We start from the raw sequence: 112,891 nt of genomic DNA, 5'->3' as shown, positions 1-112,891 counted from the left end.
CGCCGACGGGGGAGAGGCGCTGGAGCTCGCTCGGCGCACCGCACCGGACGTCGCGTGCCTCGACATCCGCATGCCGGTGCGGAACGGGATCGAGGTCGCGCGTGAACTGTGCGGCCCGGACGCCGACCCGGTCGTGCCGGTGCTGATCCTCACGACGTTCGGTCTCGACGACTACCTGTTCGGGGCGCTCGAGGCCGGGGCGTCCGGGTTCTTGCTGAAGGACGCCGATCCTGACGTGATCATCCGGGCGGTGCGCCAAGTCGCCGCCGGGAACGGCACCGTCGATCAGGCGCTCACGCGCCGGGTCCTGCGCGAGTTCGTCTCGAGGCGGAGCCTGCAGCCGGTCACGGGCGATCGGGCTGACGACCTCCTGACCGTTCGTGAGCGCGAGGTCTTGATGCTTCTCGCGCAGGGAATGTCGAACGAGGAGATCGCGGCCGAACTCGTCGTCGAGGTGTCCACGGTCAAGTCGCACCTGGCTCGGATGCTGCCAAAACTCGGCGTCCGGTCTCGCCTCCAGGCGGTCGTGTGGGCGTACCAGAACCGGATCGTGGCGGTGCCGGGGGTGGAGTAGATGGCGGCGGCGGGTGCTGAGCGGTGACGACTGGGTGTCTCGTGCCAAAGACAGGTCGACACGGCGCCGCTCACGTTTGCACCTAGGGGAAGCTTGCGCGGTTCCAATTCACTCTCGATGAAAGCGAGAGAGACCGTGAAGATGTACAGCGTGATTGCGCCTCCACCCTGCAGCGGGAAAGTCAGAGGGAGTTGTCCACCTCGCGAGCGAGACGCGCGACGAGTCCTAGCTCGAGAACGTCTCGACACTCCCGCCGGCCCAGTCGTACTCGCCAACCACGTCGGCGGTGCGCTCGACGCGATCGCAGAACGCGACCGCCGCTGCAATCGACGGGGCATCGCCGAGCCACTGGCGATCGCGGATCGCCAGAGCAGGCCCGTAGATGTGCTCAGCCTCGTGCGAGCCTGGCTGCGACACGACCTTGAATCACGCCAACGCCGCCACGGATTCCGATCCGATCGGCCTGATCCCTGCGACGTTCGTGTCCTCGAATGCAAGTCGGTTGGCCGTCGTTCAGCAAGCCTGACACGGTCGCTACGACGGTGGTCGGCCGTACGCTCCGGCCGTGGGAGTTCAAGGTCCAGGGGAGAGCGTCGACAAGATCCTTCGGCGACCGATCCCCTCACGCCCGCTGGCCGTTCCGCCGGCCGCCTCCACCTTTGGTGTGTGGCAGATCAGGCGGGTTCGAGAGTCGCCGATCGGCTACGTCCTCTCCGGCAGCGAGAACGGTGTCGTGGTCTACCACTGCTACGCCCACGGCCGCGAAGACGCCGGAGGCCGCCCGTGGCTCCGCACCACGGACTCGCTCAACAGTGCCGTCGCGTGGATGATCCAGAACGAGAGCGAGTTAAGCACCCTGCAGAGACAGCTTCACCCTGAGCCCGACGCCTGGCCACGATGACTCGTAGGGTGAGCTCATGAGCGCTCTCACACCCCGCGAGCTCGTCAACGTCCTCGTTGACGTCGACGCCAACGGCATCGTCGCCACGTTCGACCTCGGCGACCCCTTCCCGGCCGAGCCCGTCGCGGAAAGGTTCATCTACGGCATTGCGCTCGTCGACCAGAGCGGCGCCCTCGTCAAGCACTTCGCCGTGCGGTTCGACCACACGAAGGCCGCCGCGTACGTCCACGACTTTGCCAGCGCCACCCAGGCCAACTACGACGCGAGCCACGTCGACGACAAGGGCACTTCCATCGTCGTCCGGTTCCCGGACTCGTCGCTCGGCACCGACGCCGTCAAGAGCATCACCGGGTTCAGCACCGTCAACGGAGAAGACGTCTCAGTCGACGTCCCCGTGCAGCTCCTCAGATAGACACTGTCAATAGCACCCTTGCGCGCAAGGGTGCTATTGCGTTAGCGTTTTGCCATGTCCGAAGCAACCATCGCCGAGATCGTCTCGCACTACCGGCCGCACGACGCGGCCGCGACCGCGCAACGGCTCACGGAGCACGACGTCAGCATCGTAGATCTGCTCGACGCCATCGACCTCGACCCAGAGCGCGCCACGGAGGTGCTTTCGCTCGAGGCGCTAGCCGCCAATCCCGTCGAGCTCAGCACAGAAACGCTAATGCGGATCTCCCTCCTCGCCGAGGAACGAGCCGCCGTGCTGCGGCATGAGGTCGCGTCCGCCACGCGGGTGCGCTACGCGGCTCTGCGGGCGGCTGCCGAGCGGGAGTCCATCGTCGCGATCGCACGACGACTCGGAATCAGTCGGCAAGCCGTGTCCCAAATCGTCAACGGTTCAGAAGCAACTCAACTCACCGCCGGGGCACTGACCTGGCTTGCACGTCGCCTCAAGGGGGAACGATGACCGCTGTAGCAACTCATCCCATGACCACCGGAGGCCGGCGCGAATACCTCGCCGGCCGCGCTCTGGAAACGGCCGCACTTCTTGTCATCGGCGTCGCGGCCGTGGTGTTCAGCACCGTGGGCATGACCCCCGGCGAGACGGGTAACTTCGTCCTCAACGCCGCAGGAATCGCCGAACTCGTCGGGGTCGCCGCGATCATCGCCGCGACCATCTTGCAACGCCGCGCATGGCACTGGGTTGTAGGCGGCGCCGCAAAGAACCGCGCGCTAGAGCCGCGCTGGTTGTCCTGGGGCATCTTCGCGATCCACAGTCTCTTGATCGTGGCCTTCTGCTGGGCGCTGATCGCTTGGGTTCAGTACCCCGCCCTACTCGCGTTCGACGCCCTTCTGTTCTTCATCATGGCCGGGGTCTGCGCCGCCGGATTCGCTCTGCGGGAAGGGCGCAGTCGCGCCAAGTCCGGAATCCTTCTACTTCTCGCCGCCGCTGCGGCGTCGGTTCTCGCAGTGCAGGGAGGCGGGGTCGGCACCGTAAACGGAGTCGCAGCGATTATCGCGGGAGTTGCCCTCGGCATAGGCCTGTATGCGTTCCGGCGTGGATCTCGGACGTACGAATGGACTCGGAGGATTGCGCGATAACGATGAACTGGTCGCACCTTGCGAGTGCGGGCAAGGCAGAGGCCCAGCAGGTAAACCTGCTGGGCCTCCTTTTGCAGCTGGGACGGGATTCGAACCCGCGAGGGAGCCGAAGCCCCCTGCCGCCACCTCAAGGCGGTGCGTTCGGCCGCTACGCAACCCAGATCTTGACCATAACTCAGTTCCGATGATCATCACAAAAGATCCTTGCGACCGCCGCTCGCTTAGCTACCCAGACGTTCATCCGTAAGGACGAAGGGCTTGATCGCTTTGTTGACGAGAACCCAGATCTTCCGACTTTCCCCTGTGCTGGGGTCACGGTGGTTATTGAACATGTCAAGCATGAACTTGTAGTCGTTCTCACCGTTGCCATGGTTGTAGTCGTTCGGCGGGAAAGCGCCGTTTTCCCAGAGGTCGGCAAGCATGGCGCGTGAGAAGTACTCGGGCGTGAGTGTGACGTGCTTCCTGCTCTCGAGCGCGGCGCGCAGATCGAAGAGGACGCGGAGGACGGACACACTAACGTTGAGATCTTCGACCTCGAACAGGTTGACGCAGCTACTACCGATCGGAAAAAGATCGTGCCCTGTCTGCCGGTTGCGGATTGTGTAGAGGTAGAGAAGCCCGACCTTGCCGCACACGCAGATTCCAGCGCTGCGGGGGTCATCTTCGACGCCGATTACCTGCCACTCCTGGACGGCCGTCGCCCAGCTCCTTGAGCGCGATGCACTCAGGACAGTGCCACGCAACGTCTCAAAATTGTGACTGCTCATCTACCCCTCCTACGAGAAACTTAGTGCTGATAGATCCTCAAAGCTGTCGTCTGGTTCCGGGACCCGCCCCTCGATGCCGACGCCGTCGAGGGCATCACCGGGGTTCGGCGCAGTCAAGGGTCAATACGTCTTGGTCGACGTCCCCGTGCAGCTGCTCGAATAGACGGAATGGCTACGTCGCGGGCGGCGCAGTCGCCGGGGGAGTGGTTGCGGGTGAAGGTGCCGCCACGGCTCGGGCTCGGCGTATGAAGAGCAGGTTCAGGACCCACTTCGCATTCTTTACGTGCGCCGGCGTACCCACGACCGCCATCATCAGGAGGAAGGCGAGGATGATCCCGCAGAAGACCAGGTAGACACCCACGCAGATGTAGGCGGCGATTTGGAGGCCCGGGCTGACGACTGCGCCCACGGTGAGGGCGGCAGGCGGCGCAAACGGCAAAATAGTGCGAAAGTTCGGCATCGTGCTCCAAGCGGTGCACGACTCCCCACGCGTCCTGCACCAGTTGGTCGACGATATTCCAATGACTTTTCTTGCAAGGCCTGACTCCCCATTCCCCCGCAAGAAGCACGTCCCGTGGGGGGAATCGTGATACTTGACGGGCAGGAAGCCCCTTGCTGAGATGCCCTCTACTTCGAGGATCCCAGTACTGCTCGCTTTAATTTGCGTAAGTATTTGAGTTTTTTTAGTCTGTACGTTTTTTATGTTTTATTTTTATTTGGGTATCTTTTGGCCATGAAGGCCTCTGGCTTGAACATACCTCACCCAACTGGCTTCTGAGCTTTCACACAGCAATCTCATAGCTGCCAGGCGGTCAGGCGGTCAGGGCGATCGCTTACGTCAGACTGACCGCATGACTGATGAATCCTCGCCTACGACAGCTGTGACAGCTACGACGCCTGCCGCGCCTGCCGCGCCGACCGCGCCGACCGCGCCGACCACGCCGACCACGCCGACCACGCCGGCCACGCCGGCCACGCCGGCGACGAAGATTAAAAGGTTCTTCCGTAACGAGTGGGTGTGGCTCGGCATCATGTTCGCGATCTCCACCATCGCTGCCCTAGTGCTGGTTGCGACGATTCCGATCGTGAACAAGCTGCCTAAGGGCACGAGTGCGACCGAGTATGTGGTGAACGCCACTGTCGCGCGTTTCGGTCTCCCCGTGGTCTTCTTCCTATTACTCGCGTCGCTGGCGACCGTGGTCGGACACAACAAGGGCGACGGACGACCTTGGCTCGACTTCGCCGCCAAGGTGCTCACCTTCGGGGCTGCGACGTTTTCATTCTGGGCCGTCCTTCTTGGCCTCCGAGCTGGCGGGGTGTTCTAGGCGTGATCCTCGGCGTCTAGCTGGCGCCAGCCAAAACGATCGTTTATGCGTGGCCTGACGCCATCTGGGAGGGCCCCGGATTTACAGCCCTGCCGAATCGTCAGAACTCATCGTCAAAACCTTTAGCGTTAGAACCTGGCGTCCACCGTTTTTGCCGCCGGGTTGGTAGAAGTTATTGACAATGGGGGAGGACCCAGATGGCCACGTCGACCACCGAGACCGAGCGTGCCCGCCGGCAACAGATGGTCGACGAGACTCGCACCTCCACCGCCCTTGAGGGAGGCCGAGCCTCCGACGTCACCATCGCGGCCGAGGATGCTTGGGTTCGAGGAGAGCTGACGCTCGAGCAGATGAGCGCCGTCATCCGACGCGCGCACCCTTCGCTCAACGATCGCTGAGCAGGGATGGCGAACGTATCTGGGCGCCACACATCTGTCGTTGGAATCAATTTGCTCGGCAGCTGAGAACGCAGATGGCCTCCCGGGAAAATGAGATCGACCGTCTCCCGCGCCGACGCCGCGGAACACCTTCCGCAGGTACCAGCGGGTGTGGCGGCTAGGTCGCCTCGCTATGTGAACGCCTCGACGCAACTCGCACGGTCGGGCAATTTCGACACGACCGTCTGATGCTTACTGCATGCCGGTGGGGTGCTCGGGATGGTCGTTGTGCTCTTCGCCGCTTGAGGCTTGCCCGTCTCGATTGGCGGCCAGAATTCGGATGTAGGTGTACCCCAGAGCGAGCATGACGACGCCCAGAATGATGGACATATAGCCGGATGGATCATTGTGGGCGAGTTCCACGATGCCCAGCGCGAGACTGAGCACGCCGACCACGGGGGACCCGACCGCCAGGATTCGCATGAGGCGGGGGTTTCGCCGAGGGGGTTGGGAGTGTTCTTTCATTCGCTCACTCTAGGAGTGGGGCTACGCCGGTCGGACGCGGTGGGGGTTGAGCCGCCAGCGTGGGCAGGCTACTGCTCGTGCCGCGAGAGCCGACCGTGTCGAAGACGCCCGCCGACAGGTGATTCGGGACCACCGGGATCCTGAGCTCCTATGCGCAGTGGGCGGCGACCAAGGCCCGACCTGCGAGCATGGCCCCATGCTCGTGTGGTTCAGTGACTGGCAGCTCGCCGAGGAGCGGCTCCTCATTACGGTCGGCGATGCCGTCGAGTGGGAGCTCTACCCGGCCGACGCGGCGTGGGTGACTCGCCTGTTCGGTGATCGCCTCGCGGTCGAGTGGGAGTACGACACGTATGGCGATGCGGTCGAGCAGCCGTCGCGGCGGGTTCGTGGTGCGGTGGTGGATGTTCGCCGTGTCCGGTGCGTTCTGGTCCACGACAGCGACGGTCTCGGGCCTCTTCCCGGTGCGGCGGTCATGAGCCCGGTGCTCGACACGTCGGGCTCATGGATAACGGAGACCACGGCGCCGGTGGTGGCGGATCCTGGTCGTGGTGGTCTCGACACCGGGTGGCGGTCATACACGAGCATCTACGGCAACGGCGACGTCGAGTTTCCTTTCGGCTATGCCGTCACCCTCGCGGTCGACGACGAGTGAGTCTCGGTGCTGCAGGATCCTGGACGGCGAGCGTCTCTGACGACATCTGACTAGGCAGCGGCGGGCGCCCAGCCGAGCTCCGGGCCGAGGTGCTCGGCGAGATCGGTGAGGATCTGCGCGTAGTCGTCGGGCTCGAGCGCGAAGGGCAGCGCGAACGCGACCTCGTCGACGGCCTGATAGGCCGGATCGGCGTGCAGCGTGTCGGCGATCTCGGCGGAGGTGCCGACGATATCGGCCGCGAACAGCAACTTGCCCGGGCCCTGGGGCACCCCGACGCGACCCGCTCGCGATTCGGCGTACGCGGCGTAGCGGACCCGTTGCTCCGGCGTCGCCGAGTCGGTCGGCACCACCACGAGGCCCTGCGAGACACGAGCGGAGGCGGCATCCTGATGGGCGTCTCGGTAGGCGTCGATCTGGGCGCGCTGATTCACGGCGAAGTCGGTGCCCTGCTCGGCGCGAGTCACGCTCGACGCCAGCAGGTGGAAGCCGTTCTCGCCCGCCCACACCGCGGACCGCGTGCTGCCGACGCCGCACCAGAGACGATCGACGAGGCCGGGGGAGAAGGGCTGCACGATGTCGCTGAACTCTTCGATGCCGCGTCGTTCCGGTGAAGGGTTGACGACATCGCCCCGCACCAGGTCGCGCAGGCGAAGGAGGCGGTCGTAACCGAGGTCTTCCTGGTCGGCGGTGTCAGGGTAGATCGCGTCGCGGTACAGGTCGAAGTTCATCGGGGTTCCCGCCGAGAAGCCGGGGTTCAATCGGCCGCCCAGCAGCACGTCGACGGTGCTCAGATCTTCGGCGAGGCGGAACGGGTTCTCCGCACCGATCGGCGTAACGGCGGTACCGAGCTCGATGCGGCTCGTCCGCTGCGACGCGGCAGCCATGATCGCGACCGGCGACGAGATACCCGGCTGCAGATGCCGATGGCGGAGCCACGCACTGTCGAAGCCGAGCTGCTCGCCGCGCTCGATCACCCGCAGGGTGTCTTCGTGGCCGGCGGCCGGAGACGCGGGGTCGAACGACCCGATCGTGAGGAAGCCGAGACGCTGGAGAGGGGAACCGTGGGCGGGCATGCCACCAGTCTCGCAGGGACGCAGGCACGGGCACGGGCGTGGCAGGCCCCCGTGCGCGACATCGGTCGGCGGTCGAGACGCTCACAGCACGGCGCGGAGTGGGTTAGTCTCGCCGTGCTCCCGGCTGCACCACCGCCACGTGCACCGACCAGGCTGGGCCGGGGGTCGACGGAAGGAACCGCAATGAGCATGGAGTCCGCGGCCTGGAGCTCGCTCTACAAGATCTCGTCCGCCCGAGGCGGAAAGCACGGTATCTCGCGTGCCTCTGTGCGTCGGATCCTGACGTTCTCGGTGCCCTACCGGGCCAAGCTGATCGTCTTCATCCTCCTGTCCGTCGTGGGAGCGTTCCTCGCGGTAGCGACGCCGGTGCTCGCCGGCAGGGTCGTCGACGTCATCGTCGCCAACGGCGCAATCGCCACGATCGTCTGGCTCGCGATCGGCATCGCCGGGGTGGCCCTGGCCGATGCCGGTGTCTCGCTCGTGACGCGCTGGTACTCGGCGCGCATCGGCGAGGGCGTGATCTTGGATCTCCGTACGGCGGTCTTCAACCACGTGCAGAAGATGCCGATCGCGTTCTTCACCCGCACCCGGACGGGCGCCCTCGTGAGCCGCCTCAACAACGACGTGATCGGGGCGCAGCAGGCCTTCAGCGGCACGCTGTCGGGCGTGGTCACGAACGTCGTGGCGCTGATCCTCACCCTGATCGTCATGCTCAGCACCTCATGGATCGTGACCGTCCTCGCCGTGGTCATGCTGCCGATCTTCCTGATTCCCGCGCGCCGGATGGGCAGTCGACTCGCCGCGCTGCGCCGTGAAGCCGCCGACCACAACGCCGCCATGAGCACGCAGATGACCGAACGTTTCTCGGCCCCCGGTGCCACCCTCGTCAAGCTCTTCGGCCGGCCCGACGACGAGGCCGAGGAGTTCCGCGTGCGCGCCGCCCGCGTGCGCGACATCGGGGTGCGCGCCGCGATGCTGCAGTTCGTCTTCGTAACCGCCCTGACGCTCGTCTCCGCTCTCGCCCTCGCGCTCGTGTACGGGCTCGGCGGTTTCCTCGCCCTTCGCGGCCAGCTGAACACCGGCGACGTGGTCACCCTGGCACTCCTCCTCACCCGCCTCTACGTTCCGCTGACCGGCCTCGCGAGCGCCCGAGTCGAGATCATGAGCGCGGTGGTCAGCTTCGAGCGTGTCTTCGAGGTGCTGGATCTCGAACCGCTCATCCAGGAGAAGCCCGATGCCGCCGCCGTTCCTGACGGGCCGGTGGCCGTCGAGTTCGACGACGTCCGCTTCGCCTACCCGTCGGCGGACAAGGTGTCGCTCGCCTCCCTCGAGGAGGTCTCCACGCTCGACACCCGCGGCGGCGACGAGGTGCTGCACGGCATCTCCTTCCGGATCGAACCGGGGCAGACAGTCGCCCTCGTCGGGACGTCCGGTGCCGGAAAGTCGACGATCGCGCAGCTTCTCTCGCGCCTGTACGACGTCGACAGCGGCGCCGTGCGCCTGTCGGGAACGGATGTCCGCGACGTCAGCTTCGCGTCCATGCGGCACACCCTCGGCATGGTGACGCAGGACGGCCACCTATTTCACGAGACCATCCTGTCCAACCTCCGCCTGGCGAGGCCGGAGGCGACCGACGACGAGGTGTGGGACGCCGTCCGACGAGCACGGCTCGAACCGCTCATCCGGTCGCTGCCCGATCAGCTCGACACCATGGTGGGGGAGCGTGGCTACCGACTCTCCGGGGGTGAGCGTCAGCGGATGACGATCGCGAGACTCCTGCTCGCCCAGCCGCGCGTCGTCATCCTCGACGAGGCGACGGCGGCCCTGGATTCGACGTCGGAGGCCGCTGTGCAGGCGGCGCTCAGCGAGGCTCTCGAGGGACGCACCGCCATGGTGATCGCACACCGCCTCTCCACAATCCGGAGCGCGGACACGATCCTGGTGATCGAGGACGGATCGATCGTGGAGCGCGGCACGCACGAGGAACTGCTGGCCATGGGTGGGCGGTACGAGGAACTCCACCGGACCCAGTTCGCGGTGCAGAAGAACGTCGCGGCAGACGAGGACGCATTGAGCTCGAGCTAGTCGCGTCGCGACACCGGCGCTCGCCGGATCAGCCCCCTTTGTCGGCCTTTGCGGCGTCGCGGGGCGCACGATGGAGCAGTGTTCATCCCCACCCGATCCGCCGGCCTCGACGCGCTCGAAGAGTTCGTCCCCCGCGCGGGCTTCGATTACGCCCGCAACCGCAATCACGACCTCGGGGTGTCGAGGGACAACGTCTCAAAGCTGTCGCCCTACGTGCGCCATCGCCTGGTGACCGAGCACGAGGTCGTTGCCGCCGTCCTCGAACGACACAGCCTCCGCGGCGCCGACAAGTTCGTGCAGGAGGTGTTCTGGCGCACCTACTGGAAGGGCTGGCTGGAACAGAACCCCGAGGTATGGCGTCGCTATCGCCGCGACGTGGAGGAGTTCGCGACCGGCGATCTCCTGGAGGCCTACCGCGACGCCGTGGCCGGGCGGACCGGCATCGACGCTATGGACGCCTGGGTGCACGAGCTCATCGACACCGGCTACCTGCACAACCACACGCGGATGTGGTTCGCAAGCATCTGGATCTTCACCCTCGGCCTGCCCTGGCAGCTCGGCGCCGACTTCTTCTACCGGCATCTGCTCGACGGAGATGCGGCGTCGAACACGCTGTCGTGGCGGTGGGTCGCCGGCCTGCAGACCAAGGGCAAGACCTACCTCGCATCGGCCTCCAACATCGCGCAGTACACGGAGGGCCGTTTCTCGCCTACCGGGCTCGCCAGCGAGGCCCGAGCGCTCGCCGAGGACCCCCTCCCGCCTCGCACGGCCATCGAGCCGAACGACGTCGTGGGGCAGCTCGGAGATCGCATCGGCCTGATGCTGCACGAGGAGGACCTCGAGGCCGGCAGCCTGCTCGCGGAGCAGCCCGGGCTCGCCGATCGGCTGGTGGCGACCGCCGCAGTCGCCGACTCGGGAGAGCGGTCTCCGTTCGCGGCGTCGGAGGCCGTGGCGGCGTTCACGGCGACGGCCCTCGACGATGCCGCGGCCCGCACTCTCGACGCCGGCGGCCGCCCGGCCCGGATCCTCGTCGACACGCTCCCCTCGACCGTCCTGTGCTGGGCGGAGTCCGAACAGCTCGACACCGTGGTCGTGCCCTTCGCACCGGTCGGCCCCGTCCACGAGAGGCTCGAGAAGTTGCGCCCGATCCTCGCCTCGGAAGGGGTCGCCCTCGTCAGCGTCCGCCGTCGGTGGGACAGCCTGGCGTGGCCGCACGCGTCGCGCGGGTTCTTCCCGTTCCGAGAGCAGATTCCGACGCTCGTTCGCCAGCTGGGTGTTGCGCCCTCGCTGTGACCAGAAAGACGGCAGGATCCGTCGGCTAGGCCCGAACGCTTGAGGACGAGTCAGACGAGACACGCCGTCCAGGGCCGCGATGTATCGTCAAGATTCGCCATGCGTCCTGAAGGGACACCCCGTTATGCGCTCGTCGTCTTCGCCCGGTTTCGATCTGCGGGGTGCCGTCGAAGGTCTCCGGCAGACCTTCGCTTCCCCCTCCACGGCGGACGCGAGCCCCGACGTCCGAGAAGGCGAAGGAGAGGGCGGCGACATCCGGGCGGCTGTTCTCCGCGAACTCAGCGATGAGTCGATGCACGGCTACCAGATCATCCGCGCCATCGAAGCCCGATCCGGCGGTACGTGGAAACCGACCCCCGGTTCGGTCTACCCGACTCTGCAGGTGCTCGACGATGAGGGGCTGGTCTCGGCCGAGCAGGTCGGTGAACGGAAGGTCTATTCGCTGACCGACACGGGGCGCTTGGCCGCTGCTGCCGCTGCCGAGTCGGCCGCCGCTGCCTCCGCTGCTGCCGACTCTGCCCACGCCGGCTCCGCCTACGCCGCCTCCGGGTCACCGAAGGCACCGCAGCAACCGTGGGGTCAGGGTGTTCACGGAGCTCTCGCTCTCACGAAATCCGCCGCGAAACTGGCCCAGGTGATGACGCTGGTCGCCCAGACCGGCACGCCCCGGCAGACCGAGCGGGCCGTCGCCGTCGTGGATGAGGCGCGCCGCAAGCTCTACGCGATCCTCGCCGAGGAGTAGGGCATGCCGCAGGCCAGTGGCACGCCCGCCGCGCCGCAGACCAGCCGAGCCTCCCGGAAGCGCTACCGCAAGATCGTGCGGTTCGCCTGGATCTTCCTCGCGCAGGCCTGGTGGTACGAGCTCTTTCTCCCGCGCATCGGTCTTCGGCGGTTCGCCGCTCGCGGTCGAACCGCAAGGCTGCAGTTCCTCGCCCAGCGCTTTCGCGTGCTGGCGGTCGACCTCGGCGGCCTGATGATCAAGGTAGGGCAGTTCCTCTCGGCGCGACTCGACATCCTCCCGCCGGAGGTCACGAACGAACTGCAGGGATTGCAAGACGAGGTGGCAGCGGAGCCCTTCGACAAGATCCGCGAGCAGACCGTCGCCGAGCTGGGCATGCCGCTGGAATCCGCCTATGCCTTCTTCGACCCGACTCCGATAGCCGCGGCGTCCCTCGGTCAGGCGCACCGGGCGCGGCTGTCGCCCGCGCTCGCGGCCGACCTGGGGTTCGAGAACGTCATCGTCAAGATCCAGCGACCCGGCATCGACGAGATCGTCGCCGTCGACCTGGCCGCGCTGCGCCGCATCGGCGGCTGGCTCTCGCACGTGAGCCTCGTGTCGAAGCGCGCCGACGCCCCCGCACTCGTCGAGGAGTTCGCCGCGACGAGTCTGGAAGAGATCAACTACTTGCACGAGGCAGCGAACGCCGAGCGCTTCACCGCCGACTTCGCCGGAGACCCCGTGGTCGAGGCGCCGGTGGTGGTGTGGGAACGCAGCTCGCTGAGAGCGCTGACCCTCTCCGACGTCTCGGCGATCAAGATCACCGATGTCGAGGCCCTCAAAAGGGCGGGAATCGATCCGTCGGCAGTCGCCGACGAGTTGGCACGCGTCACCTTCCAGCAGATCTTCGTCGCCGGGTTCTTCCACGCCGACCCTCACCCGGGCAACATCTTCGTCACCCCGGTCGCCGCAGTCGCCGCAGTCGCCGCAGGATCCAGCAGCGCAGGATCCGGCACGGCAGGATCCGAGACGGCAAGATCCGACACCGGTGCCGGCGTGAAGTGGCACCTGACGTACGTCGACTTCGGCATGATGGGCGAGATCTCCGACCCGCTCCGCGCCGGCCTGCGGAACTTCATCCTCGCCGCCGTCGGACGCGACAGCCGAGCCCTGGTCGCGTCGCTGGGCGAACTCGGTGTGCTGCTGTCGACGGCTGACACCGACGAACTCGAACGCGCCATGTCGGCGCTGTTCGACCGCTTCGGCGGCTTGGGCATCGCCGAGCTCCAGACGATCGACCCGCGCGAGCTGGAGGCGTTCGGACGGCAGTTCGGGGAGACTATCCGCGTCCTCCCCTTCCAGCTGCCCGAGAGCTTCCTGCTGCTAATCCGCACCATCTCGCTCGTCTCGGGCGTGACGAGCGCCCTTGATCGCGACTTCAACATGTGGGACGCCGTCGACCCCTTCGCTCGCACCATCCTCAGCACCAATGGCCGCGATGCTCTTCGCGACCTGCCCCGGCAGGCGCTGGCCTACGGCACCACACTCGCTCGGCTGCCGAGGAGGATGGACGAGCTCGCGACCCGGATCGAGCGCGGTCAACTCGCCGTCCGGACACCCGAGGTCGACCGCCGTCTTCGGTCGGTCGAACGCTCCGTCAACCGACTCGGCTCAGCGATCGTCTTCGCGGCCCTCCTCGTCGGCGGCGTCTTCCTGCGGTCGACCGATGAGGTGTTCGGCACGGTTCTCATGGCGACGGCCGCGGTGCCGCTGCTGCACCTCGTCGTCACGCTGCGGAGGCGCTAGCTCACGGTCTCGAACACGGCACACGAGTCGTCCCCTGCCCAGGGTTTCGATCCCCGACGTTGGCGGGCGCTGTTCGTCATGCTCATGGGCCAGTTCGCCGCGCTGCTCGACGTCAGCGTCACGAACGTGGCCCTCCCGTCGATCGGACGCTCGACGGGCGCCGGGCCGGCGGAGCTCCAGTGGATCGTCAGCGGGTACATCCTCGCGTTCGGCCTCATGCCCGTCATCGGCGGACGGCTCGGCGACACCCGAGGGCGGCGCCGCATGTTCATCATCGGAGTCTCGGGCTTCGTGCTCGCCAGCGCCTGCGTGGGCCTCGCTCCCGTGCCGCTCGTGATCATCGCCGCCCGGGTCGTGCAAGGGCTCTTCGGAGGCATAATCGGGCCCCAGGTGTCCGGTTACATCCAGAACGCGTTCCCGAAATCCGAGCGCGGCCGGGCGTTCGGCGGTCTCGGGCTCTCGGTCGGCGTCGGCACGGCCCTCGGGCCCGTCATCGGTGGCCTCCTGATCGCTCTCGGCGGCTCCGACTTCGGGTGGCGACTCGTGTTCTTCATCAACGTGCCGATCGGCATCGTCGCGGTGATCCTGGCGCGTCGATGGGTGCCGAAACAGGAGCCCAAAGGATCCGGGTCGGGCCGGCTCGATATCGCCGGTGCGGTTCTCCTCGGCGCGGCGCTGTTCTTCGTCCTGTTCCCGATCGTCGAGGTGAACGAGGTACACAGCGGCTGGGTGTTCGTCTTCTTCGTCCCCGCGGCCGTATTCCTCGTCCTGTTCCTCCGCCGTGAGTCGCGGCTCACGCGCGAGGCGGCGTCGCCGCTTCTGAACCTGCAGCTCTTCCGCGTTCCTACCTTCGTGACCGGGGTCGCCTTTGCAGTGGTGTTCTTCTGCAGCAACACCGGGATCCCACTCATCCTGTCGCTCTACTACCAGAACGGCCTCGGCTTCACTGCCCTGCAATCAGGCCTCGGTGTGTCAGCGCTGGCGCTCGGCTCCGTGCTCGGGGCTCCCGTCGCGGGCCGACTCGTGCCTCGGATCGGACGCCCGCTCGTCGTCGGTGCGGTGTCGGTGTTCTTCGCCGGCACGATCGTGATCGGTGCCGTCATCCAGGGCGAGCCCGACCTCACCGACCCGGCCACCGTGATCCTGCGTCTCGCGGTGCCGCTGTTCGTGCTCGGAATCGCCGGTGGCGCCATCGTCACCCCGAACCAGACGCTCTCCCTGATGGACGTCGATCCGCGCATGGGCGGGGCCGCGGGCGGTGTGCTGCAGACCGCTCAGCGGATCGGGTCGGCTACCGGGCAGACCGTCCTCGGCACGGTGTTCTTCGCCTTGCTCGGCTCCGCCGTCGCCTCTCGCACAGAGGGTATCCCGGCACCTGAGGTGGGTACCTTCGCCGACGCGCTCAGTCTCGCTCTGATCGTCTCGCTGGTGTTCTCCGGAGCGGCGCTCACGCTCGGGCTCGTCGACCTGCGACGCAAGGCAACACACCACCGGCCCTAGCGAGTGCTCGCTAGGGCCGGTGTCACAGCACTGTTATGGGTGGGGCGACTAGGTCAGGGCTTGAGGACGACCTTAATGCAGCCGTCGCCCTTCGTCTTGAAGAGGTCGTACATCTCAGCGGCCTGCTCGAGCGGCACGGGGTGCGTCACGAGGTCTTCGGTGCCGAGGGGATCCGCAGGATCCTCGACCAGTGGCATGAGGGTATCCGTCCACTTCTGAACGTTGCACTGCCCCATGCGGAGGCTGATCTGCTTATCGAACAGGTTCAAGAACGGGGTCGGGTCGGCGGTGCCGCCGTAGACACCGCTGAGCGACACCGTGCCACCGCGGCGGACGACGTCGAACGCGAGGTGCATGGCGCCGAGGCTGTCGATGCCCGCCTTCTGCATGACGGCCTGGCCAACAGCGTCAGGAAGAACGCCGGCCATCTTCTGGAACAGCCCCACCGCACCGTGCTCGTGGGCTTCCATTCCGACGGCGTCGAGGACGGAGTCGGGGCCGCGGTCGTCGGTCATCTTCTTGATGATCGCCGAGACGTCGTCGGTGAGATCGAGCGTCTCGACACCGTGGCGCTCGGCCATGGTGCGGCGCTCGGGAACGGGGTCGACGGCGATCACTCGGTAGCCCTTGTGGACTCCGATGCGGCTGGCGAACTGGCCGACCGGTCCGAGACCGAGGACAACGAGCGTGCCGCCGTCGGGAACTTCGGCGTACTCGACGCCCTGCCAGGCGGTCGGAAGGATGTCGCTGAGGAACAGGTACCGCTCGTCGGGCAGGGTCGCGCCGACGGTGATGAGGTTGAAGTCGGCACGCTGAATGCGAAGCTGCTCGGCCTGTCCGCCCGGGGTCTGGCCGTAGAGCTTCGAGAAGCCGTAGAGGGTGGCGCCGGAGTCGTACTCGGTGACCTGAGTGGTCTCGCACTGCGAGAACAGGCCGCGGTCGCACATGAAGCAGTGACCGCAGGCGATGACGAATGGGACGACGACGCGGTCGCCGACCTTGATGCGCGAGACCTCGGTTCCGACGGCGGTGACGACGCCCATCGTCTCGTGGCCAAGGACGTCGCCCTTGTCGAGGTAGGGGCCGAGGGCGTCGTACAGGTGCAGGTCACTGCCGCAGATTGCTGCCGAGGTGACTCGGATGACGGCGTCGGTGGGCTCGATGATGGTGGGATCGGGGACTTCTTCGACAGACACCTTGGTGACGGCCTGGTACGTGAGAGCTCTCATACTTCAGGTCTACTCGGTCTTTGGTTGGCGGCCTCGGAGACTCGGAAAATACGGCCCCGGGCTGAGAGAGGAGTTAGTGCTCTTCCGTGAGTCAGATCGCAAAATGGACGCTCACGAGTGAGACGCCTTCAGCGTCATTTCAGCGTCACCTCCTCGTCATCTCCGCGGAGTGAGCCGCGTCTCTTCGAGATCCAGCATGCGTTGCGCTTCGGCCAGCACCCGAGAGGAATACGCGCCGCGGCTCCTGGCATCGAGAAGGCGTTCCCGTTCCGCTTCGACGATCGCGAGCCGGACCTGCCGGTAGACCCGGTGGGGGGTCTCATCGGACGACGACACGTTCTTCTCCGATCGCTCCCAGGCGGACTCGGCTCGAAGGAACGATGCCTGCCGAGCGCGTTCGAGCACGTCGGGGTCGACCCCGTCGACACTGTCGGTGGCATCGTCGGGGTTTCGGATCACTTCGAGGGCGCCGTAGCTGATCTCGTCCAGCAGGGTCGCGAGTTCACGTCGGTCGTCGTACCGGTCGACCCCCTGGATGCGGAGGACGCGAATCAGAATGGGCAGGGTGGCGCCCTGGCCGATGAGCGTGGTCACCGCGACGACGAACGCGATCAACACCAGCTGAGGCCGGTACGGGAAATCGGGGAGGGACTGGGCGGCGGCAAGGGTCACGACGCCGCGCATCCCGGACCACGACAACACGATGCTGCCCTTCCAGTCGATTCTCTCGGCACGCAATTGATCGAGGTCCGCACGCTGCCGCTCATAGCGGAGAGTGGCGGTCTGGCGTCGCCGGTTCGCGATCAGCCCTCGTTTCGGAAGGCGTAGGTCGTGCTCGAGGGAGAGCCAGCGCCGGAAGGTGTCCCGCTCCTTGTGCCGCTCCCGGAATTTGAGGGCCAGAACGAGGGGGCTGAGCCAGGCGAATCGCAGGGCGATCAGCCCGATGGTGATGAGCAGTCCGATCCCGATGGTCTCCGCGACGCCGGTCTTGCCGGAACTGTGCACCTGCTCGATCAGGGTGCGGATTTCGAGCCCGATGATGAGGAAGACCGCGTTCTCCAGGAGGAACTGGATGGTGCGCCAGTTGATCCGATCGCTGATCCTCGCCTGGGCCGTGAATCGACTCGGGCTGGCATGCCCGGAATACAGCCCTGCCACGACCACGGCGAGAACGCCCGAGGCGTGAGCGGCCTCGGTCGGGATGAAGGCGATGAACGGAACCGCGATCGAGAGGGCGGTGTCGAGAACCGGGTCGGTGAACTTCGACCGAACCACGACCGTGGCGTATCCGGCAGCGAGACCGATCACGACCGCGACCACCACTGCGAACAGAAAGTCTCGGCCGGCGGACCAGGGCGTGAGAAAGCCGCCGGCGGCCGCTGCGGTGGCGGAGCGCAGAAGGACTAGGGCGGTCGCGTCGTTCATCAGCCCCTCCCCCTCCAGCACCGTGAGGAGGCGGGGTGGCAACCCGAGGCGGCGGCCGACCGAGGTCGCCGCAACAGCGTCCGGTGGACTGATGACCGCGCCCAACGCGAAGGCAAGCGCGAGGTTCAGGCCCGGGAGAAGCAGGTGCAGGAGAAGTCCGGCGCCCGCGGTGGTGAACAGGACGAGCAGGAACGACAGGCTCGCGATCGACTCGAAGTTGCGGCGGAAATCGACCACGGGCACGCGAAGTGCGGCCGCGAACAGGATCGGGGGCAGGAGACCGTTGAGGATGACGTCGTGCGGGATCTCGATTGCCGGAACCCCGGGGATGTAGGAGAAACCCACACCCACGAGCACCAGGATGATCGGCGCGGCCAAGCCGAGGCGTCTGGAGAACGCCGCCACGGTGACGATGACCGCGATGCCGATGACGGCGAAGAGTTCCAGCTGCACTGGCTCACCGTAGTCGGGTACACGAACTCGGTTGACCACTGCCCGAAGTTGCTCTCAATTTTTGGCATTAGTCGCCATCGGTCGGGTCGTCGCTGGTTTAGATCATCTTTGACAAAGATGATCTTGCAGAGGTATGGTTTAGCTATGGAAACTTCGTCGACGACCGGCGCACCCGTGTCGCTACCGGACATCGATTGGGGTGCCGCCGGTATCGAGACCGAACTCGGTTGGTCTCTCGCAGTGATGTACCAGGGGTTCTCTCGCTTAGGCACGGGGCCGGTCGCCGACATTCCTGGCGGACCACGGGGGTACCAGGTGCTCGTGGCGATCACGACTGAGGAGCCCTCCTCGCAGTTGGCACTTGCTCACCGTCTCGGAGTCGACAAGACCCAGATGACCTATGTGATCGACGGGTTGGAATCGGGCGGGCTTGTCGAGCGTCGACCGAATCCGACCGATCGGCGCGTGCGCCAGGTGTATCCGACTGATGTCGGCAGGACTCTGCTGGCATCGGCACGCGTGGCCCTCCGTGACGCCGAGGGTGTCCTCATGCGAGATCTCAGCCCCGCCGAGCAAACGCAGCTGCGCCGGCTGCTCGCCCGGGTCGCACTGGGGGCCGGCGACGTCGAGTCCTTCATCTCCGATACCCAAGCAGCCAACGAATACCCTGTCGCTTCCCCCGAACGATCCCGCCGCCCGCTTTCTTCGACCTCCCACGATTGAGACGTTCCTCATGACCACAACCATCCTCGTTGCCGGCGCTACCGGTGATCTCGGCCAACGCATCGTCCGCGAACTCCTGCAGCACGATGTCCGACTCCGGGTCCTCACCCGACCCGGCTCCACATCGGCCTCCGCGCTGTTCGGCGATGACGACCGCATCGAGGTCGTGAGCGCCGCCTACTCGGACCACACCGCGCTGACCGCCGCGTCCACCGGGGTCGATGTGGTCGTGTCGGCCGTCAGCGGCATCCGGCCCGTGATCGTCGATGCGCAGCGCGCTCTTCTGAAGGCGGCCGTCGCCGCCGGAGTGCCGCGTTTCATCCCGTCCGACTATTCGGCCGACTACCGCTCGATCGCCCCCGGCAGTAACCGCAACTTCGAGATCCGTCGTGAGTTCGCAGCCGAGGTCGATGCGGCGCCCATCCAGGCGACCTCGATCCTTAACGGAATGTTCACCGACCTCATTGCGAGTGAGGCGCCGATGATCCTCTTCGACCGTCGGCGGGTCCTCTTCTGGTCGTCCGCCGACCAGATTCTCGACTTCACGACCAAAGACGATGTCGCCCGGGTCACCGCCCTGGCAGCTCTCGACGACACGGCGCCTCGCGTCATTGAGATCGCCGGAGCCCAGGTGACGGCCCGCGACATCGCCCGGACGCTGACCGAGCTCACCGGCACGCCCTTCAAGCTGCAGTGGGCCGGCACGACCGGGACCCTGTCTGTCATGAGCAAGGTCGTCAAGCGCCTGTCCAAGAACCCCGACGAGACGTTCCCGGCCTGGCAGGGGATGCAGTACTTCGTCAGCATGTTCAGTGGCCACGCGCAGTTGCGGCACCTCGACAACGACCGCTACGGCACCCACACCTGGACGACCGTCCGCGACGTTCTCCAGGAGCACCTCGCCGGCGCCTAGGTCGTGGGCCGAGATCGCACTTGCGGTCGGGTGCACCCGACCACAAGTGCGATCTCGGCACGGATGAGGTCACGGGGCGCGAGCATGGTGCCGTCATGGCCCAGAATTGCCCCACGACGCACCACCAGCTATCGGAGAACGCCATGACCAGCCCCAGTGAGATCCGCTCCGCCGCCGGGAAGGTCGGCGACAGCCACGCCCTCGAAGTGCTCGCACGCGCCGGATTCGCCGCCAGCGGCCTCGTCCACCTCCTCCTCGGATACCTCGCGATCCGCGTCGCCCTGCACCAGGGCGGTAAGTCCGACCAGTCGGGCGCCCTCGCTCAGGTCGCCAAGCTCCCCGGTGGCGCGATCATCCTGTGGCTGACGGTCGTCGGCCTTTTCGCGCTGGGGCTGTGGCTAGTGATCCAAGCGGTGCTCGGCATCGGCTCGTCGTCGAAGAAGCGCTGGGTGCGCAGCCTGGTCTCCGCTTCGAAGGCGGCAGCCTACGTGGCCCTCGGATTGACGGCAGCACAGACCGCTCTCGGCAGCGCTACGAGCTCCACCAGCACGTCCACGAATGCCAGCGCATCGATTCTCACGCTGCCGGGTGGTCGGATCTTTCTGGTTGTCGTCGGCCTGATTGCCATCGGCGTGGGCGCCTACTTCGTGGCGAAGGGATCGAGGCGGAAGTTCCTGGACGATATCGCCCTGCCGTCGGGAAGCACGGGTCGCGCCATCACCGGCCTCGGCATTCTCGGCTACGTGGCGAAAGGTATCGCCGTCTTCGTCGTCGGAATTCTCTTCATCGTCGCTGCCGCCACGCTTGACCCGCAAAAGGCCTCCGGTCTCGACGGCGCGCTGAAGGCGCTCGCCGCGTTGCCTTTCGGGCAGGTGATTCTGATCGCCGTCGGGGTGGGGCTCATCTGTTACGGGGCGTACAGCTTCGCCCGGGCACGCTTTGCGCGTCTGTAGCCGCGCGCTGAGCGGATTCGTTTCTGCCGGGCCAGCTAGCTCGCTTAATGAGAAGACTTATCGATAAGCTCTGAGAATCATTCTTGACTAGAAAAGATTCCCATGAGATCTCCCTCCCTCACCCGCATCCAGGCGGCGACCGTCGGCCTCGCGCTGCTCGTCGGCGCGGCCGTTACCGCGCCACTTCCGGCCACCGCGGCCACGGCGGCCCCCACCCGAGCGACTCACACCACCTCGGCCGGCCACGACTGGCTCGTCGCCGCCGACCCCGCGGCACACGCGGTCTACGTCGTCGACCCCGCGACGGGACGACGCACCGGCAGCCTCAAGGGCATCGAATTCGGCACGCACGCCGGCACTGTGCAGCTCGGGCACGGGCGCATCGCCTTCATGGACGAGTCGAAGCCGCAGCTCGAGGTGGTGAGCATCTCGGCCACGGGGCGTCCGTCGGTCGTGGCGAGCTATCGGATCCTGAACGCGGATGGGCGGTGGGAGCGCGCGGGCTGGCTCGCCACCGACCCGTCACGCCGGTACATCGCCGTCGGCTCCGACTTCGACGGGTCGACGAAGCAGCAGGTCAGCGTCATCGACCTCGCGAAGAAGAGGATCGAAACGGCGCGGATCACGACCTCTGAGGTCAAGCTGGCGACGACGGGGGAGACCGGCACCGAAGAGATGGAGACGTTTTTGGTCGGGTCGCCGCTCCGGCTCGTCGTGACCGCGGGGGGTCGGTTCGATTCGTACTCGGTGTCGAGGATCCTGAAGGGAGATTCGACCCCGCCGGTCACCGCAACGACGGCGCTCGGTGCGTATCCGCATGGCCCGATCGTCAGTGCCGACGGCCGGGTGATCGGATCCACCCTGCACGACGGCTTCGAGACGGTGCCGGTGACCAAGCGCGGCTTCGGGCGGTCGACGAGTACCCCCTACCCGCAGGTCGCGGTGCAGAGCTACCGCCCGCGCATGGCTCCCGACGGCACGACAGCGGTCGGAACGCAGGCCCAGTCCGCGCCGACATCGACGCAGCCGGCCGCCGATATCGAGGCGCTGCTGACCTCCTCGTCGACCCGCACCTCGCGCGTCGCAACCGTCTCGCTCGGCACCGGAGTCGCCACGCGGGCGGCTGTCGCGAAGGGCTTTGCTGCCGCGGTCGTCACCCACGACGGCACCGACACCCTCACTCTCGTCAGCAGGGGTCGAGACGGGCTCTTCACCGGCACGAAGAAGAGCGTTGTTCTGCCCACTCTCGGTCAGACCACCGGCACCGGCTCGCAGGCGCGCTTTCTCGCAGCGACCGACGACGGCTCGCAGCTCTTCGTGACGCGGGCCGGCACGGGAACGGTCATCGAGATCGACCTCGTGCGCGGGGTGCCGAGGGTGCGCGGTGCCGTCGCCCTTCCTTCGGCGCTCGCCGATGGCGGCTACCTCACCACGGTCGACTCGGGGCAGGCACCGTTCGACCTCAGCGGCCGATGAGCTGACGCCGCTCGGCCGCATCGCTGTCTCGCGGCCCATGCTTCGTGCGGGCAGGCTTCGCGCGTCTAGCCGCGCGCGTTCGACTCGAAGCGGACCGGGCAGGCGCCCACCACGGCTAAGGTGAGGCACGGCCGACACCTAGGCCCAGCGCCCCGTGACCCGATCACGGGATGAACGCAGGCTCCTGGAGGCCCCATGATGACGCACCGACTCGTGCCAGCGGGGCCTCGGTGCGCCTGTGGTTGAGCGGCTCGACTTCTCGGATGCGGCTCTCGCTCTGGCGCAGGCGTTCGAACCGGATTCCGACCTCTGCGGCCCGTTCGTGGCGGCGATCGGTGTGACCGGTGCGGCCGTCTCGACCCTGGGCGACCCTCTCGGCTCCGAGACCATCTGCGTCACGGACGACTCGGCCGCCCAGTGGGACGAGATCCAGATCGACCTCGGCGAGGGGCCCTGCTGGGAGGCGCTCTCGACCCGCCTTCCCGTCTTCGAGCCCGACCTGCAGCACTCGTCGGAGACCTCGTGGCCTCTGGCCCGGCAGGCTCTCTGCGAGACCGGGCTGGCAGCGGTGTTCGCCTTTCCGCTGGTCGTCGCCGGCATCAACGTCGGGGCCATCGACCTCTACTCGCGCGTCTCGGGGGCGATGAGCTCGCGGCAGGTGGCCGACGCGGGTCTGCTGTCGACGATCCTCGCCCGGCAGGTTCTGCGCCGATCACTTCTGGCGGTGGAGAGCGAGGACGAGGATGCTGGAAGCAGCGCGGGCGACTACTCGCGCCGCGAAGTGCATCAGGCGACCGGAATGGTGCTCGCGCAGATGGGCATCACTCCGGTCGATGCACTCCTCGTTCTTCGGGGCCACGCCTTCGCCAGCGGGCGCCCGGTCCGCGACATCGCCGCCGATGTCGTGGCACGCACACTTGACTTCACCGCCTTCGACAATTGATTCCAGGATTTGAGGAAACCGTGTCCGATTCTCGCGAGACCCTTCTCGTTCGCACCTTCGTGACCCTCGCGGACTCCCTGGTGGCCGACTACGACATCATCGACCTGCTGCAGACCCTCGTCGATCGCTGCACCGACCTCTTCGACGCATCCGCTGCCGGCATCATTCTCGGCCCGGACGACCGGCACCTCGAAGTGATCGTCTCGACGGGCGAGGCGAGCCGCAGCATCGGCCTCATGCAGCTCCGGGCCGGCGAGGGGCCCTGCGTCGAAGCGGTGACGAGCGGTCGGGTGGTGTCGGTGACGAGCAGGGCTGAGATGCACGACCGGTGGCCCACGTTCGCCGACGCGGCATCCGAGTCGGGCTACGTCTCGGTGCACGCGATCCCGCTCCGCCTTCGCGGGGAGACGATCGGGTCGCTGAACCTCTTCCGCGACCACGAGGGCGCGCTGAACGACTCCGATGCCACTGCCGCCCAGGCGCTGGCCGACGTCGCGACGATCAGCGTGCTGCAGGAGAGGGTCATCCGCGACAGCACCATGGTCCGTGAGCAACTTCAGCGGGCCCTCGACAGCAGAGTCGTCATCGAGCAGGCCAAGGGCGTCATATCGCACACCCACCAGCTCGACATGGACTCCGCCTACCGCTTGATCCGCTACCACTCCCGGTCCAGCCAGACGTCGCTGTCTGCCGTCGCCGCCGGTGTCATCGACGGCAGCGTGAAGATCGAGCTGCCGACACCGCCGCGGGGAGCGAGCGCGCCGTGAGCCGGGCGGCCGGGTCGGAACGAGCGCGACGCGGAGCCGGGACCGCGTTCGCACTGCAGGCGGTCGTGCTGGTCGTGGTGGCGGGAGCCCAGGATCCTGCGCTCCGCCCGGTCACGGCAGCCCTCGGGGGCGACACGGCCCAGCTCGTCTCGCGGGTCGACGTCGGCATCGCGTTCGCCGTGGTGGCCGCCCTCCTCGCCCTCGCAAGGTTCGTGCCGCCGAGGTGGACAGCGTGGGTCGACCCGCTGCTGACCAGCCCGATCGCGGTGTTCGTGGTCGCTGAGCTCAACGGCGTGAGAGACGTCGGGGCGCTCGTCGGCATCTATGCGCTCGCGTCGGCCGGGGTGCTGTTCGGGATGGTGCAGGCGGTCAGCGCCCGCGAGAGGGCCGTGGCTGGAGCAGGTGCCGGCAGTGGCACGGGGTCGCGCCGGGCGCTCGGCTACGGCGCGGCGGTCGGAATCGTGCCGTGGGGCATCGTGGCGTTCCATCAGGTCGGGGCGGGAATCGTCGGGAGCCCGGTCTGCGTCACGATCGTACTGATCACGCTGCTGGCTCTGGCGACTGCGATCGGGGAGTTCGTCGCCGTGTGGCGGGGTTCCGCGATCGTGGCGACGAGTGTGCGCCTCGTCGGTCTGTCGGCCGTGGCGTGGGTGGTCGTCGCGGCGGTCTGAGCTAGCCGCGGTCGTCCACCGATCGGAGGTGAGCGGGGGTCGCGGTGCGCCGCGAAGTGGGGGCGCGATGCCCCTAAGTGGGTTCGTGCGCCGGCGAGACGCAGCATTTACGGTTGAGCAACTTAGCCGGGGAGGCGGGTCTTGATCGTGACGGGCAATCCAGTGCACAGAGGAATCAGCGTGATTTCGTCCTCTGTCGTTTCGCGATGGCCGGTGCCCCGGGTTTCCGCTTCGGGCCGGATCGTCGATGCCGGAATGCGTCGGTTCGATCGTCTCTTCGACCTGATCGTCGGCGGGTTCGGCGTCCTCTACTCGTTGCAAACCGCCGATTCGTTCGTCGCCGATGCCCCGTCGTTAGCGGATCCGCTCGGCGGCGTCGTCATGTCGATGGTCGGCCTCGCCATCCTGGCGGGGCTCGGCCCTCTCGTCGTGCCGGCCCGCGCCAGGCTGTTCTTTCTGCTCGGTGCGGCGGTCTACGCGGGTGCGCTGCTGCTGTGGGCGGCTACGTTGACGCCACCGGTCTCGACGGATCCCATGCCCTGGTTGATCGCCCTGTCGCCCGTCGGTGCCGCGTATCTTGCGCGGGGCGCCCGCTCCCGTGTCGTGCCGATGGTGTTCGCGTTCGTCGTCAGTGCTTTAGCGAGCATCGGTCTCAGGATCCGCGGCGACGTCGCTCTCTCCGACGTCGCTGTGGACGGCCTGTTCATGGTCGGCCTCTCCCTCGTCTTGGTGTTGCTGCTCGGGACCGTCCGCCACCGGGTCGTGGCCGCCGCGAACAGGCAGCAGCTGGCGGTCGACACCTTCGCGGCGTCGCAGCTCGAAGATGCGACCGAGCACGAGCGCAACCGAACCGACGCGCTGCTCCACGACGCCGTGCTGACCACGTTCCTCTCGGCGGCTTCGGCGGGCGACGCCGAATCGGAAGACCTCGCGTCGCGGATGGCGGCGAATTCTTTGCGCGTACTGATGCACGTCAACGCGGTCGGCCGCAACGAGCAGGTCCTGCCGTTCGGCCAGGTGCTCGCCCAGCGATGCGAGCAACTCGGCATCTGGCTGAGCCACTTCGACCAGGATCTGACCGCGGTGGAGGTCGTGATGCTGCCCCCGGAGGTCGCTCACGCTCTCGTGGGCGTGCTGGTGCACTCGCTCGCGAACAGCGTGCAGCACGCCGAGGGAGCCACTCGTCGAACCCTTCGGGGTCACCCGCTGGGATCCGACGGCATTCGACTCATCGTCGAAGACGACGGGTGCGGCTTCGACCCTGGGTCGATCGGGCTGCAGGGCGGTGGGCGCGGGAACGAGGCGGCTCGGGAGCTTCGAGCCCTCGAGGGGCGTGTCGATGTCGAGTCGGCCCCGGGAGCCGGCACCCGCATCGTGTTGAGCTGGGGTTCGGTGGCCATCGTCGGCACCGACCTCTACACCGAAGAGGAACGACGGGTGCTTCCATGATCAACGTCCCGAGGTGGCTGACTCTCGGCCTTGTCACGAGTTTCGCGCTGTTCGCGATCGTCTTCGGTCTCGTGGTCGTGGTGTCGAAGCCCGAGGTGGTGCAGCCGGCGATCGGACTCGCGCTCTTCGCGACCGCGTTCACCATGTGCGTCTTCGCGCCCCAGAACGCCGCTCCGTCTCACCGCCGTGCCGGCTTCATCGCGATCGTCGGGCTCCTGCTCCCCATACTCGGGAGCGCCGCCCTGAACCCGTCGACGGACTCGTTCTCGAACGGCGCCTGGTACGTCAGCGGCGTCGTGTGTCTGGTCGTGGAGTTGCTGCTGCGTCACCGCCAGAGACTCGCCTGGCTGGTTCTGACAGGGCTTGTCGTGCAGACCCTGGTCTGGGCTGGCCCGTGGGGTCTTCTGCACTTCGGAATCATCGCCACGATCTTGATGGTGGCCGTCGTCACCGTCTCGGCGTGGGCTATCGGGGTGACCGGCGCGGAGATCTCTCGGCACGTCGAATCGGAGCGCCAAGCGGCGACGTGGCGCGCCGCACAGGAGGCCTTCCACGCCGAGCGCCAGGTGCGCCTCGGCACCACCGCACTGGTCGCCGCACCGATGCTCCGGGCGATCAGCGACAAGCGTGGTCGACTCACCGCGGAGGACAGGGCGGAGTGCCGGCTGCTCGAACAGACCATTCGAGACGAGATCCGCGGACGTCAGCTACTGAGCCGCGAGATCCGCGAGCAGGTCATGCTCCATCGACGACGCGGGGCCGTAGTCCAGGTGAACGACGACGGCGGCCTCGACGACCTCGATCCCATCGATCTGGAGCGCCTGCTCGGGCAGGTCGCCACGGCGATCACAGGGCTGACCTCGGATCGGATCATCATTCGCACGGCGCCGGGCGATTCACCCACCGCGATCACCGTGGCCGCCATGTCGGTCGACCCCGTGGCCGTCGCGCTCGGCCTCGACGGCGAAGACGACCAGGTCGACCTCTGGCTCGAGCTGCCGCGGGCTGTCGCCCCCGAGCCGACCCTTCACGACGCCGTCAGCATCACGACGCCCTGATAAGCCCGAGGGTCGAAAGCAGTAGTCTCGACCTGCCATGGCCACCCCCACCCTGACCTCGCTTCGTCGCACGGCACACCGGGCGATGGAGGTCGAGTCGCGCGCGTTCTCGCGGCGGCGTCCGGTCGATCGGCGAGTGGTCTTCTTCGAGTCGTTCGACGGCAACGGCGCTCTCTGCAACCCCGAGGCGATCTTCCGAGCACTCATCAAGGATCCCGGCTTCGCCGACCTCCGCTTCATCTGGTCTCTCCGGCCCGGGCACGATCACGACCTGGTCCTCACCGAGTTCGGAGGCGATCCCCGGGTCCGGTTCGTCGAGCCCGGCTCGAAGGCGTACGCCCGAGCCGTGTCGACGGCGGGGTACCTCGTCACGAACTCCACCTTTCCGCGCTGGTTCAGCCGTCGAGACGGCCAAGTGGTGCTGAACACCTGGCACGGGACGCCGCTGAAGAAGATGGGCTTCGACATCGACGACCAGCCCGCCCGGGTCGCCAACGTGCTGCGCACCTTCTTGCACGCCGACTATCTGCTCTCGAGCGGCGACTACATGACCGACACCCTGTATCGGCAGGCGCACCGGCTCGACGGGCTGTTCGACGGGCGGGTTCTGCAGCTCGGGCTGCCGCGGGTCGACGCCCAGTTCGCCGACGCGGGGGAGCGCGAGGAGACGATCGCGGCCCTCCGGGACGCCGGCCTCGACCTCGACGGACGCCGGCTGGTGCTGTTCGCACCGACGTGGAAGGGCACGTCGTTCGTGCGCCCCGACGATCCCCGGATCCTCGTCGACCAGGCCCGCGACCTGCAAGACCTGCTCGGTGACGACTACCGGGTCGCACTCAAGGCGCATCAGGTGGTGCACGACAGCGTGAGCGAGCGAGCGGGCACCGGTCTGCTCGTGCCGAACGACCTGCCGACCAACCGCGTGCTCGCGGTCACCGACCACCTCGTCACCGACTATTCGAGCGTCTTCTTCGACTTTCTGACGACGGGTCGGCCCCTGCATTTCTTCGTGCCCGATATCGGTGACTACGGCGACTATCGGGGCCTGTATCTCGAGCCGTCGACCTGGCCCGGCCGCGTCACGACCACCCTGGCCGAGCTGGCCGAGTCGGTTCGGGCTCCGCTCGACGAGGCGGGTGTCGAGCGACTCGCGGTGGCACGGCGCCGATTCGCCGGCGACGACGACGGGCGCGCAACGGCACGGGTCGTTGACGCGGTGTTCCGCGGTGTCGTCGACCCCGACCGGTCGCGAGCCCTGAACGAGTCGACCGCGCCTCGCGTGCTCCTCGTCGCCGGTGGCCCGACCGACCGCTGGGATCCCGCCGTCGTCGACCGCGAGATCGCCGCGATCGACCTCGACACGACCGACCTCACCGTGCTCGTCTCCGATTCGCGCAAGCGGGAGTTCATCGCGTGGCAGAAGAGCCAAGACCGAAGGATCCGTGTCGTCGTGCGGCAGGGCGGCCTCGAGGGCTCGAAGTTCTGGTCATTCGCCGCTCGCGTCACCGGCCGGCGTCCGCCGTCGCAGTGGCGCGCCGAATTGCAACGCCTCTTCGGCCTCAGCCGATTCGACGCGGTCGTGGTCGCCACCCGGCACCCCTTCTGGGTGGCTCTCGGCGAGACCGCCAAGGCTGACGTCCGGCCCGGCTCGGCGCGTTCTTAGGCGTTTCTCTGCCAGTTCACGGTCTAATGCTCCGGGGGCAGTGATCCCCGCGAGGAGATCCCATGAACGTGCCGTCCATACTGAACCGCACCGCCCGCATCGGGCTGAAGGCCGCCCGGATGGAGGCGCTCGCGCGATTTCGGCGTGACACGATCCGCGACGACACCGTGCTCTACGAGGCGTTCGCGGGCACCGGCCTGCTCTGCAACCCCGAGGCGCTCTTCCGCGAGCTGCTCGACGCACCCGACTTCGCGCACCTGAAGCACGTCTGGGTGCTCGACCGAGCGCACATCGACGACGAAGCCACGCTGCGCGAATTCCGCCGCGATCCTCGCGTGCGCTTCGTGCTCCGCGAGTCGCTCGCCTACCTCCGCGCCGTGTCGACCAGCAAGTACCTGATCAACAACGCGACGTTCCCGCAGTGGTTCTCGAAACGGCCCGGTCAGGTCTACCTCAACACGTGGCACGGCACCCCGCTCAAGGCGATGGGCTTCGACATGCCGGGTGGGGCACGGCAGTCGGGCAACACCCTCCGCAACTTCGTCGCCGCCGACTACCTGCTCGCTCAGAACCCGTTCATGACCGAGACGATGTACGGCTCGGCCTACAAGCTCGACGGGTTCTTCCGGGGCCGGATCCTCGAGGAGGGCTACCCCCGAGTCGACCGCCAAGAGCTCACCGAGGCAGACCGGGTGCGCGTCGTCGACGAGCTGGTCTCGGCGGGCCTCGCCATCGGCCGCCGCCGCGTCGTCCTCTACGCGCCCACCTGGAGGGGCGAGTCGTTCGGCGACCCGTCCGACGACATCGACCTGCTGCTCGCGCGTGTCACCGACCTGCAGGCGAGACTCGGCAGCGACTACGTCGTTCTGCTCAAGACCCACCAGATCCTCGAGCGCTTCGTCGGCGGCAACCCGCAGCTCGCACGGGTGCTCGTGCCGGGGCGCATCCCGACCAACCGACTCCTCGGCGTCGTCGACACCCTCATCACCGACTACTCGTCGAGCTTCTTCGACTTCCTGGCGACCGGTCGCCGCATCGTGTTCTTCGCCCCCGACGCGTCGTCGTACGGCGCCGACCGTGGCATGTACTTCGAGGCCGACGAACTCCCCGGCCCGGTGTGCTCCGAGATCGTCGACGTCGCCCGGGTGATCACGGCCCAGGATCCGGCGGACCCCGAGCTCCGCACCGACGCCCGTGCCGCCTGGCAGGCCCGCTTCGTGCCCCGCCCCGAGCACAGCGCCGCTCGCGTGATCGACGTCGTGTTCCGAGATCGAACCGAGGGGTATCGGATCCTCGAGCCGTCGGCGTCCGCCTCGGCCTCGAACCGCACCTCGGTGCTGGTGCACGTCGGAGACCTCGCGTCGAACGGGATCACGTCGGCGGGCCTTAACCTCCTGGCCGCACTGCCGACCGACCGCTACGACGTGAGCATCGCCTACACGGTGACCAAGTCGCCGCAGCAGGTGCACAACGCCGACGCGGTAGCGGGTTCGGTGCGGCACTTCCGCCGCGAAGGCGGCATGAACGGCCCGAAAGCCCAGCAGTTGCGACGCCGGCTGCTCTACCGCCGCGGAGTCGCCGACGCGCACGCGGCCGATGCCGGGCAGCAGATCCTCTGGGACGACGAGTGGACGCGGTGCTTCGGATCGTCGACCTTCGATTTCGTCGTCGACTTCAGCGGCTACAGCCCTTTCTGGGCGACGCTGCTGCTGCACTCGCCCGACGCACCGCGCTCGATCTGGCTGCACAACGACCTCGCCGCCGAGGTGGGGCGCGAGGTTGCGGGCAAGCGACCGCTCGCCGTCAGCCTGCCGGCCCTCTTCGGCCTCTACCCGTCGTACGACTCGCTGGTGGCCGTGTCACCGGCGCTCGCCGCGATCAACCAGCGGAAGCTCCCGCCCTCGGCTCTCGGGTCGCGCACCATCGACTCCGCGGTCAACCTCGTCGACGCCACGAGGATCCGTCGGCTCGCCCCCGCACCCGTCTTCGAGGGCGAGCCGCTGGCCGCTGACGGCGCAGTCCCCGAGTGGGTCGAGGCCCTGGGGCGCGACGACGACTCCGTCTGGCTCGTCACCGTCGGCCGCTACACGCGCGAGAAGAACCAGAAGCGGCTGCTCGCCGCGTTCGCGGCGGTGCGCTCGTCGTCCGAGGAGGGGTCGGCGCTCCGGCTGCTGCTCGTCGGGCACGGCCCGCTCGAGGCGGAGCTCGAGGCTGAGATCGACCGGCTCGGGCTTCGCGGCGTCGCGTTTCTCACCGGTGCCCTGCGCAATCCGTTCTCGGTGCTGCGAGCAGCCGACTGCTTCGTGCTCTCGAGCGACTACGAGGGCCAGCCCATGGTGCTGCTCGAAGCGGCGACGCTCGGTCTGCCGATCGTGTCGACCGAGTTCGGGTCGATTGCCGACGCGTTGCCCGAGGGAGTGATCCACGTGGTGCCCGCCTCGGTCGACGGCCTCGCCGAGGGAATTCGCGCGTTCCTGCGCGGCGAGGTGACCTCCCAGCCGTTCGACGTCGACGCCTACAACGCCATGGCGCTCGGGCAGTTCGGTGCTGCGGTCGGCTTCGCTCGGGTCTAAGGGGCTCGGCGCCGTCTAGTCGCGTTTCGCAGGTTTAGTCGCGGAATTCCGCGACTAAACCCGCGAATCGTGACTAGGAGCGCGGGCCCCGGGCCGAAGTCGACGGCAGTCGCAAGAATGGACGTCGACGAAAGGCACCCCATGAGCCGTCCCACCGCCCTGATCTCCGGCGCCAGCATCGCCGGCCCCGCACTCGCGTTCTGGCTGAATCGCTACGGCTGGCAGACCACCGTCGTCGAGCGGGCGCCCGAGTTCCGCAGCGGCGGTCAGAACATCGACATTCGCGGCGCTGCCCGGGAGGTGCTCCGCCGAGCGGGGCTCGAAGAAGCCGTCCGAGCGGGCACGACAGGCGAGGTCGGAACGCGGTTCCTCGGCAAGGGCGGAGCGGTCGTCGCCGAGTTCCCGGTCAAGGCCAGCGACACCGAGGGGGCGACGGCCGAGCTCGAGATTCTCCGCGGTGATCTGTCGCTCATTTTCGTCGAGGCCTCGAAAAGCCTTGACGGTGAGCCCGGCACGACCTACCTCTACGGTGACCGGATCGCCGAGCTCGACGACACGGGGTCGGCCGTCGACGTGGTGTTCGAGAGCGGTGCCCGCGGATCCTTCGATTTGGTGGTCGCGGCCGACGGCATCGGGTCGTCGACCCGCTCGCTGGTCTTCGGGGACGCCGTCGTCGAGCCGATCGGCATGGAGATGACCTATCTCACGATTCCGCGCACCGACAGCGACACCCCGTGGTGGCGCTGGTACAACGAGCCGGGCGGTCGGGCCGTCACCCTGCGGCCTGACCGGCACGGAACCACACGTGCGGTGCTGTCGTCGGTGATCTACGGCGATCCGTCGTCGGCGCGTGACAAGCGTCGAACCACCGAGCAGCAGAAGCAGCACCTGCGCGAACACTTCGCTGACGTCGGCTGGGAGGCCCGGCGAGTGCTCGACGCCCTCGACGACGCCGATGACATCTACTTCGAGACACTGGGCCAGGTGAAGGCGCCGTCGTGGACGAGGGGCCGAGTGGCGCTGACAGGAGACGCGGCGTGGTGCGCCTCGCCGGTGAGCGGCATGGGCACGAGCCTGTCGATCGTCGGTGCCTACGTTCTCGCCGGCGAGCTCGCCGCGCACGTCGATCACCGCGACGCTTTCGCCAGCTACGAGCGGATCATGCGGCCGTATGTCGAGCAGGCGCAGAAGCTGCCGCCGGGGGTTCCGCAGATCGCGAATCCACGCACCAGGGCCGGGCTGGCGGTGTTCCGCGCGGGCCTGCGGGTCGCGTCGAGCGGTGTGATCTCGGCGCTCGGCGGGCGGTTCTTCCGGCCGCCGTCCGACAAGATCGATCTGCCCGACTACGCGCACCTCGAGGTTCGGGCGCGCTAGTCGAGCAGATTACGGTCAGCATCGCCCGCCGCCGACCGGACAGCGGAAAAGCCCGCCGCACCCGAGGGTGAGGCGGGCCCTATCGGGCGCCCGGAGAAATCCGGTCTCCGGGCTGATCCCCCGCCGATGCGCCAGCGGGAGACTCCTGGCCGCCGAATGGAGGGGCGGGCTGGCAACTGACGAAGAGCCCGCCGCTGGGATGCGGCGGGCTCTTCGTGGAGGGGGTGTTACTCGGTGATCTGGGCGCTGATGGTGGCGACTCCGACGAGGAGGTCGGCCTTGACGGCGTCGGTCTTGAAGGTGGAGTTCAGGAGTTTCGCGGCGACGCCGGAGACGTGGACGGTGGTGCCGGTGAGGACGCCGTTCTTGCCGTCCATGGAGAGGGGCTTGAGGCTGCCACCGTGGAGGGAGAAGATGTAGGCCTGCTGGACGGCCATCTTGCCGTTGACGAGGACGTCGCCGTAGAGCTTGGAGTTACCCGGGTTGACGGTGAAGTTCTCGAGGGTGACCTTGGTGGAGCCGGCGGTGAGGTTCAGGCCGGATCCGTCGTGCTCGACGATGCCCTGGACGTAGGGGCGGTAGGAGCCGTCAGGCGACCAGTAGACGAGCGATCCGCCGGTGATGGGGAAGGCGATGTCGCTGCCGGTGAGGGTGGCTTTGCCCTCGGTGGAGGGGGTGAGGCCGAGGCTCTTCAACGCGGCGAGGAAGTCGCTGTCGAGGGCGACGGAGGTGTCTCCGCCGAAGATCTCGGGGACGGCTGCGGCCGGGGCGGGGACGGTCGACGATGACGCGGCGAGGTGGACGTTCGAGGACGAGGGGGCGGCGTAGGCGGTGGAGACGCCGAGGCCGGTGACGCCGGCGACGAGGAGGCCGGCGGTAGCGAATCCGACTGTAGCTTTCGAGAACTTGCGCATGATGATCCTTTGATGGATGTTGCTTGGACGTTTCCGGTAAGCCCGGTGCGTGTAGCTGGGGCGTTTGCCCGATGTCTTGTGTTCGCTACCGTCCATCAAAGGGTTTGCTTGCTCGCGAAAAACTTTTGGCAGGGCCCTCGCGAGAGTGATGGCATGGGGCCGACCCGAACCGGCCCCATGCCGTGCCCGGCAACCCTGATCCTTGCCGCCGGAACGACCCAATACTCACTCCGGCGCAGTCCCCACAAAAGGCCTGGACACAAACCGGACCGGATGGTATTGAGCGATCGTCTACTTCGCGGCGGTGCGTGCGAGGGCCTTGAGGAGTCGCCCGGGGTTGGATGGATGCATGCCGACACTTACCGGAATCGACCATGTGGCCATTACCGTCAGCGACCTCGACGCGAGCAGTGCCTTCTATGAGCGACTCTTCGGGTTCAGCCCGATCGGCTCCCTCGACGGAGACGGCTTGTCGCGGCGGCTCTTCCAGTTGCCCTCAGGGACGAATATCGGTCTCACTCAGCATGAGCGGGGCGCGGGTGGACGGTTCGATCCGTTCACACCGGGGCTGGACCACGTCGGATTCGCCGTGGAAGGTCTCGACGAGTTGCGAGCCTGGGCAGCGCACCTCGATGCAGTCGGGTTCGCCAACTCGGGCCTTGTCGAGGCGGACTACGGCACGGCCCTGAGCGTCAAGGATCCCGACGGCGTCGCCCTGGAGTTCTTCGTCGCTGCGTAGGCCCGACCCTAAGACAGGTTTACGACGCGTCGCGCTCGTTCAGAGTGCGTGTGCCGACGAGGCGGTCAGTCGCCGCGGTCGCCATTCTGCCGATGAAGTCGGCGTATGTCGGCTCGGACTCGAGGGGCTGCTGCTGCGGGGACGACGGCAGCAGGATGGCTGGCGCGCGGCGATGACGCAGGGTCGAGATGCGGACAGGTTCGACGGAGGGCTCGGAGCGGTAAAGGCTGCTCATGCAACAACCGCCAGCAGAAGAGAGGCCGGCGCGAGGCCGGAGGGCAGCGAATGGGTGATGGGCGGGGTCATGGCGACCTGCGATTCTGGTGAAGCCGCGTAAAGCTTCGTCTCGTCCGGGACACCCGACGTACCGCCTGGACTCCCGAAACAAGGGGAGAGAGATCGATGGTCACGCCGAGGGATTGTGCATCCCGATCTCTTCGAGACTAGGTCAGACCACCGACATTGCGGGGTCGATGTCGTTAAGTGGCTTAGCGACCGGTGCGCCCTTGTCGAGCGAGAGGGTGACCGCGTCGAGCAGACTGACCACTCTTTTCGCTTCGCGCGCGGTGATCGTTGAGAGCTTGACCCGCAGGGCGTGCTGGCTCGTGCCCGCCGCGTCCTGGAGCATAGCCCGGGCTACGGGCGTCAGGCCGAGGAGCTGGCCGCGACCGTCCTCAGGATCCGGCTGCCGCGTCACAAACCCCCGTGTCATGAGCCTGTTCAACAGAATCGTGGTGGCGGCGCTCGTCACCCCGAGCATGTGGGTCACATCGCGGGGGCGCGGGGTGCGCCCGACGTTCTCCAGGCGTGCGATGTACTCGATGGCGCTGAGGTCATTGGCCCCGATACCGAAGTGGTCTCGGAGTCGGCACCGGTGCAGGGCCTCGGCGTCTTGCAGGGCGTAGAGCGCTTGGATCACGGCGCCGGAGGGGGTGGCCGGATCGAAATCGTAGAGGGGCGGTGTGACGGCCTCGTCGTTCATGCTGTTCTCCTGGAGCCGAAAGCCCGGCATCTCGATCGAATCAGCGCGACGCGACAGTATTGAATCTACCCACCGCCGCTGGTCACGGCCAGGGATGTCGTTCTGCGGCAGGGCAGTGTGTCGTGTTGTGTTGTGTTGTGTTGTGCACAGCTGTGCTGTGCCGGGCCGTGCTTTGCTGCGTTGCGCTGGCCGTCGCCGGGAGGTGGCATCTCCCTAGAGACGTTTTGCGCCGCATCAAATTTGACGCGGATCGAAACGGTGGCCGCGGCCCTTTCGATTTCGGTCGAATTTGATGGCGCGCAAAACGTCTCTGACAAAGGGTCGGCCCCCGAAGCCAGCATCGATATATCACGCGAGGCGGGCAGGTAAGCAGGCAGGCACGCAGGGGCAGGGGGTAGCCGCGGAGCACCGCCGGGCCGAAGCGCGGGGACGAGCGGCAGGGGCCGGGCTCAGCGGGCCGCAACGGCGAGGACGGTTCGGATCGTGCGGGGGAGCGCCAGGATCCTGAAGTGTCCGCCCGCAGGCAACCGGATGTTCTCGGCCCCCGGCAGACTGCTGCCCTCGGGGATGTGCGGGTCGAACTCGCCGAAGATCGACACGATGCGGGCGTTGACCTCCCGGTTGCGGGCCAGAAGCAGTGTCGTCGCGTCGCGCGGGGAGAACGCACGGAGGCTTTTCAGCACCAACCAGGGGGCGTACCGCGAACCCGAGAACGGCGAGCAGATCGCGACCATCGACTCGATCCGGTGCGCGTCGTCGAGCAGCGCCATCACGTATTTGCCGATCAGTCCGCCCTTCGAGTGGGCGACGATCACGACATCGGTCAGCTCGTGCTCGAGCACATAGGTGGCGACATCGTGTGCGGTCGCCTCGACCGGCCGGCTGTTCCAGTTGAGCGAATCGAGCACGTGCACGGGGTGGCCGGCGGCATGGACCCGCGCGATGAGGGGTCGCAGGAACGCCCAGGTCTCCCACACCCCCGGGATCACGACGACCGGGCGTCCCTCTCCACTGAGATAGAGACCAGGATCCCGGCGCCCGACGATCGCCCTCACCTGCCAGTGAGCTGCGAAGGCGTAATCCCGCACCCACCACACGATGTTCCGCGCGATGCGACGTGCGAGTGCGGAGAGCTTCACGACTCGACGCTACTCATCTCGTCGCAGGCCGGGCCGCGTCAGAACGGCAGCTCGCCGCGCTCCAGCATCGCGATCAGCTTCGCGAGGCGGTTGGTGCGAGTCGTGGCATTCGGCGCCGTCACGAGTCGATGAATGAACGCGTACCGATTGGCGCTCGATGCCCCGGCGAAGAGGACTGCCGCCGCCGGTGTCGCGGATGCGAGGGCTGCTACGAGATCGTCCGGGACTTCGGCGGTGGCCTGCCCGGCGTAGGCACGATCCCAGCGCCCGTCGGCCTGGGCCCGGTCGATCTCTGCTTGGCCGCGGGGGCGCATCCGGCCCTCCGCCGTGAGCGCGGCGACGAGGCCGATGTTGCGCTGCGACCAGAGCGACGCCTTCCGTCGCGGCGTGAACCGCTGACTCGTCACCTGCTCGTCGACGCCCTTCTTTTGGCCGTCGATCCACCCGCTGCAAAGCGCCTCGTCGAGAGCCTGCGGGTAGGTCAGCGACGTGGGCTCGCTCGTGCCCTTCTTGGCCAGGATGAGCCAGATGCCATCGCAGGAGGCCTCGTTGGCATCGAGCCAGGTGCGCCAGGCCGCCTGGTCTCTGACGACGAGTCGCGGATCCTCGGTCACCGGCTATTTCGTCTTCGGGGACGCCTTGGCCGCGGCCTTTGCGGAAGTGCGGTCCGCGATCAGGGTGGTGGCCGCACGGACGAGGTCGCGGAGGCCCTCCTCGTCGACGACGTCGGCTTCGAAGTAGTCGATCGAGCGGCGCTTGTTGCCCTCCAGCTCGGCATTGAAGATGCCCTTCGGGTCGGGCAGCGCGGCGCCGTCCATGAAGCCGATCTTCACCTTGCCCTTAAAGATGTTGCCGACGCAGATGATGCCGCCGAGCTCCCAGACGGGGGAGCCCATCCACTTCCAGGTCTCGACGATCGCGGGGTCGACCGATCGGATGATGGCGCGCAGCTGAGCGAGGCGCGCGCCCCGCCAATCGGGGTGCTTGGCGATCAGAGCGTCGATCTGCTCCGCGGCGGTGGGGGCTGCCGTGTCTGCACCTGCGGCTGTGTCGTTCATGCGCTCATTGTGGCGCGAGTCGTGGTTCCCGTCGAGGGTGTGCGGGGGTAGCAACGAGCACCACGACGGCGACGACGACACCGATCACCGTTTCGACGAGGCGATCGCTCACCAGCTCGGCCAGGGGCAGCGGCGATGCGAGATGCACCATCACCAGAGCCAGCGGCGTGACGCCGACGGTCGCCAGCGCGTAGTTGCGCAGGATGAACAGCTCCGCCCAGAGCTGCGCCGCGGCGACGATCACGATCAACCAGACGAGGGGCGGGTCGAAGCTGAGCAAAAGGGCGGCGAGAGCCACCCCCAGGATCGTGCCGACCAGACGCTGACTGCCGCGCCCCAGCTGGGCCCCGAGCGTCGCGCCCGAGAGCGGCACGGTGGCGGCGACGGCGGCCCAGTAGGGGTGACCGATGCCGACCGCGGTGGCGAGGGCCCCCGCCGCGAGTGGGCCGACGAGGTAGCGGACGATGTCGCGGCGGACGCCCGGCGCCCCGAGGATGTCGCGGAACGGAACCGCGGGGCGCAGGCCGTGCTTGGCCGGCGTCGAGGTTGCGGCGCTGTCGCGCAGAGACGGCAGGATCCGGCCCACCTGCCCCAGCAGCACCGCAAAGGTCGCTGCGCCGAGAGGGAGCACGGCCGCCCAGATGAGGTCGGCCGGTGCATGGGCGAACGCCGAGGTGCTCCCGGTCGCGAACACCAGGAACAGCGACGGCACCGGGAGCAGGCCGATGCGGCGGGAGAGGAGGAGGCCGGCGACCGAGAGGACGGCGATCGCAGCGACGGCGAGGAAGGAGGCGGGGGCCACGACACCGACCAGGGTGCCGACGACCACTGCGGTGGTGAGCGCCAGGCCGGCGGCGGTTTGCAGGCGCCAGCGGGCGGCATACGTGGAGTGGCGGCCGAAGACTCCGGCCATGGCGCCGAACGTCGCGTACAGCGTGAGGGTCGGGTGGCCCGTGAGCGACAGGATCGCGATCGGCAGCACGACCGCGATGGCCGCGCGGATCGCTCCGGCGTGAGCTCGGTTGTGCGGCAGCACGGAGAGGAACTCGCGTCGCCACTCCGAGCGGATGGTGGTGGGCGCGGTGGACGAGTGCATCACGTAATTATATAACTATAGCTGTATAAAAGCGAGGGCTGTCGGATCCTGAACCGCACTCAGCTCTGATCGTTCCGCCGTGGATTAGCGGAACAGGCCGCACAGGAGAAAGATGTCTCCGTGACCCACGATCTGATGACCCCCGAGCAGAACCTCCAGCGAATCATGTGGACGGGCACGATCTGGTTTATCGGTGCTGCCGGCTCGGTGGCTCTGGCCCTCGGGCTGCTCCTCGCCTCGGGGTGGCGGCCGGCCGTTCTGGCTGGCGGGATCGCCGTGCTGTGGTGGGTGGGGGCCGCGCTTACCGCGCTCAGCATCGGACTCATGGGCTGGTCGGGGTGCCCGATCCTCGAGGTGAGTGTGCCGATCGCCGACCGGAACAAGACGCGAACGATGCAGATCGGAACGCTGTTCTACATCGTCGGCGGGGCTGCTGCGCTGTTCGCCGTGCTGCTCGGCCCCGCGCACTAGCTGATCAGCGGTCGGCCATCGCCTCCGAGAGCGCGTCGAGCAGCGCGGGCACGCGGGCGAGCAGGGCACGCTCGTCGATCGACAGCGACTCGCGAGCGGCCTCGAGCACGACGCCCGCGCGGAGGCGGCGTGATTCGGTGACAACGGCGGATCCTGCGGTCGTCAGCGTGATGAGCACGCCGCGGGCGTCGTCAGGGTCGGAGGCTCGGGCGACGAGCCCGGCCCGCTCGAGTTCGGCGACGACGGCGCTGGCGCTCTGGTGTCGAATGCGGCGGAGGCGAGCCAGCGCCGCGATACTCTGGGCGCCGTCGCGCATCAGAAAGCCGAGCGTCTCGATCTGCCCGTCGCTCTCGTGAGCGGTTCGGTCGCGGACGGCTCTGACCAGCACTCCGACCGAGCGGCGGAGTTCGTCGGCGGAGTCGAGGTCGAAGGGGTCGGTGCTCATGCGGCAACTATACAGTTTGGCTGTATAGTTGCGGGATGGAACTCACCGGAACGGTCCTCACCAAATACACCCATGCGACGGTCGTCTTCACCAAGGGCGAGAAATCGCTGGTCGTCGATCCGGGCAGCTACACGCCGAACTCGGCCGAGCTCGTGGCGTCCGCCGAGGCTGTGCTCGTCACGCACGACCACGCCGACCACTTCGACGTGGAGGTGCTCACCGCGGCCCTCGGCGCCCGACCCGAGCTGACGGTCTACGCCCCGGCGTCGGTCACATCGGCCCTCTCGTCGGCCCTGCGTTCCGCCGGCGACTCTGCTGCTGCCGCCGAGTCGGTCGGCACGATCGTCACCGTCTCGGCTGGCGACACCTTCACTGCCGCCGGGTTCGATATCGCGGTCTTCGGCGACGATCACGCCGTGATCCACCGCGACATCCCGCTCGTGCAGAACGTCGGCTACCTGATCGATGGCGCCGTCTTCCACCCGGGTGACGCGTACCTCGAGCCGGGCGTGCCCGTCGAGACGCTGCTCATGCCGGTCAGCGGACCCTGGATCAACACCGAGCAGGCCGTCGACTACGTGCGTGCCGTGGCTCCGACGTCGACGATCCAGATCCACGACCTGATGCTGAGCGATGCCGGCAAGGGATCGACGGCCCAGTTCCTCGGCGCCGACGGCCTCACGGGAGTGCCGATGACGCTGCTGGCGGTCGGCGAGTCGACGACGCTCTAGCTGCCCTCGGCGTGGCCGGAGCGGCCTAGCCGGCAACCGCGTCGCGAGCCGCCGCGAGGAGGTCGTCGAGCACGGTTCCGTCGGATCCTCGGTCTTCGGGGTGCCACTGCACCGCCCACATCGGCGCCGACTCGTGCTCGATCGCCTCAACCGTGCCGTCGTTCGCCCGGGCCACGACTCGCAAGCCCGACCCCGGCCGGTCGACGGCCTGATGGTGCGACGACTGCACGGTGAGCGCGGTCTTGCCGACGATCGCGGCGAGCTGGGAGCCCTGCTCGACCGTGACCTCGTGCCGCAGCATGTCGGATCCTGCCGGACCGGCCGCGACGTGACCGCCGTCGTGGAGGTGCTGCACGAGATCGCCGCCGAGCGCCACGTTGATCACCTGCATGCCGCGGCAGATGCCGATGAGCGGTGTGCCCGACGCGACCGCCGCCCGCACGAGTGCCGTCTGGGCTCGGTCGGCGTCGCCGAAGATCTCTTCTCGCCCGGGGTAGTCGGCTGCGCCGCCGTAGAGCGCAGGATCCACATCCTCACCACCCGTAAGAAGCACGGCATCCGAGGTGGCGAGTTCGGTCTCGAGGTCGGCGTCGTCCGAGACGACGCGCCGCACCGCGAACCCCGTGCGGACGGCCGCCGCCGCGATGCTTTTGCTCAGTGTGCGCAACTCGGCGCCGTAGGCAGGGTCGGCGCGCTCGCGGTCGCTGACGTCGACGAGGAGGAGACGGGGGTGCTGGCTTTGCTCGTTCACGCGACGATTGTGGCAGAGCGGCGCTGTTGGGGGCGCGGGCTGCCGCGAGACGCGTTGCGGACTCGGAGACGTGCCGCGGCGCGCGGGGGAGTCCGGGATACGCGGTGCGGCGGATCGGGCAGGCGCGGGGCACCACTGCCGTGTCGCAAAACCGCTAGCGGGTGTCAGGGGCCGGTGTGAGGATGGAGCCATGCACCTCGACGACACGGTCTGCCGCGGCGCGGTCCGAAGCCGCGACGCGCGCTTCGACGGCTTCTTCTACACGGCAGTCCTCTCCACCGGCATCTACTGCCGGCCGAGTTGCCCGGCACGCACTCCGAAAGACGCCAACATGGTGTTCCACGCGTCATCGGCGTCGGCTCAGGCGGCGGGCTTCCGTGCCTGCAAGCGGTGTCGGCCCGACGCTGTGCCCGGCTCTCCCGAGTGGAACGTCCGATCCGACACGGTGGCGCGGGCGATGCGGCTCATCGCCGACGGCGTCGTCGACCGGGAGGGTGTGCCACGTCTCGCCGAGGGCCTCGGCTACAGCGTCCGCCAGGTCGAGAGGCTTCTGAACGACGAGCTCGGCGCCGGGCCCCTCGCTCTGGCGCAGGCGCAACGCGCGCAGTCGGCACGGATCCTGATCGAGTCGACCGATCTGCCGATGTCCGATATCGCGTTCGCCGCCGGGTTCTCGTCGGTGCGCACCTTCAACGACGTGCTCCGTGCCACCTACGCGACGACTCCCAGTGCCCTGAGATCGGCGGCCGGCACCGACGCCCGGCCGTCACCCGACGGCACCGTCATCCACCTTCGGTTGGCGTTCCGAGAGCCCCTCGACCCGTCGAACCTGCTCGGGCATCTCATCGCGACGGGCGTGCCCGGTGTCGAAGAGTTCCGCGACGGGGCATACCGAACGACCCTGCGTCTGCCTCGGGGCTGGGGCATCGTCTCGGTGCGCCGCCCGATCGGCTCTGCTTTTCCGGTCACCCTGCGGCTCAGTGACGTCCGCGATGTCTCGGCGGCCGTGAGTCGGGTGCGTCGTCTGCTCGATCTCGACGCCGACCCGGTGGCCATCGTCAGCCACCTTCGGGCCGATCCGCATCTTCGCACTGCCGTCGAGGCGGCACCCGGGCGGCGCGTTCCGCGGGTTTCCGACCCCGAGGCATTCGCGCTCCGGGCCGTGCTCGGGCAGCAGGTCTCCACGGCCGCCGCACGCACTCATGCGGCGCGACTCGTTCAGGCGTTCGGCGAACGGATCGACGACCCCGACGGCGGCCTGACCCACCTGTTCCCGACGGCGGAGGCCGTGGCCGGTGCGTCATCGGAGGCGCTCGACGCGGCCCTTCGTGTGCCCGGTACCCGTCGCCGAACCCTGCTCGGCGTCGCCGGGGCGATTGCCTCGGGGGTTGTCGATCTCGGTGCCGGTTCCGACTGGGCCGAGGCCCGCCGACGCCTCGACGCACTGCCCGGCATGGGGCCGTGGACCATCGAGACAATCGCGATGCGCGCCCTGGGCGACCCCGACGCCTTCCTCGTCGGCGACCTCGGTGTCGTCAAGATCGCCGCCACCCTCGGTCTGCCCACCGACAAGCGCGGTCTCGAGGCAGCGTCGCGCGCCTGGTCGCCGTGGCGCGCCTACGCCGTGCAATACCTCTGGGCGCTCAGCCCGCACGCCGTCAACACGATTCCCGACCACGACGTCGTTCTGCCTCCTCTCGAAGGGCCTCCCGCATGACTTTCACGACCATCGACTCCCCCATCGGCGAACTCACGCTCGTCGCCGACGCCGACTCGACCGCACTCCGAGCGCTCTACATGGTCGACCACCGTCATGCCCCCGGCCGCGAGACCTTCGGCGATCGGGTCGACCCGTCCGTCGGGGTCTTCGCCGCCGCCGCCGACCAACTCGCGGCGTATTTCGCCGGGTCGCGGCGCACCTTCGACATCGCGCTCGACCCGGTCGGCACCGATTTCCAGCGGGCCGTGTGGCAGCAGCTCGCGCTCATTCCGTACGGCGAGACCCGCACCTACGGCGAGATCGCCGTGGCGCTCGGCAACCCGAAGGCCGTGCGTGCCGTGGGGCTCGCCAACGGGCGCAATCCGCTGTCGATCATCGTGCCGTGCCATCGCGTCATCGGAGCGAATGGCGCGATGACGGGCTTCGGCGGCGGCGTCGAACGCAAGGTGCATCTCCTGGGCGTCGAGGCGGGGGTCGCCGGGCGGCCGGTGCCTGCGGTGCAGCCCGCCCTCTTCGCGTAGCGCCTGCAAATTCGAAGGAGAAATGCCCCCGCCGCAACGCAGACAGTGCGATCGGCGGGGGTCAGGCCGCCGAATCTCCTTCGAATTTGCACGGGTGCGGCGTAGCGTGGCGGTGATGGCCGAGCAACACGAACCGCAGGATCCGAGACCACCCGCCGCAGGGCCCACCGCCCCTCGCGCTTCGGGTCGCTCACCCGCTGCCGCGCCGTCCTCGCAGGTCGAGCGTGTGCGCGACACGGCCCGCCGCGATCCGTCCCTCGCCGCGGTCCGCTACCGCCTCGAGCGCGCCGAGTCCGATGCGCGGGCCGCTGAGGCTGGCGCTGCGGGCGCTGACCTCTCCGCCGCAGGCGCCACCGCCGCACTCCGCTCGGACCCGAAGCGCGCCCCCACCGCCGCCGAACTCCGGGCCATCGCCAAGACCGCCCTCGATCGTGCAATCGACGCCGGCGAGTTCGACAACTCGCCGCTCGCCGGCAAGCCGCTCCCCGGGCTCACCGGCGGCCACGATCCCGACTGGTGGATCAAAGCCAAGATCGAACGCGAGGGTCTTTCGGGGGTGGCCCCTCCGGCGCTGTCTCTCCGCACCGAGAACGCGCAGCTCGACGACCTCCTCGACTCGATGGCGACTGAGGCGTCGGTGCGCGCGACCCTCGCCGACTTCAACTCGCGCATCGTCGAGGCTCGGCGGCAGCTCGCCGGCGGGCCACCCGTGGTGACGCCGTTGCGCGATGCCGACGCCGAGGTGGGGCGGTGGCAGGCGCGGAGGGAGGAGCGGCGCGCGGCAGAGGCAGAGTCAGCGGCGCTGGCCCAGGCCGAAGAAGCCGCCCAGCAGACGACATGGCGAGCCCGACGCCGGGCCGCTCGGGCTCGGCGCGCCCAGGAGCGGGGGCTCGGGGGCGGGGTCGCCGGATCCTGAGCTTGTTCGCCTGGAAAATCTGAGAGCGATCCGGCTGAGGCACCCCCATACAGCAGTAACGGGTGTGACCCAGAGCCAGGATCGCTCTCAAATTGGCGGCGACAAACCGCCAGCGGCAGCAGCCGAGTGTTACGCCTCGGGTACGACCTCCGACGTCGCATCCTTCTCGGCCGCGCGCTGCGACTCCGACTTCCATTTGCCGCGCGCGACGTACGTCACCATCACGTTGAGCACGGCGATCGTCGGCACGGCGAACAGGGCGCCCGGGATCCCGGCGATGTACGAACCGCCGGCCACCGCGAACACGACCGCGAGCGGGTGCACCTTGACGGCGTTGCCCATGACGAGCGGCTGGAGCACGTGCGCCTCCAGCAGGTGCACGATGATGACGCCGCCGAGCATGATGAGCGCCTGGAGCGGGCCGATGAACAGCAGGGCGATCACGACGGCGAAGGCCCCCGAGACGATGGCGCCGACGACCGGGATAAACGATGCCAGGAACACCAGGACGCCGATCGGGACGGCCAGGGGCAGCCCGAGGAAGAACGCGAACAGGCCGACGCCGAGTCCGTCGACCGCCGCGACGAAGATCTGCACGCGCACGAACGTGGCGAGCGTGTGCCAGCCCGCCTGACCGGCGCCGTCGACCGCGGCGCGGGCGCGACGCGGGAACAGCCGGGTGACCCACTTCCAGACGCCGTCGCCGTCGATGAGCATGAAGATCGTCGCGAAGATCGTCAGCAGGCCGTCGGCGATGAAGTGCGCACCCCCGAGCCCAACTGCCGCGACACCGGAGAGGAGCGACTTCGAGCTGTCTTGGATCGCCGTGGTGGCCGAGTCGAGTACCGAGTTGTAGTCGCTGCTCGTGAGGTTGAACGGGGGCGCGGCGAGGAACTGCTTGACGACCTCGAACCGGTCGACCGACTTCTTCTCGAGTGCGGGGAGCCCGGCACGCACCTGCAGGACGACGAGCAGCACGAGCCCGCCGAAGATGACGATCGCCAGCAGCAGCGCAACGACGATCGACAGCCACTTGGGAACGCGGTGGCGCTCGAGCAGGCGGACGAACGGCTGCAGCAGAGCCGAGATCAGCAGCGCGATCAAGAACGGCACGACGATTTCGGCGAGCTTCTCGATAAGGAACAGGAAGACGGCGAGGCAGGCGACGACGACGAGGATCCGCCACCCCCACGCCCCTGCGATCTTCATGCCGTTCGACACGGTGTCGTCGGCCCGGAATGCCGGAACGACCGGGCCGGCCGAGACGCGGGCGTCGCGCGGGGCGCGCGGGTCGCGCGGGTCGCGCGAATCGTCGGAAGAGTGAGAGAAACCGGGGATCTTCATGAGCTGCGTGTGCTCGGCTTTCTGGACGGGTACAGGGAGGCCGCCGGTGCGGTGGCTACCGATGAGTCGGCTAGAGACGACCCATCGTCACGCAGAAACTGCGCGAACTGCAATGTACCGCCCAATCGTCGAGCAGTGCGCGCCCCCGAGTGGGGCCTACGGCGAGGGCGTCGGAGCGGCGGTGGGGGCGTCGGTCGTGCCGGTGCCGGTGCCTGCGTCGCCGGTCCCGCTCGCGCCGCCGGTATCGGTTCCGGCCGCGCCGCCCGTGTCGGTCGTGCCGGTGTCGGCCGTGCCGGATCCTGCGCCCGTCGCCTCAGACGAGGGCGAGGACGACGAAGACGAGGATCCGCTCACCGCGCTCGACCCGACCTCCGATGCCGGCGGCGCGGTCAGCGTGCCCCCGCCATACGCGGCGTCGAGCGACGCCAGGATCGGCTTCGCGATCAAGAACTTCACGTTGTAGCCGTAGTTCGAGCCGATGTAGGTGTCGTAGAACGACGTCGACCCGGAGACGTTGCCGACCCAGGTCGCCGTGGCCACCTTCGTCGTCGAGGTGACGAGCCAGTTCTGCTCGGCGTTGTCGTTCGTGCCGGTTTTGGCGAGCATGTCGACGCCGTCGTTCGGGTTCGCCAGCGCTCCCGTGCCGCCCGCCTTCAGCACCGTCTGGAGGGCATACGACACGCCGGCGGCGACCTCGGACGACATGCCCTGCGTGCAGCTCGTGGGCGTCGCCGTGATCTTCGTGCCGTTGGCGCCGGTGATGCTGTCGATGACGACCGGGGTGCAGACGACGCCGTTGTTGGCGATTCCGGCGTAGGCGGTGGCCATCGTCAGCGGCGAGATCGTGTTGGTGCCGAGGATCGACGACGGCACCGAGCTGAGCGTGCCGCCGGTGGTCGCCGTGTGCACGCCCATGTCGGTGGCGGCCTTGATGATGTTGCAGAGGTCGAGCTGGGTGCCCATCTCGGCGTAGGCGGTGTTGATCGACTCCTGCGTGGCCGTCAGCACCGACATCGACGACCCCACCGATTCGGCGTTCGCGACCGACCAGGTGCCCGAGCCGATGTTCGAGCAGCTGTTGGTGAACTGCGAGAACGAGAAGTCGTGCTCGCCGGTCGTGACGTAGTCCGACAGCGAATGGCCCGCCTCGAGCCAGGCCGCGAGGGTGAACGCCTTGAATGCCGATCCGGTCTGGAACCCGGTCGACCCTCCGTACGCCTGATCGGTGTTGTAGTTCACGCCGGTCTGCCCGGCCGTCGCCTGGTCGCTCTGCGTGTAATCGGTGTTCTGAACCATGGTCAGGATCCGGCCCGACCCCGGCTCCACAGCTACGTTCGAGGCGCCCACATCGAGCCCCGCCACCGTCGCCGGCATCACCGCGCTGAGTGACGCCTGCGCCGTCCGCTGCTGGGCCAGGTCGAGGGTCGTCTCGATCTTCAGTCCGCCCTGGTTGAGCGTTGCGAGCCGGGCGTCGGCGGTCGACCCGAAGGCTTCGTCGTTCTTCACGACGTTCAGCACGTAGTCGCAGAAGTACCCGGCGTCGTACTTCACGGCCGACGCGCAGCCGTTCGTCGCCGCCGTGATCGTCGGCGTGATCACGCTCGCCGTCGCCGCGGTCAGCTGTGCTTTCGTGATGCTGCCGTGCACGTACATCCGCTGGAGCACATAGTCGCGGCGCACCTGCGTCAGGGCGAAGTGGTTGGCCGATCCATTGGCTTTATCAGTCGGTTGGTCGATGCGGAGGTTCGACGGGTTGTTGATGATCGCGACAAGAGTGGCCGATTGGGCGATTGTGAGTCTCGATGCGGAGACCCCGAAGTAGTACTCGGCGGCGGCCTGGATGCCGTAGATGTTGCCGCCGAAACCGACGATGTTGAGGTAACCGGTGAGGATCTCCGACTTGGAGTACTTCTTCTCGACGCTGATCGCGTAGCGCATCTCGCGGAGTTTGCGCTCGGGCGTCACCGCCGTGACGTCTTCGTAGCATTTGGTCGCCTTCGCGGCGTCGGTGTTCTCGGTCGCACACCGCTCGACGAGCACGTTCTTCACGTACTGCTGCGTGATCGACGAGCCGCCCTGCACGCTGCCGCCGAGCGTCGTGGCGAGCACCCCGCGAATCGTGCCCGCCACGTCAATGGCCCCCTCGTCGTAGAAGCGCGGATCCTCAGTGTCGACGGCGGCGTTCTTGACGGCCGTGGCGATCTGGTCGGCGGTGACGTCGGTGCGATTCTCCGTATAGAAGGAGGCGATCTTGACGTTCGTCGAGCCGTCCTTGGCGTACAGGCTGGATGCCTGCGCCGGCGGGGTGATCTCGAGGTAGCTTGGCAGCGAGTCGAACGCGTCGACGCCGGTCGTCACGGTGTTCGAGGCGACCACGAGAGCGGGCACGGCGAGCACGGCGCAGAGGAGTCCGGCCACGAGGCTGAGCCCGGCGAAGCCGCCGAGGGCTCGGAGCCCGCCGAGGGTGCGGTCGTGGGCACGGGGGAGTCGGGTTGTCGTCACATCGAACCGTACGAACGCCTCGCCATGAAGAGCCTGGGGTGAGGGCTCGTCTCAGCGAACCGGGGGGTGGCTCTTGCAGAACGTGCAGGTTGTCGGCCGTCCAACCTCGTGCCGGAGTTGCCGAGTGCCGCCAATTGCGCCCCCATCGGCGGCCCCGCCAGCATTAGGCGGCACTCGGGCTCTCCGGTCGATCGGGCCCGTTGCCGAGTGCCGCCAATTGCGCTCCCAGCACCAGCGGAGGCAGCATTAGGCGGCACTCGCGCCCACGCAACAAGCCCGAAACCCGGCCTCGCTAGGGTGTCAGCCATGATCCTGCAGCCGGGCCACGGAGAGATCCCCGCCGACCTGTACCTGCCCGCGACCGCCCCGAATGTCCTGTGGGGGCGGCTGCCCTGCGCGGCCGACACCGCCGTGCTGACCGTCGACCCGGGCGCCGAGGTGACGATCGACACCCTCAGCCACGAGGGGATACTCGAAGACCAGGGGCGCGATCCGCTCGCTTACTTCGGCACCCACGGCGTGGCCGCCGACGAGGTGCTCGAAGACGCCATCGCCGTCGCTGCCTCACAAGGACTGCGGGATCCTTCGGTCGACGGCCCGCACGTCGTCACCGGCCCAATTGCGATCCGCGGCGCCGAGCCGGGCGACCTCATCACGATGACCCTCGTGACCGCGACCCCGCGCGTGCCGTATGGCGTCATTTCGAACCGGCACGGGCGCGGCGCACTACCGGGCGAGTACCCGCGGGGTGGCCTGAACGTGAGCGTCTTCGCGACGGTGGACGAGGATCCGGCGGGAGCGCTCCTCGGAACGATGCCGCGCACGCCGGGAGGGCCGCACGACGTGCGTTTCTCGCTCCGCCCGTTCTTGGGAATCATGGGCGTCGCTGTCTCCGGCGACCAACGGCCGCACTCGGTGCCGCCCGGCGCGCACGGCGGCAACATCGACATCAACCTTCTGGTGGAGGGCACGTCGCTGCACCTTCCGGTGCAGGTGCCCGGCGGCCTGGCGTACGTCGGCGACCCGCACTTCGCGCAGGGCGACGGCGAGGTCGCCCTGACCGCCATGGAGGCGTCGCTGCGCGTGACCGTCCGCTTCGATCTGATCAAGCGGGAGGCGGCGCTCGCCGCATTCGGCGAGATCGCCGGGCCACTCGCCGAGACCGCCGACTACCTCGTGCCCACCGGCATGGACGAAGACCTCGACGTCGCCGTGCAGAACTGCGTGCGAGGGGCGATCGACCTGCTGCATGCCCGCTTCGGCATGGACGAGAGCCTCGCCTTCGCGTACCTGTCGGCCGCGACCGACTTCAACATCTCCCAGGTCGTCGACCTGGTCAAGGGCGTCCACGCCAGGATCCGAGTGAGCGACTTCGAATGACGACCATCACCTCTCTGCAGGGCGAGCTGCCCGACGGACTCATCCCCGCTTTCGATGCCTACGAGACGGCACTGAAGAGCAACGACCAACAGGCGCTCGGCGAGGCTTTCGAGCCGGGAGCCGAGACGCTCCGGGCCGACGGCGGCGGGCTCCTGGTCGGACACGACGCGATCTCGGCATTCCGCGGTCGCCGTTCGCAGGCGCCTCAGCGCGAGATCGTCCAGGTGCACGTGCGGGTGATCGACGCCGACACGGCCGTGATCGTCTCGGTGAATGCCCCGAAGGCGGGTGGGCGCGGGGTCGTGACGCAGCTGTGGCGGCGGAGCGCGGCTGGTGCTGACGCGGTCGGTGCCGGTGCCCCTGCCGGCGCCCCTGCCGACACCGCTACCGACGACGGAACGGGCGTGTGGCGGATCGCGACCGCGCAGGTGCAGGCGCCGACCCCGGTGTTCGACACGCGCATCTGGCGCGTCGTGGGCGCTCCTCTGATCGAGACCACCGCGGATCCTTCGTCTCCTCCCGGCCCCCTCGCAGGCGAGACCGTCGCCGTCAAAGACCTCTTTGCCGTGGCGGGCGTGCGCATCGGCGCGGGTGTGCCCGCCTACCTCGACGAGCAGGTCGACAGCGAGTTCCACTCGCCGGCCGTACAGGTGCTGCTCGACGCCGGAGCCTCGGTGCTCGGCATCGCTCAGACCGACGAGTTCGCGTACAGCATCGCCGGCCGTAACTCGTCGTACGGCACCCCTCCGAACGCCGTCGTGCCCGGTGCGATCTCGGGCGGCTCGTCGTCGGGCCCGGCCTCGGCCGTCGCACTGGGTCACGCGAGCATCGGGCTCGGTACCGATACCGGCGGATCGATTCGCGTGCCCGCCTCGTACCAGGGGCTCTGGGGTCTCCGCACGACCCACAACGCGATCCGTCGCACCGACCTGCTGCCGCTCGCGCCGACCTTCGACACGGTCGGCTGGCTCACCCGCGACGCCGATCTGCTGGCCCGTGTGGCGTCCGCGTCGTTCGAGAGCGTCGCCGCCCGGTCGTCGGCTGTTCAGCGTGAAGTCGACCCGTCGTTCGTCGTCGACCGGCGGCTCAGCGCCTCTGTGTCGCCGGACGTCCGCGATGCGTTCGGCTCGCTCGTCGACGCCCTGCCCGCCGCGGGGTTCGAGGCCCCGGCCGAGGTCGCACTCGGCGACATCGCCCACCTCTACGAGCTGTTCCGCATCGTGCAGGCGGCGGAGGCGTGGGCCTCGCACGGTGACTGGATCACGGGGCACCCCGGATCCTTGGCTCCCGATGTCGAAGCGCGCTTCCTCTTCGGCCGCAGCGTCGACGCGGCGCACGAGGCCGACGCGCGCGCCGAGCTGGCGGCCCAGCGCGACCACCTCGACCGGGTGCTCGACGGCAGGATCCTGCTGCTCCCCAGTGCGTCGTCGTCGGCTCCGCTGCTCAGCTCGACGCCGGCAGAGATCGACGTCGTGCGATCTCAGACGCTCGGTCTCACCTGCATCGCCGGGGTCGGCGGGTATCCGGCGGTGTCGGCGCCGCTCATGACCGTGCCCGGCGGGCCCGTCGGGCTGTGTCTGGTCGGGCCACGGCGCACCGACCTGGCGTTGATCGGCATCGCGTCTTCGCTCGAGGTGGCCCTGCGCTCCTGAACTCAGGCGCCGCTACCCGTGGCGAAACCCGCATGAAACACAAGTTGCATAGACTGGCCTCGTGAAACAGTCTTTTCAGCCGATCGACCCGCCCGCGCGACTCCTCATGGGCCCCGGCCCGATCAACGCCGATCCGCGCGTACTGCGCGCGATGTCGGCGCAGCTTGTCGGCCAGTACGACCCGTGGATGACCCAGACCATGGATGAGACCCAGGTGCTCTACCGCCAGGTCTTCCAGACGCACAACGAGCAGACGCTTCTCGTCGACGGCACCTCGCGCGCCGGCATTGAGGCCGCCCTGGTCTCGTTGATCGAGCCGGGTGATCGAGTGCTGGTGCCGATCTTCGGCCGCTTCGGGCACCTGCTGCGTGAGATCGCCGAGCGCTGCGGGGCAGAGGTGCACGTGATCGAGGTGCCCTGGGGTCAGGTGTTCTCGTTCGAGGCGATCGCCGAGGCTGTCGAGCGCGTGCAGCCGAAGCTGCTCGCCGTCGTGCACGGCGACACGTCCACCACGATGGCCCAACCGCTCGAGGGGCTCGGCGAGCTCTGCGAGAAAAACGGCGTGCTGTTCTACACCGACGTCACGGCCTCGCTCGCGGGCAACGCGTTCCACGTCGACGACCTCGGCCTCGATGCCGTCACCGCGGGCCTGCAGAAGTGCCTCGGCGGCCCGTCCGGCTCGGCGCCCGTCACCTTCTCGCAGCGGGCGGTGGACGTGATCACCGCTCGCAAGTCGATCGAGGCGGGAATCCGCACCGAGGGCGACGCCGTCAGTGCGCACCCGATCCGGTCGAACTACTTCGACCTCGCGATGATCTTCGACTACTGGGGCCCGAAGCGGCTCAATCACCACACCGAGGCCACGACGATGCTCTACGGCGCCCGCGAGTGCGCCCGCATCGTCGTCGAGGAGGGGCTCGACCAGATGGTCGCCCGGCACACGCTGCACGGGAACGCGATGCTGGCAGGCCTCCGCGGCCTCGGGCTCGAGATCTTCGGCGACGTGACGCACAAGATGACGAACGTCGCGGCGGTGATGATCCCCGACGGCATCGACGGCGACGCCGCTCGTGGCGCGATGCTCAACGACTTCGGCATCGAGATCGGCACCTCGTTCGGACCGCTGCACGGCAAGGTCTGGCGCATCGGCACCATGGGTTACAACGCGCGCAAAGACACCGTGCTGACGACTCTCGCCGCCCTCGAGGCAGTGCTCCGTGTGGGCGGCGTGACGGTCACCGGCGGGGGTGGAGTGGGCGCGGCCTACGACGTCTACTCCGACGCGGGTCGTGCCGAGGTGCCCGCGTGATCGACGCCCACGAGATCCTCGTCCGGTGCGACGCGCTCGCCCGCGAGTCGTCTGACCCGAACGGCATCGAGCGCGTCTACCTGTCTCCCGAGCTCGCGGCAGTGAACCGTCGTGCGGGCGAGTGGATGAAGGAGGCTGGCCTCACCACCTGGCTCGACGCGGCCGGTAACCAGCGAGGGAGGTTAGAAGGACGCGAGCCAGGCCTCCCCGCCGTTCTTCTCGGATCGCACCTCGACACCGTTCCGAACGCCGGCCGCTTCGACGGCATCCTCGGTGTGATGCTCGCCATCGCCGTCGTGGAGCGCCTCCGCGAGAGCGCCGCCGAGCTGCCCTTCGCCCTTGAGATCGCCGCCTTCGCCGACGAGGAGGGCACCCGATTCGGCACGGCCCTCCTGGGCTCCCGCGCCCTGGCCGGCACCTGGGACGACGCGTTCTGGCACCTCACCGACGACAGCGGCACCACCCTGCGCGAGGCCTTCGTCGAGTTCGGCCTCGACCCCGAGCGGATCGCCGATGCCTCGCCGAAGCGCGGTGAGATCGTCGCCTACCTCGAGGCGCACATCGAGCAGGGCCCCTACCTCGAAGAGGCCGATCTGCCCCTGGCGGTCGTCTCGTCGATCGCCGGTGCGCGGCGCTTCGCCCTCACCCTCACCGGCGAGGCCGGCCACGCCGGCGGAGTCCCGTTCCACCGGCGGCACGACGCTCTCGCGGGCGCGTCCGAAGTCGTCCTCGCGGTCGAGCAGCTCGCCCGCTCGGCGGGCTGCGTGGCGACGGTCGGGCGCCTGCAGGCGTTCCCCGGCGGAGTCAACGTCATCCCCGGCCGGGTCGAATTCAGCCTCGATCTCCGCGGAGAGACCGACGCGGCGCGCGACGGCGTCTGGCTCGGCATCCAGGCGGTCGCGTCCGAGGTCTGCGACCGTCGCGGCCTCGCGTTCGCCGTCGAAGAGACGCACAGCGCACCCGCGGTCGTCGCCGATCCGTCGCTGCAGGACTCCATCCGCGCGGGCATCCGCACGGCGACGGGCGAACAGGATCCGATGGTCCTCTTCTCGAAGGCCGGTCACGATGCGATGGCGGTCGCCGAGCTCGCTCCGTGGGCCATGCTCTTCATCCGCAACGGGCACGGCGGAATCAGCCACCACCCCAACGAGACCGTCACCGAGGCCGATGTGGCCGTCGCGCTCGACGCGTTCGAGGCCGCCGTCCGGGGCCTCGCCGCGTCGCAGACCGCCTAGCGCAGATGCCCGTTCACGAAGACATCGAGACAAGGATCCGCGACACCTACGACAGCCTCCCGCCGGGAGCGCGCCGAGCGGCCGATCACCTCCTCCGCCACCCCGACGACGCTGCCGTGTACAGCGCCACCGAGATCGCGGCCGCGAGCGGCGTCTCGAAGGCCACCGTCTCACGGCTCTTCCGCACCCTCGGCTACGTCGATGCGCAGGAGGTCCGGGAGCACGCCCGCGCGCTGAGAAGCACGGGCGTGCCCGTGTCGGTAGGGCCCACCGCCGACCTCGCGGCTCACCTCCGCGCCGAACACGCGGCTCTCGACCGGATGGTCGACGGGCTGGCCGATGGGCGCCTCGATCGGGCGGCGGAGCTGCTCGCCTCGGCCCGCGAGGTCGTCGTGGTCGGATTCCGTAACAGCTATCCGGTCGCCCTGCACCTGAGGCAGCAGCTCACGCAGGCGCGGGGCGGGGTACGGATCGCACCCGCACCGGGCCAGTCGGTGGGGGAAGAGCTCGGCGGCCTGGGGGCGGAGGATGCAGTCGTGCTGGTCGGCTTCCGACGCCGACCTCGAGGGTTCGGCAGCGTGCTCGCCGCGCTCACCCGGAGAGGGGTGCCGATCGTGGTCGTGGCGGATCCTGAGTTCGGGTCTTCGGGCACCGTGACGCTCGTCGCACCCGTCACCAGCCTGTCGGCGTTCGACTCGTACGCGGCTGCGATGAGCTTGGCAAACCTGCTGGCCGCGGCCGTACTGGCACGTGACCTTCGCGGCGGGCGGGCGCGCGTGGAGGGGATCACCGCGCTCTACGGGGAGCTGGACGAACTGGAGTAGCGGGGCGGTTCAGAAGTCTGGCAAAACCGGCCGAAACGAGGGCTAATCGCTGGGATTCGGGCAGTTCTGCCAGCGTTCTGAACGCCGCTCCGTTACGGCCGTGCGACGAGCTGGCCCACCAGGCCACCGCCCGAGACGCCGCGCTGCCACACCGTCTCGACCGAGCCGACGAGGGCGGCACCGTCGAAGGCGCTGACCGGATTTTTGTGCGCGAGCGCGGCGGCGTCGACCGTGAACGGCGCTTCAGGGTCGAACGCGACGAGGTCGGCCTGCGCGCCCACGGCGATGCGGCCTCGATCGCCGAGCCCGATGAGATCGGCGGTCGAGGTTGCCATCCAGCCAACGACCGTCTCGAGCGGGATGCCCCGTGCCCGAGCTCCGGTCCACACCGCGCGGAAGCTCAGCTCGAGACCGGAGATGCCACCCCAGGCGAGGTCGAAGTCGCCGTCGCCCGCGAACTTCAGCTCGGCCGTCGAGGGGGAGTGGTCGCTTGCGACGAGGTCGATGGTGCCGTCGACGAGGGCCGCCCAGAGCTGCTCCTGGTTGGCGGCGTCGCGGATCGGCGGGCAGCACTTGTACTGGGTGCCGCCGTCGGGGATGTGCTCCTCGTCGAACGAGAGGTAGTGCGGGCAGGTCTCGACCGTGAGCCGGAGCCCCTCGGCTTTCGCCGCCCGGATCGCCGGAAGGGCCGCCGCGGACGACAGGTGCAGGATGTGCGCGCGGCCGCTGGTGCGTCGGACGGCCTCGATCACGTGGTCGATCGCCGACTGTTCGGAGGAGTCGGGGCGCGACCGGACGAATGCGGGGTAGTCGGCGCCCTCAGGGTGGGGAGCCGAGTCGAGCGTCGTCGGGTCTTCGGCGTGGACGATCAGGAGGCCGCCGAACGCCGCGATCTCGGCCATCGCCTCGTGGAGCTGCTCGGTCGACAGGTGCGGGAACTCGTCGACTCCGGAGGGGGAGAGGAACGCCTTGAAGCCGAAGACGCCCGCGTCGTGCACCCCGCGCAGGTGCCCGAGAGAAGAGGGGATCGCTCCGCCCCAGAAGCCCACGTCGACCGAGGCCTGCGGCCCGGCGGCGGCGCGCTTGAGCCCGAGGGCCTCGGGTGTCGTCGTCGGCGGGATGCTGTTGAGCGGCATGTCGATGATCGTGGTCACGCCGCCTTTGAGGGCGGCCTTCGTGGCGCTGGCGAAACCCTCCCAGTCGGTGCGGCCGGGCTCGTTGACGTGCACGTGCGTGTCGACGATGCCGGGCATCAGCACCTGGCCCTCGGAGAGCGTGCGGTCTTCGAGGGCGGTGACGGCCGAGTCGATGTCGTCGATCGCCGTGATGCGGCCGTTCGTCACGCTCACGGACGCTGGGCGGAAGGTGCCGTCGATCAGCACCGATCCGGATCGGATCACGAGGTCGACGGGGGCGGCATCAGTCGTCATCCCCTGATTTTACGGGACTTTACGGCCCCGAAACGGCCCGGAGGCGGAGGCGGTGGCGAATTTGCGAGCAATCCGTTTGCGCACCCTTGAGGTTGCCGGACCGGGTGGGACGAGCAGCTCGGATCACTCTCAAAATGGTGGTCTGGCGGCGCCGGGGCAGTGCGGCCACCCACCAGCCCTCCAGCCGGCCGAACCGCTATCCGGCCAACAACCGCCGCGACCACGACCCGCCGTCGGCGGCGAGCGAGAATTCCACCCGCTGCGACGCCGTATCGCCGTTCGACGACCAGAAGGTGAGCCGCGTGGGCGTCACGAGGTAGCCGACCCACGACTCGGGCTGCTCGAACACTCCGGCGTGGGCCTCCTCGAACGCCGCCCACTGCGCTACCCGCTCGTCGCGCGGCAGCGCCGCGAACTCGTGCGTGTTCAGCCAGGCGAGCTGCTTCAGGTAGGGCGACCGTGCCGCATAGGCCGCCGCGACGTGGGCCGGTGGCGCGGGGGCGGCCGTGCCGCGGATGACGACCTGGTGCGTGAACCCCGGCCAGAGCACGGTGATCGCCACGGCCGGATGCGCCGCGATGTCGGCCGCCTTGCGCGAGGCGCCGTCGGTGTTGAAGTAGAAGCCCTTCTCGTCGAACGAGGTCAGCAGCACCGTGCGGGCATCCGGGTCGCCGAAGGAGTCGACGGTCGAGAGGGTGACTTGCGGGCGCTCCGGATCCTCGTTGGATGGTAGCCAGTCGACCAGGAGATCCCATGCCTCGTCGGGGATGAGTGTGCCCGGCACCGTCACGAGAGCACCGTCATCACGAGAGCCCCAACATCACGACAACGTGCCCGGCTCGAGCGCGGGGTGGTCGAACCGCGCGATCTCGGCCAGCGACGCGACGCCCGCTTCGATGGCCGTCTTGTAGAGGGACGCGCCCCACTCGGCGTTCGCCTCCGACGCATCGCCGACGACGCCCGCCTCGCCGAAATCGTTCGACAGCCAGCCGAAGTGCACCGGGCCGCCGTTGAACTTCACGTAGTCGAGGTCGAGCATGTGCTCGGGAATCCACCGTTCGGCCTTCGACATGTCGACGAGGTCGGGGCGGAGGTGCAGGATCATCGACGTCTCGCTGTGGCCGCCGTGCACTCCGAAGCCGTGCTCGTCGGGGCCGTTGGTGCCGTCGCCGCCCTTCATGTTGGAGCCCATCAAGAAGGTGCGCAGCCCGAAGCGGCGACGGAGTTCGCGCAGCGCCACCTGCAGCAGGGCGATGTTGCCGCCGTGGCCGTTGTAGAAGACGACCGTGCGGGCCGGGGTGTTCGCGATGGAGCGGCCGAGGTCGACGACGGTCTGCATCAGGGTGTCGGCGTTCAGCCACATGGTGCCGGGCGCCCAGTGGTGCTCGTCCGATTTCGTGTAGGCGAGCGACGGGAGCAGCCAGACGTCCTGCCCCTCGGCGGCGGCGGCTTCGACCACGCCGCGTCCGATCAGGTCGGCCATCAACCAATCGGTGGAGAGGGGAAGGTGTGGTCCGTGGTGCTCGATAGCTCCGGTCGGGATCACGAGGATCGACGACGGTGTGAGCGTCGAGGCGAGCGCGGGGCCCGACAGGTTGACGAGGTCGCGGGTGGAGGCAGATGAAGTGGTCACGAGACTTTGGCTCCGGTGTTGATCGTGGCGTCGACGAGCTTGCCGGGGTTCAGCAGCCCGTTCGGGTCGGTGGTCGCGGCGAGCTCGCGGGTGCGAGCGGGCTCGAAGTCGACGAACCACTGGTGCGGGTTGTGGAACCCGACGCCGAGCTCTTTCAGGCGGTCGAATCCGGCGTAGACGTCTTCCGCCGACGAGTACGTGCCGGCGAGCATGCCGATCGGGCGCCCGTGCGCGGTCTCGATGTGCAGCATCCCGCCGGGGTAGACGGCGTGCACCTCGTCGATTCGGTCGATCAGCGCGTCACCCGACACCTCCACGTGGAAGTACGTGTCGGGGTAGGCCTTCTGCAGCCACTCGATGGGGTGGTTGTACGACATCATGCTGATCTTCATCGACGTCTGCGGCCCCTCGCGGACGTCTTCGACGCGACCCCCGGCGGCCTCCACGAGCTCGGTGGCACGTGCGACGGTCGAGGCGTCGAGGATGGCGCGGAGCGACGCGCGACCCTGGGGAATCCCAGGATCCGACGGAAGCGCATCGGCCAACGTCGCGAGGTCTCCCGACGCCAGCCGGGGGAGGGGATCGAGCTCACCGAAGGCGCGGATCAGCGGAAGAAGCTGCTCGAACGTGTCGAAGCTCGCAAAGAATCCGAGCCACTCCTGCAGTGGTTCGAGGGCGATTGTGGCGCGGACGATGATGCCGGCCGTGCCGTAGTTGTGCACGTAGAGCTGGGCTTCGTCGCCTTCGACATGGACGATCTCGCCCGTGCCGTCGGCGTGGACGACATCGAGCGCCCTGACGAAGCCCTGGTGGTTCGAGCCGTGCTTGATCGAGCCCGTGCCACCGGATCCTCCCGAGAGGAATCCGCCGAGCGACGACTGAGCCGTCGACGGGTACATCAGGATCTGCTGGCCGGCCTTGTTGGCGGCCTGCTCGAGTGACACCATCGTCGCGCCGGCCTCGGCGGTGAGCTCGCCGTCGCCGACCGAAACCACCGCGCGCGCCTTCGTCATGTCGAGCACGAGGCCTCCGGTGAACGGGATCGCCTGGCCGTAATTGCCGGTGCCCTTGCCACGCGGGGTGATCGGTACGCCGTGGCGCGAGGCGGCGCCCACGACGGCGGCGATCTCGTCGGCGGTGGTCGGGAAGGCGACGACGTCGGCGAGGCCGAGCGGCAGCTGCGCGCTGATGACAGGGGAGAGGCGTGACCCATCGACGGAGGCTTTCTCGCGGGCGGCGAGTTCGACCGAGACGCCGCGCTCGCCGAGGAGCTCGCGGAGTTCGGCCACGAGGGCGGCGAGGTGTTCCGGGGTGGTGGTCATGACAGGGCTTTCTGGATCATGGTCGCTGCCTGGTGTGGTCGATGCCGTGTGGGTGGGAAAGGGAATAGGGACGAGGATGAAGGCGGTGGCCGGTAGCCGAGACACCGGATGACCGAGGCTTGTCCGAGGTCCGGTGCCGCGGCCACCGGCCGCGATAAGAAGAGCTAGAAGCCGATCGACTTGTCGATGAACTCGTTCGTGAAGAGGTCTTCCGGTGCGAGGCCCGACTTCAGCTTCGTGCCCGACTTCTCGTAGATCGGAGTGTCGATGTCGATGACCTTCTGGATGCGCTCGGTGTCCATGTCGCCGACGTAGTCGTTGTCGCCGTTCGACGCGATCTTGAGCTTCTTCATCGTCTCGACGCCGTAGTTGGCTACGTCCTCGTCGTAGACCCAGCCGTTGTTGTACTGGGTGACGAGGTTGGCGACCAGCTTGTTCGTGGTGCCGGGGTTGGTGATGTAGTCGACGTCGGCCTGCTGGAGCACGGGCACCAACTTCTTCAGGCAGGGGCTCAGCTTGGTGAGGTCGCCGGTGCGGACCGACATGGCCTCGGGGTAGATCGGGTAGCCGGTGTCGTTGACGAGCTGGTACTTGACGTCTTTGCCCCAGGCCCCGACCTGGTTCTTGTAGATGAACGGCTCGGCGGTGGCGAAGCCCTGCTGCGCGTCGTTGCCCTTCGCGACGACGAACTTCGACGGGGTTCCGTCGTAGCTGCCGTCGGTGACGCTCTTCGGCAGGATGCCGTTGCCGATGAGGTACTCCATGTAGGCGGAGCCACCGAAGTAGCGCACGACGCCGTCGTTCTTCTCGAGGGCGGCGCCGAGCTCCTTGATCGTGGTGACGTCGGGGTAGGTTGCTGGATCCCACATGATCATCTGCGGCGAGATGTCGTTCTCGGCCATGACCGCGGTGGTGGGGAGCTTCGCGGAGTTCTGGACGCCCTCGTCGGTGGTGACGTAGCCCAGCATGATGTCTTTGTCCTGGTACATCTGCGACGAGACGGAGGCGTAGCCGATGGCCGGGCCGCCGGAGCGGATCTCGACCTGGACGCCGGTCGATTTGCCGCCCGACATCAGGGTGCCCGAGACGCTCTTCTTGCTCGCGTCGACCTTGTAGTCGTCACCGAGGAGCTCGTAGAGGTGACCGTGGTCGGCCTCCGGGTTCCAGTCGGTCTGGATGACGACGTTGGCCGGGCAGACGCTCGACAGGTCGACGGCCGCGGCGGCGGAGGTCGTCTTCGTGTCGGTCGTCGCGCCGCTGTCGGACGAACAGGCCGACAGGGCGAGCGCCGAGACGGCGACGAGGCCGAGGCCCGCGAGGGCGCGCTTGGGGAGGTGCATGGGATCTCCTTGATGTGGGTGCTGTGTGAAGGGGAGGGTGCTGTGTTCGGGTGGGGAGCTAGTTCTGGTCCTGCCACTTGCCGATCGCGAGGCGACGCAGCACGTTGAAGAGGACGAAGACCAGCACGCCGAGGATGGAGGCGGTGAGGATCGCCGCGTACATCTCGGCGCCGTTGAGGCGCTGGTTCTCGACCGAGATGAGCACGCCGAGGCCTCCGTTGCCCCGCTGGAAGAACTGGTCGGCGACGACCGCGCCGATCACGGCGAGGCCCGCGGCGTTGCGCAGGCCGACGAAGATCGACGGGAGCGCGGCGGGGAAGCGGAGCTTGGTGAGCATGGTCCAGCGACCGGCGCCCTGCAGCTGGAACAGCTCGCGCTGACCCTTGTCGATCGACTGGAGGCCGAACAGCGTGGAGGCGATCATGGGGAAGAGGCAGAACAGCACGGTGACGATCACACGCGACTTGAATTCGTAGCCGAAGAGCGAGCCGATCAGCGGCACGAGCGCGAGGATCGGGATGCAGAGCAGTACGACCGCATACGGGAACAGGGCGCTCTCGAGCCATTTCGCCTGGGCCATGATGATGGCCCACAGCATGCCGACGACGACGCCGATGACGAGGCCGACCACAGCCACGAGCATCGTGTTGCCGAGTGCCTCGGCGAGTTGCTTCTGGAAGATCGGCTCCGTGAAGACCGCCTTGAGGATCAGGTGCGGGTACGGCACCAGGAACGGCAGCCCCTTCACCTTGTCGTAGTAGAACGCGGCGACGTAGAAGAGGCCGACGAGCACGAAGAACACGACGATCGGCAGACCGATGTTCATGGCGCGCATGTTGCCGTTGCGGCGGCGCGGCTGGGAGATGCCCGCGGCGCCCTGGCCGGTGGTCGTGGTGCCGGCGGTGTCGAAGGCCATCAGCGGTGCCCCTCTCGGAGAGCGTGTGAGACTTCGCCGACGAGCTTCGCGAACTCCGCCTCGAAGCGGATCTCCGGGCTGCGCGGCATGGGGAACGGCACGTCGAAGGTGTCGACGATGGAGCCGGGCCGACCGGACATGACGATCACTTTGGTCGACAGGTAGACGGCCTCCGACACGGAGTGCGTGATGAACAGCCCGGCGAACTGCTTCTCGACGAAGAGCCGGAGCAGTTCGTCGTTGAGGCGCTCGCGGGTGATCTCGTCGAGGGCACCGAACGGCTCGTCGAAGAGGAAGAGCTCAGGATCCAGCGTCAACGATCTCGCGAGCGACGTTCGCATGCGCATCCCCCCCGAGAGCTCCTTCGGCAGGTTCTTCTCGAAGCCGGAGAGGCCCACCAGCTCGATCGCCTCCTGCGCCTTCGCCCGGCGCTCCTTGGCGGGCCGCCCGTTCAGTTCGGCGAGCAGTTCGACGTTGTCGCTGACGGTGCGCCACGGCAGCAGGGTTGCGTCTTGGAAGACGTAGCCGATGCGGTCGGTCTTCACCGCGGCGGTTCCTTCGGAAGCCTGCTCGAGGCCCGACGCGATGCGCAGCAGAGTCGACTTGCCGCAGCCGGAGGGGCCGACGACGGTGACGAACTCGCCCCGCTTCACGGTGAGGTCGACGCCCTGGAGTGCGATGGTGCCGTTCGGAAACTGCATTGCGACGTTCCGGAAGTCGAGCAGCGTGTCGGTGCCGCCGGAGGTCGTCCGGTTGGGGCTTGCCGGAGCTGTGGTCGTCATGGGCGGCTACCTGGTTTCGGTGAGGAGGGCGGGATCGGGCAGGGGGACCGCGACTTCGACGGTGGAGCGGCTTCGAGCGACGAGGCGCCCGGCGTGAATGACGTAGCGGTCGGCGGGCGCATTGGCCGTGACGTCGGCGAGGCTTGTGCCCTTGACGGCGAGCAGTTCGGCCTTCGCCCCGACTCGGGCACCCGCCTCGGGCAGGGCCATCACGGAGCGGGCTCCGTCGCTGACGGACGTGTAGGCCTCGTCGATGGTGAGGTGACCAGCGGTGACCATGAGCATCGTCGTTTCGAGGGCGTCGCTGCGGCCCAGCGGGTTGAACGGGTCGCGCACGTTGTCGGCACCGGCGGCGAGACGGACTCCGGCGTCCAGCAGCTGGCGCGCGGGCGTGAGGCCCCGCGGCATCGAGACCGGGTGCTCCCAGCCCTGCAGGTAGAGGTTGGTGATCGGGTTGGCGATGATGCCGATGTCGGCCTTCTTCACCGCTGCGATCATCAGGTCGCGTGCTTCGGCGTCGACCGTGCCGAGTCGCACGCAGTGGCCCGCGCTGACCGGGACGGTCCAGTCGGTCACCGTCTCGGCGAACTCGTCGAGGGTGATCGCGCCGGCCAGGCTCTCGTCGGTGTGCAGATCGACGCCCACTCCGCGGCGCGCGGCGATCGCGAGGAGGCGCTGCAGGTCGGCGCTGGGGTCGGGTGCGAGGTGCGACGAGCCGCCGACGAGGTCGACTCCCAGATCGAGGGCGGCCTCGATGTCGGCGTCGGGCACATCGGGTCCGGCGAGAGCCACGAGTTCGAGGTCAACGAGGCCGCGGAGCTCGTCACGAACCCGGACGAGCGCCTCGGCACCGCGAAGAGGCTCGTCGCCGAGCAGGATGTCGACGTGGGTGCGGATCGACGTCGTGCCGTTCGCCAGCATGCGGAGGATCTGCTCGCGCGCCCGGCTCGCGATGTCGTCGACGGTCATGGTGCGGGCGTACTCGCGCCACGAGGTGATCGCCGAGACGAGGTCGCCCATGGACGGCCGGATCGCCTCCCACGACAGGGCCTTGTCGAGGTGCGCGTGCGGATCGGCCGGGGCGGTGAGGAGCACGAAACCGCGGAGGTCGAGCACGGCGGGGTCGCCGGTCGCGGGGGAGCCTGCCGACGGGGACGAGGATCCTGCGGTCTCGATTTTCACGACCGTCTCGCCGTCGATCGTGACATCGACGACTGAGCCGTCGGGAAGCGTCGCCCCGGTGAGGAGGCGGAGGCGCTGGGGAGTGAGAGTCACAGGGGTCTTTCGCGGGAGGAGGCGAATTCGTCGAGCGGACGAACGAATGTTGATGTGCTCAACATGCTTGAATCTACGGACGCCGCGTTTCGGCCACGTAACGCCGTCGTTTCGACGTGTTAACTGCGGCGGGTCGATTCGAGTCGCCGTGGTACACAATTCGAGTCCATTCATCCGAAGGAGCACCCCGTCACCTCGCTCGACACCGCGATCGACCAGCAGTCGCTGCTGGTGGGCCGTCGCATCCGGGAGCTCCGTCGAGCCCGGAAGCTGACGCTCGTGCAACTCGCTGCGGCGTCGCAGCTGTCGCACCCGTTCCTGTCGCAGCTGGAGCGCGGGCTGGCCCGGCCGAGCATGGTGTCGCTCGAGCGGATTGCCCGGGCGCTCGGGTCGTCGCAGGTCGAGCTCCTCGCCGCGATCGACGGCGAGGGGCGCGCCGATCAGCCGGGAATCCAGGTGGTTCGGGCGCACGAGGGTGCCCACGGCCCCTACGGTCAGGCCGAGGGGCGCGTGCTGACGGAGGGCGACCGCAGCTTCCACCCGATGCTGCTCGTCGGCACCAGCACCGAACGCGGCGAGTTCTTCAGCCACGCCGAAGACGAGTTCGTGCACGTGATCGAGGGCACCATCTCGATCGACTTCGACGACGGAGTGCCGCGGACGCTCGGCACCGGTGATTCGATCTACTTCGTCGGCGGCACTCGGCACCGCTGGTGGGCCGTCGACACGATCGGCTACCGGGTGCTCGTCGTCAAAGAGAGGCCGCAGTCGCTGTGAAAGACGGCGCCGTGAACAGGAAGTCGCTATGAACGCTCCCGGAACCACCGAGGGTCTGCACGAGACCCAGTTCGACGTGCGGGTCGTGTCGCGCACCCGCGCTGCCGACGGGGTGGAGTTGTTCGAACTCGGGCCCGTTGCCGGGTCGGGCCTTCCCGGCTGGAGTGCCGGCTCGCACATCGACGTGGTGCTGCCGGGCGACGAGGTGCGGCAGTATTCGCTGACCGGAGCGGCGCAGCCGGGGCGCAGCGACACGTGGCGCATCGGGGTGCTTCGAGAGGAGCGGGGCCGGGGCGGATCCTTGTGGTTGCACGACTCCGTGCAGGTCGGCGACACCCTCACGGTGGCCGGCCCACGCAACCACTTCGAGTTCGTGCCGACGCACGGCACCTCGTACGTGCTCGTCGCCGGTGGCATCGGCATCACACCGATCTCGTCGATGGCGGCTGCCGCGTCACGCGCCGGGGTCTCGTACGAGGTGCACTACGCCGGTCGCTCGCTGTCGACGATGGCGCTAATCGACGAGCTGTCTGCCGCTCACGGGTCGGCTCTGCACCTTTACGCAGGATCCGACGGCGTCCGTCTCGACCTCGACGCCCTGTTCGCCGGCATGAAGCCCTTCACGACCACCTACTGCTGCGGCCCGGCTCGGCTGATCGAAGCGATCGAGGAGGCGGCTGCGCGTGCTGGCCGCCAACTCGTCGTCGAGCGCTTCGAGCCGAAAGAGGTCGGTGAGCCGGTGCTCGCGTCGGCATTCGAGGTCGAGCTGGCCTCGACCGGCGTGACGATCACGGTGCCGCCCGACCGGTCGATCCTCGACGTCGCCGAAGAGGCCGGAGCTCTAGTGCTGTCGAGCTGCCGCGAGGGCACCTGCGGCACCTGCGAGACGGTCGTGCTCGAGGGGGAGGTCGACCATCGCGACTCGATCCTGACGCCCGACGAGCAGGCAGCGAACGAGGTGATGTACGTCTGTGTGTCGCGGGCGGCGTGCCCGCGGCTGGTGCTGGAGCTGTAGGGCGGCTGCTGCTGGCGCTGCTGCTGCTGCCGGTGCCGCTGCTGCTTCGCGAATTTGCGAGCGATTTGCGCAGCTCACCGCCTCCGGACTCGGTCCGACGGCGGTTTTGCTCTCAAATGTGCGCAGGATCCGCGACATCGCCCAGGTCCCTCGGCCGCAAGCGCTACCGCCCGACCCGCTCCCGCACCGCTGCTACCAGCTCTCGCTCGTCCGCTTCGACCAGCTCGTAGTCGCGCACGACGACCCGCCCGCCGACCACCACGTGCCGCGGCCGCCGCCCGGGTGACGCCCACAGCAGCCCGGCCACCGGGTCGGCGATTCCCGCGTCCGCGACGCCCGCGACGTCCCACACGCAGAGGTCAGCTGCTGCGCCGGGCCGCAGGTGCCCGAGCTCGGGACGCCCCAGCCCCGCGGCGCCGCCGGCCATCGCCATGCCGAGCACCGTTCGGGCGCTGAGCGCCGGGCCGACCAGCGGCGCCACCTGCATCGCGAGACGTGCGTCGGCGAGGAGGTGTCCGGCGTCGTTCGATCCGCCGCCGCTCGTGCCCAGGCCGACCGTGACGCCGGCTTCGCGCAGGGCATGCACGGGCGAGATGCCCCAGCCCATGGGGAGGTCGCAGCCGGGGGCATGTGTCGCCGTGACACCCGCCGCCGCGAGTCGGGCGATCTCGGCGGGGGTCACGTCGCAGAGGTGGGCGATCGTCACGTCGTCGGCGAGCCAGCCCCACTCTTCGAGGAGGTCGAGCGGTCGGCGCCCGTAGCGCTCGAGGGCGATGGCGGTGTCGACCTGCTCGTTGGCCTGGGTGCGACGTCGGAGTCCGTGGCGGGCGGCGACCTCGCCGATCAGCTCGAAGGTCTCGCGGCTGTCGCTGTGCACACCGGCCGGGCCGACTGCGACCTGCAGCAGTCCGTCGGCGCGCACCCCTCCGATCGCCCCGGGCACGAGGGCCTGGACGATGGCCTCGGCCGACTCCGCGGCGTCCTCGGGAGCATCGCGCGCCGATCCGCGCACGAACACGAGCCGCCCGCCGAGCCTGGCGGCGGCATCGGCGGTCGCCCGCGCGATGGCGGTTCGATCGGCGACCGACGTGTCGGCGGGCCAGTTGAGGTGGTGATCGGCGACGGTCGTCACGCCATTCAGAAGCCCCTCGGCCACCCCGACAGCGGCGCTCGCCTCGAGCAGCGACGCATCTATGCCCGCGGCAGCATACGAGGCGGCCATCGCGGGAAGCCATGCCGACATGGGCACACCCCTCGTGCCGGGCAGGGTGCGGAAGGCGCTCTGCAGCAGGTGGTGGTGGGCGTTGACGAGCCCGGGCGTGATGATCGCGTCGGTTGCGTCGAGGAGTTCGTCCTCGCCGGAGTGCGGGTTCGCCTCGCCGGCGGCCGTTTGATCCACGACGACGCCGCGATCGAGGAGCACCTCGCCACCCTCGATCTCGGTGGATTCGTCGACGAGGAGGGTGGTGGCGCCGGTGACTCTGAGCATGCCCGCATCGTTGCAGGTGCGTGTGTCGAGTGTGTAACGCGCCCCTCTGCAAATTCGAAGGAGAAACGCGAAGTCGACCCCGCCGGATCCTGATGTTCTCGTTGTCGCGCGGCAGGATCTCCTTCGAATTTGCAAGACGGGCCGGGCGTAACCCGCGCGAAACCCCGGCGTGCGACCCTTGAGGCATGTTCGAGATCGCCGACCGCCTGCTGGCAGCGCTCGACGCGGGCCGCACCCTCGCGATCGCCACCGCCGTCTCGATCGAGGGCAGCGCCCCGCGCACGGTCGGCACGTCGATGGCCTTCGACGGCGAGAGCGTGATCGGCTCCATCGCGGGCGGATGCGTCGAGGCCGCGGTCGTCGCCGAGGCCGAGCTCGTGCTCTCCGATGGCCTGCCGCGCACGGTCGAGTACGGCGTCGACGACGAGACGGCGCTCAGTGTCGGTCTCACCTGCGGAGGCCAGCTCAGGATCCGACTCGAACGCCTCGACTCCCACCACCCAGTCGTGCCACAGCTGCGTGCCGCTGCGGCCGGACGTACCGCGGGTGCGGCTCTCGTCGTGTCAGGCCGCGTTCCTGCCGGCTGGCAGTCGCGCATCGAGGCCGAACTCGCCGCCCGCGTGGCTGTCGGCGGCTCCGGGCTCGCCGAGCTCGACTGCGACGGAACGCGCATCGAGGTGTTCTACGAGGTGCAGGCCGCACCCGCGCACTTCGTGATCGTCGGCGCGATGGAGTTCTCGACGGCTCTCGCCACTGCCGCGCGGGTGCTGGGGTACCGGGTGACCGTGACGGATCCTCGTGCTCTGTTCACGACGGCCGACCGGTTCCCGGGCGCCGACGTGGTGGTCGGCTGGCCGCAGCGGGTGCTGCCGACGCTGGCCCTCGACGAGCGGTCGGTCGTCTGCATCCTGTCGCACGACGCGCGATTCGACGCCCTCGCCATCGAACTCGCACTGGAGTCGCCCGCGTTCTACGTCGGAGCGATGGGCTCGCGCCGCACGCACGAGCGCCGAATGGCGTCCCTGCGCGAACGGGGAGTGCCCGAGTCGGTGCTGGCGCGGCTGCGGTCGCCCATCGGGCTCGATCTCGGGGCCTCGACGCCGGAGGAGACGGCGATCTCGATCCTGGCCGAGGTTCTAGCCGCTCGCACGGGTGCGTCGGCGGCGTCGCTCGCGACCACGCGCGGGGCGATTCACCGGCGCCCGCGGCTCGGCCTCGAGATGGCCGAGTCTGCGTGAATCGGGCGTCGGGCCTGTAGATCGCGCCATCTCGCGCGCCTGTCATGCGGGCGCCCGTGCAACCTGACGCGGATCGGCCGAACTGACCCGCCGAGGCGCGTCACATTGGCCGATTCGCGGCACCTCGCCGGCAAAGACAAAACGTGTACAACTTTCTGTACACTTATCTCATGACGATGGTTACCCCACTCGCCGAAGCACGTGCCGGCCTGTCCAAATCTGTTGCCGCTTTCCGCGCCGACCCGGCGACGCCGCCTGTCGTGATGGGTGCGCATCGCAAGCCCGAGGCCGTGCTTATGTCGTACGCCGACTTCGTGTGGAGGCCGACGGCTCCACCGGCCGCGCCGCTACTCGATGTCGTCACGAGAAAGATTCCACTCCTGCGTCGACTGGCTGACCTCAATCACATCTCTGCCGTGGCTGTCTTCGGTTCTGTCGCCCGAGGCGAAGAAACCGCCGAGAGCGACATCGATCTGCTCGTCGACCCCGATGACCACGCCACCCTTTTCGACCTCGTCCAATTCGAGACCGATCTCGAGGCCGTGTTCGATCGGTCCGTCGACGTGATTTCTCGGCGGTCGCTGGTCGACCGAGACACGGCTCTCGTGGAGGGCTCAATCGCACTCTGGCGGGCGACCGCGTGAGAGATCTCGACCGGATCGATCAGTGGCTCGACGACCTCGACGCAGTTCTCGCTCTGGCGGCCGATCTCGTCGCTCGGGGGTCAGGTTCTTTCGACGAGGATCCCGCGCTCCCGCTCGCATTCGAGGCGCTCGCGAACCGCATCGGCGATCTCTCCAAGCGGCTTTGTGCGGCGGATCCTGAGCGGTTCTCCCATCCCATCTGGTCGCAGGCTGCCCGCAATCGCGACTTCGTGGTCCACCACTACGACCGGATCGATTCCGTAGCTCTGTGGAACACCGTTGCTGTCAGCTTTCCGCGTCTCCGCGAGGTCGCGTCCGCACTTCGCGCTTCCTGAGCGAGTAACCCGCGGGTGAACCGACGCGAATCGGCCAACCTGACCCGCCGCGCCGCGTCACTTTGGCCGATTCGCGTCACTTCGCCAGCGGCGAGCGGCGACGACCTGCAGCAGCAGCGACCAGCCGCACGCAGCTACGCCTGCAGCAACCGCCACAGCCGATCGCGCGACATCGGCAGCTCGTGAGGCCGCACCCCGATCGCGTCTCGCACGGCGTTCGCCAGCGCCGGGGCCACCGGGTTGTACGGCGCCTCGCTCATGCTCTTCGCCCCGAGCGGCCCGAGGTCGTCGTGCGTCGCCGCGAACAGCACCTCGGTTACGGGCAGGTCGCTGAACTTCGGCGTTCTGTAGTTGCGGAACCCCGTCGTCGTCACCTGGCCCGCCCCGTCGAGCATCATCTCCTCGTAGAGCGCCGTGCCGATGGCCTGCGCCGTGCCGCCCTCGACCTGGCCGCGCAGCTGCTCGGGGTTGAGCACCGTTCCGGCATCGGCCGCCTGAACGGAGCGCAGGATCCGCACCTCACCGGTGTTCCGGTCGACCGCAACGCTGAAGCCGTGCACATTGAACGCGACCGACCGCGGGGTGCCGTCGTGGCTACCATCGGCGCGGAGTTCTCCGTGGGCAAGGAGCTCGGCGGCGGAGACGAGGCGGCCGGGGCCCCACGCTCCGGCCGGCATGAGCACGCCGTCGGGGGTGAGAGCGACGTCCACGAGCCCCAGGTCGGTCGAGACGGGGACGCCGGGATCCTGCGCCGGGTCTCCGACACCCGTCACGATGGCCTGTGCCCTCGCGATCATGGCGATCTTGAGTTTCTGCGCGGCGGCATAGAGAGCCTTGCCGGCGACGACCACTCCGGCCGAGCCGAACGCCCCGGTGTCGTAGCGGGCGACATCCGTGTCGGACTGCTCGATCACGATGCGGTCGGGCGTGGTGCCGAGCACGGTCGCAGTGAGCTGGCCGTGCACGGTCGTGGTGCCGTTGCCGAACTCGGCCGTGCCGACGCCGATCGTGTACGTTCCGTCGGCATTCAGGGCGACGGTGGTGTCGGCGAAATGGCCGCGGGGCGGCATCGTGGCGATCATGGCCATCGCCATGCCGGTGCCGAACGCCCACTGGTCGCCGGTCGGCACGGGAGTGGCCCCGATGAGCGAGCCCGAGTCGGCGGGAGGCGGCCCGGCGAGGGCGTTCTGCACCAGGTCGAGGCACTGGTCGAGTCCATAGCTGCCGAAGAGGAGGTCGCTCTCTTCGTTCGGGTCGACGACTGTCATGTGATCGCCGGGAACGACGACGTTGCGGCGCCGCAGCTCGAACGGGTCGATGTCGAGCTTGCGAGCGAGCTCGTCGAGGGCCGACTCGACGGCGAAGATCACCTGGCCGAGCCCATAGCCACGGAACGCCCCCGACGGCAGGTTGTTCGTGTAGACGCTCTCGGCGTCGACCCGCTTGTTGGGGGCCCGATAGACCGAGATCGATTCGTGCACGCTGTGGAACATCACGCCGATGCCGTGGTTGCCGTACGCGCCGGTGTCCATCAGCTCGTCGACGGCCAGAGCGGTCAGGATCCCGCCCGCCGTCGCTCCGACCTTCACTCCGACGCGCATCGGATGCCGCGGCGGGGCGATCGTGAACTCGTCTTCGCGCGTGAATTCGTACTGCACCGAGCGCCCGGTGCGAAGCACGGCCATTGTGACGAGGTCTTCGGTGAGCAGCTCCTGCTTGCCGCCGAAGCCGCCGCCGACCCGCGCGGCGAACACGCGCACCCGGTCGGTCGGCAGGCCGAAGATGTGGCAGATCTCGTCGCGCACGAGGAACGGCACCTGGGTGCTGGTGCGCAGCACGAGGCGGCCGTCGTCGTCGATCCAGCCGCGGGTGGCGTGCGTCTCGAGGGCCGCGTGCGTGATGCGCTGCGTCTGCCAGGTGCCTTCCACCGTCGCGGCGCTCGTGGCCAGGGCGGCATCGACGTCGCCGGTCTCGCCGTGCATCTGGGCAACGACGTTGCGCGACGGGTCGGAGATGCGCGACTCGGGGCCCTTCTCCCCGTGCACGAGCGGTGCACCGGGTTCCCTGGCGAGCGCGGGGTCGAAGACGGCGGGCAGCACCTCGTACTCGACGACGACCGCAGCGAGGGCGAGCTCCGCCTGGCGCACTGTGTCGGCGACGACTGCCGCGACTCGCTGCCCACGGAACCGCAGCACCGGGTCGAGCACGAGTGTGTCGTCGGGGTCGTCGGTGCGGTTCTCGTGGCGGCCGGTCGAGAACAGCGTCGCGGGGGAGTCGCGGTGCGTGAAGACGACGTGCACGCCCTCCATCGCCTCGGCGGCGGTCGTGTCGATCGACGTGATGCGGGCGTGCGAGTGCGGGCTCTTCAGCACCGCGAGGTGCAGGGTCTTCGTGGGGGTCGTGAAGTCGAGCGTGTACTGCTCTCGCCCCGTCACGACGCGCATGCCGGCGGGAGCCTTGGTCGACCGCCCGGCCGAGTCTCCGGCGGGCGCCACCTCGGTGTTCGTCACGCCGCAGATCGCATCACGGATCGCGCGGTAGCCCGTGCAGCGGCACAGATTGCCCTTGAGGAGGCGGGGCAGGTCGGTGCCGTCGGCGATCTGCTCGTCGGTGAACGTCGATGCGGTGACGACCATGCCGGCCGTGCAGAAGCCGCACTGCAGGCCCGCCGCATCCGAGAAACGCTGCTGCATCGGGTGCGGGTGCTCCGGGCTGCCCAAACCGGCGACGGTGGTTACGTGCTTGCCCTCGAGCCGATGGGCCGGATAGATGCAGGAGTGCACCGGCTGATCGTCAACGAGCACCGAGCACGCGCCGCAGTCTCCGGCGTCGCAGCCCTTCTTGACCTCGTAGTGCTCGTTTTCGCGCAGCACCGTTCGCAGCACCTGGCCCGGGAGCACGGTGGCGTCGAGCTCTTCGCCGTTGACCTCGAACTTCATGCGTCGCTTCCTGTGTGGGTGTCTGTGCTGACGCTGCTCCACGTGCCGGTGCTGCTGTCCGTGTCGGCGCTCAGCTCCGCCCGGATCTCCTCCGCGAAGCGCATCGACACCGCGCGTCGCCAATCGGGCGCGCCATGCGGGTCCGAGTACCAGTCGGAATACCGGCTCAGCGCGTCGCTCAGTTCGCCCGCCTCGGGCACCGAGTCGAAGCGCAGCTGCACGGGCCGGGGTGTCGCCGCCGTCACCGTGATCACGCACTCGCCGGTGGCGTCGACCCGTCCGATCACCACGGCGGCCGAGCGGCCGAGGTTCGACATCGAGATGCGCCGGAACGCCGTCCTCGATCGGAGTGAAGCCAGCGGGATCTCGAACGAGCGGATCACCTCGTCGAGCGACAGATCGGTGGCCCGGACGCCGGTCACGAGGTCGGAGACCAGGATCCTGCGCTCCCGCCCCTCGGCCCCCCAGATCACCGCGCGCGCCCCGAGCCCTGCCAGCAGCGACGTCATCGCCCCGGCCGGCAGCGCTGTCGCGACGTTGCCGCCGACGGTGGCGAGGTTCCAGATCTTGAAGCTCATGAGCAGCGACTCGGCGCACTGCCGGAAGAGCTGCTGCGCCGGCCACTCGGGGTCGAGCGCGAAGTCGGTCAGCTCACGGATCGTGCACGTCGCCGCCACGACGAGGTGGTCGGCGGTGGTCTCGATCGGGGTCCAGCCGAGGGCGGTCAGGTCGACGAAGCCGGTGTGCTCGGGCGGCTGTGGTTCGGAGAACAGCCAGGTGCCGCCGCCGAGCGGTCGGACGCTCTCGCCCAGCACGATGCCGTCGCGGGTTCGGGCCACCCGGATCTCGTGAACGTCGATCAAGTCCATTGTTTGCTCAGTCAACATCACCTTTGTTTCGGGCGCGTTGCAACGGGCCGGTGCGGGTGGTTTGCGTCAGGTCGCGCGGGCTATGAGGATCCACACGATGATTCCGATGATTGGCAGTAGTACGAGGAACGTGATCGGCGGAGCATTCCGGTTGTTAATGCTCTTTCCAAAGGTCAGAAGGAAGACTCCGACGGCCAGCGGCACCAGCGAGAGTGTCGTGCCGATGCTTACGAGAACGAGCGACAGGGTGGCGAGGGCGAACGCCGCCGCGCATCGCAGGTGGACGGAGTCGAGGCGTCGGCGGCGCGTGGTGCTGGCTTTCATTTCACTTCTTTTCGCAACTGGCGGACCCAACCCGCTGCGAGCGGAAGAACGGTCCAGAGGAGGAGGGACGAAAGGGCAGGGCCGATGCCGACTGTCTCGAGTCCGGAGGATTCCCAATCGAGGTTGGGCTTTAGCAGCCACTGGCTAAACGCCAAACTCGAAATCCACGGGCCGACGTCAGGAAAACGCAACGAGATGAAGACGTCGTACGCGACCGGCACAAGAAGTGTCACTGAAATAGCGAGTGCGGGTATCAGGAGGAGGTACCCCATTGCGACACCCGTGAGGGCGGCTGTGATGGCCAAGACGAGAATCGACCAGAGGGTTTTGGCGAATTCGGCCCAGTCTGTCGCCTGGAACGCCGCCGGGTGCATTACGACAAAGATTGCCATCGTAGTCACGACGATGGCGCTTGCCAGCAGCAGGACGAGCAGGACGGTCGCCGTCAAGCGTGCGACGAGGATTCTGCTCCTGCGCGGTACCAGGGAGAAGGTCGTTACGGTGGCCCGTTGGCTCCAATCGCTGGTAGCCGAGAGAGCTGAAATAACAGGCAAGAGAAACGGCAGAGGTATGAGTGCGGACCCCACGAAGCTGTTGAGGTCCGGTTCTCCGGTTGACGCAAGAACTGCGAAGCCTGCTGCGAGAACGAAGATGACTGCGAGCAGCACCAGCGCCGACTTGGTGTCGACGCACTTGCGTAGCTCTATGTAGGTCAAGCGCGGTAGCCAGGTCATTGTTTGGGCCGCCCAAGCAGATCGAAGAGCGCGGAATCGTCGCCAGCCGCATGCTCACCCGACGTGGTCTCCAAGAAGAAGTCCTCGAGGGTTTGAAGGGGAGCAGAGGTAAGGCTCTCGATCGCGATAGTCGAATCCCGTGCGATTCGACCGACGATGTCTGGCGCAGCCTCCACGAGAAGAGCGGTGTGATCGGTGTTCGCGTGCGCGTTGATGCCTCGCGACGTGAGGCGCTCGCGGAAGAGGACGTCGTTTTCGGTCGAGACAACTGACTCATGCGCGGGGTGGAAGGCCCGGGCCTCTTGTTCTCGCGCCCGGCCACGATCGATGACGATGAGTTTGTCAGCAACCATTTCTAGTTCCGCCAACTGGTGACTCGACACGAGGGCCGTCCCGCCCGTTGCGGCGAACGAATTCAGGAGTTGGCGGAGCCACCGGATGCCCTCGGGGTCGAGTCCGTTCGCAGGCTCGTCCAGGATCAAAAATCGCGGCGCCCCAAGAGTCGCGACGGCGATTCCAAGTCGCTGGCGCATGCCCAGTGAGAGAGAACCCACCCTCTTGTTCCCGACTGACTCGAGGCCGACTGCTGTTTGACAGGCCCGTGTTCGAGCCTTGCTTACCCCGATAGTGAGAGCGGCGAGCCGCAGAGTCTCGCGCACCGTACGGCCGTCATGGTGAGCCGAGGCGTCCAAGAGAACACCGACGGTGCGACCGGGATTATGGAGGTCGACGTAGGGGACGCCATCGAAATAGGCCTGCCCGGCGTCGGCTCTCGTATGACCGAGAATCATCCTCAGCGTTGTGGATTTACCTGACCCGTTGGGGCCGACAAACCCTGTGATGGTGCCGCCTGCGCAGTCGAAAGAGGCCGCATGGACTGCAGTTTTGCCTCGATAAGTTTTGGTCAGCCCCTGCACGGACAACTTCGCTGACGGTTGGTGGAGCACGGCGTTTCGCATGCAGTTCCCTTCACCAGGAGTGGGGTCGGGGGSGCCTGTCAGGCGCCCCCGACTTCTATCAGTGGAAGTGGTTCCAGATATCCCAAGCTCCAACGATCGTTCCGAGCCAGTTGACTGCGGCCACGAGTGGCTTCCAGACGTACTTGACGAACCACGAGTAGGCCTTTTTTACGCCGGCCACGAATTTTGACCATGCACCCGGAATGCCTTTGATGATGCGGATGATCGCGTCGAAACGTCCGCGAGTTTCTCCCGGAGCCTGGGGCGACGCCGATTGCGTGGGTGTCGGCGCCTCCGTTGGGGTGGGAGGCAGCACCTGGCTCTTAGAACCCAGATACGAGGCCGCGGATGAAGCAGGTGCCAGGGTGCTTGCGGAGGCCGACGATGCGGCTCCGATCCCCAGCAGTGAGGGTGCCACCAATACAAGTGTCACCCCGGCCTTGTATCTCCATGCTTTCCGGGTAGTATTATTTTGCATTTCACTGACTTCCGATATCCACCCCCAGGCCCTCTAGGGGTGGTGCGCCGAACCAGCTGCAACTGGCGAGGCGGGCCTCGGGCTCCACCATGGGAGTCGAGATGAAAAGTAGTATGTCATACGTCTAACATTGGACATCTCGCCCGACGCAAATCGGCCATTCCGACCCGGCGCGCCGCGTCGAAATGGCCGATCCGCGTCGCTTCGCACACGCCCGCGGAACCGTGCCCCCTGGAATGGGGGTGAGCAACGGTTAGTCCGCCAGAAGGGGGACACCTACAGTTGCATTCATCACCGGCGTGAACACCCCTTCCGGAGGCGCCCGAATCGCCTCAGGATGCACCCGGTGACGAGTGGTGGCCGTACCCGCGGCCACCGAAGAAAGAGGCATCTGACATGGTCAGTTCCCGAACCCGATCCGCCCGAATCATTCACGCGCTGTTCCGTGAGGCCCCTCATCTGCAGTCGACCATCCTGACGGTCGGCCGCGCCGAGGCTGCCCGCTGGGGCAGTGCCCGTCGTGTCATCACCGTCTCGAGCGGAGCCGAGACCCTCTCGGCCGCTTGGTACATGAACGAGGTCTGGCACATCGGCCGCATCAGCCTGAGCCACGGTCACGCGCGCATGTCGCCCACCCGCGTTGTCGCGAGCGACCACGATGTCGTCGAGGCGCTCGTCCGCACGGTCGAGCAGCGGGCCGAGTCGAGCCCGGTAGCCAAGGATCCGGCAGCCGCCGCTGAACCCAGAGTCCTCGCGGGCCACTTCGCCTAGCGCGTCCTGAGGGTCGCGGCCCGGCTCTGCTGAGGCGACGCGAATCGGCCGACGTCGCGCGCCGCGGCGCTGTGACCTTGGCCGATTGGCGTCGCTTCGGCGGGGAGGATTGCCGGATCCTTGGGTTTCAGTGCTGTGCAGCGGAAGTCTCGAGCAGATCGCGCACACTGCGGGGCGCGCGACCCAGTAGTTCGCCGAGAAGGGGGTCGGTTCCGGCGAAATAGCCGCCGGCCGCCGCCTGATACATGCCCAGCAAGAAGTGCGCCATGAACTCCGGCTGGCCCGATGCGACCTGGGCGGCGATCCACGCGTTCTCTCCGAGCACCCGGGTCTCGACCGGACGGCCGGCGACCTCGGCGGCGATGGATGCGACGTCGGTGAATGTCGGTGCAGCGGGGGCGGTCACCGTCGTCGGGCCGTCGTAGGCGCCTTCGGAGAGCAGGATCCGGGCGGCGGCCTCCGCGGCATCCTCCCGGGCGGTCCACGACACGGGCCCGTCTGCCGGAACCGAGATGACGCCGGTCTCGCGCCAGTCGCCGAGGAACCAGGCGAGGCTGTGGGCGTAGAAACCATTTCGCAGGGAGGTCCAGGCCACGCCCGACTCGGCGAGAAGCTGCTCGGTGGCGAAGTGGTCGCGCCCAGGGCCGAAGGGTGTGTCGGCCGCGGCGCCCTGGTGACTCGTGTAGAGGATCCGGCCGACGCCCGCCAACACGGCCGCCTCAATGGCCGATCGGTGCAGCTGCACGGCATCCGCCTGCGGGTCGCTCGACGACACGAGCAGGAGCTGGTCCGCGCCTTCGAATGCTGCCGGGAGGGATGCCGGATCGGAGTAGTCCCCCTGTCTGATCTCGACGCCCTGCTCGGCGAAGCGCGCGGCCTTCGCCGTATCGCGAGCCACGACGACGAGCTCGGAAGCGGGTCGGGCGAGGAGGAGGTGGTCGAGGGTGGCGCCGTTCAGAGCGCCGGTGGCGCCGGTGACGATGATCATGGTGGGCCTTTCGAGTAGGTGATATCGATGGAATCAATTACAGGCTATCAAGGGAATCAAAGCGTTAGCAAGGATGCGTTATCGTCGATACGTGACCGACATCAGGATCCCGGCCGACACCCGCGAGCGCATCATCGACGCCGCTGCCCGGCTGCTTCGCGAGCGGGGCCCAGGTGCGCTGACCACCCGGGGCGTCGCGCAGGAGGCGGGCGTGCAGGCGCCCGCGATCTACCGCCTCTTCGGTGACAAAGACGGACTGCTCGAAGCCGTCGCCGAGCACGTCATGGCCGCCTACGTGACGACCAAGGCGGCGATCGTCGAGGAGGCCGAGGCCGCACGCGTTGACCCGGTTGTCGATCTCCGAGCCGGCTGGCAGGCGCAGGTCGAGTTCGGGCTGAGCAACCCCACTCTGTTCCGGTTGTTGAGCGACCCGGATCGGGTGGTGACCTCCCCGGCGGCACGCTCGGGCAAGGCTGTGCTCGAGGCGCGCATGCACCGGGTGGCGGTTGTCGGCAGGCTGAAAGTCTCTGAGCGCCGGGCCGTCGAGCTGTTTCAGGTCGCCGGGGTCGGGTTGATCACGACTGTCTTGGCGACACCGCCGGAAGAACGCGACCCCCGGCTTGCCGACGCCGTGCTGGACGGTGTTCTCGCACAGATCCTCACCGATGCTCCGGTCGTCGCCGATGGGGAAGCGCTGCCGACCGCGGTCGCCTTCCGCGCGATGGCGCCGACGCTGGCGGGCCTGAGCTCGTCGGAGCGCCTGCTCATGGTCGAGTGGCTGGATCGGGCGATCGCGGCGTCGGAGGGGTAACCCTCGCGTCCGTGGCTGCTCTCGCCCCTATTTGACCTCTTTGCGAAGCTGTCTCGCGAATCCCGCGGCCATTGGCGCGACTGTCCAGAGCGCGAGGGAACACAGTGCCGGACCCAGGCCGATACTCGTTTCGTTGGGTGCCAGCCATTGATCGTCATTGCGCTCTTTCGCTTCATTGCGGTTGGGCTGGACCCGCGCCCGAGGGGAGGCGACTTTTTTGTGCGCCGGATGCACTGTTGCACATCTTGCGCGTCAACGCATAATTGACATTTCTTACATCCGTGATGAAACTGGTGAAGACGCGCGCAGGCCTGCCCCCAGATGTCGGGGCCCCGGACGGAAGCTGATCGACGATGACCTACTACAGAAATCTCGCTGTCGCCCTGCGTTCGAGAAGGCTCCCTGAAAATGAGATCGCCCTGGTTCTCTGCGAGACCTACCGCGAATCCATCCGTACGGGCATGAGCGCCGAGCAGCTTGTCGGAGCGGCAAATGAGTACGCTGCGTCATTCACCCGGGGGCAGGCCTACTCCCCGGGTCATCGTCTAGCAGCTCTAATGGTCATCGTGGCGGCGGCACTCGTCATCGGCCAATCGGCCCTCTACGCGTCGCAACGGGTGGGCCCTGAACCAGGCACGCTGGCATTCTGGCTCGGGCCTCTGCTCGCCGTAGTACTTGGCGTCGGCGGCGGCTGTCTCCTTGATCATCGACTGCCCCGCAGGTTTCGCAAAGAGTGCCTTAGCAAAGCCTGATTCGCGTCGGTTCGCTCAGGAGGAGTGCTTGGCGGTCCAGTCGGCGAAGGGGGCCGTCGCGTTCGCGACCTGTCCCTGCTCAGCGGGCAGTGATCGATTCTCGATGCTCTTGGTGTATTCGTCGTAGAACGTGCCCAGGCTCATGAGACGGTTGCCGTCTTCGTAGTGCTCGGCCTCTTCCTCGCGCGAGACCGCGTAGATCACGCGGTCGGGCTGGGCGTAATAGAGGGCGCCGAGACACATCGGGCACGGGTAGGCGGTGACGTAGGCGTCGAAGCCGCGGAGGTCGGTGATGCCCTGTTCGGCGGCCATCCGGATGGCGCGGATCTCGGCGTGCGCGGTGGGATCGCCGGTCTGAGCGACGTGATTCTGCGCCTCGACCACGACCTCCCCGTCGCGGACGAGCAGGCAGGCGAACGGCTTGCCGCCCTGGTCGACGTTCTCCTGAGCTCGTTGGACGGTCAGGGCGGTGAAGGTGTCGTCGCGATCGGTCATGACTCCGAGCGTGCTCTTCGGCGGCTGGCCCGGTGCCGAGGATTCGGGGGACGAGCGCGGCGAGGAGGTGTCGGGCCGCCGCTAACCGACGAGGATCGGCCAATCCGACCTGGCGCGCCGCGTCGGAATGGCCGATTCGCGTCGATTTCCGCGCCACCTGAGCATCGGTGAAGGGGTCGCGCCTACCATCTGCCGAAAGTCGGGGATTCCCGGCGCGAGGTGTTGAGAAGGGAACGTCATGTCCATTGGAGACAAGGCAAAAGATGTCATTCAGAAGGCCGCCGGCCACGCTGAGGAGTTCGTCGGCAAGAAGACCGACGACGACGAGCTGAAGCACCAGGGCCAGAAAGACCAGGCCATGGGCGAGGCGCGCAAGAAGACCGAGGACGTCAAGGACAACCTCAAGTAACGACGCATTACGACACGACCCCCGTCACCTCTCGAGGTGGCGGGGGTCGTGGCGTTGCGCGAGGGCGCGACGCCGCGCTATGCGACGCGGAACGGCCAATCCGACGCGCCGCGGCACGTCGGATTGGCCGTTTCGCGTCGGGCTACCCAGAGCCGAGCCCCGCCTACGCGTCGAGCGCGATCCCGGCCGGCACCACGGCGTCGAGCTCGGCCCACAGCGCCTCGGGCAGAGCGGCGGTGGCGTCGTCGATGGCCGACTCGAGCCGAGGCAGGGAGGAGACCCCCACGACGGTGGAGTGGATCCTTGGCTCGCGAATGCTGAACTGGAGCGCCGCCGTCTGAAGCGGAATTCCGTACGAGTCGCAGACGCCCTGCAGGCCGTTCACGGCGCGGAGGATCTCGGGGGTCGCGGGCTGGTAGCCGTAGGAGCCGGCGAAGCGCGGGTCACCGGTGAGGATTCCGCCGCCGTACGGTGCCGCGTTCGTGATGCCCATGTTCCGAGCGGTCGCCGCGTCGAAGAGGTCGGAGGCCGACCGGTCGACGAGTGTGTACCGGTTGTGCGTGATGAGGGCGTCGAAGAGGTCGGTCTCGACGAACTGCTGCAGCATGCCGACGGGGCCGCCCGAGATGCCGATCGAGGAGACGAGCCCCTCCTCTTTCATGGCGACGAGCGCCGCGACCGGGCCGTCTGCGGCCATCGCCGCGTCGAACCCGATCGTCTCGGGGTCGTGCAGGTGCATCACCTGGATGTGCTCGAGGCCGAGCCTCGACAGCGACTCCTCGAGGGAGCGTCGCATCCGGTCGGTCGAGAAGCTGCCGGTCGCGACGTCGCGGTCGAGTTTCGTCTGCACGACGAGGTCGTTGCCGACCGACCCGTCGACGACCGCGGACGACGCGGCCAGGGCGCTGCCGATCAGCGGCTCGCTGCGCCCCTCGCCGTATTCGTTCGAGGTGTCGAGGAAGTTCAGAGTCGACCCGCCCTGCGACGCCGCACCGAGACGCAGCGCGCCGATCGCCCACGACCGTGCGATCTCGGCGATGCGCACGTCGGCGTCGGACTGCGACTCCTCACCCTTGGGGCGGCCCCACGACGATGTTCCGATGCAGAGGGGCGAGACCGAGAAACCGGTTCGGCCGTAGATGCGCTGTTCCATCAGTACTCCAACTCATATGACACGCAGGCGAAGCTGTCGGACGACGGTGCCCACGAGTTCATGTTCAGTGTGCCCTGTCCGCCGGTGAGGTGGAGCACATCGCGCTGACCGGAGCCGTCGGGCTCCATCGACCGGATCACGACGTCGACGTCGCTCGCATGCCCCACGGTGCCGGGCGGGAACGACAGGTAGACGACCCGTGACCCATCGGGCGACACCTTCGGAAACCAGTTGACGCGCTCGTCGTCGGTCAGCTGCTTGACACCTCGACCGTCGGGGCGCATGCGGTGCACCTGCGAGTGCCCGCGCGTCGATGAGCCGAGCTCCGAGCCGAAGTAGAGCCACCCGTCGGGTGACCAGTCGCAGCCCACCGAGTCGGCGGTCCAGCCGCTGAGGCGGGAGACCTCCCGCGTGCCGAGGTCGAGCAGAAACAGCCCGCTCACGAAGTCGAGCCCGTCGCGACGCTCGGCGCCGGTGAACGCGAGAGTGCCACCGTCCGGCGACTGCCCCTGCAAGAAGTAGCCGAAGACTCCGTCTCGATCGGGCGAGACCTGCACCGGCTCACCACCCCCGACGGGCACGGCGAAGAGGTGCCCGGTGGTCTCCGACGACGAGTAGATCGTTGCCCCGTCGCGCGAGACGAGATGGTCGTTGTTGTGATCGTCGAGGGCCCCCGAGGCGATCGGGGTCGGCACCCCGCCGGCCGCGGGCACGCTGTAAAGGCGGCCCGCGGCGTTGACGATCAGCGACAGCCCGTCGGGCGTCCAGTTCGGTGACTCGTAGGCGACATCGTGCGACTCGTGGACCACCCGAGTCGTGCCCGTGACCGGGTCGACCACCAGGATCCTGCACACCTGTCCCGGGGCCAGCGTCCGCCAGGCAACCTCCTGCAGGATCGGGATCACGCGTCGTCGCGCAGCACGACCGCGTCTCCGGCAGTCACGACCGTGCCCGTGGGCAGCGTCGCGTCGCGGTCGGTGTGGTTGATCCAGGTCGTGAACGTCACCCCGTCGGCTCGGCGCGACACCCGCTCGACACCGCGGAGTGCGACCGGCCCGGCCTCGACGCCGGCGTCGGCGTAGGCGCCCACCAGCACGTCGGCGAGCTGCTCGGCGGTGAAGTCGGTCGAGAGGTACCAGGCGTGACCGGCACCGAAGGAGTTCCGCGTGACTGCCGCGCCGCCCGCCATCGGGCCGTCGACGTAGGCGTCGATCGACTCGGCACCCTGCAGCAGGATCGCGTCGGTCCAGCGGCTGCCGACCGCGCCAGAGCTCAGCTGCACCGGGGTGTCCTGGGGAAGCGGGCCGAACTCCTCGACCGTGAGCCCGAGCACGTCGCGGAGCGCACCGGGCATCGCGCCGTCGTGCACCGTGTCGTGCGAATCGACGATGCCCGTGAAGTACGACGAGACGAAGGTGCCGCCGGCCGCGACGAACGCCTCGATGTTCGTGCGGGCTGTCGTCGAGATCAGGTAGAGGCTCGGAGCGACGACGAGGTCGTACGTCGAGAGGTCGGCTTCCGGGTGCACGAAGTCGGTCGTGATGCCGTCTTCCCAGAGGCGCGTGTAGAACGTCTCGATCTGGCGCCGGTGGGCGAGCTCGACGCTCGGTCGCCACTCAAGATCCTGCGCCCAGAACGACTCCCAATCCCAGAGGATCGCGACCGACGCGTGCACGCGGCTGCCGACGGCGGGTGCGAGCGCCCCGAGCTCGGCGCCGAGGGCGACGGTCTCGCGGAACACCCGCGACGTCTCGCCCGCGTGCGGCAGCATCGCCGAGTGGAACTTCTCCGCGCCGTAGCGGGAGGCCCGCCACTGGAAGAACAGGATCCCGTCGGCCCCTCGGGCGAAGTGCTGCAGGCTGTTGCGGCGCAGCTCGCCGGGCTGCTTGCGCAGGTTGCGCGGCTGCCAGTTGACGGCCGAGGTGGAGTGCTCCATGAGGATCCAGGGACGCCCGGCCGCGAGCGAGCGGGTCAGGTCTGCATCGAGTGCCAGCAGCACATGGTTGTCGGTGCGCTCCGCGACGAGGTAGTGGTCGTTCGAGACGATGTCGACCTCGTTCGCCCAGGTCCAGTAGTCGACCGACGGGCAGTTCGTGGCCATGAAGTTCGTGGTGACCGGGATGCCGGGCGACAGCCGGTGCAGGATGTCGCGCTCGCGGCGGAAGCACTCGAGCAGGGCGTGGTTGGTGAATCGGGCGAAGTCGAGGCGCTGCGATGGGTTGACGACGGTGGCGGCGGTGCGCGGGGCGTCGATCTCGCTCCACGCGCCGTAGCGCTGACCCCAGAACGTCGTGCCCCAGGCGCTGTTGAGTGCGTCGAGGGTCGTGTAGCGGGCTGCGAGCCAGAGGCGGAAAGCGGCGACCGACGCCTCGTCGTAGCTCTCGGAGATCGGGGCGCCGTATTCGTTGTGGACGTGCCAGAGGGTGACGGCCGGGTGCGAGCCGTAGCGCTCGGCGAGAGCCGTGACGATGCGGGTGGTCGCCTCGGCGTAGGCGGGTGAGCTAGGGCTGGCCATGCCGCGCGAGCCGAAGCCGAGGGGCACGCCGTCGCGGGTGACCGGTCGCGCCTCGGGGTACTTCGCCCAGAACCAGGCGGGCGGCGATGCCGTCGGGGTGCCGAGGTCGACCGCGATGCCGGCCGAGTGCAGCAGGTCGATGACCTCGTCGAGCCAGGCGAAGTCGAATTCTCCCTCGCGGGGTTCGAGCAGCACCCACGAGAAGATGCCGATGCTGACCAGGTTGACCCCGGCCTCGCGCATCAGACGGATGTCGTCGTCCCAGACCTCGCGAGGCCACTGCTCGGGGTTGTAGTCACCGCCGAACGCGATGGTGGAGGTGCCGGGGAGCCAGCCGCTGCCAGTGCCGGGGATCGTCTCGGGCTGGGTCGTGGTCATTCGGTTCTCCTCGCTGAAAACAGGGCTTGGCCCGGCTGGAACTGTTACCGGTTACGGAACTGTAACCGGTGACAGAGTCGAGTATCACTGCAAAAGACGGGCTTGACAAGCCGGTGTCAGCGTGACGTACTGTAACCGCTAACAGTCACAGGGCCCGGCACCGGGCGTGCACAGCAGCCGACGCGAAGACGCTCGGCACTCAACGAGGAGGAACAATGCGCAGAACCATTCGCGCCGCAATCGGAGCGGGCGTCCTGGCCGCGGCTCTGGTCATGACCGGCTGCTCGAGCAGCGGATCGTCGAGCAGCAACGACGGCAGTCTCGGCACCGCCGACAAGCCGGTCAAGCTGACCTTCTGGGGATGGGCCCCCAACATGGACAAGGTCGTCGACACCTGGAACTCCACCCACAAGAACATCCAGGTCACCTACGTCAAGACCGACGCGGGCGACCCCGCCGTCACCAAGCTGCTCACGGCCATCAAGGCAGGATCCGGGGCTCCCGACCTCATGCAGGCGGAGTACCAGAAGATCCCGACCCTAGTGTCGGCCGACGCCATCATCGACATCAAGAAAGACGTCTCCGATGCGACGACGTCGAAGTTCTCGGACGGCGTCCTGTCGTCGGTGACCCTAGGATCCGACGCGCTGTACGGGATCCCGCAGGATTCCGGCCCCATGATGTTCTACTACCGCGCTGACATCTTCAAGAAGCTCGGGCTCTCCGTGCCCACCACCTGGGCGGAATACGCCGACGCTGCGAAGAAGGTGCACGAGGCCGACCCGAAGAACTACCTCGGCACGTTCTCGTCCGCCGACGCCGGTGAATTCGCCGGTCTCACGCAGCAGGCCGGCGCCTCCTGGTGGGGCTCCGACAAAGACTCCTGGTCGGTCGACATCGACTCGGCCGCGACCAAGAAGGTCGCGTCGTTCTGGGGCGGACTCGTCGAAGACGGCGTCATCGACAACCAGCCGCAGTACACGCCCGAATGGAACAAGGGCCTCGCCGCCGGCACGCAGGTCGGCTGGGTCAGCGCCGTCTGGGCGCCCGGCGTCCTCGCCGGCAATGCACCGAAGACCGCCGGCAAGTGGAAGATGGCGCCGCTCCCGCAGTGGACCGCGGGCGAGCAGGCCACCGGCAACTGGGGAGGGTCGGCCGTCGCGGTCACCTCGCAGTCGAAGAACGTCAAGGCCGCCGTGCAGTTCAACACCTGGCTCAACACGAGCAAGACCGCTGTCAGCCAGATGGTGACCGACGGCGGGCTGTACCCGGCCGACACGGTCGACTCGAAAGAGGCCCTCGCCACCGGCAACGGCTTCTTCAAGAACCAGCCCGATTTCTACACCCAGGCCGCCAAGATCGCCGAGACCGTGAAGCCCTTCACCTACGGACCGAACGTCAACGTCGCCTACTCGGCATTCAATGACCAGTTCGGCAAGGCAGCCCAGGCCAAGAGCCAGCAGGCGTTCCTCGACGCGGCCGCGCAGATGCAGAAGATCACCGTGGCCGACCTCAAGAATTCCGGCTTCACCGTCAAATAGCAGCGTCCACTCCTCAGGGGCGGGCCCGAAGTCAGGGTCCGCCCCGCCCCCTTCCCCCAGGAGGACTAGAAATGACCACCACCGTCGACGTCGACCAGACCGCCCCCGGGCGCGATCCGGCGGCGAAGCCGTCCGCGCCGGCCCCCCGGGCCACCCGCCGTCGCCGTTTCAATCCGACCCCGTACGCGATGCTCGCCCCCGCGGCCATCCTCTTTCTCGTCTTCATGGCGGCGCCGATCGTCTACACGCTGATCCTCAGCCTGCAGAAGACCGAGGTGCAGGGTCTCGGACTCGGATCCGGCGCTCGAAAGACGGTCTTCGCGGGCTTCTCGAACTACGCCGCGGCGTTCTCCGACCCCGACTTCCTCGCCAGCGCGGGCCGAGTGGGCCTGTACGGGTTGATCCTGGTGCCAGCCATGCTGGTCCTCGCGCTCGTCTTCGCGCTGCTCCTCGACTCCAAGCGCACCCGGCTCGCCGGCTTCTCGCGCGTGGTCATCTTCCTGCCCTACGCCGTCCCCGCCGTCATCTCGAGCCTGCTCTGGGGATTCCTCTACCTGCCGAGCGTCAGCCCCTTCGTCGACCTCGCGAACGCGCTCAACCTGCCGTCGCCCGACGTCCTCTCGCAGGGCACCGTGATCTTCGCCATCGCCAACATCGCCCTCTGGGGCGGCGTCGGCTTCAACATGGTCGTGATGTACACGGCACTCAAGGCGATCCCGACCGACCTGTACGAGGCCGCTCGCCTCGACGGGGCAAGTGAGATCCGCGTCGCCCGCGCCATCAAGATCCCGATCATCCTGCCGTCGCTCATCATGACGGCGATCTTCTCCCTCATCGCGACCCTCCAGGTCTTCGCCGAGCCGACCACGCTTAAGCCGCTCACCAACTCGATCTCGAGCACCTACACCCCGCTCATGAAGGTCTATCGCGACGCCTTCATCCGCAACGACGTCAACTCGGCCTCGGCGACGTCGATCATCATCGCCGTCACGATCTTCGCGCTCTCGTTCGTCTTCCTCCGGGTCGTCCAGCGCCGCGCCTTCCAGGAGGAGAACTCATGAGCACCGTCACCAAGCCCCTCTCCTCGCGCTCGTCGATGGGCCGCCCGCCGTTGGCCAAGAACCGATCGGGTCGGATCGGCGCAAACGACAAGACCAGCTACACGTCGACGAGCATCCTGCTGCTCGGCGCGCTCTACTGCCTCCTACCGCTCGCGTGGGTACTGATGGCATCGACCAAGTCGGGCGGCGACCTGTTCACCAGCAACACCTTCGTGCCCTCGGGTCACCTGTTCGACAACATCGTCGAGCTCACCCAGTACCGGGGCGGCCTCTACTGGCGCTGGATGCTCAACACGGCCCTCTACGCCGGTGTCGGCGCGTTCCTCTCGGCGGCGGTCTCGGCCTTCGCCGGTTTCGCCCTCGCGAAGTACACCTTCAAGGGCAAGCAGGCCACGTTCATGGTGCTGCTGGCCGGCGTGCTGGTGCCCGGCGTGATCCTGGCGATCCCGCAGTACTTCCTGCTCGCGCAGGTCGGCCTCACCAACACCTACTGGGCCGTGCTGCTGCCGCAGATCATCAGCCCGTACGGCATCTACCTGGCCCGCATCTATGCGGGTGCCTCGGTGCCGAACGAGATCATCGAGGCCGGTCGCACCGACGGGGCGAGCGATCTCCGCATCTTCCTGCGGCTCGCGGTGCCGATGATGGCGCCCGGACTCGTGACGGTGTTCCTCTTCCAGTTCGTGGGCATCTGGAACAACTTCATGCTGCCGTACATCATGCTCGGCGACGACCGCCTCTACCCGATCACCGTGGGGCTCAACGGTCTGCTCAACCAGGGCTCGACCGTCCCGGCGCTGTACTCGCTGGTGATCACCGGAGCGCTGCTCTCGATCATCCCGCTCGTCGTGCTGTTCCTCGTCCTCCAACGGTTCTGGAAGGTCGATCTCGGTGCCGGAGCCGTCAAGTCCTGATCCCGTGGTCTCGGCGATCGACCGCAATAGACTGCGAATCGTGACCGAGACCGCCAGGCGACCGACGATCCGCGACGTCGCGTCGGTCGCCGGGGTCTCGAGCGGCACCGTCTCGCGGGTGCTGAACGGGCGCAACTGGGTGAGCCCCGAGTCGAAGGCCGCCGTGCAGGCCGCCATCAAGAAGACCGGCTACCGCGTCAACGGTGCGGCGCGGAGCTTGGCGATGAGCCGGTCGAACACGATCGCCTTTTTGCTGACCGAGACCCAGGCGGTTCTCTTCGAGGATCCGAACTTCGCGGCTCTCGTGCGGGGAACTTCCGCCGAGCTCGGCAAGCGCGACATCTCGTTCGTCTTGATCATGGCGGGAGACGAGGCCGAGCAGAACCGGGCCCTGAACTACGTGGCGGCCGGCCACGTCGACGGCGTGCTCCTCGCCTTCACCTCCGCCCACGGCAACCCGCTCGTCGAGCGCCTCATCCAGGCGAACGTGCCGATGGTCTCGGCGGGTCAACCCCTCGGCTTCGAGGGTGAGCTCGGCGTCGTGGCGGCGGACGACCTCCAGGGCGCCATCGCGATGACGAAGCATCTGCAGAGTCGCGGTCGCACGCGCCTGGCGACGGTCGCCGGCCCGCGCGACACGCCCGGTGGGCGGGCCCGGCTCGAGGGCTACCGCCGTACCCTCGGCGACGACTTCGACGCGGCTCTCGTGCGGCACGGTGACTACACGCGCGATAGCGGTGTTGCGGCGATGCAGTCGCTTCTCGAGGCCGACCCGACGATCGACGCGGTCTTCGCCGCGAACGACGCGATGGCTGCGGGTGCGATCGACGTGCTGCTGCGGTCGGGGCGCCGCGTTCCCGAGGACGTCGCAGTCGGCGGCTTCGACGACTCGGCCTTCGCGACCTCGACCCACCCCGCGCTGACGACCATGCGTCAGCCCTTCGATCGCATCAGTGCCGAGATGGTCCGGGTCCTCCTCGACATCATCGACGGCGCCGGCACCTCGACGATGATGCTGCCCACCGAGCTCGTCGTTCGCCAGTCGACCTGATTCGCGGTTGGCGACGGCAGCGCTACTCGCCCGGATAGGCGTGCCGGTGGGTGGTTTTCCACCCACCGGCCCGCCCTAAGCTCCAGAACCGGCGCAGGAAGTGAGCCGTTTTCTGCTGCTGTTTACCTTCGGCCCGGAGTACTGGGCGAGTTCAGCCTGCGCGTAATACTGGGCGGTCGTGCTGTTGTCACACCGTTTCGTCGTTCCAGACCAGGTGCGTGCCGTCGTCGGCTTTTTCTTCTGGTTGTAGAACGCAAGGGCGTCCGGCAGGGCTGCGTAGTAGTGATAAACACGCACATTCAGGTATTCGGGGATGTTCGCGAAGGAGCATCTCGCGCTTCCGGTCCCGAGGATCCGCCCCTTGGAAGTACCGATCGACGCGCCCGTCGGGGAGCATGTCGCCTTGGGCGTTGCTGCCGCGTGCGCGGGTGTGGGGATCAGCACACCACTCGCAGTGAGCGCAGTGGCAGCGAGGAGAGTGACTGCGGTGAAGACTATTTCCACGAGTTTCCTTTCATTGAGTTGCCCGATTTTCGGGCGCGGGTCGCCGACTGTCATGTCAGCGAGGCCTGGGAAGACGAGCGACGAAGGGTCGCTATGAACACCGCGCACCCACCGGCGAGAACGGCGCCGGTCGTGGTCGTGGTCGCCGGCTGGAGCGTCGGCTGAGCAAGGACGGCCCATGGCCGAAGGCCCCCGGTGGCGGTGACGCCGACCACCATGCACGCGATGACATAGCTGCTGAGGGGGAGCCAGAACCACGAAGAGCCAGGTAGCCGAGTGGCCAGGAATGCGATTCCGAGGCACAGCGCGTAATTTCTCGCGAGGACCGCACCGTAGGAGCCGTCACGGAACAGTGCTGTTGAGACCCCCATGGTCATGCCCATCGGGATGAGAGTGCCCGCGACGAGGCGGAAGCCGACGAGGGTCGCCGACGATCGCGCGCTCTGCCGGGCCAGGAAGTCGGCGCGCGACCCGGTGCCGTGTGTCGTCACTGCCGCGGCGACAGCGGGGAGAACCAGGCCGAGAGGCAGTGCGTAATTCAGCTGGGGGCCGCTGGGCACGAAGACGGTACGGGAGAAGACTGCGGCCAGCATGACGACCGAGGTCGCGAGGGTGTGAAACCAGAAGCGGTACGCCGACAAGTGAAGCCTCACGGAATGTCACCGACGCGCAGGGTGCCCGCGCAGAGGCGGCCGAGGTTGTCGTGGAGGAACGCTGATCGAACCTTGGGTGTCAGGGCTGCAAGTCGGTCACGACCCTTCTCGAGGCTCGGATCGCCGAGAAGGAGGCTTCCGTCACCGGAAGCCCAGGCGAGCACGACGGCGGTGGCATTCGAGTAATACCGGTCTGGTTGCACCCCAGGCGTGTCCGAGCAGATGCTCGCAGGGCTCGAAGGATCCAGGGCGCCCTGCAGGAGTTCGAGGGAGTCGCGCTGTTGCCATCCGTCGGCCTGATCGTCCATATGAAGCGACACGGCTCCGCGAGACGCTGAGCCCAGGACGCCACGGGGGCGGAGCTCGACTTTCTCAAAGGAGAACGGTGTTCCGGAGACGCGACGCGAGAGCGTGGTGAGGGCCTGTTCGACCGAGTCGCGCACGGGCTCGTAGTCGGCGGTGAGGCACAGGAGGGGCTTTTCGCCCTCGCAGACGAATGGATGTGCCTGGACCAGAACGGTGGGCTGGTCAGTTCTCTGTGCCAGGAGCCCGCCGGTGAGGACCGCGACGATCGTCGTTGCGGCGGCCACGACTGGGGGCCATGAGGTGTCTCGGACGACGACGACCAGGCACAGTGCACAACCAAGGAGGAGCAGGGCTGTCAACCACAGTGCTTGGGCAGCGATCAGGCCCACGTTGAGGGCGTAAAAGGGCTCAACGATCTGCTGGAATGTGGGGCTCAGCATCGCTCGGCCCGTGCTTGTGAGCGACCCCTGCAGAAAGACGAAGGCGCAGCCGACATAGACCGCGACCGGCGTCAGCACCACGGTGAGAAAGTAGGGCACTGCGAGCCCGATAAGGAGGCCCGCCGCCGCGGCCGCCATAACGGCGACAGTGCCGCACAGCGCCCAGATCCAGACGGGCCCACCCGGTGGTACGCCGGCCACGCCGATCGGCAGATGGGTGACGATCCCAATCGCGGCGAACACGAGCACCCCGACCGAGACATTCGCAGCCAGGAGCATCGTTATGGCTCGAACCCCGCCGTCGCGGCTGTGGCGCCACTGCCACCGGAGGTTCGCCGACCGAATCGCAGTGCCGTCCCAAGCGGCCAATGCCGAGACGAGTGGGATGACGATCGTCAGACTGGAGATCCACGCAGACGTGCGGTTCTGCCAGAGGTACACGCCCGGCCACACCTGGTTCGTCGAGACGAACGAGCCCACCCCCACGACAGCGATCGCGACCACCAACGTCCGCGACGACCTGACAGCGAGCCAAAACGGTGCTGTGCCGTGCCTCATCGGCCGAGTACCCTGCGATATGCGGAGTCAAGGTCACCGTCGGCCACCGCGGCAAAGGCGGCAAATGACGAGCTGTGCGCGACGGTGCCGGCCTTCAACGCCACCACATCGGTGCAGACATCTGGCAGGTCGTCGATCAGATGTGTCGACAGGATCACGTTGGATTCATCGCCCAGCGAGGCGATCACTCTGAGCATCTGGGATCGCTCCTCCGGGTCGAGCGCGGCCGTCGGCTCGTCGAGCACGACCAGATCGGGTCGATGGACAATGGCTTGGGCGATGCTCAGCCGCTTGGCCTGTCCGCCGGACAGGCGCCCGGAGCGTGATGACGAGAGGTCTTCGAGATTCGTCAGCGCGAGCGCACGGGAGACCGACTCGGGGCGGGATCGGTAGTGAATGCCCTTGAGCCACGCTGCGTATTCCACGGCCTCGCGCACAGAGTGGTTCGACACGAACTGCGGTCGCTGGGGCTGATAGCCGACGGTGGCTCGAATTTCCCGTCGTCCCGATCGGGTCGACAGGTCTGAACCGAAAACCATGATTCGACCCGAGTGGATGCGTCGACCTTCGCCAATGCACGAGAAAAGAGTGCTCTTACCCGCGCCGTTCGGCCCCACCAGGGCCAAGACGCCACCGGTGAACGACAGGGAGAGGTCGTTCAAGACAGGGCGGAACGACCGTCGAACCGAGACACGATCGAAATCGAGGCAATCGCTAGCCACGGGCACCACCCTGTGTGTCGAGAAGACGGGCAGAAGGCTCTGCCGACTCGAATAATGCTAGATGTTAAATTTCGAGTATTGAAAGTGACCTTCTGTCGTCAAGGTGGCCCCCGCTCGCGGCTAGACAGATCCGTCTGGCAAAACCCGCGTGTTTTGTTGTGAAGTCACTTTGAGTCTGGCAGGCTCACTCCAACTCGACCGTGATTCACCTTCCCCAAAGGAACTACGTGCGCCCATCCCGCCGGTCCGTCGGAACGCTCTGCGTCGTCGCCGCCGCCACCATCGCCCTCGTCTCCACCCCACTCACCGTCGCCTCCGCGGCACCGGCGAATCCCCTCGGTTCCGCCTCCAAGACCGCTGATCTGCTCAAGCTCAGCTCGCCGCTCCGCGAGGCCAAAGGATCCGTCGCCGCCTTCATTCGCGTATCGGGCACCGGCGCGCTGAGCGTCGATGCCTCGGCCAAGGGCGGCAAGCTCACCGGACGACCCCAGTCGACCGCCGCGAAGAACCGCGTGAGCGCCATCCGCCAGAACGCGGCGGCCGTCACGAAGGCGCTCGCCGCCCAGGGCCCGAAGGTCACGACGCTCTACACGACCGAGTACACCGTTCCCGGTGTGGCCGTCATCGCCGACGCCGGCTCGCTCGCCACCATCGCCGCCCGCTCCGACGTCGTGAGCATCACGCCGATCGCGCCGAAGAGCATTCCCACCCCCGTCGCGACCAAGGGGGAGGCCTCGCCGCTGAACTCGACGTCCGACGTCTACACCCGCGCCGTCCAGGCCTGGCAGCAGACCGGGCACACCGGCACCGGCGTCAACATCGCGGTCATCGACACCGGCCTCGACTACACGCACGCCGACTTCGGGGGGCCCGGAACGACGGCCGCCTACGACGAGGCTCTCTCTTCGACGGGAGCGCCGGATCCTGCGCTCTTCGACTCGGCGAAGTTCCTCGGCGGCACCGACTTCGCCGGCCCGACGTACGACGCTGACCCCTCGTCGCAGGCCTACGACCCGGTCCCCAACCCCGACGCCAACCCCATTGACGGGCGCGGAGGCGGACACGGATCCCACGTGGCCGGCACCGCGGCCGGCTTCGGCCTCGATTCTGACAAGAAGACCTTCACGGGTGACTACACGAAGCTCACCGAAGACGAGGTCAAGACCATGTCGATCGGCCCGGGCACCGCGCCCGACGCCGGTCTCTACTCGCTCAAGGTGTTCGGCGACGGCGGCGGCTCGACCGACCTCACCGGCGCAGCCCTCGACTGGGTCGGCCAGGCGCTGACCGAGGGCAAAGACATCAACGTGATCAACCTCTCGCTCGGGTCCGACTACTCGAACCCGGACGACCCCGACAACGCCAAGATCGACTCTCTCGTCGCTCGCGGTGTGCTGCCCGTGATCGCCAGCGGCAACGCCGGCGACTTTACCGACATCGGTGGCAGCCCGGGAGACGCGGAGAACGCCCTCACCGTCGCGGCGGCCACGACCGGCGCCGCCGTCTTCGACGGTGTCGACGTCACCGCTCCCTCGTCGGTCGCCGGCACGATTCGTGCCCAGTACTCGATCTCGTACACGAAGCCGCTGGCGCTGACCGACGGCGTCGTCACCCTCCCCAGCGCGGCCAACGCCGCCGGCTGTGACCCGTACACGGCCGCCGACGCGGCCAAGGTCAAGGGCAAGGTCGTTCTTCTGAAGTGGACCGACACCGCCCTCGAGTGTGGTTCGGTCAAGCGTTTCGACAACGCCACCGCGGCCGGCGCCATCGGTGTGCTCCTCGGCGGCTCGGTCAACGTGTTCGACGCGGGCATCAGCGGCAACGCCGTCATCCCCGGAGCCGAGATCACCAAGGACGCCTACGCGAAGCTCCTCCCGGCCGTCACCGCCGCCGAGGCCGGGGGCACCCCCGTCACGGTCTCGTTCAAAGACTCGCTGCGGCTCTTCGACCAGGCGATCGACTCGACGCTCACCGACACCCTCGCGACCTTCTCGTCGCGCGGCGTGCACGGCTCCTACTCGAACATCATCAAGCCCGACGTCGCCGCCCCCGGTGTCAACGTCGTCTCGGTGAGGTCCGGCACGGGCACCGACCGCGAGGCCGAGAGCGGCACCTCGATGGCCACCCCCGACACGGCCGGCATCGCCGCGCTGACGTTCGAGGCGCACGATGGTTGGAGCGCCCTCCAGGTCAAGCAGGCGGTCATGAACACGGCCACCCATGATCTGAAGAACGCCGCCGGAACCCAGTACTCGACCCTGAGCCAGGGAACCGGCCGTATCGATGCGCTCCAGGCGGTCACCAACCAGGTGACGGTCACCTCGACGCAGAACGCCGGTCTCGTGTCGGCGTCGTTCGGGGTCGTCCCCGTCTCGGCTGCAAAGACCGCGACCCGCACTTTGACGCTGCACAACTCCGGCAACGCCTCGCAGACGTTCACGACGTCGTACAGCAGCCGGATCACGCAGCCGGGTGTGAGCTTCACTCTCTCGGCGCCGAAGGTCGTCGTCCCCGCTCGCGGTGACGCCACCGTCACGCTGACGATGAAGATCGACCCGTCGAAGCTGCGCAAGGTGATCGACCCGACGCAGGCCGCCACGACGAAGGTCAGCGGAGTCGACTTCGTCCGCGAGTTCGTCGCAGCCGCTTCCGGCTACGTGAAGTTCGACTCGGCCGATCGGGCCAAGTCGGGCCTTCGCCTGTCGGTGTTCGCCGCTCCCAAGCCGGTCTCGGCCAACACCGCGACCAGCCCCGTCTTCGCGAAGTCGACGAGCACCCAGGCGACGCTGAAGATCTCGGGTACGACGCTCAACCAGGGAACCGGATCGCAGGCCTACCTGGGCCTCGCCGCCCCGTTCGTGCTGGGGGCGAACAGCGGGAAGCTGACCTTCCCCACGGGAAGCCCGAAGCAGAGCCTCGCCGGCGCCGACATCCTCGCGGTCGGAGCATCGAGCAATGCGCCGAACCTCACCGACAAGAACAAGGGGATCGTCTCGTTCGGCATCAAGACCGCCGGCCCGATCGCGAACCCCGGTCTGGACGGAGCCCCGGAGGTCTTCATCGACACCAACCGCGATGGCACCGACGACTTCGTGTCGTACGTGACGAAGTCGGCTTCTGTCGACGCGACGTTCGTGGCCACCGACAACCTGTCCACGAACGAGACGGTCGACCTCCAGCCCTACAACGCGAACTACCTCGATAAAGACGTGAACACGTTCGACAGCTCCGTGGCAGTCCTCCCGGTCTCCCTCGCCGCCCTCGGCTACACGACGAAGTCGAAGTCGACCGCGTTCAACTATCACGTCGCGACGTTCTCGAACTACGCGCCGGGCCTTGCCGAGACCGACAGCACCGTGGTCGACAGCACCCACTCCGCCAGCTTCGATGCGCTCAAGCCGTCGCTCTGGTTCTCGCAGAAGAAGGCCGACGACCTCGGCGGAGTTCTGCTGCGCGACCAGTCGCCGGGCATCGCGGTGCACCGCACCAAGGCGAGCACGAAGCAGATCCTGCTGCTCCACCTGCACAACGCGGTCGCCAAGCAGGCGCAGACGGTGACGGTGACCACCAAGAAGAAGTAATGGCGGGCGACTGACGCCGGGCGGGCCCGGGATCCCTCAGGGGGTTCCGGGCCCGTCGCCTGTCTCAGGCCGGTTGTGTATTCCAGGCCGGTCGTCTGCTTGAGGCCGGTCGACGTCGTCGCCGGTGGCCAGATCACCGCATTCCACCTCGAGGACGCCGTGACGCGCGAGGTAGGGCCGGGCGCCGCGATCACCGCTGAGCTCGGAAGCGAGGGCTGCCCAGTGGTCGCGGCCGACGAGCACCGGGTGGCCCGGGCGACCGCCGAAGACGGCCTGCCGGAGAACGGCGCGGGCGTTGGCCCCCTCGATGTCGGCCGAAACGCGAAGGCCGACACTCGCGGGCAGCCCGGGGAGGTCGACCAGCGTGATGAGCGAGGCGTCGGCGTCACTCGCCGCGGCGGCCTCGAGCCCCGCCCGCAGGCTGGCGGCCATCCCCGACGCCCAGTCACGAGCGACCACCACGTGCACGCCGGGTGGCACGAGGCCACGCGCCTCATCGGACGAGGATCCGAGGACCACCGTGATCGAGGAGGATCCTGCGCTGGCCAGCATCGCGCAGGCCTCCGCCAGCCATGGTGTGCCGTCGGGGTGGCGCATCAGCGCCTTCGCCCGCCCCATGCGCGTTCCGGCGCCCGCGGCGAGGATGATGCCGTGCAGGGTGGCCATGGCTCCAGTGTTGCAGGCGTCAGATTGGGCGGCTCGCGAGGAGTTCCGGCACACGGCTGTTGTCGACGAGCCAGTTCGCAAAGCCCGGGTCGATGAACCCGCAGAGCTCCCTACTGCTCTCGGTCATATCTTCTCCTCTGTCGCATCGTCGATGCATGTTCACGCTGGAGGCCTTTGCAGGTGAAGATCAGGTATCGTGGTCGTCAACACCCCGGATCCGTCCCTGTAGTCCTCCTTCGGAGGGCCGATCACACGGCCGGGGTTTCTTCTTATCGACTTGCTTCCAGTATTCCAGATATTGAGTAGAGAACCCATGATCGACGTCTCCGAAGCCGACCTCTCCGCAGCCCTGCACGTCTCCCGCTTCGTTCGTGAGGTCGCGGCCGCATCGCCCTACGCCGACTGGCCTGCTCTCCGCGACGCCGCGCACGCGTCCGCCACCCCGCTCAGTCCGGCCGAGATCGACGAGGCGATGGAGTCGCACCCGCGCATCGGCGACAAGCCGACCGGGGCCGACGCCGCCGCCGAATTCAGCCGACGCGAACAGCAGGCTGTCGACGTCGACGACCAGCACCTGCTCAAAGCCCTCGCCGAGGGCAACGCAACCTACGAGGCGCGCTTCGACCGCGTGTTCCTGATCCGCGCCGCCGGGCGCAGCCGCGCCGAGATCGTCGACGAGCTCGCCCGCCGACTCAAACTCGACGACGACACCGAGCTGTCGATCGTCGGGCAGGAGCTGCGCGACATCGCCGTCCTCCGCCTCGAATCGGTCTACGCCGACGACGCAGCCTCGACAGAACCTCGCGTATGAGCCACGTCACGACGCACGTGCTCGACTCGTCGGTGGGGCGCCCGGCGGTCGGTGTGGCAGTCGAACTGCAGGATCCTTCGGGCCTGGTTCTCGCGACCGGCACCACGAATGCCGATGGGCGCGTCGCTTCACTCGGCCCCGACCGGCTCGCGGCCGGCGCGTACCGGCTGGTGTTCGCGACCGGCGCCTACTTCGCGGCTTCGGGCACCCCGACGTTCTACCCGCGAGTCACACTCGACTTCGACCTCGCCGACGTCGAGGCGCACTATCACGTGCCCCTGCTGCTGAGCCCGTTCGCCTACTCGACGTATCGCGGCAGCTGAGCCGGATTTATGGGTGCGACGCGGGTCGCGGTGCCGGACCTCGGACAAGCCTCGGTCGTCCGGCACTGCGACCCGCGCCGCGCGGTACCTTCGGGCGCGACGCCGCACGCAGCCGCGAATTTGAGAGCGATCCGCACCGCAAGTCACACCCGTTACTGCCGATACGCGTCGGTAAGCAAAAACCACTCGCAAATTGGCCCCGAGTGGAGCGAAGCGGGCTAGAGCTGACAGCTAGTAGTCGGTCCGGCCCTCTTTGGCCAGCCAGTCGTCGAATGGAGCCGACGCGTCGTCCGGGCGCACCGAGTCGATCGGCAGATCCCACTCCGACCGGGGAGTGGCGAACAACTCGTAGAACGCGAGATCGTCGAACCCGCCGCGAGCGGCGTCGTACCTGTCGGCCGCGAACACGACGCGGTCGAGCCGGGCCCAGAGCGACGCCGACAGGCACAGCGGGCACGGCTCGCACGACGTATACAGCGTGGCACCCGCCAACGAGAAGTCACCCACGACCTGACAGGCGGCACGGATCGCGACGACCTCGGCGTGCGCGGTCGGATCGAAGTCGCGAGTCACCCGGTTCTGGCCGGTCGCGATCACCTCGCCCTCACGCACGATGACGGCGCCGAACGGACCGCCACCCTCGGCGACGTTCTGCTGGGCGAGCGCGATGGCCTGAGCGAGGTATCCCGGATCCTGAGGTGTGTTCACTGCGTTCACGCTAGACCAGCGGAGGCGCGCCAGGCGTCGTTCGCCGGCGGAGCGTCATCGCGCAGGAGGGTCGCCTCGATCAGCCCGTAGGCACGATCGGAGGCGAAGAAGACCTCGCCGCGGTTCTCGATGCCGAAACGACCGAGGTCGTAGTCGAAGTGGTGCTTGTTCGGTGCCTTCAGCCGCACCTCGGCGATGAAGGGGAAGGCCTCCATCACGGCCGTGCCCATGTGCCAGAGCGTCTGCTGCAGGGCCAGCGACTGCAGGGTCGCGAACTCCTTGACCATGAGCGCCTTGATCTCGGGGTAGACGGCGTTCCATTCGACGTCGACCGAGGTGAAGCGCCACTTCGCGTCGAGGGCGGTCGCCATCACGCGGTCGTGGGTCTCGGGCAGGGTGGTGAACTCGTCCGAGAGGAAGCCGGCGAACTCCGACCCCGTGCTCTTCAGCAGCACCAGGTCTTTGAGCCCGCCGATCACGTACTCGCCCGTGGCGTCGACCGTGATCGCGGCGGTCCGCACCTCCTGCCCTTTGCGCAGCCAGGTGTGGTCGTGCTCGGTGCCGTCGACGAGCGCTCGCTCCCAGGCGAACTCCTCGATCTCGATGCGAGCGCCCTCGACGGGGTCGGTCTCGTTCACGAAGTGGCGTGCGAGTTCGAGACCGTACTGCTCGATCGCCTCGACACCCTTCGTCTTCGCGAACGCGTACGCCGTGTTCTTCTGAGTGTCGGTGGGCAGCACGTTCGACTGGTCGCCCGAGAGGTACGCCTCGGCGAACGGACCCCGCAGAGCCGTCGTCACATTGAGGTCGTGGATCTCGTGCCGAGCAGTGTCGCGGACGATGCGCACGACGCGCGACTCCGCTTTTCCGTACTGGTTGTCTCCGAGGATGATCGCCATGATGTTGATTCTGTCAACATCGTGTGACGGGGATGTTTCACCGCCGTTCCGGGCAATGACGCGGATCGAGCCGGGGTCGCGCTGCTACAGCGCTCAGGATCCCCCGTGGCCGGTTCCGATCCGCTAGCGTCGACGCGTGGCATCGAAAGCACAGCGAGCAGCGCAGCGTCGCGAAGAAGAGCGCCTTCTCGAGGAGGAGCGCACGATGCGTCGTCGACTCCTCTTCATCGTGCTCGGTGCCGTCGCGACCGTCGCGGTCGTCGTGATCATCTTCGTCAGCACGATTCATGCGAGCGACAACGCTCCGGTGCCGACTGTGTCGCCGAGCCCGTCGTCGAGCGCGACTCCGTAGAGCGCAACTCCGTAGAGCGCAACTCCGTAGAGCTCTGGGCTGAGCGCAGTCCCGGCCTGCGGCCTGCGTCGCTTCCTCAGGATCCGGCGGATGCGACCGGCCCAGACGCATCACGCCACCGGCTGCCGCACCCGAGGCAACGTCTGCACCACGAGCCGGTACGACTCGGCGATCAGATCCGCCACGAGGTCGTCGGCCAGGGCGCCGTCGAGGTCGACCGTGATCCAGTGCCGCTTGTTCATGTGGTAGCCCGGCGTGATCTCGTCGTGGTCGCGCACCAGCACGAGGGCGTCCTCCGGATCGACCTTCAGCGTGATCGACCCGCGATCGCCCACGAGTGGCAACAGGGCGAACACCTTGCCGCGCACCTTGTAGACCGCCGTCTCGAAACCGAACGGGTGCGTCAGCTCCGCCGACGGCAGATTGGCGCAGAGGTCGTAAGCCGCCTGGTCGTCCATGCGTCGATCCTGCCGCACCGACGGTAAGTTGTGCAGGTGAAGATCAGCCAGCTGCGCCATTTCGTCGTCGCGGCCGAGGAGCTGCACTTTCCCCGAGCGGCTCAGCGGCTCGACATCTCGCGCCAGAAACTCAACTCGTCGCTCGCCGCCATCGAGGCCGAATACGGCAAGACGCTCTTCGACCGCACCGACCCCGAACCGCGACTGACGCGGGCCGGTCAGGCGGCGCTCGCCGACGCCTACGCGGAGCTCGCCAAGCCCTCGACCCCGCCTCCGCCCGAGCCGAAGCCGGCAGGCGGCAAAGCGAAGGCATCGAAGGGTGTCGGACGCGGCAAGGTGCTCAAGGGCGAACCCAAGCCTTTCAAGAAGCGTCAAGGGCGCTGACGCGGATCCTGAGTTCCCGACGAGACGAACGCTACGACGTCTGCTGCGTCAGACCGTGCTCGGTCTTCTCCCAGTAGTGCGGGCGGGTCAACAGCTGCCAGAGCCCCTTGTACGCGGCGAGCGAGTGCAGGATCCAGTACACCGGGTTCAAAAGTGACCACAGGATCAGGTTGAACGTTCCGCGTTTGAAGGGCCCCATCATCGACAGGTACACCATGATCCCGTTGCCGATGAGGAAGTTGAACAGGCAGATCCAGAGCACCCAGACCGGGAACACCGACGAGATGACCGTGCTCGGGATCGCCAGCGAGGCCGCGGTCAGCAGATAGAACGGGATCACTCCGAGGAAGGTCGCCGGGGTTCCTCCGATCAGGAGGGCGAAGGCGAGGAACCGGACGATGCCGACCTCGCGGATGAGAGCGACGGGTCGCCTCGCGTGCACGAGCGTGGTCTGCATGTAGCCCTTGATCCACCTCGATCGCTGGCGGATGAAGTTCGGAATGGAGGTGTTCGCCTCCTCCATCGTCGTGGAGTTGATCACGCCGACGCGGTAGCCGATGGCGGATGCACGGATGCCGAGGTCGGCGTCTTCGGTCACGTTGTAGGGATCCCAGCCGCCGAGTTCGATGAGCGCCTCGGTGCGGAAGTGGTTCGACGTGCCGCCGAGGGGGATCGGGAGGTTCGAGCGGTCGAGGCCCGCGAGCATGTAGTCGAACCAGTACGAGTACTCGAGCGTGAACATGCGGGTGAGGGCGTTCTCGGTGGCGTTGAAGTAGTTGAGCGCCGCCTGCACGCACACGGTGTCGTCGCCGCCACGGTCGAACGCGATCAGGGCCTTCTTGAGCTGATCGGGATCGGGGGTGTCTTCGGCGTCGTAGATCACGAGGTAGCTGCCCGAGGCGAGGAAGAGGCCCACGTTGCAGGCGCGGGGCTTCGTCTGCGGGTGCCCCTTCGGCACGGTGACGATGTGGAAGTGCGCTGGCGGCTCGGCCTTCTCGATGGCCTGGCGCGTCTCGAGGTCTTCCTCCTCGATCAGGATCAGTACCTCGAGCTTGTGCACCGGATAGTCGAGTCCGCCGAGGTTGTCGATCAGCTGCGCGACGATGTTCGCCTCGTGGAACACCGGCACCAAGACCGTGTAGACCGGCAGGTCGTCGTCCGAGAGCTCGGCGACCTCGGTGTCGGTGATGCGCTCCACGACGTCGAACCGCGCGCCCTGCAGAGACACGAAGAATTTGAACGCGGTGCCGGCGAGGAATACCAGGCTCACCGTCGCGAGCACGCCGATGGCCGTCTCGCGCGGCCACAGTAGGGCCAGCACGACCAGCGCGATGCCGATGACGAGGCCCGAGATCTTCTGGCTTCTCGAGAACACGATCCGGCCCGAGAGCTCGGGGTTGCGGAGGAACAATGCGTTCGCGGCGTCATCGGCGACCTTGTCGCCGAAGACCTTGAGGGCGATGCTCTTGAGCTCCCACGGCCCCACGCGCGTGAAGACGACCGGCTCGTCGAACTCCTCGCTGAGGGCGTCGGCGAGGGCGGCGTCGTTGAACCTCTCGGTGGAGGCGATCAGGAGGGTGCCGTCGGCAAGCCGGCGCAGGGGCAGCCAGTCTTCGGTGATGTAGCGCTGCCCGGATCCTCGTCGAACCAGGTCGAGGTCGATCGAGTGCGCCCAGGCCGGATCGAGCGACAGGGGGCGGCCGGCGCGGTGCCGACCGGCGCCCGGCTCGGAGACCAGAGGGGTCGAGGTCGTCGTGGCGTCCATGTCAGTTCCATCCGAGCGCGTGCGTGAGGGAGCCCATCCAGTCGAGCACGACCGGACGGTTGTAGGCGGCCGCCCAGGCGATGATGATCTGCGCCCCCGCGACGATGGTGATCAGGGTGGTTGCCCGCCTCGTGGTGGCGGCGGGCAGGATCGCAATGCCCATCATGGTCATGATCAGGAACGTGTTGCCGGCCGCGTTCAGCGGGATGAGGTCGAACACGTAGCCGAAGATCAGCGCGACGAAGAGGAACGTCGAGATGAGGATCGCGCCGGGCCGTCGGACGAGCAGCGCCAGGGCCCAGCCGGACAGCATCGGAGCGAGGATCAGAAAGCCGTTCAGGGTTGTGACGAGTTGCGGGAAGAGCGCCCAGCGAGTCGGGTCGTAGGTGAACTGGGTCGTCAGCACGGCGAAGGGCCGGTGAAGGAACACCAGCTGGAGGAAGAACACCGTCACGAAGGTCGACAGGGTGGGGAAGAGGATCACGAGGATGTTCGAGGCACGCGCTCCGCGCTGACCTCTCCGTGCGAGCGTCAGCAGGGGCGCGGTGACACCGGCGACGGCGATGTAGACGAGACCGCTGGTGCTGCTCAGGGCGCTCACCATGAAGAGGAGCCCGGCCCGGAAGCCCGCCTGGGTGTTGCGGTTCACGATGAAGCGGAACATGTTGATCGCGCCCACCCCGAAGAACGCGATACCGAGGAAAGCCTCGAAGTTCGTTGTGACCGTGTAGGCGAAGAGGGGATTGACCGCGAGGGCGATGAAGAACGCGGTCGCCTTGATCCGCGGGAACCGGCGCTGGTGCATCACCTCGATCATCTGCTGCAGGAACGGCCCTGCCACGACGGCGCCGGCGATACCGAGACCGAGCGTTCCGCCGGGGATGAGCGAGGCCAATACCGTGCCGATCGGCGGGTAGAGGCTGCCGACCCACGACACGTCGGCGCGGGTCCAGTCGATCTGCTCGACCCGGGCCAGGAGATCCTGGTTGACGGTCGTGCCCGACGTGAGTCCGCTGGAGAAATGCTCGATCAGCGCGATGATGACGAAGGGCGCGGCCAGCGCGAGTCGCAGCAGCCAGCGGTTCGAGGCTTTGCGGGGGAAGGCGTCGAGGCGGACGCGGGGCTGGCGGGGCGCGACGCGCGGCAGGACGGTCGACTCTGTGTGTATGGGGGCCGCGCCGGTCGGCAGGACGGTCATCGCGTCGCCTCGACCGGTATGGCTGCGCTCAGGTCGTCGAACACCCGCGTCAGCCGGCCGACGTCATCGCGATCGACCACGGTGCTGAACAGCACGCGGTAGCGCTCCCAGATGTCGGCGACGACTTCTCCGCCGTCCGACGTCAGCGAGACGAGCAGGCTGCGCCGATCAGTGGGGTTCGGTCGTCGCGCGAGGTAGCCGGCCTTCTCGAGGCGGTCGGCGAGGAACGTGATCGTGCTGGGGATCTGACAGAGGAGCTGCCCGAGCCGGGTCAGAGTCATCTCGCCGTGAACGCGCAGAGTCAGCAGGGCTCGAAGCTCGACGGCGCCGACCCCGTGCTCGAGGATCAGCTGCGAGGTCATGCGCTCGTTCTGACCCTGAAACCGCTGGAACGCGCCCAACAGGTGGTGCACGCTCGTCTCGTCGGGAGCCTCGGCTGCGCTCTGGGTGGTGATCACATCTACTCCCGGTGTTTCTCCGGTCTGAAGTTCAGAGGCCGGATAGTCCAAGGGTAAAAATTCTCACCGTCCGTGCCAAGCCCCCAAGGAAGGGGTGTAGACGGGTCAGACTGGAGCGATGCGCACCCCCACCGCCCTCCTCGGCCTGGCCGCCCTCGCCGCAAGCGCCGTCGTCACGAGTGAGCTGATCACGCCCCGCCCGGCGGTGGCCGCGATCCGGTGGCTGTTCGACCGCGGCACCCGATCGTGCGTGCGTGAGATGGAGCAGTACTCGACTGCGGGCCCGGTGACAGAGCGGCCTGGTATTCGTTACGGCAGGATCCGAGACGACCTCCGGTACGACCTCTACCGCCCTCTCGGCGAGGTGCGCCCCCGCCCGACCATCGTGTGGATCCACGGCGGCGCCTGGGTCTCGGGCTCGCGGGCCGACGTCCGCCCCTACGTCCGCGACCTGGCCTTCGAGGGCTACACGACGGTGGCGGTCGACTACACGGTCGGCCCCGACGCTCACTACCCCACGCCGCTCCGCCAGATCGACGACGCCCTCCGGCACCTCCTTTCGAACGCCGCCGAACTCGGCGTCGATCCCGACCGGATCGTGCTCGCTGGCGACTCGGCCGGTGCGCAGCTCGCCAGCCAGCTCGCCGCCGCCGCGACGAACCCCGCCTACGCCGCACGGATCGGCTTCGAACCGAGCCTCCGCCCCGAGCAACTCGCAGCGACGATCCTGCACTGCGGCATCTACGACTTCGAGGCCGTGGCCGAACTTCGGGGCATCATGGCGTGGGGGTTCCACAAGGCACTGTGGGCCTACACGGGCACCCGACGATGGACGCGCTCGCCGAAGGCGGCGGGCCTCTCGACGCTCCCCGCTCTCACCTCCGCCTTTCCGCCCTCGTTCGTGTCGGGCGGCGACGCGGATCCCCTCACCAGGATCCAGTCGATCCCGTTCGCCGATCGCCTCACCGAGCTGGGAGTGCCGGTCGCTCGGCTCCTTTGGCAGGACGGGCGCCGACTCGGTCTGCCGCACGAGTACCAGTTCCACGCGCACCTGCCTGAGGCCCGCGAAGCCTACGAGGCGACCGTGAAGTTTCTGAGCACGACCCTCAACCTCTAGTTGAACCGGATATCGCGAGAAGACCGCGACCCTAGGAATGGAGGTTGATCCGGCCCCAAAATCCCCCCTAGGGTGGATGCCGATGACAACGACAGACCTCGCCTCCGTTGAGCCGCTAACCCGCCGCTCCGGTCGTCGAGCGGCTCCTGTCGTCTCCCAGAGCAACGACCTTCCCCGAGTTGCCGGTGCGTCCGAGGTCGGCGGCGCATCCGCCCCGGTGCTCGACACGGTCATCAGCCCGCGCCGCGCCGCGCGAGCGGCCCGCGAGGCCGCCGCTGCGGCCGAGCTCGTCTCCGGTGCTGCCGCGTCGGGTGCCCCCGCGGCTGTGCCCACCTCGCCCGTCGTTGCGCCCACGGCCACCCGAGTTGTAACCGAGGCACCCGTCGTCGAGTCGCCGGCCGTGTCGGATCCTGCGCTTTCTACCCCGACCTCGTCGACCACCGGCTCGTTCGGCGGGCTCGCGGCGAGCATCCCCGGGCACGTGCACGGGCGTCGGCAGACGTTCGTCTCGGCTCCTGCCGCTCCCCGCCGCCGCACCGCCTCGCAGACCGCTGCGGTGCGCCCGGCCGAAGTCGCTCGCACCCGTCGCGGCAGTATCGCCACGACCGCTCGACGCGTCGGTCTGCTCACGATCGTCTGCGGCATCGTCGCGACCAGCATCATCCCGGCGCTCGACGCCACGCAGAGCCAGGCATTCGCCGCAGGCACGGGTACGGGCGCCGCTTCGGTCGCCTCGGGTAGTCAGCAGTACGCGGTCTCAAGCAGCGTGACCACCACTGTCGGAGCCCGCGACGGCTACGGCGCCACCTCGGTCGTCGACTACGAGAAGACCGCGATCTCGGCCCGCGAAGCCCTGGGGGTCACCGACTACACCGGGCCCTCCGCCGCCGACTACCTGGCCAAGCCGCTCTACGATCACCTCGATCGCGCCGAGGTCTTCCAGGTCGCCCTGCAGTACCTCGGCACTCCCTACGTTCACGGCGGCGGCGATCCTTCGGCCTTCGACTGCTCAGGCCTCATCATGTTCGTCTACGCGCAGTTCGGCATCGACCTGCCGCACTACGTGCCCACGCAAGACGCCATGGGCACGACGATCTCGCAGAGCGAGGCCGTTCCCGGCGATCTGGTCGTCTTCGACAACGAAGAGCACGACGGCATCTACGCGGGCAACGGCATGATCCTCGACGCGCCGAAGCCCGGCGGCTTCGTGACCGTCCGTCCCATCTGGGATCAAGCGCACCACTTCGTCCGCATCGCTGGCTAGGTCCGTTCAGAACTCTGGCACAATCGGCCGATTCTGGCGCCTGAGCGGGTAGAAACGTTGCTTTTGCCATAGTCATGAACGGGTGCGGCGGCCCGCTATTTATGCACCCGCCACGAGAGTGCAGAAAACGGCCCCCGAGCAAGACTCGGAGGCCGTTTTGTGCACTTTCGCCGGGCGGGTTATGCCTTCGGCTCGGCGTCGGGCTCGACGTCGGCCGCATGCGAGCCGTGCGTCGTCGCGGGCGCCGCGGCGTGGGCCCCGTGCCCGGCGTGGATGGGCTCGGCCGGGTGCTCGGGATCGGCCGCGTGGGCGCCGTGCGCGTCAGCACGGCCAGCCGCGCCAGCACTGCCTGCGTTGCCAGCCGCGTCAGCTCCCGGCTTGTCGACTGCACTGGCACTGGCACTGGCACTGGCACTGGCACTGGCACTGGCGCCTGCACCTGCACCAGGACCGGCCCCAGGCTTCCCGCCGGCCGGCGCTCCGCCGAATCCGACGCGCTTCGGCAGCGCGAACACCAGCACGAAGGCGGCCACGGCGAAGATCGCGCTGACCATCATCGCGTGCGCCGACGCAGTGGTGAACCCGGCCGCGAACTCGGCACCGGCGTTGGGCCCCGGCTTCGGGGTGACGATGCCACCGAACAACACCGAGCCGATGATGGCGATGCCGACGGCGGAGCCGATGCGTTGGATGGCTGCGATCACGGCCGAGCCGGATCCTGCGTCTTTGCGGTCCACCGTCGCGACGATGAACTGGGCGTTCGGCGCGATGAAGAGCCCGTTGCCGATACCGGCGATGGCGAGCGGCGCGAGGAGCATCCAGTGCGAGAGGTCGGTGCCGGTGACGTTCAGCAGCAGTAGCCAGATCCAGATGAGGCCGATCGCGACGAGGGCCGTTCCTACGATGAGGACGGTGCGACCGAGGCGCTGCGACAGGCGGTTGCTCTGCGAGGATCCGAGGATCGACCCGACCGCGAAGGGGATCGTGACGGCGCCGGACTCGAGCGCCGAGTGCTGCAGGCCGGTCTGCCAGAGCAGCGAGATCGTGAAGAAGATGCTTGTGAAGGCCGCGAAGTAGACCAGCGCGAGGATCAGCCCGCCGGTGAACTGAGGGTGCTTGAACAGCGACGGCGGCACGAGAGGCGAGCCGTCGCGGCGGGCGACCCGGACCTCCCAGAGGCCGAACACGGCAAGGAGTACGACGCCGCCGGCGAGGGTGAGGTAGGTCCAGAGCGGCCATCCGGCGTCCTGGCCCTGGATGAGCGGCACGAGGAGGGCGACGAGGGCGGCCGAGACGAGGATCACGCCGAACCAGTCGAGACCGGCCGGAGGGCGCGGGGCGCTCTTGTCGCGTTTCGGCAGCCAGATTGCCGCGAAGATCAGGGTCGCTGCGCCGATGGGCAGGTTGACGTAGAAGACGGTCCGCCAGCCATCGGTGTCGCCGAACGCCTGGATTAGTAGACCTCCGACGATGGGGCCGAGCGCCGACGAGACGCCGATGACACTGCCCATGATCGCGAAGGCTTTGCCGCGGGACTGCGGCGGAAAGAGGATCTGGATGAACGCGGTCACGGCCGGAACGTAGATGCCGCCGGCGAGCCCCTGGATCACGCGGAAGACGACGAGCTGCTCGTCGGTCTGCGCGATTCCACAGGCGAATGACGCGACGGTGAACAGGGCGATGCCGGTGAAGAACACCCACTTGTGGCCGATGCGGTCGCCGATACGGCCGGCCGGGATCAGCGCCAGACCGAACGCGAGCGCGTAGCCCGAGATGATCCACGAGATCGTCGACTCCGAGGCGTCGAGCGAGGTGCGAATGGTGGGGAGCGCGACGTTGACGATGGTCGTGTCGAGCAGGGCGATGAACATGCCCATGAGGAGGACGACGAGGGATCGCCACGCCGTCTTCGAAATGGGCGGTGCGCTGGGCTTGGAGGCCGCTGCGGTCGCGGTGGTCATGATCGGGCCTTTCGTGCCGCAGTCCGGTAGGGGCCTGAGCGGCCGGTACTGGTGCGGGGGTTGCGGGGTGTGGGGAGGGGTTAAGAGGTGGCGCGGTCGGGCTCGACCCGCGCGCGTTCGTCGTCGACGATTGCTGGAAGATGCTTCTGCAGTTTGTGGAGCCAGTCGATCTCCGAGCGGAGCCGGTGCTCACCGTGGGCGATCACGAACTCCTCGCCGACCGTGAGCCACTGCCGGGCCCGCTCGTTGTTCGCGACGGTCTCGTCGAGCAGGCGCTCGTACGCGTCGACGCGCTCCTGGATGGTACGCGGCAGTTCGTCGAGGCGCTCACGGTCGAGCCGGGCGAGTGCCAGGTCGAACGGGTCGGGCTTTGGAGAGACCTCGAGAAGGGTCGACCGGTGCAACGTGGCGAGGACGTCACGGCCCCGGTCGGTGATGGCGTAGACCTGGCGCTCAGGGAAGTTGCCTTCGCGCTCGGTCCGCACCTCGGTCAGCAGCTCGTCGGCCGCCAGCCGCTTGAGGGCGCCGTAGAGTGCCCCGACGCTGATGTCGGTCCACAGGGCGATGCGCTCCTGCTCGGCCTGCAGGCGCAGTTGGTGCCCGTGCATCTCGCCGTAGCGCGCGAACGCGTCGAGGATGAACAGGCGGATGGAAGACACGCGACTACTCTCGCGTGACTAGTCATTCTTGTCAAGCCGCGCAAAACCTCAGAATCGACGGTCGCGGCGGCCTGAAAGCCGTCGAATTCGAGGTCTCACACCTCATCGACATGCTGGGCGGCGACCGTGTCGAGCGCCGCACGGTTGCCGCGGATCACACCCCACGCCGCGAACACCAGGAAGAGCACGATCACCGCGACGACGAAGAGCTCGGGCGTCGCGGGCCGCAGCAACAGCACGACGCCGCCCGCGGCCATGATGACGCCGCCGATCGTGACCGGCAGCAGCGCGGCGTGGTGCCCGGCCTGCCAGGCGCTCTCGGACGACATGAAGTAGCGGTAGCGGATGCCGGCGATGCTGTTGATCGGGAGGAGCCCGCCGGTGGCGGCAACGGTCACGCCGACGATCAGGAGGGCGGCGACGAAGAGGACGATAGCGGCGACGATCACCCGCCAAGCCTAGAGCCGGTACGAGATGACGGCGGGCGGGTACTGTCCACCGCATGCCCGAGCACGACGCGCCTCCGGAGGCCCCCACCCGCTGGCTCTTCACAGGCCAACTCGGCTCGCTATTCGACGACGGCGGCCGGATCCTTCTGATCGAAGCGAAGTCGCTGATCTCGGGCCGTCCGATCCACCGGGCCAAGGCGCACCTGCTGCTCTCCGCGATGCGGCACCGCGCCCGCGAGCTCGGCGATCGCTGCGAGTACCACCGCGTCGACAGCTACGACGAGGCGTTGGCCGCGCGCGTCGAGGCGGGCTTCGACAACGCCGACCTCGAGGTGATCGACCCGACCTCGTACGCGGCGAGGCGCTTCGTGCGGAACGTGGGGTGCAGGATCCTGGTCTCCCGCGGCTTCGTCACCGACGAGAGCGTCTTCCGGGAGTGGGCGGATGCACGTAAGCCGGGCTCCAGGATCCTGCTGGAAGATTTCTATCGAACCGTGCGGGAGCGCACCGGGCTGCTGATGGAGGGCGACCAGCCCGTCGGCGGGCAGTGGAACTACGACCACGACAACCGGGCCGCTCCGCCGAAGAACGCCGTCACGCTGGGTCTGCCCGATCCGTGGTGGCCGACCGAAGACGACATCGACGACGAGGTGCGAAGAGACCTCGACCGCTGGCAGGCCGAGGGGAGCGTGACGCTGGTCGGGGCCGACGGGCCGCGCCGGTTCGCGGTCACCGAGGCGGAGGCGACCCTCGCGCTCGATGACTTCGTCGAGTCGAGGCTCGGCGACTTCGGGCCGTTCGAAGACGCCACGCTGACCGGCGACTGGACGATGGCGCACTCGCTGCTGAGCGCGCCGCTCAACCTGGGGTTGCTCGATCCGCGAGCCGTCGTCGAGCGGGTCGCAGCCGAGCACGCGAACGGCAATGCCCCGCTCGCGAGCGTCGAGGGGTTCGTGCGGCAGGTCGCGGGCTGGCGCGACTACGTGTGGCACCTCTACTGGTATCTCGGCGAGGGCTACACCGCCGGCAACAACGCGCTGGAGGCGCACGAGCCGCTGCCGGAGGCGTTCACCACGCTCACCCCGGACGCGATCGAGGCGAACTGCCTGCATGACGCCATCGACGGGGTTCGCGAGCACGGCTGGGCCCATCACATCCAGCGGCTGATGGTGCTCGGCAACTGGGCCCTGCAGCGCGGCTACGACCCGAAGGCGCTCAACGACTGGTTCGTCGACATGTTCGTCGACGGCACGCCCTGGGTGATGCCGGCCAACGTCGTGGGCATGTCGCAGCACGCCGACGGCGGCATCGTCGCGACGAAGCCGTATGCCTCGGGTGGCGCGTACATCAACCGGATGACGGACTACTGCGGCGGCTGCCGATTCTCGCCGAAGAAGCGGCTGGGCGAGGATGCGTGCCCATTCACGGCCGGGTATTGGGCGTTCCTCGACCGGAACCAGGCGCGGTTGGCGACGAACCACCGCATGGCTCAGCCGTTGGCCGGGCTGCGGGGTCTCGCCGACCGCGAGGCCGTCGTGGCGCAGGAGCGGGAGCGGCCGCCGCTCTAGGTCGGAGTGCGGCCCCGGCCCCGCCTACTTCTTCGCCGCCACGGTGAAAGACCCCGCCGCCCGGTGCGCCGACCCGTATCCGGTCGCCGTCAGCAGGTGCTTGCCCGCCTTGAGGCTGGCCGTCTTCGTCACCGGAAAGCGGATCGTGCCCTTCGAGCTGGCCGTGATCGTCTGCAGGACGACGCGTCCGTCGAGCGTCGCCTTCACTCGCTCACCCACCCGGAACCCGGCTGCGCTGAGTGCCATCGCTTTGCCGGGCGTGACCGTCGCCGGGCTCGCGCTGATCGTCGTCGCCGGGGCCTGGGCCTCCGCGCAGGGGTCGCCGGCTTTGCCGACGGCCGGGGCCGACGCGACCGGGCGACCCTTGTCGGTGATCACCCCGTCGTCTTCGCGGACGGTCAGCTGGCCGATCGAGTCGCCGATGATCACGCCACCCTGCGTGTTGCTGAGGGTCATGCCGTAGCCGGTGAGGGGCTGATTGGACGCCTTCTTGTCGCCCAGCAGGGGGATGCTGACGGCCTTGCAGGTCTGCCCGGGCTGGAACGTGACCTTCTGCATCACCGCGCCGACCCGGTCGTCGTAGGCGTAGTCGAGGTCGAAGTAGACGGCCCCGGCCGAGACAGCCGGCTTCGACAGGACGATCGCGGCTTTGGCGCTGGCGCGCCCGTTGCCTTCGTCGATGGTGCGGTTCGCCAGGCTGGCTGCGACTCGCGTGGCACCGCCCGGAGTGCCGAGGGTCGGGGTGGGCAACAGCGACAGGTCGCTGAGAAGGATCCCGCCGTTCTTGGCGGGCACGTCGATGGTGACCTCGGTCACGGCGGTGAGATCGACGGCGCCGGCGCCAGCACCCGTACCGGCACCCGTACCGGCACCCGTACCAGCGGTCGCGAAGGCCGAGAGGGGGATCCGCGCCTGCTGCAGCAGGGTCTTGCGCGGTGCGCCGGAGCTCCCCGGCAGCACCTGTCCGGCGTCGCTGAAGTCGGAGAGGCGCCTGCTCGACACCTTTCCGGCGGCGTCGTGCAGGCTGATCGACACGTCGGCGGCCGCGGTCGCCTTGTCGTCGGGAGTGAGTCGCAGCGAGAGTGTCGAGAAGCCCGAGAAGTCGCGAGCGGCCGCGGCGACGGGCACGTGCACCTCACCGCCGGTCTTCTTCGCCTTCGGGACGACGTGCAGCGACGGGGTCGACGGCACCGACGGTGCTAGGTAGGCCTCGGTGAAGTCGGGCACCGTCGTCACGTTGCCGTCGACGCAGGCGGGCAGGGCCGGCGCTGCGCCGTACCCCACCGCACTCGCGCAGGTCACGGCGGTGATGTCACCAGAAGCCGTCACCGAAGGATCCTTCGTGGTGAACAGGGCGAGATCGCGCCGGGTGGCACCCGGGAGCGAGGCCGACACTCGCAGGTCGGCGTCGCCGATGCTCGCCGGCTGGTGGTTGCTTCCGTCGAACATCGGCAGGAACTGCTGGTCGCCGCCGAGCGTGAGGCGGAAGAATCCGCTGATCAGGGTGGTGCCGACCGCCGACTGGCGATCCGCCGACAGGCGCGTGGTCGTCGCCGACTTCGCCCCGCAGACCGCGTCTTCGTCGTCGTACCAGTCGTCGGACGACGCCAGCTTGTACTTGCTGGGCGTCCAGATCGAGTTGAAGAAGTTGTGGTCGGCGCCCATGACCAGCACCGAGGAGCGCAGCACGTCGTCGCCGAAGGCCGTCCGGGAGTCGTCGTAGAAGTGCTGGCCCTGGAGATCGGAGACGTCGCCGTCGCAGTAGGGGAGCACGACGGCCATGTTCGTTGCGGGAAGGGTCATCCGCCCGAAGTCGGTCGGGGCGAGGGGGAGGACGGCCTTGATTCCGAACGGGGTGGCGCGCTGCTGGTTGAGCAGTGCAGCGCGGACAACGCCGTCGCCCCCGCGCGAGTGCCCCATGAGGCCGACGTCGTTCAGGTCGAGCTTTCCGGCGAGCAGGGGCGACAGGCCGGGGGCCGTGCCGGCGTCGGCGCGCTTGAGGAGGTCGAGGTGGTCGAGCACGAGCTGGCCACGGGCGACCGCTCCGCCGTCGTCGGCGAGTGAGCCGTCGAGGGCGTTGATGGCATTCGCCGAGATCGAGACGACCACGTAGCCGTTGCTCGCCAGCGCGTTGGCCGCCGAGTTGTAGCCGAGGTAGCTCGGAATGTCGGTCTGGTGGCGCGTGCACGGCCACGCCTGCTCGCTGGGGAGACCCCCGACGCAGGCTTCGTGGCGACCGTGCAGGAAGACGACGACCGGGCGCTTGCCGGGGGCATCCGTCGGCACGAAGACCGCCGCGCGCATCTCGCCCTTGCGACCGCCGAATCCGCGGAGGGTGACGGCCTCGTCGCCGAGGTCGTAGTCGGCGCGCGCGACGGTGTACTGCCCGGTGGCCGCCGGGTCGGTCGAGAGCGGTGTCGGCTTGTTGTCGGGGGTGACGAGGGGAGTTGCGTCGGCAGCCGCGGCACCGGCGGAAGACGCGTCGGAGTCGCTCGACCAGCCGAGCTCGACCGACTGCGCGCTCGCGGCGGCGGGATCGGTGGTGGTCACGGTCAGCTGACGCCGGTCGAGGCTCTCGGCGGCGATGCCGACCGTCTGACCGTCGACCTTCAGCACGGGGGCGGCACCGCGCAGGGGCACCGGCGAGTCGACGTCGAGCTTGACCTCGTAGCCGCCCGCCGTCTTGGTGACCGTCCAGTCGGAGCCTTCGGCCACGGGCGCACCCGCGGCGGCATGCGCCGGAGTGGCGAACGCGGTGCCCGCCAGGGCCAGCACGCAGGCGACGGCGGCGGCGCCGAGCAGTCGGCCCCGCATCGGTGTGCGGATTGTCGTCGTTCGACCCATGATCGTCCCCTCGTGCAAGCAGGGGGAGCGCCAGCGCGTCCCCCGCCGGTCACACTAGGGCACCGAGCGGCAGCGGCGCGAGCACTTTTCGGTGCGGTCGAACGCCGACCGGAGCACGGAGCGCAGGATCCTGCGGTTCGCCGCTCCGGCTTCGGTCGAGGGCGCTCAGCTCCCGGCCGCGTTGCGGACGAGACGCTCGGCGTACGAGGCGAACCACACGCCGGCGTCGGGCCCGCCGTTGCAGTTGCCGTCGCTGATGCCGGGGGTCTTGACCCAGAGCAGTGCGTCGAGCCCGGTGGTGCCGTCGGTGGCGTGCGGCTGTTGGCCGAGCCCTGCGCCGTCGGGGTTGCACCAGGTGCCCTTCC

The 112,891-nt window shown here is 68.0% G+C and carries 111 protein-coding genes and 1 tRNA gene (1 of these 112 cut by a window edge); 57 read left to right on the top strand and 55 right to left on the bottom strand.

Annotated features, from left to right (window positions below):
* Positions 1-574, top strand: the 3' portion of a protein-coding gene (locus tag VH571_RS12045) for a response regulator (protein ID WP_423264804.1). The gene continues 98 nt to the left of window position 1, outside the view; 574 of the gene's 672 nt are visible here — the last part of the coding sequence; its start codon lies off the left edge, out of view; the stop codon is at positions 572-574.
* A gap of 225 nt (positions 575-799) precedes the next feature.
* Here the strand turns inward: VH571_RS12045 and VH571_RS12040 are convergent, their stop codons facing one another.
* Positions 800-991, bottom strand: coding sequence for a hypothetical protein (locus tag VH571_RS12040; protein WP_423264803.1), 192 nt, complete (start codon positions 989-991; stop codon positions 800-802).
* A gap of 148 nt (positions 992-1,139) precedes the next feature.
* Here VH571_RS12040 and VH571_RS12035 point away from each other — a divergent pair, with 148 nt between their 5' ends.
* The 4 genes from VH571_RS12035 to VH571_RS12020 are packed head-to-tail and all read left to right on the top strand — an operon-like array spanning position 1,140 to position 3,020.
* On the top strand, positions 1,140-1,475 hold the full coding sequence (locus tag VH571_RS12035; protein ID WP_423264802.1) for a hypothetical protein: 336 nt from the start codon (positions 1,140-1,142) through the stop codon (positions 1,473-1,475).
* A 16-nt stretch (positions 1,476-1,491) separates the two neighbouring features.
* Entirely contained in the window at positions 1,492-1,887 is a 396-nt protein-coding gene (locus VH571_RS12030) for a hypothetical protein (protein ID WP_423264801.1), read from the top strand.
* A gap of 54 nt (positions 1,888-1,941) precedes the next feature.
* Entirely contained in the window at positions 1,942-2,385 is a 444-nt protein-coding gene (locus VH571_RS12025; RefSeq protein WP_423264800.1) for a helix-turn-helix domain-containing protein, read from the top strand.
* Between the two features lie 20 nt (positions 2,386-2,405).
* Positions 2,406-3,020 carry a hypothetical protein gene (locus VH571_RS12020; RefSeq protein ID WP_423264799.1) on the top strand — a complete coding sequence of 205 codons (615 nt, stop codon included), beginning with the start codon at positions 2,406-2,408 and terminating at the stop codon, positions 3,018-3,020.
* 74 nt (positions 3,021-3,094) lie between these two features.
* Here VH571_RS12020 and VH571_RS12015 read toward each other — a convergent pair.
* The 3 genes from VH571_RS12015 to VH571_RS12005 form a co-directional block, all read right to left on the bottom strand.
* Positions 3,095-3,183, bottom strand: a tRNA-Leu gene (locus tag VH571_RS12015).
* 58 nt (positions 3,184-3,241) lie between these two features.
* Positions 3,242-3,787: a hypothetical protein gene (locus VH571_RS12010; protein WP_423264798.1), complete on the bottom strand. Its 546-nt coding sequence runs from the start codon at positions 3,785-3,787 to the stop codon at positions 3,242-3,244.
* Between the two features lie 172 nt (positions 3,788-3,959).
* Complete coding sequence (locus tag VH571_RS12005; protein ID WP_423264797.1) at positions 3,960-4,247, bottom strand: hypothetical protein; 288 nt, start codon at positions 4,245-4,247, stop codon at positions 3,960-3,962.
* 391 nt (positions 4,248-4,638) lie between these two features.
* Here VH571_RS12005 and VH571_RS12000 point away from each other — a divergent pair, with 391 nt between their 5' ends.
* Together VH571_RS12000 and VH571_RS11995 are read left to right on the top strand one after the other, a co-directional pair.
* On the top strand, positions 4,639-5,112 hold the full coding sequence (locus VH571_RS12000; protein ID WP_423264796.1) for a hypothetical protein: 474 nt from the start codon (positions 4,639-4,641) through the stop codon (positions 5,110-5,112).
* 197 nt (positions 5,113-5,309) lie between these two features.
* Positions 5,310-5,510: an antitoxin VbhA family protein gene (locus VH571_RS11995; protein WP_423264795.1), complete on the top strand. Its 201-nt coding sequence runs from the start codon at positions 5,310-5,312 to the stop codon at positions 5,508-5,510.
* Between the two features lie 231 nt (positions 5,511-5,741).
* Here the strand turns inward: VH571_RS11995 and VH571_RS11990 are convergent, their stop codons facing one another.
* The gene (locus tag VH571_RS11990) at positions 5,742-6,014 is read right to left on the bottom strand and encodes a hypothetical protein (RefSeq protein ID WP_423264794.1); all 273 of its coding nucleotides are present in this window, start codon (positions 6,012-6,014) and stop codon (positions 5,742-5,744) included.
* Between the two features lie 196 nt (positions 6,015-6,210).
* Here VH571_RS11990 and VH571_RS11985 point away from each other — a divergent pair, with 196 nt between their 5' ends.
* Entirely contained in the window at positions 6,211-6,666 is a 456-nt protein-coding gene (locus tag VH571_RS11985; protein WP_423264793.1) for a DUF6578 domain-containing protein, read from the top strand.
* Between the two features lie 50 nt (positions 6,667-6,716).
* Here VH571_RS11985 and VH571_RS11980 read toward each other — a convergent pair whose 3' ends face one another.
* Entirely contained in the window at positions 6,717-7,739 is a 1,023-nt protein-coding gene (locus VH571_RS11980) for an LLM class flavin-dependent oxidoreductase (RefSeq protein WP_423264792.1), read from the bottom strand.
* A 183-nt stretch (positions 7,740-7,922) separates the two neighbouring features.
* On the opposite strand from VH571_RS11980, the gene VH571_RS11975 reads away from it, so the two are divergent.
* From VH571_RS11975 to VH571_RS11955, 5 genes are all read left to right on the top strand, one after another.
* Positions 7,923-9,824: an ABC transporter ATP-binding protein gene (locus VH571_RS11975; protein WP_423264791.1), complete on the top strand. Its 1,902-nt coding sequence runs from the start codon at positions 7,923-7,925 to the stop codon at positions 9,822-9,824.
* A gap of 78 nt (positions 9,825-9,902) precedes the next feature.
* A complete protein-coding gene (locus tag VH571_RS11970) occupies positions 9,903-11,117 on the top strand; it encodes an FAD-binding domain-containing protein (protein ID WP_423264790.1) in 1,215 nt (404 codons plus the stop codon).
* Positions 11,118-11,241: 124 nt separating this feature from the next.
* Positions 11,242-11,859 carry a PadR family transcriptional regulator gene (locus VH571_RS11965; protein ID WP_423264789.1) on the top strand — a complete coding sequence of 206 codons (618 nt, stop codon included), beginning with the start codon at positions 11,242-11,244 and terminating at the stop codon, positions 11,857-11,859.
* A 3-nt stretch (positions 11,860-11,862) separates the two neighbouring features.
* On the top strand, positions 11,863-13,641 hold the full coding sequence (locus VH571_RS11960; RefSeq protein ID WP_423264788.1) for an ABC1 kinase family protein: 1,779 nt from the start codon (positions 11,863-11,865) through the stop codon (positions 13,639-13,641).
* Positions 13,642-13,725: 84 nt separating this feature from the next.
* Positions 13,726-15,141 (top strand): MFS transporter, encoded by a 1,416-nt coding sequence (locus VH571_RS11955; RefSeq protein ID WP_423264787.1) that lies wholly within the window; start codon positions 13,726-13,728, stop codon positions 15,139-15,141.
* Between the two features lie 53 nt (positions 15,142-15,194).
* Here VH571_RS11955 and VH571_RS11950 read toward each other — a convergent pair whose 3' ends face one another.
* Entirely contained in the window at positions 15,195-16,370 is a 1,176-nt protein-coding gene (locus tag VH571_RS11950; RefSeq protein WP_423264786.1) for an alcohol dehydrogenase catalytic domain-containing protein, read from the bottom strand.
* A gap of 156 nt (positions 16,371-16,526) precedes the next feature.
* Complete coding sequence (locus tag VH571_RS11945; protein WP_423264785.1) at positions 16,527-18,248, bottom strand: cation:proton antiporter; 1,722 nt, start codon at positions 18,246-18,248, stop codon at positions 16,527-16,529.
* 144 nt (positions 18,249-18,392) lie between these two features.
* On the opposite strand from VH571_RS11945, the gene VH571_RS11940 reads away from it, so the two are divergent.
* From VH571_RS11940 to VH571_RS11885, 12 genes are all read left to right on the top strand, one after another.
* Positions 18,393-18,971, top strand: coding sequence for a MarR family winged helix-turn-helix transcriptional regulator (locus tag VH571_RS11940; protein ID WP_423264784.1), 579 nt, complete (start codon positions 18,393-18,395; stop codon positions 18,969-18,971).
* Positions 18,972-18,981: 10 nt separating this feature from the next.
* Positions 18,982-19,884 carry an NmrA family NAD(P)-binding protein gene (locus VH571_RS11935; protein WP_423264783.1) on the top strand — a complete coding sequence of 301 codons (903 nt, stop codon included), beginning with the start codon at positions 18,982-18,984 and terminating at the stop codon, positions 19,882-19,884.
* 143 nt (positions 19,885-20,027) lie between these two features.
* Positions 20,028-20,837: a DUF1206 domain-containing protein gene (locus VH571_RS11930; protein ID WP_423264782.1), complete on the top strand. Its 810-nt coding sequence runs from the start codon at positions 20,028-20,030 to the stop codon at positions 20,835-20,837.
* A 102-nt stretch (positions 20,838-20,939) separates the two neighbouring features.
* Positions 20,940-22,313, top strand: a complete 1,374-nt coding sequence (locus VH571_RS11925; RefSeq protein WP_423264781.1) for a hypothetical protein — start codon at positions 20,940-20,942, stop codon at positions 22,311-22,313.
* Positions 22,314-22,551: 238 nt separating this feature from the next.
* Positions 22,552-23,256, top strand: a complete 705-nt coding sequence (locus tag VH571_RS11920) for a GAF and ANTAR domain-containing protein (protein ID WP_423264780.1) — start codon at positions 22,552-22,554, stop codon at positions 23,254-23,256.
* Between the two features lie 20 nt (positions 23,257-23,276).
* Complete coding sequence (locus VH571_RS11915) at positions 23,277-24,023, top strand: ANTAR domain-containing protein (RefSeq protein ID WP_423264779.1); 747 nt, start codon at positions 23,277-23,279, stop codon at positions 24,021-24,023.
* Positions 24,020-24,694 carry a hypothetical protein gene (locus VH571_RS11910; protein ID WP_423264778.1) on the top strand — a complete coding sequence of 225 codons (675 nt, stop codon included), beginning with the start codon at positions 24,020-24,022 and terminating at the stop codon, positions 24,692-24,694. Before VH571_RS11915 ends, VH571_RS11910 begins: the two co-directional genes overlap by 4 nt.
* A gap of 180 nt (positions 24,695-24,874) precedes the next feature.
* A complete protein-coding gene (locus VH571_RS11905) occupies positions 24,875-26,143 on the top strand; it encodes an ATP-binding protein (RefSeq protein ID WP_423264777.1) in 1,269 nt (422 codons plus the stop codon).
* Positions 26,140-27,201, top strand: a complete 1,062-nt coding sequence (locus tag VH571_RS11900; protein WP_423264774.1) for a hypothetical protein — start codon at positions 26,140-26,142, stop codon at positions 27,199-27,201. Before VH571_RS11905 ends, VH571_RS11900 begins: the two co-directional genes overlap by 4 nt.
* A 37-nt stretch (positions 27,202-27,238) precedes the next feature.
* On the top strand, positions 27,239-28,864 hold the full coding sequence (locus VH571_RS11895; RefSeq protein WP_423264772.1) for a CDP-glycerol glycerophosphotransferase family protein: 1,626 nt from the start codon (positions 27,239-27,241) through the stop codon (positions 28,862-28,864).
* 62 nt (positions 28,865-28,926) lie between these two features.
* On the top strand, positions 28,927-31,437 hold the full coding sequence (locus tag VH571_RS11890) for a CDP-glycerol glycerophosphotransferase family protein (protein ID WP_423264770.1): 2,511 nt from the start codon (positions 28,927-28,929) through the stop codon (positions 31,435-31,437).
* A gap of 141 nt (positions 31,438-31,578) precedes the next feature.
* The gene (locus VH571_RS11885; RefSeq protein ID WP_423264768.1) at positions 31,579-32,811 is read left to right on the top strand and encodes an FAD-dependent monooxygenase; all 1,233 of its coding nucleotides are present in this window, start codon (positions 31,579-31,581) and stop codon (positions 32,809-32,811) included.
* A 227-nt stretch (positions 32,812-33,038) separates the two neighbouring features.
* Here the strand turns inward: VH571_RS11885 and VH571_RS11880 are convergent, their stop codons facing one another.
* Positions 33,039-33,725: a hypothetical protein gene (locus VH571_RS11880; protein WP_123940349.1), complete on the bottom strand. Its 687-nt coding sequence runs from the start codon at positions 33,723-33,725 to the stop codon at positions 33,039-33,041.
* A gap of 349 nt (positions 33,726-34,074) precedes the next feature.
* Here VH571_RS11880 and VH571_RS11875 point away from each other — a divergent pair, with 349 nt between their 5' ends.
* Positions 34,075-34,464, top strand: coding sequence for a VOC family protein (locus tag VH571_RS11875; protein ID WP_423264766.1), 390 nt, complete (start codon positions 34,075-34,077; stop codon positions 34,462-34,464).
* Between the two features lie 19 nt (positions 34,465-34,483).
* Here VH571_RS11875 and VH571_RS11870 read toward each other — a convergent pair whose 3' ends face one another.
* From VH571_RS11870 to VH571_RS11845, 6 genes are all read right to left on the bottom strand, one after another.
* Positions 34,484-34,699: a hypothetical protein gene (locus VH571_RS11870; RefSeq protein WP_055961719.1), complete on the bottom strand. Its 216-nt coding sequence runs from the start codon at positions 34,697-34,699 to the stop codon at positions 34,484-34,486.
* 213 nt (positions 34,700-34,912) lie between these two features.
* Entirely contained in the window at positions 34,913-35,446 is a 534-nt protein-coding gene (locus tag VH571_RS11865; protein WP_423264764.1) for a MarR family winged helix-turn-helix transcriptional regulator, read from the bottom strand.
* A gap of 449 nt (positions 35,447-35,895) precedes the next feature.
* On the bottom strand, positions 35,896-36,585 hold the full coding sequence (locus VH571_RS11860; RefSeq protein WP_423264762.1) for an esterase/lipase family protein: 690 nt from the start codon (positions 36,583-36,585) through the stop codon (positions 35,896-35,898).
* Between the two features lie 38 nt (positions 36,586-36,623).
* Positions 36,624-37,199, bottom strand: a complete 576-nt coding sequence (locus tag VH571_RS11855) for a YdeI/OmpD-associated family protein (protein ID WP_423264760.1) — start codon at positions 37,197-37,199, stop codon at positions 36,624-36,626.
* A 3-nt stretch (positions 37,200-37,202) separates the two neighbouring features.
* On the bottom strand, positions 37,203-37,643 hold the full coding sequence (locus tag VH571_RS11850) for a DUF1801 domain-containing protein (RefSeq protein ID WP_423264758.1): 441 nt from the start codon (positions 37,641-37,643) through the stop codon (positions 37,203-37,205).
* Positions 37,644-37,647: 4 nt separating this feature from the next.
* Positions 37,648-38,739 (bottom strand): FUSC family protein, encoded by a 1,092-nt coding sequence (locus VH571_RS11845; RefSeq protein WP_423264756.1) that lies wholly within the window; start codon positions 38,737-38,739, stop codon positions 37,648-37,650.
* 120 nt (positions 38,740-38,859) lie between these two features.
* Between VH571_RS11845 and VH571_RS11840 the strand changes: the two genes are divergently transcribed.
* Positions 38,860-39,210 (top strand): hypothetical protein, encoded by a 351-nt coding sequence (locus VH571_RS11840; protein WP_123940361.1) that lies wholly within the window; start codon positions 38,860-38,862, stop codon positions 39,208-39,210.
* A 4-nt stretch (positions 39,211-39,214) separates the two neighbouring features.
* On the opposite strand, the gene VH571_RS11835 is transcribed toward VH571_RS11840, so the two are convergent.
* Positions 39,215-39,655 carry a MarR family winged helix-turn-helix transcriptional regulator gene (locus tag VH571_RS11835; RefSeq protein ID WP_423264754.1) on the bottom strand — a complete coding sequence of 147 codons (441 nt, stop codon included), beginning with the start codon at positions 39,653-39,655 and terminating at the stop codon, positions 39,215-39,217.
* 35 nt (positions 39,656-39,690) lie between these two features.
* Here VH571_RS11835 and VH571_RS11830 point away from each other — a divergent pair, with 35 nt between their 5' ends.
* Entirely contained in the window at positions 39,691-40,386 is a 696-nt protein-coding gene (locus VH571_RS11830) for an MBL fold metallo-hydrolase (RefSeq protein WP_423264752.1), read from the top strand.
* Between the two features lie 25 nt (positions 40,387-40,411).
* Here the strand turns inward: VH571_RS11830 and VH571_RS11825 are convergent, their stop codons facing one another.
* Positions 40,412-41,137 (bottom strand): gamma-glutamyl-gamma-aminobutyrate hydrolase family protein, encoded by a 726-nt coding sequence (locus VH571_RS11825; RefSeq protein WP_423264750.1) that lies wholly within the window; start codon positions 41,135-41,137, stop codon positions 40,412-40,414.
* 190 nt (positions 41,138-41,327) lie between these two features.
* On the opposite strand from VH571_RS11825, the gene VH571_RS11820 reads away from it, so the two are divergent.
* The 3 genes from VH571_RS11820 to VH571_RS11810 all read left to right on the top strand — a co-directional run bounded on the left by VH571_RS11820 (position 41,328) and on the right by VH571_RS11810 (position 44,294).
* Entirely contained in the window at positions 41,328-42,854 is a 1,527-nt protein-coding gene (locus VH571_RS11820) for an AlkA N-terminal domain-containing protein (RefSeq protein ID WP_423264749.1), read from the top strand.
* Positions 42,851-43,378, top strand: a complete 528-nt coding sequence (locus VH571_RS11815; protein ID WP_423264748.1) for a methylated-DNA--[protein]-cysteine S-methyltransferase — start codon at positions 42,851-42,853, stop codon at positions 43,376-43,378. The genes VH571_RS11820 and VH571_RS11815 overlap by 4 nt, the downstream gene beginning before the upstream one ends.
* Positions 43,379-43,493: 115 nt before the next feature.
* The gene (locus tag VH571_RS11810; protein WP_423264747.1) at positions 43,494-44,294 is read left to right on the top strand and encodes a DUF1992 domain-containing protein; all 801 of its coding nucleotides are present in this window, start codon (positions 43,494-43,496) and stop codon (positions 44,292-44,294) included.
* Between the two features lie 129 nt (positions 44,295-44,423).
* Here the strand turns inward: VH571_RS11810 and VH571_RS11805 are convergent, their stop codons facing one another.
* Together VH571_RS11805 and VH571_RS11800 are read right to left on the bottom strand one after the other, a co-directional pair.
* Positions 44,424-45,638, bottom strand: coding sequence for an AI-2E family transporter (locus tag VH571_RS11805; RefSeq protein WP_423264746.1), 1,215 nt, complete (start codon positions 45,636-45,638; stop codon positions 44,424-44,426).
* A 156-nt stretch (positions 45,639-45,794) separates the two neighbouring features.
* Entirely contained in the window at positions 45,795-48,140 is a 2,346-nt protein-coding gene (locus VH571_RS11800; RefSeq protein WP_423264745.1) for a transglycosylase domain-containing protein, read from the bottom strand.
* 306 nt (positions 48,141-48,446) lie between these two features.
* Between VH571_RS11800 and VH571_RS11795 the strand changes: the two genes are divergently transcribed.
* From VH571_RS11795 to VH571_RS11775, 5 genes are all read left to right on the top strand, one after another.
* Entirely contained in the window at positions 48,447-49,520 is a 1,074-nt protein-coding gene (locus tag VH571_RS11795; protein WP_423264743.1) for an acetamidase/formamidase family protein, read from the top strand.
* The gene (locus VH571_RS11790; protein ID WP_423264741.1) at positions 49,517-51,172 is read left to right on the top strand and encodes an AtzH-like domain-containing protein; all 1,656 of its coding nucleotides are present in this window, start codon (positions 49,517-49,519) and stop codon (positions 51,170-51,172) included. The genes VH571_RS11795 and VH571_RS11790 overlap by 4 nt, the downstream gene beginning before the upstream one ends.
* Before the next feature lie 106 nt (positions 51,173-51,278).
* On the top strand, positions 51,279-52,481 hold the full coding sequence (locus VH571_RS11785; protein WP_423264875.1) for a pyridoxal-phosphate-dependent aminotransferase family protein: 1,203 nt from the start codon (positions 51,279-51,281) through the stop codon (positions 52,479-52,481).
* Positions 52,478-53,716 (top strand): allantoate amidohydrolase, encoded by a 1,239-nt coding sequence (locus VH571_RS11780; protein WP_423264739.1) that lies wholly within the window; start codon positions 52,478-52,480, stop codon positions 53,714-53,716. Before VH571_RS11785 ends, VH571_RS11780 begins: the two co-directional genes overlap by 4 nt.
* Positions 53,717-53,721: 5 nt before the next feature.
* Positions 53,722-54,540, top strand: a complete 819-nt coding sequence (locus tag VH571_RS11775; protein ID WP_423264738.1) for a MurR/RpiR family transcriptional regulator — start codon at positions 53,722-53,724, stop codon at positions 54,538-54,540.
* Positions 54,541-54,632: 92 nt separating this feature from the next.
* Here the strand turns inward: VH571_RS11775 and allB are convergent, their stop codons facing one another.
* The 8 genes from allB to VH571_RS11735 all read right to left on the bottom strand — a co-directional run bounded on the left by allB (position 54,633) and on the right by VH571_RS11735 (position 63,238).
* Entirely contained in the window at positions 54,633-55,970 is a 1,338-nt protein-coding gene (allB, locus tag VH571_RS11770) for an allantoinase AllB (protein WP_423264736.1), read from the bottom strand.
* A 196-nt stretch (positions 55,971-56,166) separates the two neighbouring features.
* Positions 56,167-56,754, bottom strand: a complete 588-nt coding sequence (locus VH571_RS11765) for a pyridoxamine 5'-phosphate oxidase family protein (RefSeq protein ID WP_423264735.1) — start codon at positions 56,752-56,754, stop codon at positions 56,167-56,169.
* 36 nt (positions 56,755-56,790) lie between these two features.
* Entirely contained in the window at positions 56,791-57,603 is an 813-nt protein-coding gene (locus VH571_RS11760; protein WP_423264734.1) for a creatininase family protein, read from the bottom strand.
* Positions 57,600-58,925 carry an FAD-binding oxidoreductase gene (locus VH571_RS11755; protein WP_123940392.1) on the bottom strand — a complete coding sequence of 442 codons (1,326 nt, stop codon included), beginning with the start codon at positions 58,923-58,925 and terminating at the stop codon, positions 57,600-57,602. The genes VH571_RS11760 and VH571_RS11755 overlap by 4 nt, the downstream gene beginning before the upstream one ends.
* A 164-nt stretch (positions 58,926-59,089) precedes the next feature.
* Positions 59,090-60,265 carry an ABC transporter substrate-binding protein gene (locus VH571_RS11750; RefSeq protein WP_423264733.1) on the bottom strand — a complete coding sequence of 392 codons (1,176 nt, stop codon included), beginning with the start codon at positions 60,263-60,265 and terminating at the stop codon, positions 59,090-59,092.
* A gap of 58 nt (positions 60,266-60,323) precedes the next feature.
* Entirely contained in the window at positions 60,324-61,181 is an 858-nt protein-coding gene (locus tag VH571_RS11745; protein WP_423264732.1) for an ABC transporter permease, read from the bottom strand.
* Complete coding sequence (locus tag VH571_RS11740) at positions 61,181-61,963, bottom strand: ABC transporter ATP-binding protein (protein ID WP_423264731.1); 783 nt, start codon at positions 61,961-61,963, stop codon at positions 61,181-61,183. Before VH571_RS11740 ends, VH571_RS11745 begins: the two co-directional genes overlap by 1 nt.
* 6 nt (positions 61,964-61,969) lie before the next feature.
* Positions 61,970-63,238, bottom strand: a complete 1,269-nt coding sequence (locus tag VH571_RS11735) for an amidohydrolase family protein (protein ID WP_423264730.1) — start codon at positions 63,236-63,238, stop codon at positions 61,970-61,972.
* 231 nt (positions 63,239-63,469) lie between these two features.
* Here VH571_RS11735 and VH571_RS11730 point away from each other — a divergent pair, with 231 nt between their 5' ends.
* The gene (locus tag VH571_RS11730; protein WP_235481002.1) at positions 63,470-64,015 is read left to right on the top strand and encodes a helix-turn-helix domain-containing protein; all 546 of its coding nucleotides are present in this window, start codon (positions 63,470-63,472) and stop codon (positions 64,013-64,015) included.
* 28 nt (positions 64,016-64,043) lie between these two features.
* Positions 64,044-65,030: a PDR/VanB family oxidoreductase gene (locus VH571_RS11725; protein WP_423264729.1), complete on the top strand. Its 987-nt coding sequence runs from the start codon at positions 64,044-64,046 to the stop codon at positions 65,028-65,030.
* A gap of 163 nt (positions 65,031-65,193) precedes the next feature.
* Here the strand turns inward: VH571_RS11725 and VH571_RS11720 are convergent, their stop codons facing one another.
* Positions 65,194-66,519 (bottom strand): amidohydrolase family protein, encoded by a 1,326-nt coding sequence (locus VH571_RS11720; protein WP_423264727.1) that lies wholly within the window; start codon positions 66,517-66,519, stop codon positions 65,194-65,196.
* A gap of 185 nt (positions 66,520-66,704) precedes the next feature.
* Between VH571_RS11720 and VH571_RS11715 the strand changes: the two genes are divergently transcribed.
* The 3 genes from VH571_RS11715 (at position 66,705) to VH571_RS11705 (ending at position 68,736) form a co-directional block, all read left to right on the top strand.
* Positions 66,705-67,757, top strand: coding sequence for an XdhC family protein (locus VH571_RS11715; protein WP_423264726.1), 1,053 nt, complete (start codon positions 66,705-66,707; stop codon positions 67,755-67,757).
* 170 nt (positions 67,758-67,927) lie between these two features.
* A complete protein-coding gene (locus VH571_RS11710; RefSeq protein WP_423264725.1) occupies positions 67,928-68,401 on the top strand; it encodes a nucleotidyltransferase family protein in 474 nt (157 codons plus the stop codon).
* Entirely contained in the window at positions 68,398-68,736 is a 339-nt protein-coding gene (locus tag VH571_RS11705; RefSeq protein WP_423264724.1) for a DUF86 domain-containing protein, read from the top strand. Before VH571_RS11710 ends, VH571_RS11705 begins: the two co-directional genes overlap by 4 nt.
* Positions 68,737-68,870: 134 nt before the next feature.
* Here the strand turns inward: VH571_RS11705 and VH571_RS11700 are convergent, their stop codons facing one another.
* From VH571_RS11700 to VH571_RS11675, 6 genes are read right to left on the bottom strand one after another with little or no spacing between them, the layout of a single operon-like run.
* Positions 68,871-71,675 (bottom strand): molybdopterin-dependent oxidoreductase, encoded by a 2,805-nt coding sequence (locus tag VH571_RS11700; protein WP_423264723.1) that lies wholly within the window; start codon positions 71,673-71,675, stop codon positions 68,871-68,873.
* Entirely contained in the window at positions 71,672-72,559 is an 888-nt protein-coding gene (locus tag VH571_RS11695) for an FAD binding domain-containing protein (RefSeq protein WP_423264721.1), read from the bottom strand. Before VH571_RS11695 ends, VH571_RS11700 begins: the two co-directional genes overlap by 4 nt.
* 51 nt (positions 72,560-72,610) lie before the next feature.
* Positions 72,611-72,868: a hypothetical protein gene (locus tag VH571_RS11690; RefSeq protein WP_423264720.1), complete on the bottom strand. Its 258-nt coding sequence runs from the start codon at positions 72,866-72,868 to the stop codon at positions 72,611-72,613.
* A complete protein-coding gene (locus VH571_RS11685; RefSeq protein WP_423264719.1) occupies positions 72,865-73,584 on the bottom strand; it encodes a hypothetical protein in 720 nt (239 codons plus the stop codon). The genes VH571_RS11690 and VH571_RS11685 overlap by 4 nt, the downstream gene beginning before the upstream one ends.
* Before the next feature lie 14 nt (positions 73,585-73,598).
* Positions 73,599-74,561 (bottom strand): ATP-binding cassette domain-containing protein, encoded by a 963-nt coding sequence (locus tag VH571_RS11680; RefSeq protein ID WP_423264718.1) that lies wholly within the window; start codon positions 74,559-74,561, stop codon positions 73,599-73,601.
* 58 nt (positions 74,562-74,619) lie between these two features.
* Positions 74,620-74,994 carry a hypothetical protein gene (locus VH571_RS11675; protein ID WP_423264717.1) on the bottom strand — a complete coding sequence of 125 codons (375 nt, stop codon included), beginning with the start codon at positions 74,992-74,994 and terminating at the stop codon, positions 74,620-74,622.
* Positions 74,995-75,435: 441 nt separating this feature from the next.
* Here VH571_RS11675 and VH571_RS11670 point away from each other — a divergent pair, with 441 nt between their 5' ends.
* Positions 75,436-75,810: a hypothetical protein gene (locus VH571_RS11670; RefSeq protein WP_423264716.1), complete on the top strand. Its 375-nt coding sequence runs from the start codon at positions 75,436-75,438 to the stop codon at positions 75,808-75,810.
* A 127-nt stretch (positions 75,811-75,937) separates the two neighbouring features.
* Here the strand turns inward: VH571_RS11670 and VH571_RS11665 are convergent, their stop codons facing one another.
* Positions 75,938-76,798 (bottom strand): NAD(P)H-binding protein, encoded by an 861-nt coding sequence (locus VH571_RS11665; protein ID WP_423264715.1) that lies wholly within the window; start codon positions 76,796-76,798, stop codon positions 75,938-75,940.
* 91 nt (positions 76,799-76,889) lie between these two features.
* Here VH571_RS11665 and VH571_RS11660 point away from each other — a divergent pair, with 91 nt between their 5' ends.
* Positions 76,890-77,609 (top strand): TetR/AcrR family transcriptional regulator, encoded by a 720-nt coding sequence (locus tag VH571_RS11660; protein WP_423264714.1) that lies wholly within the window; start codon positions 76,890-76,892, stop codon positions 77,607-77,609.
* A gap of 353 nt (positions 77,610-77,962) precedes the next feature.
* Positions 77,963-78,361, top strand: a complete 399-nt coding sequence (locus VH571_RS11655; protein ID WP_423264713.1) for a hypothetical protein — start codon at positions 77,963-77,965, stop codon at positions 78,359-78,361.
* A gap of 15 nt (positions 78,362-78,376) precedes the next feature.
* On the opposite strand, the gene VH571_RS11650 is transcribed toward VH571_RS11655, so the two are convergent.
* Positions 78,377-78,856 carry a nucleoside deaminase gene (locus VH571_RS11650; protein ID WP_423264712.1) on the bottom strand — a complete coding sequence of 160 codons (480 nt, stop codon included), beginning with the start codon at positions 78,854-78,856 and terminating at the stop codon, positions 78,377-78,379.
* Positions 78,857-79,094: 238 nt separating this feature from the next.
* Between VH571_RS11650 and VH571_RS11645 the strand changes: the two genes are divergently transcribed.
* Entirely contained in the window at positions 79,095-79,265 is a 171-nt protein-coding gene (locus VH571_RS11645; RefSeq protein WP_123940423.1) for a CsbD family protein, read from the top strand.
* A gap of 163 nt (positions 79,266-79,428) precedes the next feature.
* Here VH571_RS11645 and VH571_RS11640 read toward each other — a convergent pair whose 3' ends face one another.
* The 3 genes from VH571_RS11640 to VH571_RS11630 are packed head-to-tail and all read right to left on the bottom strand — an operon-like array spanning position 79,429 to position 83,311.
* On the bottom strand, positions 79,429-80,418 hold the full coding sequence (locus VH571_RS11640; protein WP_423264711.1) for an aldo/keto reductase: 990 nt from the start codon (positions 80,416-80,418) through the stop codon (positions 79,429-79,431).
* Positions 80,418-81,323 carry a TolB family protein gene (locus tag VH571_RS11635; protein WP_423264710.1) on the bottom strand — a complete coding sequence of 302 codons (906 nt, stop codon included), beginning with the start codon at positions 81,321-81,323 and terminating at the stop codon, positions 80,418-80,420. The genes VH571_RS11640 and VH571_RS11635 overlap by 1 nt, the downstream gene beginning before the upstream one ends.
* Entirely contained in the window at positions 81,320-83,311 is a 1,992-nt protein-coding gene (locus tag VH571_RS11630) for a beta-galactosidase (RefSeq protein ID WP_423264709.1), read from the bottom strand. Before VH571_RS11630 ends, VH571_RS11635 begins: the two co-directional genes overlap by 4 nt.
* Before the next feature lie 215 nt (positions 83,312-83,526).
* Between VH571_RS11630 and VH571_RS11625 the strand changes: the two genes are divergently transcribed.
* The 4 genes from VH571_RS11625 to VH571_RS11610 all read left to right on the top strand — a co-directional run bounded on the left by VH571_RS11625 (position 83,527) and on the right by VH571_RS11610 (position 87,878).
* A complete protein-coding gene (locus tag VH571_RS11625) occupies positions 83,527-84,852 on the top strand; it encodes an ABC transporter substrate-binding protein (protein WP_194606208.1) in 1,326 nt (441 codons plus the stop codon).
* Between the two features lie 71 nt (positions 84,853-84,923).
* Positions 84,924-85,913 carry a carbohydrate ABC transporter permease gene (locus tag VH571_RS11620; RefSeq protein WP_423264708.1) on the top strand — a complete coding sequence of 330 codons (990 nt, stop codon included), beginning with the start codon at positions 84,924-84,926 and terminating at the stop codon, positions 85,911-85,913.
* Positions 85,910-86,827, top strand: coding sequence for a carbohydrate ABC transporter permease (locus VH571_RS11615; protein ID WP_423264706.1), 918 nt, complete (start codon positions 85,910-85,912; stop codon positions 86,825-86,827). The genes VH571_RS11620 and VH571_RS11615 overlap by 4 nt, the downstream gene beginning before the upstream one ends.
* 40 nt (positions 86,828-86,867) lie before the next feature.
* On the top strand, positions 86,868-87,878 hold the full coding sequence (locus tag VH571_RS11610) for a LacI family DNA-binding transcriptional regulator (RefSeq protein WP_423264705.1): 1,011 nt from the start codon (positions 86,868-86,870) through the stop codon (positions 87,876-87,878).
* A 75-nt stretch (positions 87,879-87,953) separates the two neighbouring features.
* Here VH571_RS11610 and VH571_RS11605 read toward each other — a convergent pair whose 3' ends face one another.
* From VH571_RS11605 to VH571_RS11590, 4 genes are read right to left on the bottom strand one after another with little or no spacing between them, the layout of a single operon-like run.
* Positions 87,954-88,436, bottom strand: a complete 483-nt coding sequence (locus VH571_RS11605; protein ID WP_423264704.1) for a hypothetical protein — start codon at positions 88,434-88,436, stop codon at positions 87,954-87,956.
* Positions 88,433-89,035 (bottom strand): hypothetical protein, encoded by a 603-nt coding sequence (locus tag VH571_RS11600; protein WP_423264703.1) that lies wholly within the window; start codon positions 89,033-89,035, stop codon positions 88,433-88,435. The genes VH571_RS11605 and VH571_RS11600 overlap by 4 nt, the downstream gene beginning before the upstream one ends.
* Entirely contained in the window at positions 89,032-90,339 is a 1,308-nt protein-coding gene (locus VH571_RS11595) for a hypothetical protein (RefSeq protein ID WP_423264702.1), read from the bottom strand. The genes VH571_RS11600 and VH571_RS11595 overlap by 4 nt, the downstream gene beginning before the upstream one ends.
* Positions 90,336-91,001: an ATP-binding cassette domain-containing protein gene (locus VH571_RS11590; RefSeq protein ID WP_423264701.1), complete on the bottom strand. Its 666-nt coding sequence runs from the start codon at positions 90,999-91,001 to the stop codon at positions 90,336-90,338. Before VH571_RS11590 ends, VH571_RS11595 begins: the two co-directional genes overlap by 4 nt.
* Before the next feature lie 287 nt (positions 91,002-91,288).
* Between VH571_RS11590 and VH571_RS11585 the strand changes: the two genes are divergently transcribed.
* Complete coding sequence (locus VH571_RS11585; protein WP_423264700.1) at positions 91,289-94,642, top strand: S8 family serine peptidase; 3,354 nt, start codon at positions 91,289-91,291, stop codon at positions 94,640-94,642.
* A 36-nt stretch (positions 94,643-94,678) separates the two neighbouring features.
* On the opposite strand, the gene VH571_RS11580 is transcribed toward VH571_RS11585, so the two are convergent.
* A complete protein-coding gene (locus VH571_RS11580) occupies positions 94,679-95,308 on the bottom strand; it encodes a nucleotidyltransferase family protein (RefSeq protein ID WP_423264699.1) in 630 nt (209 codons plus the stop codon).
* Between the two features lie 313 nt (positions 95,309-95,621).
* On the opposite strand from VH571_RS11580, the gene uraD reads away from it, so the two are divergent.
* Together uraD and uraH are read left to right on the top strand one after the other, a co-directional pair.
* Entirely contained in the window at positions 95,622-96,119 is a 498-nt protein-coding gene (gene uraD / locus VH571_RS11575) for a 2-oxo-4-hydroxy-4-carboxy-5-ureidoimidazoline decarboxylase (protein WP_423264697.1), read from the top strand.
* Positions 96,116-96,442 (top strand): hydroxyisourate hydrolase, encoded by a 327-nt coding sequence (uraH, locus tag VH571_RS11570; protein ID WP_055961555.1) that lies wholly within the window; start codon positions 96,116-96,118, stop codon positions 96,440-96,442. Before uraD ends, uraH begins: the two co-directional genes overlap by 4 nt.
* A gap of 231 nt (positions 96,443-96,673) precedes the next feature.
* On the opposite strand, the gene VH571_RS11565 is transcribed toward uraH, so the two are convergent.
* Both VH571_RS11565 and pucL read right to left on the bottom strand, forming a co-directional pair.
* On the bottom strand, positions 96,674-97,150 hold the full coding sequence (locus tag VH571_RS11565; protein WP_423264696.1) for a nucleoside deaminase: 477 nt from the start codon (positions 97,148-97,150) through the stop codon (positions 96,674-96,676).
* Positions 97,151-97,155: 5 nt separating this feature from the next.
* On the bottom strand, positions 97,156-98,049 hold the full coding sequence (pucL, locus tag VH571_RS11560) for a factor-independent urate hydroxylase (protein WP_423264694.1): 894 nt from the start codon (positions 98,047-98,049) through the stop codon (positions 97,156-97,158).
* Between the two features lie 136 nt (positions 98,050-98,185).
* Between pucL and VH571_RS11555 the strand changes: the two genes are divergently transcribed.
* Positions 98,186-98,401: a hypothetical protein gene (locus VH571_RS11555; RefSeq protein WP_055961549.1), complete on the top strand. Its 216-nt coding sequence runs from the start codon at positions 98,186-98,188 to the stop codon at positions 98,399-98,401.
* 110 nt (positions 98,402-98,511) lie between these two features.
* Here VH571_RS11555 and VH571_RS11550 read toward each other — a convergent pair whose 3' ends face one another.
* A complete protein-coding gene (locus VH571_RS11550) occupies positions 98,512-98,859 on the bottom strand; it encodes an MmcQ/YjbR family DNA-binding protein (protein ID WP_423264693.1) in 348 nt (115 codons plus the stop codon).
* A 36-nt stretch (positions 98,860-98,895) separates the two neighbouring features.
* Here VH571_RS11550 and VH571_RS11545 point away from each other — a divergent pair, with 36 nt between their 5' ends.
* Complete coding sequence (locus VH571_RS11545; protein WP_055962423.1) at positions 98,896-99,243, top strand: LysR family transcriptional regulator; 348 nt, start codon at positions 98,896-98,898, stop codon at positions 99,241-99,243.
* 31 nt (positions 99,244-99,274) lie between these two features.
* Here VH571_RS11545 and VH571_RS11540 read toward each other — a convergent pair whose 3' ends face one another.
* The 3 genes from VH571_RS11540 to VH571_RS11530 are packed head-to-tail and all read right to left on the bottom strand — an operon-like array spanning position 99,275 to position 102,664.
* Complete coding sequence (locus tag VH571_RS11540; protein WP_423264692.1) at positions 99,275-101,008, bottom strand: glycosyltransferase family 2 protein; 1,734 nt, start codon at positions 101,006-101,008, stop codon at positions 99,275-99,277.
* Between the two features lies 1 nt (position 101,009).
* Positions 101,010-102,206, bottom strand: a complete 1,197-nt coding sequence (locus tag VH571_RS11535) for a hypothetical protein (protein WP_423264691.1) — start codon at positions 102,204-102,206, stop codon at positions 101,010-101,012.
* Positions 102,203-102,664, bottom strand: coding sequence for a MarR family winged helix-turn-helix transcriptional regulator (locus tag VH571_RS11530; RefSeq protein WP_423264690.1), 462 nt, complete (start codon positions 102,662-102,664; stop codon positions 102,203-102,205). Before VH571_RS11530 ends, VH571_RS11535 begins: the two co-directional genes overlap by 4 nt.
* A gap of 118 nt (positions 102,665-102,782) precedes the next feature.
* Here VH571_RS11530 and VH571_RS11525 point away from each other — a divergent pair, with 118 nt between their 5' ends.
* Positions 102,783-103,781, top strand: a complete 999-nt coding sequence (locus VH571_RS11525; protein ID WP_423264689.1) for an alpha/beta hydrolase — start codon at positions 102,783-102,785, stop codon at positions 103,779-103,781.
* Positions 103,782-103,863: 82 nt separating this feature from the next.
* The gene (locus VH571_RS11520; protein WP_423264688.1) at positions 103,864-105,045 is read left to right on the top strand and encodes a C40 family peptidase; all 1,182 of its coding nucleotides are present in this window, start codon (positions 103,864-103,866) and stop codon (positions 105,043-105,045) included.
* A gap of 179 nt (positions 105,046-105,224) precedes the next feature.
* Here VH571_RS11520 and VH571_RS11515 read toward each other — a convergent pair whose 3' ends face one another.
* The 3 genes from VH571_RS11515 to VH571_RS11505 all read right to left on the bottom strand — a co-directional run bounded on the left by VH571_RS11515 (position 105,225) and on the right by VH571_RS11505 (position 108,114).
* The gene (locus tag VH571_RS11515; RefSeq protein WP_423264687.1) at positions 105,225-107,006 is read right to left on the bottom strand and encodes an MFS transporter; all 1,782 of its coding nucleotides are present in this window, start codon (positions 107,004-107,006) and stop codon (positions 105,225-105,227) included.
* A gap of 80 nt (positions 107,007-107,086) precedes the next feature.
* Positions 107,087-107,665 carry a PadR family transcriptional regulator gene (locus VH571_RS11510; RefSeq protein ID WP_055961535.1) on the bottom strand — a complete coding sequence of 193 codons (579 nt, stop codon included), beginning with the start codon at positions 107,663-107,665 and terminating at the stop codon, positions 107,087-107,089.
* Between the two features lie 95 nt (positions 107,666-107,760).
* Entirely contained in the window at positions 107,761-108,114 is a 354-nt protein-coding gene (locus VH571_RS11505) for an SdpI family protein (RefSeq protein ID WP_423264685.1), read from the bottom strand.
* A gap of 53 nt (positions 108,115-108,167) precedes the next feature.
* Here VH571_RS11505 and VH571_RS11500 point away from each other — a divergent pair, with 53 nt between their 5' ends.
* A complete protein-coding gene (locus VH571_RS11500; protein WP_423264684.1) occupies positions 108,168-109,682 on the top strand; it encodes a cryptochrome/photolyase family protein in 1,515 nt (504 codons plus the stop codon).
* Between the two features lie 24 nt (positions 109,683-109,706).
* Here VH571_RS11500 and VH571_RS11495 read toward each other — a convergent pair whose 3' ends face one another.
* Both VH571_RS11495 and VH571_RS11490 read right to left on the bottom strand, forming a co-directional pair.
* Positions 109,707-112,526: a hypothetical protein gene (locus VH571_RS11495; RefSeq protein WP_423264683.1), complete on the bottom strand. Its 2,820-nt coding sequence runs from the start codon at positions 112,524-112,526 to the stop codon at positions 109,707-109,709.
* A gap of 165 nt (positions 112,527-112,691) precedes the next feature.
* Positions 112,692-112,891: glycoside hydrolase family 6 protein (locus VH571_RS11490; protein WP_423264681.1), on the bottom strand; the 200-nt coding region annotated here is incomplete at its 5' end.

Origin of the sequence: Frondihabitans sp. 4ASC-45 (assembly GCF_049472575.1) — a bacterium.
Lineage (GTDB): Bacteria > Actinomycetota > Actinomycetes > Actinomycetales > Microbacteriaceae > Frondihabitans.
This window is presented reverse-complemented; position numbering and strand designations above follow the sequence as displayed.

Bases quoted from the DNA above. Each gene is read 5' to 3' on its own strand.
- VH571_RS11895 (WP_423264772.1), top strand. From the start codon at position 27,239: ATGGCCACCCCCACCCTGACCTCGCTTCGTCGCACGGCACACCGGGCG.
- VH571_RS11775 (WP_423264738.1), top strand. From the start codon at position 53,722: ATGCCCGTTCACGAAGACATCGAGACAAGGATCCGCGACACCTACGAC.
- VH571_RS11620 (WP_423264708.1), top strand. From the start codon at position 84,924: ATGACCACCACCGTCGACGTCGACCAGACCGCCCCCGGGCGCGATCCG.
- VH571_RS11540 (WP_423264692.1), bottom strand. From the start codon at position 101,008: ATGGACGCCACGACGACCTCGACCCCTCTGGTCTCCGAGCCGGGCGCC.
- VH571_RS11680 (WP_423264718.1), bottom strand. From the start codon at position 74,561: ATGCGAAACGCCGTGCTCCACCAACCGTCAGCGAAGTTGTCCGTGCAG.
- VH571_RS12025 (WP_423264800.1), top strand. From the start codon at position 1,942: ATGTCCGAAGCAACCATCGCCGAGATCGTCTCGCACTACCGGCCGCAC.
- VH571_RS11975 (WP_423264791.1), top strand. From the start codon at position 7,923: ATGAGCATGGAGTCCGCGGCCTGGAGCTCGCTCTACAAGATCTCGTCC.
- VH571_RS12020 (WP_423264799.1), top strand. From the start codon at position 2,406: ATGACCACCGGAGGCCGGCGCGAATACCTCGCCGGCCGCGCTCTGGAA.
- VH571_RS12000 (WP_423264796.1), top strand. From the start codon at position 4,639: ATGACTGATGAATCCTCGCCTACGACAGCTGTGACAGCTACGACGCCT.
- VH571_RS11615 (WP_423264706.1), top strand. From the start codon at position 85,910: ATGAGCACCGTCACCAAGCCCCTCTCCTCGCGCTCGTCGATGGGCCGC.
- VH571_RS11495 (WP_423264683.1), bottom strand. From the start codon at position 112,526: ATGGGTCGAACGACGACAATCCGCACACCGATGCGGGGCCGACTGCTC.
- VH571_RS12005 (WP_423264797.1), bottom strand. From the start codon at position 4,247: ATGCCGAACTTTCGCACTATTTTGCCGTTTGCGCCGCCTGCCGCCCTC.
- VH571_RS11750 (WP_423264733.1), bottom strand. From the start codon at position 60,265: ATGCACCTCCCCAAGCGCGCCCTCGCGGGCCTCGGCCTCGTCGCCGTC.
- VH571_RS11630 (WP_423264709.1), bottom strand. From the start codon at position 83,311: ATGACCACGACCCAGCCCGAGACGATCCCCGGCACTGGCAGCGGCTGG.
- VH571_RS11595 (WP_423264702.1), bottom strand. From the start codon at position 90,339: ATGAGGCACGGCACAGCACCGTTTTGGCTCGCTGTCAGGTCGTCGCGG.
- VH571_RS11875 (WP_423264766.1), top strand. From the start codon at position 34,075: ATGCCGACACTTACCGGAATCGACCATGTGGCCATTACCGTCAGCGAC.
- VH571_RS11960 (WP_423264788.1), top strand. From the start codon at position 11,863: ATGCCGCAGGCCAGTGGCACGCCCGCCGCGCCGCAGACCAGCCGAGCC.
- uraH (WP_055961555.1), top strand. From the start codon at position 96,116: ATGAGCCACGTCACGACGCACGTGCTCGACTCGTCGGTGGGGCGCCCG.
- VH571_RS11515 (WP_423264687.1), bottom strand. From the start codon at position 107,006: ATGACCACCGCGACCGCAGCGGCCTCCAAGCCCAGCGCACCGCCCATT.
- VH571_RS11955 (WP_423264787.1), top strand. From the start codon at position 13,726: ATGGGCCAGTTCGCCGCGCTGCTCGACGTCAGCGTCACGAACGTGGCC.
- VH571_RS11870 (WP_055961719.1), bottom strand. From the start codon at position 34,699: ATGAGCAGCCTTTACCGCTCCGAGCCCTCCGTCGAACCTGTCCGCATC.
- VH571_RS11805 (WP_423264746.1), bottom strand. From the start codon at position 45,638: ATGAAGATCCCCGGTTTCTCTCACTCTTCCGACGATTCGCGCGACCCG.
- VH571_RS11670 (WP_423264716.1), top strand. From the start codon at position 75,436: ATGGTCAGTTCCCGAACCCGATCCGCCCGAATCATTCACGCGCTGTTC.
- VH571_RS11525 (WP_423264689.1), top strand. From the start codon at position 102,783: ATGCGCACCCCCACCGCCCTCCTCGGCCTGGCCGCCCTCGCCGCAAGC.
- VH571_RS11820 (WP_423264749.1), top strand. From the start codon at position 41,328: ATGCACCTCGACGACACGGTCTGCCGCGGCGCGGTCCGAAGCCGCGAC.
- VH571_RS11640 (WP_423264711.1), bottom strand. From the start codon at position 80,418: ATGGAACAGCGCATCTACGGCCGAACCGGTTTCTCGGTCTCGCCCCTC.
- VH571_RS11720 (WP_423264727.1), bottom strand. From the start codon at position 66,519: ATGCTCAGAGTCACCGGCGCCACCACCCTCCTCGTCGACGAATCCACC.
- VH571_RS11655 (WP_423264713.1), top strand. From the start codon at position 77,963: ATGACCTACTACAGAAATCTCGCTGTCGCCCTGCGTTCGAGAAGGCTC.
- VH571_RS11990 (WP_423264794.1), bottom strand. From the start codon at position 6,014: ATGAAAGAACACTCCCAACCCCCTCGGCGAAACCCCCGCCTCATGCGA.
- VH571_RS11995 (WP_423264795.1), top strand. From the start codon at position 5,310: ATGGCCACGTCGACCACCGAGACCGAGCGTGCCCGCCGGCAACAGATG.
- VH571_RS11985 (WP_423264793.1), top strand. From the start codon at position 6,211: ATGCTCGTGTGGTTCAGTGACTGGCAGCTCGCCGAGGAGCGGCTCCTC.
- VH571_RS12030 (WP_423264801.1), top strand. From the start codon at position 1,492: ATGAGCGCTCTCACACCCCGCGAGCTCGTCAACGTCCTCGTTGACGTC.
- VH571_RS11950 (WP_423264786.1), bottom strand. From the start codon at position 16,370: ATGAGAGCTCTCACGTACCAGGCCGTCACCAAGGTGTCTGTCGAAGAA.
- VH571_RS11740 (WP_423264731.1), bottom strand. From the start codon at position 61,963: ATGACGACCACAGCTCCGGCAAGCCCCAACCGGACGACCTCCGGCGGC.
- VH571_RS11500 (WP_423264684.1), top strand. From the start codon at position 108,168: ATGCCCGAGCACGACGCGCCTCCGGAGGCCCCCACCCGCTGGCTCTTC.
- VH571_RS12010 (WP_423264798.1), bottom strand. From the start codon at position 3,787: ATGAGCAGTCACAATTTTGAGACGTTGCGTGGCACTGTCCTGAGTGCA.
- VH571_RS11710 (WP_423264725.1), top strand. From the start codon at position 67,928: ATGACGATGGTTACCCCACTCGCCGAAGCACGTGCCGGCCTGTCCAAA.
- VH571_RS11550 (WP_423264693.1), bottom strand. From the start codon at position 98,859: ATGGACGACCAGGCGGCTTACGACCTCTGCGCCAATCTGCCGTCGGCG.
- VH571_RS11725 (WP_423264729.1), top strand. From the start codon at position 64,044: ATGAACGCTCCCGGAACCACCGAGGGTCTGCACGAGACCCAGTTCGAC.
- pucL (WP_423264694.1), bottom strand. From the start codon at position 98,049: ATGGCGATCATCCTCGGAGACAACCAGTACGGAAAAGCGGAGTCGCGC.
- VH571_RS11755 (WP_123940392.1), bottom strand. From the start codon at position 58,925: ATGACCACCACCCCGGAACACCTCGCCGCCCTCGTGGCCGAACTCCGC.
- VH571_RS11785 (WP_423264875.1), top strand. From the start codon at position 51,279: ATGGGCCCCGGCCCGATCAACGCCGATCCGCGCGTACTGCGCGCGATG.
- VH571_RS11520 (WP_423264688.1), top strand. From the start codon at position 103,864: ATGACAACGACAGACCTCGCCTCCGTTGAGCCGCTAACCCGCCGCTCC.
- VH571_RS11625 (WP_194606208.1), top strand. From the start codon at position 83,527: ATGCGCAGAACCATTCGCGCCGCAATCGGAGCGGGCGTCCTGGCCGCG.
- VH571_RS11645 (WP_123940423.1), top strand. From the start codon at position 79,095: ATGTCCATTGGAGACAAGGCAAAAGATGTCATTCAGAAGGCCGCCGGC.
- VH571_RS11835 (WP_423264754.1), bottom strand. From the start codon at position 39,655: ATGAGCACCGACCCCTTCGACCTCGACTCCGCCGACGAACTCCGCCGC.
- allB (WP_423264736.1), bottom strand. From the start codon at position 55,970: ATGACGACTGATGCCGCCCCCGTCGACCTCGTGATCCGATCCGGATCG.
- VH571_RS11795 (WP_423264743.1), top strand. From the start codon at position 48,447: ATGATCCTGCAGCCGGGCCACGGAGAGATCCCCGCCGACCTGTACCTG.
- VH571_RS11715 (WP_423264726.1), top strand. From the start codon at position 66,705: ATGTTCGAGATCGCCGACCGCCTGCTGGCAGCGCTCGACGCGGGCCGC.
- VH571_RS11690 (WP_423264720.1), bottom strand. From the start codon at position 72,868: ATGAAAGCCAGCACCACGCGCCGCCGACGCCTCGACTCCGTCCACCTG.
- uraD (WP_423264697.1), top strand. From the start codon at position 95,622: ATGATCGACGTCTCCGAAGCCGACCTCTCCGCAGCCCTGCACGTCTCC.
- VH571_RS11965 (WP_423264789.1), top strand. From the start codon at position 11,242: ATGCGCTCGTCGTCTTCGCCCGGTTTCGATCTGCGGGGTGCCGTCGAA.
- VH571_RS11700 (WP_423264723.1), bottom strand. From the start codon at position 71,675: ATGAAGTTCGAGGTCAACGGCGAAGAGCTCGACGCCACCGTGCTCCCG.
- VH571_RS11885 (WP_423264768.1), top strand. From the start codon at position 31,579: ATGAGCCGTCCCACCGCCCTGATCTCCGGCGCCAGCATCGCCGGCCCC.
- VH571_RS11930 (WP_423264782.1), top strand. From the start codon at position 20,028: ATGACCAGCCCCAGTGAGATCCGCTCCGCCGCCGGGAAGGTCGGCGAC.
- VH571_RS11815 (WP_423264748.1), top strand. From the start codon at position 42,851: ATGACTTTCACGACCATCGACTCCCCCATCGGCGAACTCACGCTCGTC.
- VH571_RS11980 (WP_423264792.1), bottom strand. From the start codon at position 7,739: ATGCCCGCCCACGGTTCCCCTCTCCAGCGTCTCGGCTTCCTCACGATC.
- VH571_RS11810 (WP_423264747.1), top strand. From the start codon at position 43,494: ATGGCCGAGCAACACGAACCGCAGGATCCGAGACCACCCGCCGCAGGG.
- VH571_RS11925 (WP_423264781.1), top strand. From the start codon at position 20,940: ATGAGATCTCCCTCCCTCACCCGCATCCAGGCGGCGACCGTCGGCCTC.
- VH571_RS11665 (WP_423264715.1), bottom strand. From the start codon at position 76,798: ATGATCATCGTCACCGGCGCCACCGGCGCTCTGAACGGCGCCACCCTC.
- VH571_RS11935 (WP_423264783.1), top strand. From the start codon at position 18,982: ATGACCACAACCATCCTCGTTGCCGGCGCTACCGGTGATCTCGGCCAA.
- VH571_RS11845 (WP_423264756.1), bottom strand. From the start codon at position 38,739: ATGCACTCGTCCACCGCGCCCACCACCATCCGCTCGGAGTGGCGACGC.
- VH571_RS11850 (WP_423264758.1), bottom strand. From the start codon at position 37,643: ATGAACGACACAGCCGCAGGTGCAGACACGGCAGCCCCCACCGCCGCG.
- VH571_RS11580 (WP_423264699.1), bottom strand. From the start codon at position 95,308: ATGGCCACCCTGCACGGCATCATCCTCGCCGCGGGCGCCGGAACGCGC.
- VH571_RS11880 (WP_123940349.1), bottom strand. From the start codon at position 33,725: ATGCGCAAGTTCTCGAAAGCTACAGTCGGATTCGCTACCGCCGGCCTC.
- VH571_RS11865 (WP_423264764.1), bottom strand. From the start codon at position 35,446: ATGAACGACGAGGCCGTCACACCGCCCCTCTACGATTTCGATCCGGCC.
- VH571_RS11830 (WP_423264752.1), top strand. From the start codon at position 39,691: ATGGAACTCACCGGAACGGTCCTCACCAAATACACCCATGCGACGGTC.
- VH571_RS11940 (WP_423264784.1), top strand. From the start codon at position 18,393: ATGGAAACTTCGTCGACGACCGGCGCACCCGTGTCGCTACCGGACATC.
- VH571_RS11650 (WP_423264712.1), bottom strand. From the start codon at position 78,856: ATGACCGATCGCGACGACACCTTCACCGCCCTGACCGTCCAACGAGCT.
- VH571_RS11900 (WP_423264774.1), top strand. From the start codon at position 26,140: ATGATCAACGTCCCGAGGTGGCTGACTCTCGGCCTTGTCACGAGTTTC.
- VH571_RS11890 (WP_423264770.1), top strand. From the start codon at position 28,927: ATGAACGTGCCGTCCATACTGAACCGCACCGCCCGCATCGGGCTGAAG.
- VH571_RS11605 (WP_423264704.1), bottom strand. From the start codon at position 88,436: ATGACAGTCGGCGACCCGCGCCCGAAAATCGGGCAACTCAATGAAAGG.
- VH571_RS11790 (WP_423264741.1), top strand. From the start codon at position 49,517: ATGACGACCATCACCTCTCTGCAGGGCGAGCTGCCCGACGGACTCATC.
- VH571_RS11535 (WP_423264691.1), bottom strand. From the start codon at position 102,206: ATGACCGTCCTGCCGACCGGCGCGGCCCCCATACACACAGAGTCGACC.
- VH571_RS11745 (WP_423264732.1), bottom strand. From the start codon at position 61,181: ATGGCCTTCGACACCGCCGGCACCACGACCACCGGCCAGGGCGCCGCG.